General features: G+C 38.9%; 110 protein-coding genes, 10 tRNA genes, 9 rRNA genes and 2 other annotated features (1 of these 131 only partly in view). Of the genes, 124 read left to right on the plus strand and 5 right to left on the minus strand.

The annotated features are described in order from the left end of the window. Nucleotides 1-494 precede the first annotated feature (494 nt). The 10 genes from spoVT (at nucleotide 495) to MHH96_RS06065 (ending at nucleotide 8,480) form a co-directional block, all read left to right on the plus strand. On the plus strand, nucleotides 495-1,031 hold the full coding sequence (gene spoVT, locus MHH96_RS06020; RefSeq protein WP_047944373.1) for a stage V sporulation protein T: 537 nt from the start codon (nucleotides 495-497) through the stop codon (nucleotides 1,029-1,031). Between the two features lie 169 nt (nucleotides 1,032-1,200). Beyond that, complete coding sequence (locus MHH96_RS06025) at nucleotides 1,201-1,584, plus strand: GntR family transcriptional regulator (protein ID WP_321198374.1); 384 nt, start codon at nucleotides 1,201-1,203, stop codon at nucleotides 1,582-1,584. A 4-nt stretch (nucleotides 1,585-1,588) separates the two neighbouring features. After that, nucleotides 1,589-2,686 carry a DUF1648 domain-containing protein gene (locus MHH96_RS06030; RefSeq protein ID WP_047944377.1) on the plus strand — a complete coding sequence of 366 codons (1,098 nt, stop codon included), beginning with the start codon at nucleotides 1,589-1,591 and terminating at the stop codon, nucleotides 2,684-2,686. Nucleotides 2,687-3,081: 395 nt separating this feature from the next. Continuing rightward, nucleotides 3,082-4,692 (plus strand): putative polysaccharide biosynthesis protein, encoded by a 1,611-nt coding sequence (locus MHH96_RS06035; RefSeq protein WP_082138432.1) that lies wholly within the window; start codon nucleotides 3,082-3,084, stop codon nucleotides 4,690-4,692. Between the two features lies 1 nt (nucleotide 4,693). Continuing rightward, nucleotides 4,694-6,151 carry a nucleoside triphosphate pyrophosphohydrolase gene (gene mazG / locus MHH96_RS06040; RefSeq protein WP_047944380.1) on the plus strand — a complete coding sequence of 486 codons (1,458 nt, stop codon included), beginning with the start codon at nucleotides 4,694-4,696 and terminating at the stop codon, nucleotides 6,149-6,151. A 21-nt stretch (nucleotides 6,152-6,172) separates the two neighbouring features. Continuing rightward, entirely contained in the window at nucleotides 6,173-6,430 is a 258-nt protein-coding gene (locus MHH96_RS06045) for an RNA-binding S4 domain-containing protein (RefSeq protein WP_016204747.1), read from the plus strand. A 135-nt stretch (nucleotides 6,431-6,565) separates the two neighbouring features. Next, complete coding sequence (gene yabP / locus MHH96_RS06050; RefSeq protein ID WP_047944382.1) at nucleotides 6,566-6,868, plus strand: sporulation protein YabP; 303 nt, start codon at nucleotides 6,566-6,568, stop codon at nucleotides 6,866-6,868. Then, nucleotides 6,865-7,488 carry a spore cortex biosynthesis protein YabQ gene (gene yabQ, locus MHH96_RS06055; protein WP_047944383.1) on the plus strand — a complete coding sequence of 208 codons (624 nt, stop codon included), beginning with the start codon at nucleotides 6,865-6,867 and terminating at the stop codon, nucleotides 7,486-7,488. The genes yabP and yabQ overlap by 4 nt, the downstream gene beginning before the upstream one ends. A gap of 19 nt (nucleotides 7,489-7,507) precedes the next feature. Continuing rightward, nucleotides 7,508-7,903, plus strand: coding sequence for an FtsB family cell division protein (locus MHH96_RS06060; protein WP_047944384.1), 396 nt, complete (start codon nucleotides 7,508-7,510; stop codon nucleotides 7,901-7,903). 94 nt (nucleotides 7,904-7,997) lie between these two features. Continuing rightward, complete coding sequence (locus MHH96_RS06065; RefSeq protein ID WP_047944385.1) at nucleotides 7,998-8,480, plus strand: S1 domain-containing RNA-binding protein; 483 nt, start codon at nucleotides 7,998-8,000, stop codon at nucleotides 8,478-8,480. Between the two features lie 173 nt (nucleotides 8,481-8,653). On the opposite strand, the gene MHH96_RS06070 is transcribed toward MHH96_RS06065, so the two are convergent. Next, a tRNA-Met gene (locus MHH96_RS06070) sits at nucleotides 8,654-8,727 on the minus strand. A gap of 404 nt (nucleotides 8,728-9,131) precedes the next feature. On the opposite strand from MHH96_RS06070, the gene spoIIE reads away from it, so the two are divergent. The 101 genes from spoIIE to MHH96_RS06575 all read left to right on the plus strand — a co-directional run bounded on the left by spoIIE (nucleotide 9,132) and on the right by MHH96_RS06575 (nucleotide 95,921). After that, the gene (gene spoIIE, locus MHH96_RS06075; RefSeq protein ID WP_047944387.1) at nucleotides 9,132-11,609 is read left to right on the plus strand and encodes a stage II sporulation protein E; all 2,478 of its coding nucleotides are present in this window, start codon (nucleotides 9,132-9,134) and stop codon (nucleotides 11,607-11,609) included. Between the two features lie 184 nt (nucleotides 11,610-11,793). Next, on the plus strand, nucleotides 11,794-12,528 hold the full coding sequence (locus MHH96_RS06080) for a vWA domain-containing protein (RefSeq protein WP_047944388.1): 735 nt from the start codon (nucleotides 11,794-11,796) through the stop codon (nucleotides 12,526-12,528). Next, nucleotides 12,497-13,504 carry a serine/threonine-protein kinase gene (locus MHH96_RS06085; RefSeq protein WP_328283079.1) on the plus strand — a complete coding sequence of 336 codons (1,008 nt, stop codon included), beginning with the start codon at nucleotides 12,497-12,499 and terminating at the stop codon, nucleotides 13,502-13,504. Before MHH96_RS06080 ends, MHH96_RS06085 begins: the two co-directional genes overlap by 32 nt. A 150-nt stretch (nucleotides 13,505-13,654) precedes the next feature. After that, nucleotides 13,655-15,040, plus strand: coding sequence for a tRNA lysidine(34) synthetase TilS (tilS, locus tag MHH96_RS06090; protein WP_047944391.1), 1,386 nt, complete (start codon nucleotides 13,655-13,657; stop codon nucleotides 15,038-15,040). A gap of 22 nt (nucleotides 15,041-15,062) precedes the next feature. Next, complete coding sequence (hpt, locus tag MHH96_RS06095) at nucleotides 15,063-15,611, plus strand: hypoxanthine phosphoribosyltransferase (protein ID WP_047944392.1); 549 nt, start codon at nucleotides 15,063-15,065, stop codon at nucleotides 15,609-15,611. 107 nt (nucleotides 15,612-15,718) lie between these two features. Further along, a complete protein-coding gene (ftsH, locus tag MHH96_RS06100) occupies nucleotides 15,719-17,626 on the plus strand; it encodes an ATP-dependent zinc metalloprotease FtsH (RefSeq protein ID WP_047944393.1) in 1,908 nt (635 codons plus the stop codon). A gap of 219 nt (nucleotides 17,627-17,845) precedes the next feature. After that, nucleotides 17,846-18,622, plus strand: a complete 777-nt coding sequence (locus MHH96_RS06105; protein ID WP_047944396.1) for a type III pantothenate kinase — start codon at nucleotides 17,846-17,848, stop codon at nucleotides 18,620-18,622. Nucleotides 18,623-18,682: 60 nt separating this feature from the next. Continuing rightward, a complete protein-coding gene (gene hslO / locus MHH96_RS06110; RefSeq protein WP_047944397.1) occupies nucleotides 18,683-19,561 on the plus strand; it encodes an Hsp33 family molecular chaperone HslO in 879 nt (292 codons plus the stop codon). Nucleotides 19,562-19,923: 362 nt separating this feature from the next. Continuing rightward, entirely contained in the window at nucleotides 19,924-20,856 is a 933-nt protein-coding gene (cysK, locus tag MHH96_RS06115; protein ID WP_047944399.1) for a cysteine synthase A, read from the plus strand. Nucleotides 20,857-21,026: 170 nt separating this feature from the next. Further along, entirely contained in the window at nucleotides 21,027-22,439 is a 1,413-nt protein-coding gene (locus MHH96_RS06120; protein ID WP_047944400.1) for an anthranilate synthase component I family protein, read from the plus strand. Continuing rightward, entirely contained in the window at nucleotides 22,436-23,017 is a 582-nt protein-coding gene (gene pabA, locus MHH96_RS06125) for an aminodeoxychorismate/anthranilate synthase component II (protein WP_047944401.1), read from the plus strand. Before MHH96_RS06120 ends, pabA begins: the two co-directional genes overlap by 4 nt. Nucleotides 23,018-23,020: 3 nt before the next feature. After that, nucleotides 23,021-23,896, plus strand: coding sequence for an aminodeoxychorismate lyase (gene pabC / locus MHH96_RS06130; protein WP_047944402.1), 876 nt, complete (start codon nucleotides 23,021-23,023; stop codon nucleotides 23,894-23,896). After that, nucleotides 23,890-24,723, plus strand: coding sequence for a dihydropteroate synthase (folP, locus tag MHH96_RS06135; protein WP_047944403.1), 834 nt, complete (start codon nucleotides 23,890-23,892; stop codon nucleotides 24,721-24,723). Before pabC ends, folP begins: the two co-directional genes overlap by 7 nt. Further along, nucleotides 24,716-25,081 carry a dihydroneopterin aldolase gene (gene folB, locus MHH96_RS06140; protein WP_047944404.1) on the plus strand — a complete coding sequence of 122 codons (366 nt, stop codon included), beginning with the start codon at nucleotides 24,716-24,718 and terminating at the stop codon, nucleotides 25,079-25,081. Before folP ends, folB begins: the two co-directional genes overlap by 8 nt. Continuing rightward, nucleotides 25,078-25,605, plus strand: a complete 528-nt coding sequence (gene folK / locus MHH96_RS06145; protein WP_047944405.1) for a 2-amino-4-hydroxy-6-hydroxymethyldihydropteridine diphosphokinase — start codon at nucleotides 25,078-25,080, stop codon at nucleotides 25,603-25,605. The genes folB and folK overlap by 4 nt, the downstream gene beginning before the upstream one ends. Then, a complete protein-coding gene (locus MHH96_RS06150; RefSeq protein ID WP_047944406.1) occupies nucleotides 25,554-25,769 on the plus strand; it encodes a helix-turn-helix domain-containing protein in 216 nt (71 codons plus the stop codon). The genes folK and MHH96_RS06150 overlap by 52 nt, the downstream gene beginning before the upstream one ends. 26 nt (nucleotides 25,770-25,795) lie before the next feature. Further along, nucleotides 25,796-26,797, plus strand: coding sequence for a tRNA dihydrouridine synthase DusB (gene dusB, locus MHH96_RS06155; protein ID WP_047944407.1), 1,002 nt, complete (start codon nucleotides 25,796-25,798; stop codon nucleotides 26,795-26,797). Between the two features lie 191 nt (nucleotides 26,798-26,988). Then, the gene (gene lysS / locus MHH96_RS06160; protein ID WP_047944408.1) at nucleotides 26,989-28,479 is read left to right on the plus strand and encodes a lysine--tRNA ligase; all 1,491 of its coding nucleotides are present in this window, start codon (nucleotides 26,989-26,991) and stop codon (nucleotides 28,477-28,479) included. Between the two features lie 451 nt (nucleotides 28,480-28,930). Further along, nucleotides 28,931-30,478 (plus strand): 16S ribosomal RNA (locus tag MHH96_RS06165). Between the two features lie 219 nt (nucleotides 30,479-30,697). Then, a 23S ribosomal RNA gene (locus tag MHH96_RS06170) occupies nucleotides 30,698-33,631 on the plus strand. Nucleotides 33,632-33,852: 221 nt separating this feature from the next. Further along, nucleotides 33,853-33,969: ribosomal RNA gene (gene rrf, locus MHH96_RS06175) — 5S ribosomal RNA — on the plus strand. A 9-nt stretch (nucleotides 33,970-33,978) separates the two neighbouring features. Beyond that, a tRNA-Val gene (locus MHH96_RS06180) sits at nucleotides 33,979-34,054 on the plus strand. Between the two features lie 25 nt (nucleotides 34,055-34,079). Continuing rightward, nucleotides 34,080-34,155: transfer RNA gene (locus MHH96_RS06185), tRNA-Thr, on the plus strand. A 6-nt stretch (nucleotides 34,156-34,161) separates the two neighbouring features. Further along, nucleotides 34,162-34,234, plus strand: a tRNA-Lys gene (locus MHH96_RS06190). A gap of 14 nt (nucleotides 34,235-34,248) precedes the next feature. After that, nucleotides 34,249-34,333: transfer RNA gene (locus tag MHH96_RS06195), tRNA-Leu, on the plus strand. Between the two features lie 22 nt (nucleotides 34,334-34,355). After that, a tRNA-Gly gene (locus MHH96_RS06200) sits at nucleotides 34,356-34,430 on the plus strand. Nucleotides 34,431-34,439: 9 nt separating this feature from the next. Then, nucleotides 34,440-34,528, plus strand: a tRNA-Leu gene (locus MHH96_RS06205). A 16-nt stretch (nucleotides 34,529-34,544) separates the two neighbouring features. Next, nucleotides 34,545-34,621, plus strand: a tRNA-Arg gene (locus MHH96_RS06210). Between the two features lie 8 nt (nucleotides 34,622-34,629). After that, nucleotides 34,630-34,706, plus strand: a tRNA-Pro gene (locus tag MHH96_RS06215). A gap of 15 nt (nucleotides 34,707-34,721) precedes the next feature. After that, nucleotides 34,722-34,797: transfer RNA gene (locus MHH96_RS06220), tRNA-Ala, on the plus strand. A gap of 184 nt (nucleotides 34,798-34,981) precedes the next feature. After that, a 16S ribosomal RNA gene (locus tag MHH96_RS06225) occupies nucleotides 34,982-36,529 on the plus strand. Between the two features lie 219 nt (nucleotides 36,530-36,748). Next, a 23S ribosomal RNA gene (locus tag MHH96_RS06230) occupies nucleotides 36,749-39,684 on the plus strand. A gap of 221 nt (nucleotides 39,685-39,905) precedes the next feature. Continuing rightward, nucleotides 39,906-40,022 (plus strand): 5S ribosomal RNA (rrf, locus tag MHH96_RS06235). Together the 16S, 23S and 5S rRNA genes with 9 tRNA genes alongside form the textbook arrangement of a ribosomal RNA operon. A 344-nt stretch (nucleotides 40,023-40,366) precedes the next feature. Next, complete coding sequence (locus MHH96_RS06240) at nucleotides 40,367-40,828, plus strand: CtsR family transcriptional regulator (protein ID WP_047943688.1); 462 nt, start codon at nucleotides 40,367-40,369, stop codon at nucleotides 40,826-40,828. Nucleotides 40,829-40,858: 30 nt separating this feature from the next. Continuing rightward, nucleotides 40,859-41,407 carry a UvrB/UvrC motif-containing protein gene (locus MHH96_RS06245; RefSeq protein WP_047943689.1) on the plus strand — a complete coding sequence of 183 codons (549 nt, stop codon included), beginning with the start codon at nucleotides 40,859-40,861 and terminating at the stop codon, nucleotides 41,405-41,407. A 1-nt stretch (nucleotide 41,408) separates the two neighbouring features. Beyond that, entirely contained in the window at nucleotides 41,409-42,476 is a 1,068-nt protein-coding gene (locus MHH96_RS06250) for a protein arginine kinase (protein WP_047943690.1), read from the plus strand. A gap of 22 nt (nucleotides 42,477-42,498) precedes the next feature. Next, on the plus strand, nucleotides 42,499-44,952 hold the full coding sequence (clpC, locus tag MHH96_RS06255; protein WP_047943691.1) for an ATP-dependent protease ATP-binding subunit ClpC: 2,454 nt from the start codon (nucleotides 42,499-42,501) through the stop codon (nucleotides 44,950-44,952). 138 nt (nucleotides 44,953-45,090) lie between these two features. Further along, nucleotides 45,091-46,470 carry a DNA repair protein RadA gene (gene radA, locus MHH96_RS06260; protein ID WP_047943692.1) on the plus strand — a complete coding sequence of 460 codons (1,380 nt, stop codon included), beginning with the start codon at nucleotides 45,091-45,093 and terminating at the stop codon, nucleotides 46,468-46,470. A 377-nt stretch (nucleotides 46,471-46,847) separates the two neighbouring features. Beyond that, a complete protein-coding gene (locus tag MHH96_RS06265; RefSeq protein WP_047943693.1) occupies nucleotides 46,848-47,921 on the plus strand; it encodes a PIN/TRAM domain-containing protein in 1,074 nt (357 codons plus the stop codon). 17 nt (nucleotides 47,922-47,938) lie between these two features. Then, nucleotides 47,939-48,643 (plus strand): 2-C-methyl-D-erythritol 4-phosphate cytidylyltransferase, encoded by a 705-nt coding sequence (ispD, locus tag MHH96_RS06270; RefSeq protein WP_047943694.1) that lies wholly within the window; start codon nucleotides 47,939-47,941, stop codon nucleotides 48,641-48,643. Between the two features lie 45 nt (nucleotides 48,644-48,688). Further along, nucleotides 48,689-49,171, plus strand: a complete 483-nt coding sequence (ispF, locus tag MHH96_RS06275) for a 2-C-methyl-D-erythritol 2,4-cyclodiphosphate synthase (protein ID WP_047943695.1) — start codon at nucleotides 48,689-48,691, stop codon at nucleotides 49,169-49,171. Between the two features lie 96 nt (nucleotides 49,172-49,267). After that, a complete protein-coding gene (gene gltX / locus MHH96_RS06280) occupies nucleotides 49,268-50,722 on the plus strand; it encodes a glutamate--tRNA ligase (protein ID WP_341116908.1) in 1,455 nt (484 codons plus the stop codon). 42 nt (nucleotides 50,723-50,764) lie between these two features. Further along, nucleotides 50,765-51,003 (plus strand) — a binding site (T-box leader). Nucleotides 51,004-51,259: 256 nt separating this feature from the next. Continuing rightward, the gene (cysE, locus tag MHH96_RS06285; protein ID WP_047943697.1) at nucleotides 51,260-51,910 is read left to right on the plus strand and encodes a serine O-acetyltransferase; all 651 of its coding nucleotides are present in this window, start codon (nucleotides 51,260-51,262) and stop codon (nucleotides 51,908-51,910) included. Then, on the plus strand, nucleotides 51,910-53,310 hold the full coding sequence (gene cysS, locus MHH96_RS06290; RefSeq protein ID WP_047943698.1) for a cysteine--tRNA ligase: 1,401 nt from the start codon (nucleotides 51,910-51,912) through the stop codon (nucleotides 53,308-53,310). The genes cysE and cysS overlap by 1 nt, the downstream gene beginning before the upstream one ends. Before the next feature lie 3 nt (nucleotides 53,311-53,313). Further along, complete coding sequence (locus MHH96_RS06295) at nucleotides 53,314-53,721, plus strand: Mini-ribonuclease 3 (protein WP_047943699.1); 408 nt, start codon at nucleotides 53,314-53,316, stop codon at nucleotides 53,719-53,721. 11 nt (nucleotides 53,722-53,732) lie between these two features. Then, nucleotides 53,733-54,476, plus strand: coding sequence for a 23S rRNA (guanosine(2251)-2'-O)-methyltransferase RlmB (gene rlmB / locus MHH96_RS06300; protein ID WP_047943700.1), 744 nt, complete (start codon nucleotides 53,733-53,735; stop codon nucleotides 54,474-54,476). Between the two features lie 2 nt (nucleotides 54,477-54,478). Next, entirely contained in the window at nucleotides 54,479-54,988 is a 510-nt protein-coding gene (locus MHH96_RS06305; RefSeq protein ID WP_047943701.1) for an NYN domain-containing protein, read from the plus strand. Between the two features lie 70 nt (nucleotides 54,989-55,058). Then, nucleotides 55,059-55,718 carry an RNA polymerase sporulation sigma factor SigH gene (gene sigH, locus MHH96_RS06310; protein ID WP_047943702.1) on the plus strand — a complete coding sequence of 220 codons (660 nt, stop codon included), beginning with the start codon at nucleotides 55,059-55,061 and terminating at the stop codon, nucleotides 55,716-55,718. A 102-nt stretch (nucleotides 55,719-55,820) separates the two neighbouring features. Beyond that, the gene (rpmG, locus tag MHH96_RS06315; protein ID WP_047943703.1) at nucleotides 55,821-55,964 is read left to right on the plus strand and encodes a 50S ribosomal protein L33; all 144 of its coding nucleotides are present in this window, start codon (nucleotides 55,821-55,823) and stop codon (nucleotides 55,962-55,964) included. A 43-nt stretch (nucleotides 55,965-56,007) separates the two neighbouring features. Then, nucleotides 56,008-56,190, plus strand: a complete 183-nt coding sequence (secE, locus tag MHH96_RS06320; protein ID WP_047943704.1) for a preprotein translocase subunit SecE — start codon at nucleotides 56,008-56,010, stop codon at nucleotides 56,188-56,190. 171 nt (nucleotides 56,191-56,361) lie between these two features. Further along, nucleotides 56,362-56,895 carry a transcription termination/antitermination protein NusG gene (gene nusG / locus MHH96_RS06325; protein ID WP_016204544.1) on the plus strand — a complete coding sequence of 178 codons (534 nt, stop codon included), beginning with the start codon at nucleotides 56,362-56,364 and terminating at the stop codon, nucleotides 56,893-56,895. A 167-nt stretch (nucleotides 56,896-57,062) separates the two neighbouring features. Continuing rightward, nucleotides 57,063-57,488: a 50S ribosomal protein L11 gene (gene rplK / locus MHH96_RS06330; RefSeq protein WP_031537888.1), complete on the plus strand. Its 426-nt coding sequence runs from the start codon at nucleotides 57,063-57,065 to the stop codon at nucleotides 57,486-57,488. Nucleotides 57,489-57,602: 114 nt separating this feature from the next. After that, a complete protein-coding gene (rplA, locus tag MHH96_RS06335; protein WP_047943705.1) occupies nucleotides 57,603-58,292 on the plus strand; it encodes a 50S ribosomal protein L1 in 690 nt (229 codons plus the stop codon). 56 nt (nucleotides 58,293-58,348) lie between these two features. After that, nucleotides 58,349-58,500: a sequence feature (ribosomal protein L10 leader region), on the plus strand. 32 nt (nucleotides 58,501-58,532) lie between these two features. Then, nucleotides 58,533-59,033: a 50S ribosomal protein L10 gene (gene rplJ / locus MHH96_RS06340; RefSeq protein ID WP_047943706.1), complete on the plus strand. Its 501-nt coding sequence runs from the start codon at nucleotides 58,533-58,535 to the stop codon at nucleotides 59,031-59,033. Between the two features lie 54 nt (nucleotides 59,034-59,087). Beyond that, nucleotides 59,088-59,447, plus strand: a complete 360-nt coding sequence (rplL, locus tag MHH96_RS06345) for a 50S ribosomal protein L7/L12 (RefSeq protein WP_047943707.1) — start codon at nucleotides 59,088-59,090, stop codon at nucleotides 59,445-59,447. A gap of 271 nt (nucleotides 59,448-59,718) precedes the next feature. After that, nucleotides 59,719-60,324 carry a class I SAM-dependent methyltransferase gene (locus MHH96_RS06350; protein WP_047943708.1) on the plus strand — a complete coding sequence of 202 codons (606 nt, stop codon included), beginning with the start codon at nucleotides 59,719-59,721 and terminating at the stop codon, nucleotides 60,322-60,324. A 248-nt stretch (nucleotides 60,325-60,572) separates the two neighbouring features. Further along, a complete protein-coding gene (rpoB, locus tag MHH96_RS06355; RefSeq protein WP_047943709.1) occupies nucleotides 60,573-64,133 on the plus strand; it encodes a DNA-directed RNA polymerase subunit beta in 3,561 nt (1,186 codons plus the stop codon). Between the two features lie 205 nt (nucleotides 64,134-64,338). Further along, a complete protein-coding gene (gene rpoC, locus MHH96_RS06360) occupies nucleotides 64,339-67,938 on the plus strand; it encodes a DNA-directed RNA polymerase subunit beta' (RefSeq protein WP_047943710.1) in 3,600 nt (1,199 codons plus the stop codon). A gap of 216 nt (nucleotides 67,939-68,154) precedes the next feature. Further along, a complete protein-coding gene (locus MHH96_RS06365; protein ID WP_047943711.1) occupies nucleotides 68,155-68,403 on the plus strand; it encodes a 50S ribosomal protein L7ae-like protein in 249 nt (82 codons plus the stop codon). 100 nt (nucleotides 68,404-68,503) lie between these two features. After that, entirely contained in the window at nucleotides 68,504-68,926 is a 423-nt protein-coding gene (gene rpsL, locus MHH96_RS06370) for a 30S ribosomal protein S12 (protein WP_047943712.1), read from the plus strand. A 40-nt stretch (nucleotides 68,927-68,966) separates the two neighbouring features. Beyond that, entirely contained in the window at nucleotides 68,967-69,437 is a 471-nt protein-coding gene (gene rpsG / locus MHH96_RS06375) for a 30S ribosomal protein S7 (RefSeq protein ID WP_016204554.1), read from the plus strand. Nucleotides 69,438-69,484: 47 nt separating this feature from the next. Next, complete coding sequence (fusA, locus tag MHH96_RS06380; RefSeq protein ID WP_047943713.1) at nucleotides 69,485-71,560, plus strand: elongation factor G; 2,076 nt, start codon at nucleotides 69,485-69,487, stop codon at nucleotides 71,558-71,560. Between the two features lie 117 nt (nucleotides 71,561-71,677). Beyond that, on the plus strand, nucleotides 71,678-72,865 hold the full coding sequence (gene tuf / locus MHH96_RS06385; protein WP_047943714.1) for an elongation factor Tu: 1,188 nt from the start codon (nucleotides 71,678-71,680) through the stop codon (nucleotides 72,863-72,865). A gap of 543 nt (nucleotides 72,866-73,408) precedes the next feature. Beyond that, nucleotides 73,409-73,717 (plus strand): 30S ribosomal protein S10, encoded by a 309-nt coding sequence (rpsJ, locus tag MHH96_RS06390; RefSeq protein ID WP_009336571.1) that lies wholly within the window; start codon nucleotides 73,409-73,411, stop codon nucleotides 73,715-73,717. Nucleotides 73,718-73,756: 39 nt separating this feature from the next. Next, the gene (gene rplC, locus MHH96_RS06395; protein WP_047943715.1) at nucleotides 73,757-74,383 is read left to right on the plus strand and encodes a 50S ribosomal protein L3; all 627 of its coding nucleotides are present in this window, start codon (nucleotides 73,757-73,759) and stop codon (nucleotides 74,381-74,383) included. 28 nt (nucleotides 74,384-74,411) lie between these two features. Next, complete coding sequence (rplD, locus tag MHH96_RS06400) at nucleotides 74,412-75,035, plus strand: 50S ribosomal protein L4 (RefSeq protein ID WP_047943716.1); 624 nt, start codon at nucleotides 74,412-74,414, stop codon at nucleotides 75,033-75,035. Further along, entirely contained in the window at nucleotides 75,035-75,319 is a 285-nt protein-coding gene (gene rplW / locus MHH96_RS06405) for a 50S ribosomal protein L23 (RefSeq protein ID WP_016204560.1), read from the plus strand. The genes rplD and rplW overlap by 1 nt, the downstream gene beginning before the upstream one ends. Before the next feature lie 30 nt (nucleotides 75,320-75,349). Next, nucleotides 75,350-76,180 (plus strand): 50S ribosomal protein L2, encoded by an 831-nt coding sequence (gene rplB, locus MHH96_RS06410; protein ID WP_016204561.1) that lies wholly within the window; start codon nucleotides 75,350-75,352, stop codon nucleotides 76,178-76,180. 60 nt (nucleotides 76,181-76,240) lie between these two features. Next, nucleotides 76,241-76,519 (plus strand): 30S ribosomal protein S19, encoded by a 279-nt coding sequence (gene rpsS / locus MHH96_RS06415; RefSeq protein ID WP_016204562.1) that lies wholly within the window; start codon nucleotides 76,241-76,243, stop codon nucleotides 76,517-76,519. 18 nt (nucleotides 76,520-76,537) lie between these two features. Beyond that, complete coding sequence (rplV, locus tag MHH96_RS06420; RefSeq protein ID WP_047943717.1) at nucleotides 76,538-76,879, plus strand: 50S ribosomal protein L22; 342 nt, start codon at nucleotides 76,538-76,540, stop codon at nucleotides 76,877-76,879. A 3-nt stretch (nucleotides 76,880-76,882) separates the two neighbouring features. Continuing rightward, nucleotides 76,883-77,539, plus strand: coding sequence for a 30S ribosomal protein S3 (gene rpsC / locus MHH96_RS06425; protein WP_047943718.1), 657 nt, complete (start codon nucleotides 76,883-76,885; stop codon nucleotides 77,537-77,539). A 1-nt stretch (nucleotide 77,540) separates the two neighbouring features. Next, entirely contained in the window at nucleotides 77,541-77,975 is a 435-nt protein-coding gene (gene rplP, locus MHH96_RS06430; protein ID WP_016204565.1) for a 50S ribosomal protein L16, read from the plus strand. Then, complete coding sequence (gene rpmC, locus MHH96_RS06435) at nucleotides 77,965-78,168, plus strand: 50S ribosomal protein L29 (RefSeq protein ID WP_003351417.1); 204 nt, start codon at nucleotides 77,965-77,967, stop codon at nucleotides 78,166-78,168. Before rplP ends, rpmC begins: the two co-directional genes overlap by 11 nt. 20 nt (nucleotides 78,169-78,188) lie before the next feature. Then, on the plus strand, nucleotides 78,189-78,452 hold the full coding sequence (gene rpsQ / locus MHH96_RS06440; protein WP_031537905.1) for a 30S ribosomal protein S17: 264 nt from the start codon (nucleotides 78,189-78,191) through the stop codon (nucleotides 78,450-78,452). A gap of 38 nt (nucleotides 78,453-78,490) precedes the next feature. After that, nucleotides 78,491-78,859, plus strand: coding sequence for a 50S ribosomal protein L14 (gene rplN / locus MHH96_RS06445; RefSeq protein WP_016204567.1), 369 nt, complete (start codon nucleotides 78,491-78,493; stop codon nucleotides 78,857-78,859). A gap of 36 nt (nucleotides 78,860-78,895) precedes the next feature. Further along, the gene (gene rplX / locus MHH96_RS06450) at nucleotides 78,896-79,207 is read left to right on the plus strand and encodes a 50S ribosomal protein L24 (protein WP_016204568.1); all 312 of its coding nucleotides are present in this window, start codon (nucleotides 78,896-78,898) and stop codon (nucleotides 79,205-79,207) included. Between the two features lie 27 nt (nucleotides 79,208-79,234). Further along, nucleotides 79,235-79,774: a 50S ribosomal protein L5 gene (gene rplE / locus MHH96_RS06455; protein WP_047943719.1), complete on the plus strand. Its 540-nt coding sequence runs from the start codon at nucleotides 79,235-79,237 to the stop codon at nucleotides 79,772-79,774. Between the two features lie 25 nt (nucleotides 79,775-79,799). Further along, nucleotides 79,800-79,985, plus strand: a complete 186-nt coding sequence (gene rpsN / locus MHH96_RS06460) for a 30S ribosomal protein S14 (RefSeq protein WP_009499044.1) — start codon at nucleotides 79,800-79,802, stop codon at nucleotides 79,983-79,985. A 30-nt stretch (nucleotides 79,986-80,015) separates the two neighbouring features. Beyond that, complete coding sequence (gene rpsH / locus MHH96_RS06465; RefSeq protein ID WP_016204570.1) at nucleotides 80,016-80,414, plus strand: 30S ribosomal protein S8; 399 nt, start codon at nucleotides 80,016-80,018, stop codon at nucleotides 80,412-80,414. A 31-nt stretch (nucleotides 80,415-80,445) separates the two neighbouring features. Next, the gene (rplF, locus tag MHH96_RS06470) at nucleotides 80,446-80,982 is read left to right on the plus strand and encodes a 50S ribosomal protein L6 (RefSeq protein ID WP_341116915.1); all 537 of its coding nucleotides are present in this window, start codon (nucleotides 80,446-80,448) and stop codon (nucleotides 80,980-80,982) included. 32 nt (nucleotides 80,983-81,014) lie between these two features. Further along, nucleotides 81,015-81,377: a 50S ribosomal protein L18 gene (rplR, locus tag MHH96_RS06475; RefSeq protein ID WP_047943721.1), complete on the plus strand. Its 363-nt coding sequence runs from the start codon at nucleotides 81,015-81,017 to the stop codon at nucleotides 81,375-81,377. A 24-nt stretch (nucleotides 81,378-81,401) separates the two neighbouring features. Further along, a complete protein-coding gene (gene rpsE, locus MHH96_RS06480; protein ID WP_047943722.1) occupies nucleotides 81,402-81,902 on the plus strand; it encodes a 30S ribosomal protein S5 in 501 nt (166 codons plus the stop codon). Nucleotides 81,903-81,915: 13 nt separating this feature from the next. Then, nucleotides 81,916-82,098 (plus strand): 50S ribosomal protein L30, encoded by a 183-nt coding sequence (rpmD, locus tag MHH96_RS06485; RefSeq protein ID WP_016204574.1) that lies wholly within the window; start codon nucleotides 81,916-81,918, stop codon nucleotides 82,096-82,098. 32 nt (nucleotides 82,099-82,130) lie between these two features. Next, complete coding sequence (rplO, locus tag MHH96_RS06490) at nucleotides 82,131-82,571, plus strand: 50S ribosomal protein L15 (protein WP_047943723.1); 441 nt, start codon at nucleotides 82,131-82,133, stop codon at nucleotides 82,569-82,571. Then, nucleotides 82,571-83,866, plus strand: coding sequence for a preprotein translocase subunit SecY (gene secY / locus MHH96_RS06495; RefSeq protein ID WP_047943724.1), 1,296 nt, complete (start codon nucleotides 82,571-82,573; stop codon nucleotides 83,864-83,866). The genes rplO and secY overlap by 1 nt, the downstream gene beginning before the upstream one ends. Before the next feature lie 61 nt (nucleotides 83,867-83,927). Continuing rightward, complete coding sequence (locus tag MHH96_RS06500; protein ID WP_061800912.1) at nucleotides 83,928-84,578, plus strand: adenylate kinase; 651 nt, start codon at nucleotides 83,928-83,930, stop codon at nucleotides 84,576-84,578. A gap of 833 nt (nucleotides 84,579-85,411) precedes the next feature. Further along, complete coding sequence (gene infA / locus MHH96_RS06505) at nucleotides 85,412-85,630, plus strand: translation initiation factor IF-1 (protein WP_016204578.1); 219 nt, start codon at nucleotides 85,412-85,414, stop codon at nucleotides 85,628-85,630. 37 nt (nucleotides 85,631-85,667) lie between these two features. Then, the gene (gene rpmJ / locus MHH96_RS06510; RefSeq protein ID WP_000868344.1) at nucleotides 85,668-85,781 is read left to right on the plus strand and encodes a 50S ribosomal protein L36; all 114 of its coding nucleotides are present in this window, start codon (nucleotides 85,668-85,670) and stop codon (nucleotides 85,779-85,781) included. A gap of 22 nt (nucleotides 85,782-85,803) precedes the next feature. After that, entirely contained in the window at nucleotides 85,804-86,169 is a 366-nt protein-coding gene (rpsM, locus tag MHH96_RS06515) for a 30S ribosomal protein S13 (protein ID WP_016204579.1), read from the plus strand. 22 nt (nucleotides 86,170-86,191) lie between these two features. Next, nucleotides 86,192-86,581, plus strand: coding sequence for a 30S ribosomal protein S11 (gene rpsK / locus MHH96_RS06520; RefSeq protein WP_016204580.1), 390 nt, complete (start codon nucleotides 86,192-86,194; stop codon nucleotides 86,579-86,581). Between the two features lie 172 nt (nucleotides 86,582-86,753). Next, nucleotides 86,754-87,698, plus strand: coding sequence for a DNA-directed RNA polymerase subunit alpha (locus MHH96_RS06525; RefSeq protein WP_016204581.1), 945 nt, complete (start codon nucleotides 86,754-86,756; stop codon nucleotides 87,696-87,698). A 64-nt stretch (nucleotides 87,699-87,762) separates the two neighbouring features. Further along, entirely contained in the window at nucleotides 87,763-88,125 is a 363-nt protein-coding gene (gene rplQ, locus MHH96_RS06530; protein ID WP_016204582.1) for a 50S ribosomal protein L17, read from the plus strand. 494 nt (nucleotides 88,126-88,619) lie between these two features. Next, complete coding sequence (locus MHH96_RS06535) at nucleotides 88,620-89,459, plus strand: energy-coupling factor ABC transporter ATP-binding protein (protein WP_047943726.1); 840 nt, start codon at nucleotides 88,620-88,622, stop codon at nucleotides 89,457-89,459. Then, a complete protein-coding gene (locus tag MHH96_RS06540) occupies nucleotides 89,435-90,307 on the plus strand; it encodes an energy-coupling factor ABC transporter ATP-binding protein (RefSeq protein WP_341116916.1) in 873 nt (290 codons plus the stop codon). Before MHH96_RS06535 ends, MHH96_RS06540 begins: the two co-directional genes overlap by 25 nt. Further along, on the plus strand, nucleotides 90,307-91,101 hold the full coding sequence (locus MHH96_RS06545) for an energy-coupling factor transporter transmembrane component T family protein (protein ID WP_047943728.1): 795 nt from the start codon (nucleotides 90,307-90,309) through the stop codon (nucleotides 91,099-91,101). The genes MHH96_RS06540 and MHH96_RS06545 overlap by 1 nt, the downstream gene beginning before the upstream one ends. An 11-nt stretch (nucleotides 91,102-91,112) precedes the next feature. Then, nucleotides 91,113-91,850 (plus strand): tRNA pseudouridine(38-40) synthase TruA, encoded by a 738-nt coding sequence (gene truA / locus MHH96_RS06550; protein ID WP_305781558.1) that lies wholly within the window; start codon nucleotides 91,113-91,115, stop codon nucleotides 91,848-91,850. 329 nt (nucleotides 91,851-92,179) lie between these two features. Further along, complete coding sequence (gene rplM / locus MHH96_RS06555; protein WP_047943730.1) at nucleotides 92,180-92,617, plus strand: 50S ribosomal protein L13; 438 nt, start codon at nucleotides 92,180-92,182, stop codon at nucleotides 92,615-92,617. 22 nt (nucleotides 92,618-92,639) lie between these two features. Continuing rightward, on the plus strand, nucleotides 92,640-93,032 hold the full coding sequence (rpsI, locus tag MHH96_RS06560) for a 30S ribosomal protein S9 (protein WP_047943731.1): 393 nt from the start codon (nucleotides 92,640-92,642) through the stop codon (nucleotides 93,030-93,032). 987 nt (nucleotides 93,033-94,019) lie between these two features. Further along, nucleotides 94,020-94,835 (plus strand): CPBP family intramembrane glutamic endopeptidase, encoded by an 816-nt coding sequence (locus MHH96_RS06565; RefSeq protein WP_047943737.1) that lies wholly within the window; start codon nucleotides 94,020-94,022, stop codon nucleotides 94,833-94,835. 169 nt (nucleotides 94,836-95,004) lie between these two features. After that, nucleotides 95,005-95,382, plus strand: a complete 378-nt coding sequence (locus MHH96_RS06570) for an iron chaperone (RefSeq protein WP_047943738.1) — start codon at nucleotides 95,005-95,007, stop codon at nucleotides 95,380-95,382. 161 nt (nucleotides 95,383-95,543) lie between these two features. Further along, on the plus strand, nucleotides 95,544-95,921 hold the full coding sequence (locus MHH96_RS06575; RefSeq protein WP_061800910.1) for a VOC family protein: 378 nt from the start codon (nucleotides 95,544-95,546) through the stop codon (nucleotides 95,919-95,921). A gap of 158 nt (nucleotides 95,922-96,079) precedes the next feature. Here MHH96_RS06575 and MHH96_RS06580 read toward each other — a convergent pair whose 3' ends face one another. Continuing rightward, nucleotides 96,080-96,283, minus strand: a complete 204-nt coding sequence (locus tag MHH96_RS06580; RefSeq protein WP_061800909.1) for a hypothetical protein — start codon at nucleotides 96,281-96,283, stop codon at nucleotides 96,080-96,082. 553 nt (nucleotides 96,284-96,836) lie between these two features. Here MHH96_RS06580 and MHH96_RS06585 point away from each other — a divergent pair. The 4 genes from MHH96_RS06585 (at nucleotide 96,837) to MHH96_RS06600 (ending at nucleotide 102,417) form a co-directional block, all read left to right on the plus strand. Continuing rightward, entirely contained in the window at nucleotides 96,837-97,610 is a 774-nt protein-coding gene (locus MHH96_RS06585) for a MerR family transcriptional regulator (protein ID WP_061800908.1), read from the plus strand. A gap of 104 nt (nucleotides 97,611-97,714) precedes the next feature. Then, complete coding sequence (locus MHH96_RS06590; RefSeq protein ID WP_061800907.1) at nucleotides 97,715-99,103, plus strand: serine hydrolase domain-containing protein; 1,389 nt, start codon at nucleotides 97,715-97,717, stop codon at nucleotides 99,101-99,103. A gap of 204 nt (nucleotides 99,104-99,307) precedes the next feature. Further along, nucleotides 99,308-100,714 (plus strand): M24 family metallopeptidase, encoded by a 1,407-nt coding sequence (locus tag MHH96_RS06595; protein ID WP_061800906.1) that lies wholly within the window; start codon nucleotides 99,308-99,310, stop codon nucleotides 100,712-100,714. Nucleotides 100,715-101,493: 779 nt separating this feature from the next. Further along, entirely contained in the window at nucleotides 101,494-102,417 is a 924-nt protein-coding gene (locus MHH96_RS06600) for a BtrH N-terminal domain-containing protein (protein ID WP_144546879.1), read from the plus strand. Between the two features lie 631 nt (nucleotides 102,418-103,048). On the opposite strand, the gene MHH96_RS06605 is transcribed toward MHH96_RS06600, so the two are convergent. Beyond that, nucleotides 103,049-103,321, minus strand: a complete 273-nt coding sequence (locus MHH96_RS06605) for a hypothetical protein (protein WP_061800904.1) — start codon at nucleotides 103,319-103,321, stop codon at nucleotides 103,049-103,051. A gap of 225 nt (nucleotides 103,322-103,546) precedes the next feature. Here MHH96_RS06605 and MHH96_RS06610 point away from each other — a divergent pair, with 225 nt between their 5' ends. The 5 genes from MHH96_RS06610 to MHH96_RS06630 all read left to right on the plus strand — a co-directional run bounded on the left by MHH96_RS06610 (nucleotide 103,547) and on the right by MHH96_RS06630 (nucleotide 108,116). Next, entirely contained in the window at nucleotides 103,547-104,041 is a 495-nt protein-coding gene (locus MHH96_RS06610; protein WP_061800903.1) for a PH domain-containing protein, read from the plus strand. After that, nucleotides 104,041-105,543: a PH domain-containing protein gene (locus MHH96_RS06615; RefSeq protein ID WP_047943743.1), complete on the plus strand. Its 1,503-nt coding sequence runs from the start codon at nucleotides 104,041-104,043 to the stop codon at nucleotides 105,541-105,543. Before MHH96_RS06610 ends, MHH96_RS06615 begins: the two co-directional genes overlap by 1 nt. A gap of 92 nt (nucleotides 105,544-105,635) precedes the next feature. Further along, on the plus strand, nucleotides 105,636-106,076 hold the full coding sequence (locus MHH96_RS06620; protein ID WP_047943744.1) for a DUF2521 family protein: 441 nt from the start codon (nucleotides 105,636-105,638) through the stop codon (nucleotides 106,074-106,076). 121 nt (nucleotides 106,077-106,197) lie between these two features. Continuing rightward, nucleotides 106,198-106,917 (plus strand): N-acetylmuramoyl-L-alanine amidase CwlD, encoded by a 720-nt coding sequence (gene cwlD / locus MHH96_RS06625; protein ID WP_047943750.1) that lies wholly within the window; start codon nucleotides 106,198-106,200, stop codon nucleotides 106,915-106,917. Nucleotides 106,918-107,060: 143 nt separating this feature from the next. Further along, nucleotides 107,061-108,116, plus strand: coding sequence for a P-loop NTPase (locus MHH96_RS06630; protein WP_047943745.1), 1,056 nt, complete (start codon nucleotides 107,061-107,063; stop codon nucleotides 108,114-108,116). Nucleotides 108,117-108,159: 43 nt separating this feature from the next. Here the strand turns inward: MHH96_RS06630 and gerD are convergent, their stop codons facing one another. Together gerD and pdaB are read right to left on the minus strand one after the other, a co-directional pair. Further along, a complete protein-coding gene (gerD, locus tag MHH96_RS06635) occupies nucleotides 108,160-108,729 on the minus strand; it encodes a spore germination lipoprotein GerD (protein ID WP_047943746.1) in 570 nt (189 codons plus the stop codon). 175 nt (nucleotides 108,730-108,904) lie between these two features. Next, complete coding sequence (pdaB, locus tag MHH96_RS06640; protein WP_047943747.1) at nucleotides 108,905-109,654, minus strand: polysaccharide deacetylase family sporulation protein PdaB; 750 nt, start codon at nucleotides 109,652-109,654, stop codon at nucleotides 108,905-108,907. 140 nt (nucleotides 109,655-109,794) lie between these two features. Here pdaB and MHH96_RS06645 point away from each other — a divergent pair, with 140 nt between their 5' ends. The 4 genes from MHH96_RS06645 to rrf (MHH96_RS06660) form a co-directional block, all read left to right on the plus strand. Then, complete coding sequence (locus MHH96_RS06645; RefSeq protein WP_047943748.1) at nucleotides 109,795-110,034, plus strand: hypothetical protein; 240 nt, start codon at nucleotides 109,795-109,797, stop codon at nucleotides 110,032-110,034. A gap of 264 nt (nucleotides 110,035-110,298) precedes the next feature. Then, nucleotides 110,299-111,846 (plus strand): 16S ribosomal RNA (locus MHH96_RS06650). Between the two features lie 360 nt (nucleotides 111,847-112,206). After that, nucleotides 112,207-115,142 (plus strand): 23S ribosomal RNA (locus MHH96_RS06655). 160 nt (nucleotides 115,143-115,302) lie between these two features. Beyond that, nucleotides 115,303-115,343 (plus strand): 5S ribosomal RNA (rrf, locus tag MHH96_RS06660); it runs 76 nt beyond the window's last position.

The following is a 115,343-nucleotide window of genomic DNA, read 5'->3' on the forward strand; positions in this document are numbered from 1 at the left end:
TAATTTGGAAAGTGTTCTCCACAATTGGCTTATAAATACTATATGAGAAACCAGTTATTATGGAAATCGTTATATAGATTACCCATCTTTCCACATTAGCTATTCTTTGTGCACCTTCCTTTCCATTTCCCTATTTTATAAAGAAAATAGCGTGAATAGGATGTTTAATATAGGGGGACAAGGGTATAAACAATATAGATAACAATAGTAGATTTTCTTTGGAATGACATCTAAGTAAATACAATAATAAATAAATAAATAAATGGTTTATCCCAATCTGGGAGGTAAAATTGATAATATGGTAAATCATCTTTTTCCTTCTTGAAATATTCAAAAAGGAAAATAAAGCTACCTAGAGAAAATTTTGCATGATTAATGTATAGAACTTACCATATGAAAGATACTATGTTTAAATATGGTGAACATTTCATGTATAGTGAGAATGCTTTCGCCAATTTAAAAAAAATCATCTGATGAAAGTGAGGCAACACGGAATGAAAGCAACTGGAATTGTGCGTCGAATCGATGATTTGGGTCGTGTCGTTATCCCAAAAGAAATCAGAAGAACATTACGAATTCGCGAAGGGGATCCATTAGAGATTTTTGTTGATCGAGATGGAGAAGTAATTTTAAAGAAATATTCACCTATAAGTGAATTAAGCGATTTTGCTAAGGAATATGCTGAGGCTCTCTATGATAGTTTAGGAAATGCTGTGCTAATTTGTGATAGAGATTCTTACATCGCTGTTTCGGGTGGATCGAAAAAGGACTATTTAAATAAGAACATTAGTAGTGTAGTGGAAAAGGCAATGGAGGATAGAGGGTCCATACTGATGAATCAACAAGACCAAGTATCCTTAGTTGATGGTACTACTGAAACGATTTCTGCCTATACTATTGGTCCTATTATTGCAAATGGTGATCCAATTGGGGCAGTTGTCATTTTCGCAAAAGAGGATTCACTTGGTGATGTAGAGAAAAAGGCAGTTGAAACCGCAGCAGGATTTTTAGCTCGCCAAATGGAATCATAAGGTTTGCCTAACATTTTTACTAAACCATATATTTTAAAAGTCGACAAACTCGGGAAAGAGCTGTCGACTTTTTTTGTTTACGAAAAGAATAGCACTCTATGATGAAAATTGTTCTACTAAAAGTAGAACAAATCTGTTATAATGAGAATATAACAGTATGAGGTGATTAATGATGTATATACAAATAAATCCTGAATTGGAAATGCCCATCTATGAACAACTTACTATGCAAATCATGATAGGGATAATTAGGCAAGAATTACAGGATGGTGATGTGTTACCATCTGTTCGTTCACTGGCCGCTGATTTAGGTGTCAATATGCATACTGTGAATAAAAGTTATCATGCTCTCGAAAAAAAGGGGCTTATTCAAATTATTCCTAAATCTGGTGCAATCATTCGAACAAACAATGGGATTCCAACCCAAGAAGAGCAGGACAGAATTTCAAATAGCTTAAAACCAATGATTGTGGAGGCGTTAGTAATAGGAATGAAGGAAAAAGAAATAACTGGGTTAATACAATCCATTATCCATAAATTAAAGGAGGAATAAAAAAATGGAAACCATTATTTTTATTAGTATGATCATCATTACTGTTTTTTTTGAAGCAGCTATGCCTTTTCTAGTACGAAAAACAGTTGTATTTGGGGTAACCATTCCCAACAAACAAGTAAATAATCCGCAAATTTCAACCTATAAAAGACGATATTCTCTCTTCGTTATCGTTCCTTCTCTTATTGGGATTATAGCTTATTATATTTGGCAAGCTGCGAATAATATTCAAGCAGATCAAGTAGCGATTGGTGGAACCGTTTTGCTGTTTGCTATTTTGTTTTGGAGCTTAAGTCTCTACTTTTACTTTCACGGAAAAATGATGGCACTAAAAGCAGAGAATAAGTGGGAGGAGGAGCTAAAAGAAATAAATGTAACAGAAATTGGAGTTAGACAAAAGGATGAGATGCTCCCGTGGTATGTATTTCTTATTCCAATAATTATTACGGTAGGATTTTTGATCTTTACGGCAACACAGTATCATTTATTACCAGCGGAAATACCTGTACACTGGGGATTGTCTGGAAAAGCTGATCGATTTACGAAGAAGACGCCTATATCTGGTGTGTCCATGCTATTGATTTTACTGGTTATGCAGATTATGTTCTTAAGTATAAACAGCGCCACTAAAAAATCAGGGATTAAAATAAGTGCCAATAATAAACAAGCATCTAAGCTTAGACAGCTAAAGTATCGCAAATATACAAGCTGGTTCTTTCTTCTTACGTCTATTGCTATAACGGTTCCTATCATATTGTTACAATTAACAATTTTATACGATAATATCTTCAGTGATCACTTAGTCTTTCTTATTCCAATTATTATTACCTTATCTTTATTAATTGGAGCAATTTTCTTTACGATTAAATTAGAAAGATTAAATCGCGGAGCGGAGGGAGAAGAACAGGACACCAAAGAAATCTCATCTTTTGATGGAGATAGCTATTGGAAAGGTGGTTTATTTTATTTTAATAAAAGCGATCCTTCTATTTTTGTGGAGAAGCGTTTTGGTGTTGGCTGGACATTAAACTTTGCTAATCCAATTGGGTATGTCATTGTTTTTCTACCAATGCTTATTATTATCTTGATAAGCATTATGTAATAAGGGGATTTGTTTTTAGGCGTGGCTGGGAAAAAACAAAATATATAATGGATAAAGATGAACAACCTCTAATTTAGTTGTGAAACCAATTCGTTCCATTACGCTACAGACACTCTATGCGCCGAGGAGGCTTGGCGCTCGCCCCATGGGAAGCGAAGTGTATTCAGTCTGCGGGTGATTACCACAACCTCTCTTTCATAAAATAGATAAAAGCCTCGGACAATTATACGAATTTTGTTTGCGTATAATTGTTCGGGGTTAAATTTGACTTAAACACTTATGTCCCCCTCCTCTTTTTATGTTAATTTATGGAAAAAGTGTTATGTGCAAGGATACATCTTCCATCTAACTATGCTATAATACTAGCGAAAGTAATTATGGAAGGAGCTAGACATGTGAAGACTTCGCAATCAAATGTCTGGTTTAAAGGCGCTTTTATTCTCATGATAGCTGCCTTAATAACTAAAGTACTAAGTGCTGTATATCGAATACCGTTTCAAAATATTGTTGGTGATAAAGGCTTTTATATCTATCAGCAAGTTTATCCCTTTTATGGGGTAATTATTGCTTTATCTACATATGGTTTTCCAGTCGTACTATCAAAATTGTATATGGAAATGAAAGTAGAGGGGAATCAATCAGGTATAAATAGACTTGTGAGTTCCTCTTTTTTCTTATTTGTTCCCATTGGCATGATAGCTTTTCTAGCTCTATTTTTTAATGCAGGAAGACTTGCCTCTTGGATGGGAGATCCTCATCTGGCATCCTTAATGAAAGTTATTTCTTTTGCGTTTCTGTTTTCCCCTTTGATTGCTATTTTGAGAGGGATTTTCCAAGGGGAAGGAAATATGATTCCGACAGCAGTTTCACAGGTGGGCGAACAATTAATCAGAGTAGGGATTATTCTGTTCGTCGCTGTGTTTTTTTCTTATCAAGGTTACTCCTTATATGCCATTGGGGCAGGTGCTATGTTTGGCTCTGTTGTCGGAGGCTTACTCTCCTTGTTCGTCTTAATTTATTTTTATAGGAAATCCGCCCTTTCTTTTTCGCTTTTTCACTTTTCGCTTCTTTTTGAAAAGGAGAATCGTATTCTTTGTAAAAGAGTAATATATGAGGGCATAACTATTTCTATTAGTAGTATGCTTTTAGTGTTATTGCAATTAGCAGATTCATTGAATTTATATTCCTTATTAATGGAAAATGGCATGGCTGATGAAAAGGCCAAAGTGATGAAAGGAATTTATGATAGAGGGCAGCCGCTCATACAAATTGGAAGTATCATTTCTACTTCGATGGCTTTAAGTATTGTCCCGCTTATTACAAAGAATCGCCAAAAGACAAGTAAGAGGGATCTTATGAGAAATATCCATTTCTCTCTTTTAGTCAGTTTTTTTATTGGACTTGGAGCGACTGTAGGGCTAATTGGGATTATTCGAGAGACAAACAGCATGCTGTTTAAGAATGATGCCGGTTCAGAAGTGCTTACTGTTCTGTTTTTTGTAATATTCCTTAATGCTATTATTGCAACGATAATGGCCGTTCTTCAAGGCTTAGGGCAATCTTTCTATCCAGCCCTTTTGATTGTATTAGGTTTTATAGGGAAGTATGTTCTTAACATTGTGCTCATTCCTGCCTTTGGGATAGATGGAGCAGCCTATGCATCGCTTATTGTATTATCTATCATTCTAATTTTAATGGCAGTAAAATTGAAAAAAATAGTCAAAGAACCGCTTATTAGTTTAAAACAGATAATGATTATAAGTGGTGCGAGTCTAGTTATGTTACTTGTACTGAGAGGATATATACCACTTACTTCTATACTGCTTGAAGGGATCGAGCATGACCGGATTAAAAGCGCTATTCAAGCAGTATCCGGGGTAGTAATAGGTGGAATAATATATGTGGCAATCGTGTTGCGAGGAAATGTTTTTAAAGAAAAGGAATTATCATTATTACCATTAGGAAGTAAACTAAAATGGTTTTTACCGAAAAAAGGAAGGAAATAAAATGAGTCAAATAAAAATTATTGGATTAGGAGCTGGGGATATAGACCAGCTGCCGTTAGGTGTCTATCGCAGCTTAATTGATGACAATAAAACTGTATATGTCCGGACGAAGGATCATCCCGTTATCTCAACGCTTAAGCAAGAGGGAATAACCTTTTATTCCTTTGATTCTATTTATGAAAAACATAATCAATTTGAAGCCGTATATGAGGAGATTGTTGAATTCCTTTTAGAAAAAGCAAAAGAGATGGATATTGTCTATGCTGTTCCAGGTCACCCGCTTGTTGCAGAGAAAACAGTACAACTCTTAATAGAAAAAGATAAAGAAGGAATTGCCTCTATCGAAATTGCTGGGGGTCAAAGCTTTTTAGACAGTATTTTTCAGGCATTGCGAATTGATCCAATTGAGGGTTTTCAGCTGCTAGACGGAACTGCTCTTAATCGAGCAAGTATTCAGCTTAGAAATCATTTGATTATTGGCCAGGTATATGATACTTTTTCTGCATCCGAAGTGAAGTTAACCTTAATGGATATGCTGCCATATGATTATCCAATTAAGATTGTCACTGCAGCGGGAAGCAGTCTAGAAAAGATAAAAGAAATAGAGCTGCATGAGTTGGATAGAGAGGTAGATTTAAATAATTTAACAAGCATATATGTGCCTCCTGTTCAGGAAGAAAAATTCTTATATAAAGAATTTTCTCAACTGAGGCAGATAATAGCAGAGCTTCGTGGACCAAATGGCTGCCCATGGGATAAAAAGCAAACCCATGAAAGCTTACGGAAATATTTACTGGAAGAAAGCTATGAATTAATTGAAGCCATTAATGAAGGAGATATTGACCACATTATTGAAGAGCTTGGAGACGTGTTATTGCAAGTGATGCTTCATAGTCAAATCGGAGAAGATGAGGGTTATTTTTCTATTGATGATGTATTGGAAGGGATTTCCGATAAAATGATTCGTAGACATCCACATGTATTTGGAGAAGAACAAGCAGATTCTGTTGATGATGTGATGAAACATTGGCAAAATGCGAAAAAACAAGAAGCGAAAACGGACAGGGAGTCTGTTTTAGAGGGAATAAATAGTGCGTTGCCTAACTTAATGCAAGCTTATGAACTGCAAAAAAGAGCGGCAAAGATAGGATTTGATTGGCCGAATGTAGAAGGAGCTTGGGAAAAGGTAAAAGAGGAAATTCTGGAGTTTCAAGAGGAATTAAAAGAGGTTAATAATAATGAACAAATAGAAAGTGAATTTGGTGATATTTTGTTTTCGCTTGTAAATATTGCTAGGTTTTATAAAGTGGATCCAGAATTAGCCATCTTCCGGACAAATAAAAAGTTTATACAGCGCTTTTCTTATATAGAAGAAAGGGTAAAAGAGTCTGGGAAGGAATGGAGCCAAATGAATTTAGAAGAATTAGACCAATTTTGGAATGAAGCAAAGAAAAAATAACAATATGAAGGAGCTATTAGGATGAGACTGGATAAATTCTTGAAAATTTCGCGCTTAATTAAACGAAGAACATTGGCAAAGGAAGTTGCGGATCAAGGAAGAATTTTAGTGAATGGACAGCAGGCGAAAGCAAGCACAAATGTGAAGGTCGGCGATGAGCTGCAGGTTCGTTTTGGGCAAAAGCTAGTTACAGCTAAGGTGGAAATGTTGCAGGAATCCACGAAAAAAGAAGATGCTGCCAATATGTATAAAATAATTAAAGAAGAAACACTTTCTTAAGTTTAGTAATCGATATAGATGGCAATAAACAAAGTAGGGTTATTTTCTTCGCTTATAAGGCTTGTTCTAAAATAAGGATTCCTCACATATATTTGTACAAGTAGAGATTGTACTAATGGATTGTGAGGGATAATGATGAGCCAATATCATGAATCAAATATGACCAAAAGTAATACTGTAGACCATGATGTGATTATGAGAGGAAGAAAGCTGCTTGATATTACGGGTGTAAAGCAAGTAGAGAGTTTTGATAACGAAGAATTTATATTAGAAACAGTAATGGGATTTTTATCTATTCGCGGTCAAAATCTGCAAATGAAAAACCTTGATGTAGAAAAGGGAATCGTCTCTATTAAAGGTAAGGTATTTGATTTAGTTTATGTGGATGATCAAAGTGGAGATAAGGCTAAGGGATTCTTTAGCAAGATATTCCGATGACACTATCTACACAATTTATGACCATGCTGGCAATGGTTAGCATGGGTCTATTCTTTGGAATAAGTTTAGATACATATCAATACTTCTTGAAAAGGCCAAAAAGGAAAAGAAGTATTGTTTTTATCCATGATATCCTTTTTTGGGTTTTGCAAGCTCTTCTTATGTTTTATGTTCTTTTTCTAGTAAACAAAGGAGAAGTTCGCATTTACTTGGCTTTAGCATTGCTATTAGGTTTTGCTATGTACAAAAGTTTATTTCAAACTCTTTACCTTCAATTATTAAAAGGAATTATTTCTTTTTGTGTCCATGCTTATCGTTTTCTCCTTAGAATAGGTGTAAATATTGTATATAAGCCAATTAAATCTATCATTTTCTTCCTTTTGTCGATAATAATTGCTCTAGGTAAGGGACTTATGGCACTTGTCAATGGTATAATTAGGACATTAAGATTTATCATAGGAATACTCTTTAAACCAATTGAATGGCTTTTATCCCTGCTGTGGCTAATTGTGCCGAAAAAGGGTAAATTATTCGTCGAGAGAATTTTTAATAAATTGGCAGGATATTACTTTGAAATAAAGAACTATTTGAAACAATGGATGGCTAAAAGAAAAAAATAATGGAAAGGAGGAGCCTCATATGAGTGCCATAAGAAAACCAGATGTTACAACATTTCCAACAGAATATAATTTACAGCATCAAGCTAATAGTCTTAGTGGAGCTAGAAAGAAAAAGCTATTGATGCGCAGGCTGACAACGTTCTTTGTATGTGCTGCTGTTATTGGCTTTATCATGATTTCCACACTCATATCACAAAGCTCCACTTTAAAAGAGAAAAGAGCAGAGAAAGAAAAGTTAGATGGACAACTTGTTGCATTAGAAAAGAAAGAGGCAGACCTAAAAGACCAAATTGCTAAGTTAAATGATGAAGAGTATTTAGCTAAATTAGCAAGGAAAGACTTATTACTTTCAAAAAAAGGGGAAATTATTTTTAATATCCCTGAAAAAGATGTAAAAAATACAACTGGAAAATAATAAGGTCAGCAGTAATATTGACACTCTTTTTTTCCATTCTGTATAATATAAGTAAGTACGATTTTTTATATCCTTAAGGAGGCAAAACTTTTTTATGTCAATCGAAGTAGGCAGCAAGTTACAAGGAAAGGTAACAGGAATTACTAATTTTGGTGCGTTTGTTGAGCTCCCAGAAGGCGCAACAGGTCTTGTTCATATTAGTGAGGTCGCAGACAATTATGTAAAAGACATTAATGATCACTTAAAAGTAGGCGATGAAGTCGAAGTGAAAGTGATTAATGTCGAGAAAGACGGAAAAATTGGACTATCTATTAAGAAAGCAAAAGATAGACCAGAAAGACCCGAGAGACCAGAAAGACCACAATACGAACGCGGAGAAAGAAGAGAATCAAGAGGCGGCTATTCCGGAGGGAATTCTCAAAGGTCACGTAATGCAAAATCAAATGAAAATCGTGCTCCTAAGGAGAATTTCGAATCGAAAATGGCTCGTTTCTTAAAAGACAGTGAAGATCGATTAGCTTCTCTGAAACGAAATACTGAGTCGAAACGCGGGGGAAGAGGCGCTAGACGAGGGTAACTTGCTGCTGAATAACCAAATAGATAGCAGGGTTTATCGTTTATATATTCCCATAGCTTAGGCAAGCCAATTTGGCTTGCTTTTTATATTTTTATAGGAAGTTTGTCTGTTCAGCTATGCAGTAAAAAAGAATACAAAAAAACCACGTAAATTTTTTTACGTGGTTTTTTGGATAGCGGCGGAGGGGATCGAACCCCCGACCTCACGGGTATGAACCGTACGCTCTAGCCAGCTGAGCTACACCGCCATAATATTAACAAGACAATTAATATAATACAAATAAATAATCGCAATGTCAATAGATTTTAGACATTTATTTAATAGGGTAGTTTAATGTATGTTTAAGCACTTGTTAATGAGTAGAAAGACCAAAAAGCATATTGCATGAAATGACAAAAACAAGCAAGAAATATAAAAAAAGTGACAGTAGAAAAGACCATTTATATTAAGCTTGTCTGTTGATAAGGCTCACTAATTATAAAGTAACTACTTTTTCCTGGATAGAAGGAATCTATCGAATTTTGTATTTCCATAAAAAATTGGAGGAAAGAAGTCGAGCGAAAGATTGGAACTGCTTCGTTATTTTGACAAACTTTTAAATATCTACCTTCTATAATGTGGAGCAACGATACTTGTTAGGGAGTGTGGTTTATGGAGAAAGTGGAAAGGGATATAATCGATCCGATTGGTGAAGTTGATTTTGGGAAGTCACGGGATAGCTTCAGTTCATTAGTTCATAAATTTTATACAAAAGTAGAAAACTTCTTTTTAGTAAAGGGCTTTTTACTATTAATTCTCGGTTTTTTACTTGGACGAGCCTTAATATTAGGACAACTTACTCCTTTTGCTCTTCCATTTTTTGCAGCAGTATATCTATCAAGGAAAGATAAAGCACCACTCGCGCTTATTGGATTAATAGCCGGTGCTGCTACTTTAGGGGTAACAGAGGCAGCTTCTAATTTTGTCTTGTCTTTCTTCTTTTTGATTAGCTATAAAATCATTTTAAATTGGAAAAATAAAGAGCAGCAACTTGTACCATTATTTGTGTTTGGACTAGTCTTTTTAGGCAGCTTAGTGAAAGCCTATCTTTTAACAAATGGTTTTACACTGTATGGTGGAATGTTAGCGTTTGTAGAAGGAAGTCTTGGCTATATACTTACATTAATTTTTTTACAAAGTCTGCCGTTACTCACGGTCAATAAAAGAAGACAAGCCCTTAAAACAGAAGAAATTGTCTGTCTTATCATTATGCTAGCTTCTATTATGACTGGAACAATTGGCTGGGCTGTTTATGGCTTATCGATTGAACATATTATGTCTCGTTATTTAGTTCTCCTCTTTTCCTTTATTGCAGGGGCCACTATTGGCTCGACTGTTGGCGTTGTTACCGGATTAATTTTTAGTCTTGCAAGCATCTCTAGCTTCTATCATATGAGCTTATTGGCTTTTTCTGGTCTTCTAGGTGGATTGCTGAAAGAAGGAAAGAAAATCGGTGTAGCACTTGGTTTATTTATTGCTACTCTCCTTATTGGCATGTATGGAGAAGGTGGGGGCGTCCTATCTGTTTCATTGATGGAAACAACTATAGCTGTTTTCCTATTTCTTATGACACCGAGAAGTTTAACCTCACGCATAGCAAAGCATATACCAGGAACAGCAGAATATTCCCAAGAACAACAGCAATATATGAGAAAAATGAGAGATGTAACAGCTCAAAGAGTATCTCAGTTTTCCAATGTATTTCAAGCACTCTCTAAAAGTTTTTCTCCCACAAATATAAGTGAAATGATAGAGGAAGAAGACAAGGAGCTAGACTACTTTTTAAGCAATGTGACAGAAAAGACGTGTCAGACATGTTTTCGTAAAGAACATTGCTGGGCACGTAACTTTAATACAACCTATGACTATATGAAAGATATTATGACTGAAATGGCTGATACTGGTGGGAATATTTCCTCTAGCCTTCAAAGGGAGTGGGATAAGCATTGTACAAGGTCGAAGAAGGTGACAGATGCAATCCATCAAGAATTGACATTGTATCAGGCAAATCAAAAATTAAAAAAACAAGTACAGGAAAGCAGAAAATTAGTTGCAGATCAATTGCTCGGTGTTTCTGAGGTAATGGGTGATTTTGCGAAAGAAATTCAAAGAGAAAGAGAAAATCACTACAAGCAGGAGGAATTAATCCTAGAAGCTATTCAAGAGTTTGGCATTCATATTGAAAATGTTGAAATATACAGCTTGGAACAAGGAAATGTAGATATCGATATCACTATTCCATACAATACAGGCTACGGAGAATGTGAAAAACTAATTGCACCAATGCTATCCGATATTCTTGGCGAGACCATTATTGTAAATAAAGAGGAGGTTTCTGAGTATTCCAAAGACTATAGTCATGCAACATTCCGGTCAGCAAAAGCTTATACAATAGAGACTGGTGTTGCGCATGCAGCAAAGGATGGCGGGTTTATTTCGGGAGATAGCTACTCTACTATTGAACTAGGTTTAGGTAAATACGCTATGGCAATTAGTGATGGAATGGGGAATGGGAAGCGGGCACATGTAGAAAGTGAAGAGACCCTTCAATTATTGCAAAAAATTCTGCAATCAGGGATTGAAGAACAAGTAGCGATAAAATCAATTAATTCTATTCTTTCTTTGCGAACAACGGATGAAATTTTTTCCACACTGGATTTAGCAATGATTGATCTCCAAAACGCAGCAGTCAAATTTCTGAAAATTGGCTCTACACCTAGTTTCATCAAAAGAGGGTCAAAGGTTATGAAAATACAGGCAAGTAATTTGCCAATGGGAATCCTGCAAGAATTTGATGTGGATGTTGTGAGTGAACAATTAAAGGCTGGAGATCTTCTCATTATGATGAGTGATGGTGTGTTTGAAGGACCAAAACATGTTGAAAACTTTGAGATTTGGATGAAGAGAAAAATTAAGGAATTAAAAACAGAGAACCCTCAAGAGGTAGCAGATTTAATTATGGAGGAGGTTATCCGCTCCCGCTTAGGGTTAATTGAAGACGACATGACCGTATTAGTTGCGAAAATCGACCATAATATTCCAAAGTGGGCGTCCATTCCAGTAAAAGGCTTTAAGCAAATTGCAAACTAAATTTGTCAGTTTAAAATGGTCCTTCTAGTTCTATAAAAATTTAAATGGACTAACATTCAGTAGGAGAAAAATACTGTTTGTTAGTTTTTTATTATACTAATCTGTTTATCCTTCAGAACAGGTATAAATACTTCTCTTTTCGTCGAGAATGGGACTAACTCATAAAGATGGAGGGGAGATATTTATGAAAACAGGTACGTTAAAGCAGATTTTGCTTATCACAGATGGATGTTCTAATAAAGGAGAAGATCCTGTCGCAATGGCAGCATTAGCAAATGAACAAGGAATTACAGTAAATGTTATTGGGGTAATGGAACAAGATACAATTGATGAGCAGGGGATGAAAGAAATTGAAGGCATTGCACTCTCTGGAGGCGGTGTTAGTCAAGTGGTTTATGCACAGCAGTTAAGTCAGACTGTCCAAATGGTAACAAAAAAGGCGATGACCCAAACACTCCAAGGGGTAGTAAATAAAGAGCTTCAGCAAATATTAGGTTCCTCTAAGACGATGGAGGATCTTCCTCCCGAAAAAAGAGGAGAGGTAATGGAGGTTGTGGACGAACTGGGGGAAACTGTTGAGCTGGAAGTGCTAGTATTACTAGATACAAGCGCTAGTATGAAACATAAACTACCAACTGTAAAAGAAGCTTTGCTTGATCTATCTTTAAGCTTGAATGCTCGATCTGGCGAGAATCGCTACTCTGTGTTTGTATTTCCCGGGAAAAAGAAAGATGTCGAAAAATTAATGGATTGGACACCTCGTCTTGAATCTTTAACAAGTATCTTTCCAAAGTTATCGACAGGAGGCATTACACCAACAGGTCCAGCTTTAAAGGAAGCCATTCGTTACTTTAAGCATAAGCGCTCATTAAGGAGCTTGATTTCAAGTGATGATGAATACATCGAAGAGTCAATTTAAAATAAATAGTGGAACAGTAATAAAAGGAAAGTGGCATAACAAGCAATATACAATCTTAAAGGAACTTGGCTATGGAGCGAATGGGACAGTTTTTTTAGCAGATTCCAAAATAGGAAGAGTTGCTTTGAAATTAAGCAACAACAGTGTATCTATAACTTCTGAAGTAAATGTTTTGAAATCCTTCGCAAAGGTCCAAGGTTATAGCCTTGGACCTTCTTTAATAGATGTAGATGATTGGGTAACAAATAGAGGAACTATTTCTTTTTATGTAATGGAGTATATTAATGGACCTGATTTACTAACCTTTATCCATAATAAGGAAGACTTATGGATCGATGTGCTAATGATCCAATTATTAAAGGACTTACAAAATCTTCATGAAAATAATTGGGTGTTTGGAGATTTAAAACCAGAAAACCTGATTATTACAGGACCTCCAACGAGAATTAGATGTATTGATGTAGGGGGGACAACCATAAAAGGGAGAGCGATTAAAGAATTTACCGAGTTCTTTGATAGAGGATACTGGGGGGCAGGCACAAGAAAGGCAGAGCCAAGCTATGATTTGTTTGCTGTTGCGATGATTATACTGAATCTTTATTATCCAAAGCGCTTTAATAAAAAAGAGGGCGGGATCAAACAGCTGCATATGATGATTCGACAAAAGCAGGAATTAATGCGTTTCGAGGGGATTCTACTAAATGCGTTAACAGGAAAATATCTATCTGCAAAAGAAATGCGATTAGATTATTTAAAATTAACAAGTGGAGAATCAAAAAAAACAAGTAGAAGCACGATAACAGCTGGAACGAATAGAAGTAAAGCTCGCCAAGCGAACATTCAACCTGCTCCATCTGCTCAAACAAGAAGTAAATTGGTTAAAAAGAAGAAAAAGGCAGGATGGGCTGAATCTATACTCATCATTATCCTTATCTCTATTTGTTATATTTTGTATATATATGGTCAATTAACTTGAAAAGAGGATTTTCAGCAATTTTTAGAGAATAGTCTTTGGTATCACTTTTAAAAAAGTGATATCCTTGACTATAGTAACTACAACCTCTGATGAAAAAGTAATAACATCAAGGCCGGTAGAATAGTGATAGTGATAAGGAAGTAATGAAAAATGTTTGAGGATCAAATTTTAAATTACCTGCAAGGAAAAAATATGAACCTAGAAGGTAAGAAAATCTTGGTTGGAGTTTCTGGAGGACCAGATTCTTTAGCGCTTCTTCATTTTTTATGGACAAAACAAGAAGAATGGAAAATCAAGGTTTTTGCTGGACATGTGGATCATATGTTTAGAGGGGAGGAGTCGCTCGATGAAGCTGAGTTTGTAAAATCGTTCTGTGAAGAAAGAAACATTCCTTTTTCTTGGGAGCGAATAGATTTACCAGCATTTATCCAAAAAACAGGAATGAATTCACAAAAAGCAGCAAGAGAATGCAGGTATTCCTTCTATGAAAAAGTAATGAAAAGGCATAACTTAGATTACTTAGCGTTAGGTCATCATGGAGATGACCAAATAGAAACTATCTTAATGCGATTAACGAGAGGAAGTTTAGGGAAAGCAAGGGCTGGAATTCCTTTTATGCGTCCTTTTGGTACAGGGAAAATTATTCGTCCCTTTTTATGTTTAGAAAGGGAAGACATTGAGGAATATTGTAAAGTACATAATCTTAATCCAAGAAGAGATCCAAGCAATGAAAAAGATACCTATAGCCGCAATAGATACAGAAAACACGTTGTGCCCTTTTTAAAAAAAGAAAATATTCATGCGGCGAAGCATTTTCAACGGTTTAGTGAAGAATTAACAGACGATGAAACCTATTTAATGAAGCAGGCTGAAGAAAAGCTTTCTGATGTAATGGTTGAAAAAAAGGCTGCGGAAGTAGTAGTTGATATTAATCGTTTTCTTTTAATAGCTATTCCTTTACAAAGAAGATGTATTCAACTAATATTAAATTATCTCTATGACGAGATACCTATTTCATTATCCGCATTACATACTGAGCAAATGATGATATTACTTAAGAGTCCTCATTCTTCTGGAAATATTGATCTCCCGAATGGTTTGAAAGTGAAAAAGTCGTATCATTTTCTTCATTTTCAACTTAATTTTTCTCCAGCACAATCCTTTTATTATGAATTATCAAAAATGGGAGAGTTATTATTACCAAATGGGTACAATATTAAGGTAGAATATATAGACGGTGAAACGATTATTGATGACCATTGTATTCTTTTGGATGCATCTTCTATTTCCTTTCCTCTTATTATCCGTACTAGAAGAGATGGCGATAGAATTCATTTGAAAGGGATGGTTGGAAGGAAAAAAGTGAACCGTATTTTTATCGATGAAAAGATTCCAATCCATAAGAGGGAGAATTGGCCGATCGTTACGGATAGCAAAGGTGAAATTCTTTGGATTCCAGGACTAAAAAAATCGATATATTCTCATAGTAATACGAATAGTGGTAGTAATCTATTAATAACATATAAAAAGCAATGATCTTCTAGGGGGCACACAAGAAATGAAACACGATATTGAAAAAATATTGATATCTGAAGAGGAAATACAAGGTAAAATCAAAGATTTGGCATTTCAGCTTACAGAGGAATATCAAGATAAATTTCCTTTGGCAATTGGAGTATTAAAAGGTGCTATGCCCTTTATGGCAGATCTTTTAAAGCGCGTGGATACATACCTTGAAATGGATTTTATGGATGTGTCAAGCTACGGTAATTCTACTGTATCTTCTGGAGAAGTAAAAATCTTAAAAGATTTGGATACTTCTGTGGAAGGAAGAGACATACTAATTATCGAGGACATTATTGATAGTGGTTTAACTTTAAGCTATCTTGTAGAGTTGTTCCGTTATCGTAAAGCAAAATCAATCAAAATTGTGACACTTCTTGATAAACCAACTGGTAGAAAGACAGATCTTAAAGCTGATTATGTAGGATTTATCGTACCAGACGCTTTTGTTGTTGGCTATGGATTAGACTACGCGGAAAGGTATCGAAATCTACCATATATTGGTGTTTTAAAACCGGAAGTTTATACGAGTGACAGTGAATAAGTACATGAAAAGAGGAATTCTAGCCCGGAGAGGGTAATTCCTTGAATTTACTTAATTTTCTATGTTACTATACTCTATAGTTTGTTTACCGTGGGAGGAGGTAAGGGATGAACCGTATTTTTCGTAATACCATTTTTTATTTATTAATATTTTTAGTAATTATCGGTGTGGTTAGTTTTTTCAATGGAAATAATCAGCCTACCAAGCAATTAACATATACTGAATTAATAAATCACCTTGATGCTGGTGATGTTGCCGAAATAACGCAGCAGCCTGAAAGAGGTGTCCTTGAAATACGCGGGAAATTAAAAGGCTATAAAGAAAATGAAACGTTTGTTTCCTATGTAACTAATAATGAAACAAATGCTCAAGTGATCTTAAAGGCTGCTACAGAAGGTTCCAAAATCGATGTCAAGCCTGCACAAGAAACAAGTGGATGGATCACATTCTTTACTTCAATTATTCCGTTTGTGATTATTTTTATCTTATTTTTCTTCTTGTTAAATCAAGCCCAAGGTGGCGGCGGCGGCCGTGTAATGAACTTTGGTAAGAGTAAAGCAAAACTGTACAATGAAGAAAAGAAAAAGGTTCGCTTTAATGATGTAGCGGGCGCAGATGAAGAAAAGCAAGAGCTGGTAGAAGTGGTGGAATTCTTAAAAGATCCACGGAAATTTGCTGAGCTAGGTGCTAGAATACCAAAAGGTGTCCTGCTTAATGGACCTCCAGGAACAGGTAAAACATTACTTGCTAGAGCTGTAGCGGGAGAAGCTGGTGTACCTTTCTTCTCTATCAGTGGTTCTGACTTCGTGGAAATGTTTGTTGGGGTAGGGGCTTCTCGAGTTCGTGATTTATTTGAAAATGCGAAGAAAAATGCTCCTTGTATTATCTTTATTGATGAAATCGATGCTGTAGGTCGTCAGCGTGGCGCTGGTTTAGGCGGAGGACACGATGAACGTGAACAAACGTTAAACCAACTATTAGTTGAAATGGATGGATTCGGTGCAAATGAAGGGATTATTATCATTGCTGCTACAAACCGTCCTGATATTCTTGACCCTGCATTGTTACGTCCAGGTCGTTTTGACCGACAAATTACGGTAGATAGACCAGATGTTAATGGTCGTGAGGCGGTATTACGTGTACATGCTCGTAATAAGCCGTTAGATGAGTCTGTTAATTTAAAAAGCATCGCTCAACGTACTCCAGGATTCTCTGGTGCGGATTTAGAAAACCTTCTAAATGAAGCTGCACTTGTTGCAGCGAGAGCGGATAAAAAGAAAATCGACATGGAAGACATGGATGAAGCGACAGATCGTGTTATTGCTGGACCTTCCAAGAAAAGTCGTGTTATTTCCAAAAAAGAAAGAAACATTGTTTCTTACCATGAAGCTGGACATACGATTATTGGTGTTGTATTAGATGAGGCGGATATGGTTCATAAAGTAACAATCGTACCTAGAGGCCAAGCTGGTGGATATGCAGTTATGCTTCCTAAGGAAGATCGTTTCTTAATGACGAAACAAGAGCTTCTTGATAAGATTACTGGATTACTTGGCGGTCGTGTTGCTGAGGATATCGTATTTGGGGAAGTAAGTACTGGAGCTCATAATGATTTCCAACGAGCTACAGGTATTGCCCGTAAAATGGTAACAGAATATGGAATGAGTGATAAACTTGGACCATTACAATTTGGTCAAGCGCAAAGTCAAGTATTCCTAGGTCGTGACTTAAATAATGAACAAAATTATTCAGATGCAATTGCATATGACATTGATTTAGAGATTCAACGAATTATAAAAGAATGTTACGAAAGAGCAAAACAAATTCTTACAGAAAACCGTGAGAAGTTGAACTTAATCGCTGAAACACTTCTTGAAATTGAAACGTTGGATGCAGAACAAATCAATAGCTTATACAAAGATGGTGTCTTGCCTGACCGTACGAAAAAGGCCGATACTACCTTAGGCACGGAAGATCTAAAAGTAAATATTAACAAAAAAGATGATAACGAGTAATCGTTGGAAAAAGATGCGCTTTCGAGCGTGTCTTTTTTTTGTCAAAACCTTTACAACCGTATCTTTTCGAAGCAGTCATTGCTTTAGGCTTTGTCTCTTTCTGGTTGTATGTTATGATATTTCCAGTATTGGATAGACTCTAGGTATAGCTTTCCTAAGTAAATAAAGTGATACGAGATAATGACGGGAAAATGAAATTAATAAAAAGTGGTGACTATAATGATTTTTGTCTTTGATATTGGAAATACAAATATAGTATTAGGTGTTTATGATAAAGAAGAATTAAAGCATCATTGGAGAATTGAAACAAATCGTTATAAAACGGAAGATGAATATGGTATGATCATTAAATCCCTATTTGATCATGTCGGTTTAACGTTTTCAGATATTGATGGAATAATTATTTCTTCCGTTGTTCCTCCAATTATGTTTTCTTTAGAAAGAATGTGTCAAAAGTATTTTCACTTAAAACCGTTAGTTGTGGGTCCAGGAACAAAAACGGGACTAAACATAAAATATGATAATCCTAAGGAAGTCGGAGCTGATCGAATTGTTAATGCAGTTGCGGCTATTCATGAATATGGGAGCCCGTTGATTATTGTTGATTTCGGGACTGCTACAACATTTTGTTATATAAATGAGCAAAAGCAATACATGGGTGGAGCGATAGCGCCTGGTATTAATATTGCGACAGAGGCATTGTATTCAAAAGCGGCCAAATTACCGCGTATTGAAATTGCAAGACCAGAAGGAGTAATTGGTAAAAATACCGTTTCAGCTATGCAGTCAGGAATTCTTTTTGGGTATGTAGGCCAGGTGGAAGGCATTGTGAAAAGGATGAAGGCAGAAAGCAATTTACAACCAAAGGTTATTGCTACAGGTGGATTAGCGAACCTTATTGCAAAAGAGTCAAATATTATTGATGAAGTAGACCCATTTCTTACTTTAAAAGGGTTACAGCTTATTTATAAGAAGAATAAGGATACACTAAAATAAAATATGTTTAAACGGAACTTTCATTCCGTTCATTAACTGATTAAAGATAAGGAGTAAACAATGAGCGATTATTTAGTAAAAGCGTTAGCGTTTAATGGTGAAGTTCGTGCGTATGCAGTCAGAAGTACAGAAACAGTAGGAGAAGGACAAAGAAGACATCATACTTGGCCAACAGCATCAGCTGCTCTAGGAAGATCATTAACAGCTACAGCAATGCTAGGAGCTATGCTAAAGGGAGATCAAAAACTAACAGTGAAAATCGATGGCGGTGGTCCGATTGGTCTTATCCTAGTAGACGGAAATGCTAAAGGGGAAGTACGCGGCTACGTTACTAACCCGCAAGTTCATTTCGATTTAAATGAACATGGAAAATTAGATGTTAAACGAGCTGTAGGAACAGAGGGCACACTATCTGTTGTAAAGGATATTGGAATGCGTGATTACTTCACTGGACAGGTGCCGATTGTTTCTGGAGAGCTTGGAGAAGATTTTACTTATTACTTGTTTAATTCAGAACAGGTGCCTTCCTCTGTTGGAGTAGGAGTTTTAGTAAACCCAGATAACAGCATTTTAGCTGCTGGCGGTTTCATTATTCAATTAATGCCTGGAGCGAAAGATGAAACGATTACAAAGATTGAACAAAGATTAAGTGAAATTCCGCCCATTTCGAAATTAATTGAAAAAGGTTTAACGCCAGAAGAGCTTTTAGAAGAAATTTGCGGAAAAGATAATGTGAAAATAATTGAAAATATGCCAATTTCCTTTACATGCACATGTTCGAAAGAAAGATTTTCAAGTGCAATTATTAGTTTAGGTCAAGCAGAAATCGAAGATATTATCAACACAGACGGACAAGCCGAAGCAGAATGCCATTTTTGTAATGAGAAATATCTGTTTACAAAGGATGAGCTAGAAACATTATTAGAAGAAGCAAAATAGTTATTAGACACCTGCAGAATTGGGATTCATTATCCCTTGCAGGTGTTTTTTATGAAGAATGTTTTCCGTTTTTGTAATGGGGTGGAGATGATGTGGTCGGTTAAAAAAGGAAATTTTTGTCTGGAAGTCCAATAGCTTGGTTGAAAAACAAATTTGGTTTATATACTCAACGATTTGGCTCATACTTCCATGTGTTTAACCACTTTGTCCCTGATTTAAGTAAAAACTTCGACAGAAAAGAACTAATGATTAATTTTTCCGAAAATACAAACATATCGATTGACAAACAAAGGAGGTATTTGGTAAATTAATATTATAAAACCAATTAAAATACTCGGAATAAAGATAAGGGGAGATAGAAAATGTCAAGAATCGCAAATTCTGTAGTAGATCTTATCGGTGGCACACCCATTGTTAAATTAAATCGTTTAGTGGACGATTCAAGTGCAGATGTTTATTTGAAGTTAGAATATATGAATCCAGGAAGCAGTGTAAAAGACCGAATTGCGCTTGCGATGATTGAAGCTGCGGAAAAAAGCGGGGATTTAAAACCAGGCAGTACGATTATTGAACCAACAAGTGGAAATACTGGTATTGGCCTTGCGATGGTTGCTGCGGCAAAAGGTTACCGTGCGATTTTAGTTATGCCTGAAACGATGAGTGTGGAACGTCGACGACTATTGAAAGCTTACGGTGCTGAATTAGTATTAACTCCTGGACCAGAGGGCATGGGTGGAGCTATTCGTAAAGCGGAAGAATTAGCAAAAGAAAATGGTTACTTTATTCCGCAGCAGTTTAAAAATATCTCTAATCCTGAAGTACATAGATTAACAACTGGACCTGAAATTGTGGAGGCCTTTGGTGAGGAAGGCTTAGATGCGTTTATTGCTGGTATCGGTACAGGTGGAACCATTACTGGTGCTGGGGAAGTACTAAAAGAAAAATATAGCGATATTAAAATATATGCAGTAGAACCTGCTGATTCTCCTGTACTTTCAGGTGGAAAACCAGGACCGCATAAAATCCAAGGTATCGGTGCTGGATTTGTTCCGGAAATTTTAAATAGTGAAGTTTATGACGGTATTATTAAGGTTACAAATGAAGACGCTTTTGAATATGCTCGTCGTGCAGGGAAAGAAGAAGGCGTATTAGGTGGAATTTCTTCTGGTGCGGCTATTTATGCAGCATTACAAGTTGCAAAAGAGCTAGGAAAAGGTAAAAAAGTACTTGCAATTATCCCAAGTAATGGAGAACGTTACCTAAGCACACCTCTTTATCAATTTGATGAAGAATAAGGATAAAAATCAGCCTTGGAAATAGGCCTCCTTTGAAAAGGGGGCTTTTTGTTTTTTTTGATTAAAAAACTCCTGTTATGCAGCTATCTGACAAATAGGTGATTTTTTTGTATTTCTCTCGGTACATCTTGTATGATGAGAACAGATAAAAGATAAGGAGCGAAGTCTGTTTGAAAAATTACAAAGTATATAGTAAGACTATTCCTCTATCATATGACCAGTTTTTTAGGCGCTTTTTAACCCTTGCTGAAGATAAGTCCCATTATGTTCTATTAGAAAGTGGACGTGGTGGCAGGTATAGTATTGGCGGAATTTCACCTATAGTGAAAATGATAGGCAGAAATAATGGTTTAGAAGTGATAGACGGAAAAGGAACTGTACGAATCGAAGGAAATCCCCTTCATTCTATAAAAGAAGTGATGAATAAGTATGTTGTAGAGACTAATCCAGAGCTGCCAGATTTCCAAGGTGGAGCGATAGGATTCATTAGTTATGATTATATCCGTTATATTGAAAAAATCCCCAACCTGACGACAGATGATATGGAAATACCAGATGTTTTCTTTTTGTTATTCGAAGAATGGTTTACTTATGATCATAAAGAAAATAAATTATGGATTTCAGCCTTATATGAAGAAAATCAGTTAGCGATGATTCAAGATAAAGTAGAATCCTATATGCTAGGCTGGATAGATGAAGAGAAGGAAGAGATAGTTCAAGGACATGCAGAGAAATCGTCAGAATTAAAAGTATCGATGGAAGACAATGAATTTCAACAATCTGTCCGCAGAATTCAGAACTATATTTCTGAAGGAGATGTGTTTCAGGTTAACTTGTCAGTTCGGCAGGCTAAACCACTGCATGTATCTGCGCTTGATGTCTACCAGCAGCTAAGAGTTTTAAATCCTTCTCCCTATATGGGGTATTTTCATACACCTGAATTTCAGCTAGTTAGTGGATCACCAGAATTACTAGTTAAAAAGAAGGGAAAGGACGTAAGTACAAGACCTATAGCAGGAACAAGGTCCCGTGGGAGAGATGAAGCAGAGGATTCAGAGCTTGCTCGTGAATTAATCGAGAGTGAAAAGGAAAGAGCAGAGCATGTAATGTTAGTAGACCTTGAAAGAAATGATTTAGGGAGAGTATGTGCGTACGGAAGTGTTCGAGTAGACGAATTTATGGTAATAGAAAAGTATTCTCATGTTATGCATATTGTGTCTAATGTAAAAGGGCAGCTTGCGGACAATAAAGATGAGTATGATCTTATTGATAGTATGTTTCCTGGTGGAACCATTACGGGTGCGCCAAAGATAAGAACAATGGAAATTATTGAGGAACTAGAACCGGTGCGACGAGGCCCATATACCGGTTCATTAGGATGGATTGGTTTTAACCATGATATAGAATTGAATATTATGATCAGAACTATGTTGGTGAAGGAAAACCAAGCATATGTACAAGCAGGTGCGGGGATTGTAATTGATTCTATTCCTGCAAATGAATATAAAGAATCGATGAAAAAGGCCAGAGCGTTATGGAATGCAAAAGAATTAGCAGAAGAGAAATTAGGTGATGGCAATTGATTTATATGATTGATAATTATGATTCCTTCACCTATAATCTAGTCCAATACTTAGGTTCATTAGGGCAGGAACTGCAAGTGAAAAGAAATGATGAGACTTCTATCGAGGAGATTAAAGGGGAAAAGCCAATGTACTTAATGGTTTCTCCTGGACCATGTACGCCCAATGATGCAGGTATTAGTTTGGAAGCGATTCGTACTTTTGCTGGTGAAATACCGATTTTTGGTGTGTGCCTTGGTCATCAAGCAATTGGACAGGTTTTTGGAGGAGAGGTTGTGAAAGCGACCAATTTAATGCACGGAAAGACATCCCTTATTTATCATGATAATCAAACAATTTTTCATGGTTTACCTAATCCCTTCCCAGCTACGCGCTATCATTCGCTGATTGTAAAAAAGGAATCATTGCCAAAGTGTTTAGAGATCTCTGCTTGGACGGAAGAAGGAGAGATTATGGGGCTTAGACATAAAGAACTTCCTATCGAAGGAGTTCAGTTTCATCCAGAATCTATCATGACTAAGGCTGGGATGGAAATCTTACATAATTTTATCCAATTTTATCAAAAAGGAACTAAGTAGAAGATGTATATATATTTAAATGGACAAATAATTCGTCAGGAAGAAGCGGTTATCTCTGTTTTTGACCATGGATTTATGTATGGCTTAGGCTTATTTGAAACATTGCGTGTATATGATGGACATCCTTTCTTATTAGATGATCATCTTAAACGATTAAATGATGGGTTATCGGAGCTGAATATAGAAAAATTTTATGAGCGAGAAGAAGCAGTATCTATTATAAAAGCACTGCTCAGTATAAATAACATAGAAAATGCCTATATCCGCTGGAATGTTTCAGCAGGAAATGGCATGATTGGACTGCAAACAGAGCCGTATACACAACCAAATACGATTGTGTATATAAAACATCTTCCAAAGGCAGCTGGTATGGTTGAAAAAACAGGGCAAATAGTCACAGTTCCAAGGAATACACCAGAGGGATTCTTTCGCTTAAAATCACATCATTATTTAAATAATATTCTTGCCAAGAGAGAGATTGGGCCAGAGCCGACGAGGGAAGGAATTTTTTTGACGAAGGAAGGATATTTAGCAGAAGGTATTACCTCTAATATTTTCTGGGTTGTAGATGGAGAGCTTTATACTCCTAGCTTGCAGACAGGAATATTAAATGGCATCACAAGGCAGTTTATTGTAAAACTTGCACAGGTTTATGGGGTTGCTGTGAAAGAAGGCATTTTTTCACGAGATATTCTTGCAAGTGCCAAAGAGATATTTGCAACAAATTCCATTCAGGAAATTATTCCGATTAAAAGAATCGATAAGTATGAATATAAGGGAAAAGAGGGTCCTGTTGTTACAATGCTATATAATGAATATAGAAAACATACGAATCAATTATGGTCTGTAAAAGAGTTGGAGGGAATAAGGGAATGGTAAATAAAATTGATTGTGGTCCATATACGTTAAACTATGATCAAAAAACAATCATCATGGGAATTTTAAATGTAAATCCTGATTCTTTTTCTGATGGAGGAAAATATAACGAAATGGATAGAGCTGTTAAACATGCCGTCCAGATGGTGGAGGATGGAGCAGATATTATTGATATAGGAGGGGAATCCACCAGACCAGGTTATACAGAAATATCGATTGAAGAAGAATTAGAACGGGTAATTCCGATTATTGAACGATTAGCTAACGAAGTGAATGTTCCTCTATCGATTGATACATATAAAGGAGAAGTGGCGAGACAATCTTTACAGGCGGGTGCTCATATTATCAATGATATATGGGGAGCAAAAAGAGACCCTAGTATGGCTGAGGTTGCAGCTGAATATCAAGCTCCTATTATCTTAATGCATAATAGAGATAATCTTAGCTATACTTCTTTTTTGGAAGATGTAGTGTCTGATTTGCAGGAAAGTATTGATATGGTAAAGGGAGCTGGAGTTTCTGCGGAGAAAATCATTCTTGATCCAGGTATTGGATTTGCGAAAGATTTAAAGGGGAATTTGGACATGATGCGCGGCTTAGATAAGCTTGTTGAAATGGGCTATCCTGTCTTGTTGGGAACCTCGAGGAAATCATTGATTGGCCATGTATTAAATTTACCTGTTAGCGAACGATTAGAAGGAACAGGTGCAACTATATGCTATGGCATTCAAAAAGGATGTCAGTTAATTCGCGTTCATGATGTGAAAGAAATGACAAGAATGGCGCGGATGATGGATGCTTTGATGGAAAAGGGTGAGTACAGTGGATAAAATAATATTAAACCAAATGGAGTTCTATGGTTACCATGGTGTGTTTAAAGAAGAGACTAAGTTAGGCCAGCGTTTTATAGTGGATTTACAAGCAGATGTAGATTTAGCAAAAGCGGGAGCAACAGATGACTTACAGTATTCGGTTAATTATGGCCAGCTATTCTTCGATGTAAAGGAGATTGTGGAAGGGGAGCCATATAAATTGATTGAAGCGGTAGCGGAGAATATTGCAAAAAAATTATTAGAATCCTACTCTCTTATTGAAGGTTTAACAGTTCGGATCATTAAGCCAGATCCACCGATTCCAGGACACTATAAATCAGTTGCGGTAGAAATCACAAGGAAAAGAAAAGAATGAATAAAGTTTATTTATCTTTAGGGTCGAATATAGGAAATCGGTTGGAATATATACATGAAGCTGTACAAATGCTACATAATCAGGAAGAGATAAAGGTGGTAAATATTTCATCTGTTTATGAGACGGATCCAGTTGGATATGAGGAACAAGCACTATTTTTGAATATTGTCATACAGGTTGAAACTTCCTTAAATCCATGTTCCTTATTAGAACAATGTCAAAATATCGAAAGTGAACTTGGAAGAAAAAGGATAATTAGATGGGGGCCAAGAACAATAGACCTTGACATTTTATTGTATAATCAAGAAAATATAGTATCAGAGAAGCTGATTATTCCACATCCAAGAATAGAAGAGAGAGCATTTGTTTTAGTGCCATTAATAGAAATTGCTCCAGACATAAAGTTACCAAATAAACCAATACTTTTAAAAGAAAGTTTGCAGCTTTTGCGAGATAGAGAAGGAGTAAGGGTATGGAAACAACGGAAAAATGGGGAAGACGTATTCGGGCTTTTCGGAAGCTAAAAGGATATACACAGGAAGGTTTAGCAAAAGAGTTACTCGTTTCTGTTTCTATTTTAGGAGAGATTGAGCGAGGTAATCGGATGCCTTCAGAAGAAATGATTGATTCTATTGTAGATGTGCTAAAGATAACGAGAGAAGAGTTAGATCCACTTCAAAATAAATAAGCACGGTTCATCAGGGAGGTAAAAGATTGTTTAAAATAGGAAATGTTGAAATTAGTAACCGTGTTGTTCTTGCGCCAATGGCTGGTATTTCAAATTCTGCTTTTCGTCTAACAGTGAAGGAATTTGGAGCGGGTCTTGTTTGTGCGGAAATGATTAGTGATAAAGGGATTGTTTTAAAAAACAAAAAAACAATGAACATGCTCTATATTGATGAGCGTGAAAATCCAATGAGTTTACAGATTTTCGGCGGAGAAAAGGAAACATTAGTAGAAGCGGCGCAATTTGTTGATCAGAATACCAATGCAGATATTATCGATATTAACATGGGATGTCCGGTTCCAAAGATTACAAAATGTGATGCAGGGGCTAAATGGCTGTTAGATCCGGATAAAATTTATGATATGGTTTCTGCTGTTGTAGAAAATGTTCGTAAACCAGTAACGGTTAAAATGCGTATGGGCTGGGATGAAGACCATATATATGCAGTAAGAAATGCTCAAGCGGTTGAACGCGCAGGTGGAGCGGCGGTTGCCCTGCATGGCAGAACTCGTGTCCAGCTTTATGAAGGGACTGCAAACTGGGATATTATTCGTGAAGTAAAACAATCAATCAATATTCCTTTAATGGGGAATGGAGATGTAAATACACCCCAAGATGCGAAAAGAATGTTAGATGAAACTGGCTGTGATGGTGTTATGATTGGAAGAGCTGCGCTTGGAAATCCATGGATGATTTATAGTACGGTTAAGTATTTAGAAACGGGTGCGTTAGTTAGTGATCCATCCGTTCGAGAGAAGATGGATGTATGCATCTTGCACTTGGATCGGTTAATCCATTTAAAAGGGGAGTATGTAGCCGTTCGAGAAATGCGAAAACATGCTGCTTGGTATTTGAAGGGCATTAAAGGAAATGCGAAAACAAGAAGTGCTATTAATGAATGTGAGACTAGGGAACAATTAGTAACGATCTTGAATGCATTAGTCTTGGAAGTAGAAGCAAGAGGACATTCTGAAATCGAAGTAGGTTAATTTTGAACGTAACTGTTTAAATTTCCTGTAATATGTGTAAAAATAAAGCTGTTAGACAAAAAATCTAACAGTTTTTTTTCTTTTTTAGTGTCTGTATTCGTGACATTGTGTAGAATAATAAAGTATGTATAAATTGAACGATTCCTTTTTTAGGTGATCATACATAAAAAAGATGTTGGAGATGATTAAGCATGAGTCATGAAGAATTAAACTTAAATGACCAATTACTAGTTAGACGTAACAAAATGAATGAGTTGCGTGAACAAGGAATAGATCCGTTTGGTAAACGTTTTGATAGAACTCATTTATCTGAAGCTTTAAAAAAACAATATGAATCTCTAGATAAAGAAGAACTAGAGGAAAAGAATATCTCTGTTTCTATTGCGGGAAGAGTAATGACAAAAAGAGGAAAAGGGAAAGCTGGATTTGCTCATATTCAAGATCTTGAAGGACAAATTCAACTGTATGTTCGTAAAGACAATGTAGGCGAAGAGCAATACGCTATTTTTAACTCTGTGGATTTAGGAGATATTGTTGGTGTAGAAGGTGTTTTATTTAAAACGAACGTAGGGGAACTTTCTGTTAAGGTTCAAGATTTTACTTTACTTACAAAGGCTCTTCGTCCTTTACCTGATAAATTCCATGGTTTGAAAGATATTGAGCAACGTTATCGCCAACGATACTTAGACTTAATTTCAAGTGAAGAAAGTAAGAATACATTTATTCTGCGCAGCAAGATCATTCAATCCATGCGCCGTTATTTAGATAGCCATGGCTATCTAGAAGTAGAAACGCCAATGATGCATTCTATTGCAGGTGGAGCTTCTGCACGTCCGTTTATTACACATCATAACGCGTTAGATATGCCTTTATATATGCGTATCGCTATTGAGCTTCATTTAAAAAGATTGATAGTTGGCGGATTAGAAAAAGTATACGAAATTGGCCGCGTATTCCGTAATGAAGGAGTATCAACAAGACATAATCCAGAATTTACGATGATTGAGCTTTACGAAGCTTATGCTGATTATCGTGATATTATGAGTCTTACAGAAAACTTAGTTGCTCATATTGCACAAGAAATCCATGGCTCTACAACTGTAACATACGGAGACTACCAAGTTGATTTAAAACCAGAATGGACAAGACTTCATATGGTAGATGCGATTAAGGAATACACAGGTGTAGACTTCTGGCCAGAGATGAGTGTGGAAGAGGCTAGGAGATTAGCGAAAGAAAATGATATTGAAATTAATGAAAATATGACGTATGGCCATATTGTTAATGAGTTTTTTGAGCAAAGAGTAGAAGAAAAATTAATTCAGCCTACTTTCATTTATGGTCATCCTTTAGAGATTTCGCCATTAGCGAAGAAAAATGAAAAAGATCCTCGTTTTACAGATCGTTTTGAACTGTTCATAGTAGGAAGAGAGCATGCAAATGCCTTCACTGAATTAAATGATCCTATTGATCAACGTGAAAGATTTGAAGCACAATTAAAAGAACGTGAGCAAGGAAATGATGAAGCACACTTAATGGATGAGGATTTTGTAGAGGCATTAGAATATGGGATGCCTCCAACAGGTGGATTAGGTATTGGTATTGACCGCCTAGTAATGCTGTTAACAAATTCTCCTTCTATTAGAGATGTACTATTATTCCCGTTAATGAGACATCGCTAAATAGGATATGGCACCCTTAAAAGGTGCCGTATTTTTATATTAGTAATGATGTTGAACTATATAGAAGAGAGGGGGAAAGGGATAAGAAAAATAGTATAAGGTTAGCAGGAGAACTTATTTATCCCTTATTATATTATCTGAATAAAGAGAGAATACGCAGAAGAATAATAAGAATATTTTTTCTTTTAAAAAGTAGTTGCATAGAGAGTTAAACGGTGGTATATTAATATTCGTTGCTGAAATAAGCGACGATGAAACAAAAAAGAAAATGAAAAAAGTGTTGACATCGAAAATGGCTTCTGGTAATATTAAAAAGTCGCCGATGACGACGATGAAATTGCTCTTTGAAAACTGAACAAACAAACGTCAACAATAAATCGTTTTATAACGAATGTTGTAAAACAAAAAAAGCAACAAAAAGCTAGAGTTTAGCAATGAGCTAATCAACTCTTTATTGGAGAGTTTGATCCTGGCTCAGGACGAACGCTGGCGGCGTGCCTAATACATGCAAGTCGAGCGGACTTTAAAAGCTTGCTTTTAAAGTTAGCGGCGGACGGGTGAGTAACACGTGGGCAACCTGCCTGTAAGACTGGGATAACTTCGGGAAACCGGAGCTAATACCGGATAATCCTTTTCCTCTCATGAGGAAAAGCTGAAAGACGGTTTACGCTGTCACTTACAGATGGGCCCGCGGCGCATTAGCTAGTTGGTGAGGTAACGGCTCACCAAGGCGACGATGCGTAGCCGACCTGAGAGGGTGATCGGCCACACTGGGACTGAGACACGGCCCAGACTCCTACGGGAGGCAGCAGTAGGGAATCTTCCGCAATGGACGAAAGTCTGACGGAGCAACGCCGCGTGAGTGATGAAGGTTTTCGGATCGTAAAACTCTGTTGTTAGGGAAGAACAAGTACAAGAGTAACTGCTTGTACCTTGACGGTACCTAACCAGAAAGCCACGGCTAACTACGTGCCAGCAGCCGCGGTAATACGTAGGTGGCAAGCGTTGTCCGGAATTATTGGGCGTAAAGCGCGCGCAGGCGGTCCTTTAAGTCTGATGTGAAAGCCCACGGCTCAACCGTGGAGGGTCATTGGAAACTGGGGGACTTGAGTGCAGAAGAGAAGAGTGGAATTCCACGTGTAGCGGTGAAATGCGTAGAGATGTGGAGGAACACCAGTGGCGAAGGCGACTCTTTGGTCTGTAACTGACGCTGAGGCGCGAAAGCGTGGGGAGCAAACAGGATTAGATACCCTGGTAGTCCACGCCGTAAACGATGAGTGCTAAGTGTTAGAGGGTTTCCGCCCTTTAGTGCTGCAGCAAACGCATTAAGCACTCCGCCTGGGGAGTACGGCCGCAAGGCTGAAACTCAAAGGAATTGACGGGGGCCCGCACAAGCGGTGGAGCATGTGGTTTAATTCGAAGCAACGCGAAGAACCTTACCAGGTCTTGACATCCTCTGACACTCCTAGAGATAGGACGTTCCCCTTCGGGGGACAGAGTGACAGGTGGTGCATGGTTGTCGTCAGCTCGTGTCGTGAGATGTTGGGTTAAGTCCCGCAACGAGCGCAACCCTTGATCTTAGTTGCCAGCATTCAGTTGGGCACTCTAAGGTGACTGCCGGTGACAAACCGGAGGAAGGTGGGGATGACGTCAAATCATCATGCCCCTTATGACCTGGGCTACACACGTGCTACAATGGATGGTACAAAGGGCAGCAAAACCGCGAGGTCGAGCAAATCCCATAAAACCATTCTCAGTTCGGATTGTAGGCTGCAACTCGCCTACATGAAGCTGGAATCGCTAGTAATCGCGGATCAGCATGCCGCGGTGAATACGTTCCCGGGCCTTGTACACACCGCCCGTCACACCACGAGAGTTTGTAACACCCGAAGTCGGTGGGGTAACCTTTTGGAGCCAGCCGCCTAAGGTGGGATAGATGATTGGGGTGAAGTCGTAACAAGGTAGCCGTATCGGAAGGTGCGGCTGGATCACCTCCTTTCTAAGGAAAATGGAATTTACATTCCATCAAAGATTGTTGACGATTTGATTGTTCAGTTTTGAGGGAGCAATTCCTCAAAATGATAGGCTGAATAAGCCTGATTGTTCCTTGAAAACTAGATTATGAAAAGTAAGAACCAAGAAAGAAACCGAGTAATCGCCATCTTAGATTCTCTATTTTAAATAGAAGAATGAAAAAAACTAAGGCTTTAAGCCAATTAGTTAAGTTAGAAAGGGCGCACGGTGGATGCCTTGGCACTAGGAGCCGATGAAGGACGGGATTAACACCGATATGCTTTGGGGAGCTGTAAGTAAGCTTTGATCCAGAGATTTCCGAATGGGGAAACCCTCTATCCGTAATGGGATAGAATCTTTACCTGAATACATAGGGTACTGAAGGCAGACCCGGGGAACTGAAACATCTAAGTACCCGGAGGAAGAGAAAGCAAACGCGATTCCCTGAGTAGCGGCGAGCGAAACGGGATTAGCCCAAACCAAGAGGCTTGCCTCTTGGGGTTGTAGGACACTCTATATGGAGTTACAAAGGAACGGGGTAGACGAATCGATCTGGAAAGGTCAGTCGTAGAAGGTAAAAACCCTGTAGTCGAAACTTCGTTCCCTCTTGAGTGTATCCTGAGTACGGCGGGACACGAGAAATCCCGTCGGAAGCAGGGAGGACCATCTCCCAAGGCTAAATACTCCCTAGTGACCGATAGTGAACCAGTACCGTGAGGGAAAGGTGAAAAGCACCCCGGAAGGGGAGTGAAATAGATCCTGAAACCGTGTGCCTACAAGTAGTTAGAGCCCTTTTATGGGTGATAGCGTGCCTTTTGTAGAATGAACCGGCGAGTTACGATTACATGCGAGGTTAAGTTGAAGAGACGGAGCCGCAGCGAAAGCGAGTCTGAATAGGGCGAAATAGTATGTGGTTGTAGACCCGAAACCAGGTGATCTACCCATGTCCAGGGTGAAGTCCAGGTAACACTGGATGGAGGCCCGAACCCACGCACGTTGAAAAGTGCGGGGATGAGGTGTGGGTAGCGGAGAAATTCCAATCGAACTTGGAGATAGCTGGTTCTCTCCGAAATAGCTTTAGGGCTAGCCTCAAGATTTAGAGTATTGGAGGTAGAGCACTGTTTGGACTAGGGGCCCCCATCGGGTTACCGAATTCAGACAAACTCCGAATGCCAAATACTTATTCTTGGGAGTCAGACTACGAGTGATAAGATCCGTGGTCAAGAGGGAAACAGCCCAGACCACCAGCTAAGGTCCCAAAGTATACGTTAAGTGGAAAAGGATGTGGAGTTGCTTAGACAACCAGGATGTTGGCTTAGAAGCAGCCACCATTTAAAGAGTGCGTAATAGCTCACTGGTCGAGTGACTCTGCGCCGAAAATGTACCGGGGCTAAACGTATCACCGAAGCTGTGGATTGACATCTATGATGTCAGTGGTAGGAGAGCGTTCTAAGGGCGTTGAAGCTAGACCGTAAGGACTGGTGGAGCGCTTAGAAGTGAGAATGCCGGTATGAGTAGCGAAAGATGAGTGAGAATCTCATCCACCGAATGCCTAAGGTTTCCTGAGGAAGGCTCGTCCGCTCAGGGTTAGTCGGGACCTAAGCCGAGGCTGAAAAGCGTAGGCGATGGACAACAGGTTGATATTCCTGTACCACCTTTAAATCGTTTGAGCAATGGGGGGACGCAGGAGGATAGGGTAAGCGTGCTGTTGGATTAGCACGTCCAAGCAGTTAGGCTGGTAATGAGGCAAATCCCATTACCACATAAGCGGAGCTGTGACGGCGAGGGAAATATAGTACCGAAGTTCCTGATTCCACACTGCCAAGAAAAGCCTCTAGCGAGATTTAGGGTGCCCGTACCGCAAACCGACACAGGTAGGCGAGGAGAGAATCCTAAGGTGAGCGAGAGAACTCTCGTTAAGGAACTCGGCAAAATGACCCCGTAACTTCGGGAGAAGGGGTGCTCTTGCGGGTGCAAGCCTGCGAGAGCCGCAGTGAATAGGCCCAGGCGACTGTTTAGCAAAAACACAGGTCTCTGCGAAGCCGCAAGGCGAAGTATAGGGGCTGACACCTGCCCGGTGCTGGAAGGTTAAGAGGAGGGGTTAGTCGTAAGACGAAGCTCTGAATTGAAGCCCCAGTAAACGGCGGCCGTAACTATAACGGTCCTAAGGTAGCGAAATTCCTTGTCGGGTAAGTTCCGACCCGCACGAAAGGTGTAACGATCTGGGCACTGTCTCAACGAGAGACTCGGTGAAATTATAGTACCTGTGAAGATGCAGGTTACCCGCGACAGGACGGAAAGACCCCGTGGAGCTTTACTGCAGCCTGATATTGAATTTTGGTACAGCTTGTACAGGATAGGTAGGAGCCTTGGAAGCCGGAGCGCCAGCTTCGGTGGAGGCATTGGTGGGATACTACCCTGGCTGTATTGACATTCTAACCCGCACCCCTGATCGGGGTGGGAGACAGTGTCAGGTGGGCAGTTTGACTGGGGCGGTCGCCTCCTAAAAAGTAACGGAGGCGCCCAAAGGTTCCCTCAGAATGGTTGGAAATCATTCGTAGAGTGTAAAGGCACAAGGGAGCTTGACTGCGAGACCTACAAGTCGAGCAGGGACGAAAGTCGGGCTTAGTGATCCGGTGGTTCCGCATGGAAGGGCCATCGCTCAACGGATAAAAGCTACCCCGGGGATAACAGGCTTATCTCCCCCAAGAGTCCACATCGACGGGGAGGTTTGGCACCTCGATGTCGGCTCATCGCATCCTGGGGCTGTAGTCGGTCCCAAGGGTTGGGCTGTTCGCCCATTAAAGCGGTACGCGAGCTGGGTTCAGAACGTCGTGAGACAGTTCGGTCCCTATCCGTCGTGGGCGTAGGAAATTTGAGAGGAGCTGTCCTTAGTACGAGAGGACCGGGATGGACGCACCGCTGGTGTACCAGTTGTCTTGCCAAAGGCATCGCTGGGTAGCTATGTGCGGAAGGGATAAGTGCTGAAAGCATCTAAGCATGAAGCCCCCCTCAAGATGAGATTTCCCATAGCGCAAGCTAGTAAGATCCCTGAAAGATGATCAGGTTGATAGGTCAGAGGTGGAAGCGTGGCGACATGTGGAGCTGACTGATACTAATAGATCGAGGACTTAACTAAAATGAAAAGCGGAAACGCCTGTTTATCGGCGTACAAACTGGAGGAGCATCGACTGAGATAAAGGAAACACGATGAACGTAAGTGAATCGATGTGGACTTATCGTAGGGAGATGATCAGAAGTTTGATAGGCGATAGGCGTTGGAGCTGGACAATACTGATTACTCATTCTTTCTTTTACTTCATAATCTAGTTTTGAGGGAACAACCTCACAAATAAATAGTCTGGTGGCGATAGCGAGAAGGTCACACCCGTTCCCATACCGAACACGGAAGTTAAGCTTCTCAGCGCCGATGGTAGTTGGGGGTTCTCCCCCTGTGAGAGTAGGACGTCGCCAGGCGTTATAAATGGAGGATTAGCTCAGCTGGGAGAGCATCTGCCTTACAAGCAGAGGGTCGGCGGTTCGATCCCGTCATCCTCCACCATTTATTATTGGACAACTATATTTACGCCGGTTTAGCTCAATTGGTAGAGCAACTGACTTGTAATCAGTAGGTTGGGGGTTCAAGTCCTCTAGCCGGCACCACTTTATGAGCCATTAGCTCAGTTGGTAGAGCATCTGACTTTTAATCAGAGGGTCGGAGGTTCGAATCCTCCATGGCTCATCTTATTTTTGTCTGCGGGTGTGGCGGAATTGGCAGACGCACTAGACTTAGGATCTAGCGCCGCAAGGCGTGGGGGTTCGACTCCCTTCACCCGCACCAATTTACTATCAATTAAATAGATGCGGAAGTAGTTCAGTGGTAGAACACCACCTTGCCAAGGTGGGGGTCGCGGGTTCGAATCCCGTCTTCCGCTCCATAAAACAATGCCGGGGTGGCGGAACTGGCAGACGCACAGGACTTAAAATCCTGCGGTAGGTGACTACCGTACCGGTTCGATTCCGGTCCTCGGCACCATTGTTTTTATATTAATGCGCCCGTAGCTCAATTGGATAGAGCGTCTGACTACGGATCAGAAGGTTATGGGTTCGACTCCTTTCGGGCGCGCCATTATATTTCGGGAAGTAGCTCAGCTTGGTAGAGCACTTGGTTTGGGACCAAGGGGTCGCAGGTTCGAATCCTGTCTTCCCGACCATTATTTTCATTATATGGGGCCTTAGCTCAGCTGGGAGAGCGCCTGCCTTGCACGCAGGAGGTCAGCGGTTCGATCCCGCTAGGCTCCACCAAAAAAATATATTGACAGGTTTATTTATAACTGTTATTATATAAAAGTTGCCTCTGATGGCAACGATAAATTGCTCTTTGAAAACTGAACAAACAAACGTCAACAATAAATCGTTTTATAACTAACGTTATAGAATGATAACAAGTAATAAAAAGCTAGAGTTTAGCAATGAGCTAATCAACTCTTTATTGGAGAGTTTGATCCTGGCTCAGGACGAACGCTGGCGGCGTGCCTAATACATGCAAGTCGAGCGGACTTTAAAAGCTTGCTTTTAAAGTTAGCGGCGGACGGGTGAGTAACACGTGGGCAACCTGCCTGTAAGACTGGGATAACTTCGGGAAACCGGAGCTAATACCGGATAATCCTTTTCCTCTCATGAGGAAAAGCTGAAAGACGGTTTACGCTGTCACTTACAGATGGGCCCGCGGCGCATTAGCTAGTTGGTGAGGTAACGGCTCACCAAGGCGACGATGCGTAGCCGACCTGAGAGGGTGATCGGCCACACTGGGACTGAGACACGGCCCAGACTCCTACGGGAGGCAGCAGTAGGGAATCTTCCGCAATGGACGAAAGTCTGACGGAGCAACGCCGCGTGAGTGATGAAGGTTTTCGGATCGTAAAACTCTGTTGTTAGGGAAGAACAAGTACAAGAGTAACTGCTTGTACCTTGACGGTACCTAACCAGAAAGCCACGGCTAACTACGTGCCAGCAGCCGCGGTAATACGTAGGTGGCAAGCGTTGTCCGGAATTATTGGGCGTAAAGCGCGCGCAGGCGGTCCTTTAAGTCTGATGTGAAAGCCCACGGCTCAACCGTGGAGGGTCATTGGAAACTGGGGGACTTGAGTGCAGAAGAGAAGAGTGGAATTCCACGTGTAGCGGTGAAATGCGTAGAGATGTGGAGGAACACCAGTGGCGAAGGCGACTCTTTGGTCTGTAACTGACGCTGAGGCGCGAAAGCGTGGGGAGCAAACAGGATTAGATACCCTGGTAGTCCACGCCGTAAACGATGAGTGCTAAGTGTTAGAGGGTTTCCGCCCTTTAGTGCTGCAGCAAACGCATTAAGCACTCCGCCTGGGGAGTACGGCCGCAAGGCTGAAACTCAAAGGAATTGACGGGGGCCCGCACAAGCGGTGGAGCATGTGGTTTAATTCGAAGCAACGCGAAGAACCTTACCAGGTCTTGACATCCTCTGACACTCCTAGAGATAGGACGTTCCCCTTCGGGGGACAGAGTGACAGGTGGTGCATGGTTGTCGTCAGCTCGTGTCGTGAGATGTTGGGTTAAGTCCCGCAACGAGCGCAACCCTTGATCTTAGTTGCCAGCATTCAGTTGGGCACTCTAAGGTGACTGCCGGTGACAAACCGGAGGAAGGTGGGGATGACGTCAAATCATCATGCCCCTTATGACCTGGGCTACACACGTGCTACAATGGATGGTACAAAGGGCAGCAAAACCGCGAGGTCGAGCAAATCCCATAAAACCATTCTCAGTTCGGATTGTAGGCTGCAACTCGCCTACATGAAGCTGGAATCGCTAGTAATCGCGGATCAGCATGCCGCGGTGAATACGTTCCCGGGCCTTGTACACACCGCCCGTCACACCACGAGAGTTTGTAACACCCGAAGTCGGTGGGGTAACCTTTTGGAGCCAGCCGCCTAAGGTGGGATAGATGATTGGGGTGAAGTCGTAACAAGGTAGCCGTATCGGAAGGTGCGGCTGGATCACCTCCTTTCTAAGGAAAATGGAATTTACATTCCATCAAAGATTGTTGACGATTTGATTGTTCAGTTTTGAGGGAGCAATTCCTCAAAATGATAGGCTGAATAAGCCTGATTGTTCCTTGAAAACTAGATTATGAAAAGTAAGAACCAAGAAAGAAACCGAGTAATCGCCATCTTAGATTCTCTATTTTAAATAGAAGAATGAAAAAAACTAAGGCTTTAAGCCAATTAGTTAAGTTAGAAAGGGCGCACGGTGGATGCCTTGGCACTAGGAGCCGATGAAGGACGGGATTAACACCGATATGCTTTGGGGAGCTGTAAGTAAGCTTTGATCCAGAGATTTCCGAATGGGGAAACCCTCTATCCGTAATGGGATAGAATCTTTACCTGAATACATAGGGTACTGAAGGCAGACCCGGGGAACTGAAACATCTAAGTACCCGGAGGAAGAGAAAGCAAACGCGATTCCCTGAGTAGCGGCGAGCGAAACGGGATTAGCCCAAACCAAGAGGCTTGCCTCTTGGGGTTGTAGGACACTCTATATGGAGTTACAAAGGAACGGGGTAGACGAATCGATCTGGAAAGGTCAGTCGTAGAAGGTAAAAACCCTGTAGTCGAAACTTCGTTCCCTCTTGAGTGTATCCTGAGTACGGCGGGACACGAGAAATCCCGTCGGAAGCAGGGAGGACCATCTCCCAAGGCTAAATACTCCCTAGTGACCGATAGTGAACCAGTACCGTGAGGGAAAGGTGAAAAGCACCCCGGAAGGGGAGTGAAATAGATCCTGAAACCGTGTGCCTACAAGTAGTTAGAGCCCTTTTATGGGTGATAGCGTGCCTTTTGTAGAATGAACCGGCGAGTTACGATTACATGCGAGGTTAAGTTGAAGAGACGGAGCCGCAGCGAAAGCGAGTCTGAATAGGGCGAAATAGTATGTGGTTGTAGACCCGAAACCAGGTGATCTACCCATGTCCAGGGTGAAGTCCAGGTAACACTGGATGGAGGCCCGAACCCACGCACGTTGAAAAGTGCGGGGATGAGGTGTGGGTAGCGGAGAAATTCCAATCGAACTTGGAGATAGCTGGTTCTCTCCGAAATAGCTTTAGGGCTAGCCTCAAGATTTAGAGTATTGGAGGTAGAGCACTGTTTGGACTAGGGGCCCCCATCGGGTTACCGAATTCAGACAAACTCCGAATGCCAAATACTTATTCTTGGGAGTCAGACTACGAGTGATAAGATCCGTGGTCAAGAGGGAAACAGCCCAGACCACCAGCTAAGGTCCCAAAGTATACGTTAAGTGGAAAAGGATGTGGAGTTGCTTAGACAACCAGGATGTTGGCTTAGAAGCAGCCACCATTTAAAGAGTGCGTAATAGCTCACTGGTCGAGTGACTCTGCGCCGAAAATGTACCGGGGCTAAACGTATCACCGAAGCTGTGGATTGACATCTATGATGTCAGTGGTAGGAGAGCGTTCTAAGGGCGTTGAAGCTAGACCGTAAGGACTGGTGGAGCGCTTAGAAGTGAGAATGCCGGTATGAGTAGCGAAAGATGAGTGAGAATCTCATCCACCGAATGCCTAAGGTTTCCTGAGGAAGGCTCGTCCGCTCAGGGTTAGTCGGGACCTAAGCCGAGGCTGAAAAGCGTAGGCGATGGACAACAGGTTGATATTCCTGTACCACCTTTAAATCGTTTGAGCAATGGGGGGACGCAGGAGGATAGGGTAAGCGTGCTGTTGGATTAGCACGTCCAAGCAGTTAGGCTGGTAATGAGGCAAATCCCATTACCACATAAGCGGAGCTGTGACGGCGAGGGAAATATAGTACCGAAGTTCCTGATTCCACACTGCCAAGAAAAGCCTCTAGCGAGATTTAGGGTGCCCGTACCGCAAACCGACACAGGTAGGCGAGGAGAGAATCCTAAGGTGAGCGAGAGAACTCTCGTTAAGGAACTCGGCAAAATGACCCCGTAACTTCGGGAGAAGGGGTGCTCTTGCGGGTGCAAGCCTGCGAGAGCCGCAGTGAATAGGCCCAGGCGACTGTTTAGCAAAAACACAGGTCTCTGCGAAGCCGCAAGGCGAAGTATAGGGGCTGACACCTGCCCGGTGCTGGAAGGTTAAGAGGAGGGGTTAGCACGTTAGTGCGAAGCTCTGAATTGAAGCCCCAGTAAACGGCGGCCGTAACTATAACGGTCCTAAGGTAGCGAAATTCCTTGTCGGGTAAGTTCCGACCCGCACGAAAGGTGTAACGATCTGGGCACTGTCTCAACGAGAGACTCGGTGAAATTATAGTACCTGTGAAGATGCAGGTTACCCGCGACAGGACGGAAAGACCCCGTGGAGCTTTACTGCAGCCTGATATTGAATTTTGGTACAGCTTGTACAGGATAGGTAGGAGCCTTGGAAGCCGGAGCGCCAGCTTCGGTGGAGGCATTGGTGGGATACTACCCTGGCTGTATTGACATTCTAACCCGCACCCCTGATCGGGGTGGGAGACAGTGTCAGGTGGGCAGTTTGACTGGGGCGGTCGCCTCCTAAAAAGTAACGGAGGCGCCCAAAGGTTCCCTCAGAATGGTTGGAAATCATTCGTAGAGTGTAAAGGCACAAGGGAGCTTGACTGCGAGACCTACAAGTCGAGCAGGGACGAAAGTCGGGCTTAGTGATCCGGTGGTTCCGCATGGAAGGGCCATCGCTCAACGGATAAAAGCTACCCCGGGGATAACAGGCTTATCTCCCCCAAGAGTCCACATCGACGGGGAGGTTTGGCACCTCGATGTCGGCTCATCGCATCCTGGGGCTGTAGTCGGTCCCAAGGGTTGGGCTGTTCGCCCATTAAAGCGGTACGCGAGCTGGGTTCAGAACGTCGTGAGACAGTTCGGTCCCTATCCGTCGTGGGCGTAGGAAATTTGAGAGGAGCTGTCCTTAGTACGAGAGGACCGGGATGGACGCACCGCTGGTGTACCAGTTGTCTTGCCAAAGGCATCGCTGGGTAGCTATGTGCGGAAGGGATAAGTGCTGAAAGCATCTAAGCATGAAGCCCCCCTCAAGATGAGATTTCCCATAGCGCAAGCTAGTAAGATCCCTGAAAGATGATCAGGTTGATAGGTCAGAGGTGGAAGCGTGGCGACATGTGGAGCTGACTGATACTAATAGATCGAGGACTTAACTAAAATGAAAAGCGGAAACGCCTGTTTATCGGCGTACAAACTGGAGGAGCATCGACTGAGATAAAGGAAACACGATGAACGTAAGTGAATCGATGTGGACTTATCGTAGGGAGATGATCAGAAGTTTGATAGGCGATAGGCGTTGGAGCTGGACAATACTGATTACTCATTCTTTCTTTTACTTCATAATCTAGTTTTGAGGGAACAACCTCACAAATAAATAGTCTGGTGGCGATAGCGAGAAGGTCACACCCGTTCCCATACCGAACACGGAAGTTAAGCTTCTCAGCGCCGATGGTAGTTGGGGGTTCTCCCCCTGTGAGAGTAGGACGTCGCCAGGCTGCCAAAAAGTTCTAAAAGCGTTAAGCTTTTAGAACTTTTTTTATTGCTTTTATCGATAAATGACTTTCTTATAATTCCCCCCATACTATGTAAAAAAGCCTCTTTTTTTATCACATTAAAAGATATACATTACACAAATTATTAAACTTGAAAATTGCAATAAATCAGACTATAGTTAATATAATCTTTAAACATATGCCTTTTCTTCCATGAAAGAATGGGGATAGCAGGTTTGGAATAACTAAAAAATGGGAAAATTAATAAAACGTCTTCCTTGCTAAATAATATTTTTATCGTGTATAATTATAGTCAAATATAGTCAAAGTCAGAAGGGGGAGGCTTGGTGAGAAATATTTCGGATATAATTGAGAATTACTTAAAAGAAGTATTAGAAATGAGCGAAAAATCATTAGTAGAAATAAAACGAAGTGAAATCGCTGATAAATTTGAGTGCGTACCATCACAGATTAATTATGTAATCAATACTCGTTTTACGATAGAAAAAGGGTATGTGGTGGAAAGTAAACGTGGTGGCGGTGGTTTTATTCGAATTATGAAAGTCCAAACATATGATCATGCCCATTTAATTGACCAATTACTATCCCTTATTCAAAGTCGGATACCTCAAAATAGTGCAGAAGATTTAATTCTTCGATTAGTAGAAGAAGATGTTATCAATAAGCGAGAAGCGAAGATAATGTTAAGCGTAATTGATCGTTCTGTATTATATTTAGAATTACCATATAGAGATGAATTAAGAGCAAGATTATTAAAGGCGATGTTAACTTCATTAAAATATAAATAATATCCCTGTGCATAAATTGAGGTGAGGATTATGATGTGTTCCGAATGTAATCAAAGACCAGCTACTTTACATTTTTCTAAAAATATCAATGGCAAAATAACAGAGTTTCATTTGTGTGAGCATTGTGCAAAGGAAAATGGTGATATATTTATGACGAATGGCTCATCTGGTTTATCTTTGAATAGTTTATTAGCTGGGTTATTAAATATAGAGCCAAGTTTTCAACATATCACAGAAGATACCTATAAGAGACAGCAGCCGTTACAGTGCAAAGAGTGTAATATGACATTTTCTCAATTCAGGAAATTAGGTAAACTAGGTTGTCCTCATTGCTACGATACATTTAAAGACCAGCTGCTGCCATTTATAAAGCGGCTCCATGGTGGGAATATTGAGCACAAAGGAAAAATTCCAGAGCGTATTGGAGGCCATTTTCTCATTAAAAAGGAAATTGAGCAGTTGCGAATAGAGTTAAAAGAACTAATAAACAACGAAGAATTTGAAAAGGCAGCAGTCATTCGAGATGAAATAAAAGATAAAGAAAAGCAGTTAACTTCTTTTACTGAGGGAGGGGAGTAACGTGTCTTTAGAAAAATTTATAAGTAAAGCACGAACTTCATGGATGTGTTCCGATGGTCCTGATTCTGAAATCGTTCTTACCTCTCGAATCCGATTAGCAAGGAATATAGAGGGCGTGAAATTTCCTCTTTTATTTTCAAAAGAAGAAGCTGAGAATGTGATTCAACAGGTTGAGGGTGCAATCATAAATGAGTCCAATCAACCTTTTGGTCAATTGGAACTTCTTTCGATGAATAATTTAAATACATTGGAAAAAAGAGTCCTTGTGGAGAAACATTTAATTAGTCCTCAGCTGGCAGAGCAGTCTCCTAATGGAGCAGTCATCTTATCAGAGGATGAAGAAGTAAGTATTATGATTAATGAGGAAGATCATATTCGTATTCAGTGTATAAAGCCTGGTCTTCAAATAGAAGAAGCGATTAAAGAAGCTAATATAATTGATGATTTATTAGAAAAAAAGGTCAATTATGCTTACCATGTAGAAATGGGATATCTGACAAGCTGTCCAACTAATATCGGAACAGGATTAAGAGCTTCTGTTATGATGCATCTACCGGGAATGGTATTAACCCAGCAAATGAACCGAATTATTCCAGCGATTCAACAGCTTGGATTAGTAGTTAGAGGAATCTATGGAGAAGGCAGCGAAGCCCTCGGAAATATTTTTCAAATTTCTAATCAGATAACACTAGGTAGATCAGAAAAAGACATCATCGAGGAACTAAAAAGCGTTGTTACTCAATTAATTGAGCAAGAAAAAGAAGCAAGGAATGCATTAGCACAAACCTCAAACATACAATTAGAAGATAGGGTTTTTCGTTCATACGGTATACTGTGTAATAGTCGTATTATGGAAACAAAGGAAGCAGCTAAATGTCTATCCGATGTTCGGTTAGGAATTGATATGGGATATATAAAAAATATATCGAAAAGCATCCTGAATGAATTAATGATTCTTACCCAGCCTGGATTTTTACAACTATATGCTGGAGAAGAGATGAATCCAAATGAACGCGATATTCGTCGTGCAGTCTTAATAAGAGAAAGATTAAAATTGGAAACAGAATAGAGATTCTAAGGAGGATGAAAGTATGATGTTTGGCCGATTTACAGAAAGAGCGCAGAAAGTATTAGCACTTTCCCAGGAAGAAGCAATTCGATTAGGTCACAATAATATTGGTACAGAGCATATCTTATTAGGATTAGTTCGTGAAGGAGAGGGAATTGCTGCAAAGGCATTGCAAGCACTTGGATTAGGTGCTGAAAAAATCCAAGAGGAAGTAGAAAACTTGATTGGTCGTGGTCAAGATACAACTCAAACCGTACCACATTATACACCAAGAGCTAAAAAAGTGATTGAACTATCCATGGATGAAGCAAGAAAATTAGGTCACTCCTATGTGGGCACAGAACATATTCTTTTAGGCTTAATTAGAGAAGGTGAAGGGGTAGCTGCCAGAGTATTAAATAATTTAGGTGTAAGCCTAAATAAAGCGCGTCAACAAGTCCTCCAGTTGCTTGGCAGTAGTGAATCAGGAAATCATCCAGGCGGCTCTGCTGCTAGTGCTAATACACCAACGCTTGATAGTTTAGCTCGAGATTTAACTGCTATTGCAAGAGAAGGAAGTCTTGATCCTGTTATAGGGAGAAGCAAAGAAATCCAACGTGTTATTGAAGTATTAAGCAGACGGACAAAAAATAATCCTGTATTAATAGGGGAACCTGGTGTTGGTAAAACTGCTATTGCAGAAGGTCTTGCACAACAAATTGTTCAAAATGAAGTTCCAGAAATTTTGAGAGATAAACGTGTAATGACATTAGATATGGGAACAGTTGTTGCTGGTACGAAATACCGTGGTGAATTTGAGGATCGCTTGAAAAAGGTGATGGATGAAATTCGCCAGGCTGGTAATATCATTCTTTTCATTGATGAGCTGCATACATTAATCGGTGCAGGTGGTGCAGAAGGTGCTATTGATGCTTCAAATATTCTAAAGCCATCCTTAGCTAGAGGAGAGCTTCAATGTATTGGTGCCACAACATTAGATGAATATCGTAAATATATTGAAAAAGATGCAGCGTTAGAAAGAAGATTCCAGCCGATCACGGTTGATGAGCCTACTAGTGATGAATCTATTCAAATTTTAAAAGGCTTAAGAGACCGTTATGAGGCGCACCATCGGGTATCAATTACAGACGATGCAATTGAAGCAGCTGTAAAATTATCTGATCGCTATATTTCAGATCGTTTCTTACCAGATAAAGCAATTGACTTAATTGACGAAGCTGGTTCTAAGGTTCGATTAAGATCTTATACAACTCCACCAAACTTGAAAGAATTAGAAGTGAAGTTAGAAGAAGTACGTAAAGAGAAGGATGCTTCTGTGCAAAGTCAAGAGTTCGAAAAGGCTGCTTCTTTACGGGATACAGAACAAAGATTGAGAGAACAGTTAGAAGAAACGAAGAAAAATTGGAAAGAGAAGCAAGGACAAGAAAATACAGAGGTGACAGTAGAAGATATTGCAAGTGTAGTATCTAGCTGGACTGGAATCCCTGTATCTAAGCTTGCGCAAACAGAAACCGATAAATTACTGAACATGGAAAATATCCTTCATAATCGCGTAATTGGTCAAGAAGAAGCAGTTATTGCTATTTCTAAAGCAGTAAGACGTGCAAGAGCTGGTTTGAAAGATCCGAAGAGACCAATAGGTTCCTTTATTTTCCTTGGTCCTACTGGGGTAGGGAAGACTGAACTTGCTCGAGCGCTGGCAGAGTCCATGTTTGGTGATGAAGATGCCATGATCCGTATTGATATGTCTGAATATATGGAGAAACATTCTACTTCTAGATTGGTTGGATCTCCTCCTGGTTATGTAGGATATGAAGAAGGCGGACAATTGACAGAGAAGGTTAGAAGAAAACCATATTCTGTTGTTCTTTTAGATGAAATTGAAAAAGCGCATCCCGATGTATTTAATATTTTACTTCAAGTGCTGGAGGATGGCCGTCTAACAGATTCGAAAGGAAGAACGGTTGATTTCCGAAACACTGTATTAATTATGACTTCCAACGTTGGAGCTTCTGCATTAAAACAAAATAAATATGTTGGATTTAATGTGCAAGATGGAGATCAAGATTATAAAGATATGAAGGGCAAAGTAATGGAAGAGCTGAAAAGAGCATTCCGTCCAGAGTTCTTAAACCGTATCGATGAAACAATCGTTTTCCATGCATTAGAGAAGAAGCATTTAAAAGAAATTGTTACTTTAATGGCAGATCAGTTAGTTAAACGTCTAACAGAACAGGATATTCAATTGACTATCACAGAAGCGGCCAAAGAAAAAATTGCGGAAGAAGGCTATGATCCGGAGTATGGAGCGAGACCACTTCGTCGTGCAATACAAAAGCATATAGAAGATCGATTATCTGAAGAACTTCTAAAGGGCACAGTATTAACTGGTCAGCAAATTGAATTGGATGTCGAAAATGGTGAGTTTACTGTGAAGGTGAACGGTGCAGAGCCAGCGGTAAATCTACAAAAATAATACCAAGAACAATTATAAAGTGACACACGTATTACAGCTTTACGTGTGTCCTTTCTTTATTTAAGATAAAATAGAAAAAATTAAATATCTATTGTTTGGGTTGGAGATGTTAGTAATAAAAGGGGAAGGAGGCTGAATATGGCCAAAAGAAAAACAAAGTTTCTTTGCCAGGAATGTGGATATGAATCAGCAAAATGGATGGGGAAATGTCCTGGTTGTGGAAACTGGAATACAATGGTGGAAGAAGTAGAGAAGAGTGCTGTTCAAAGAAAAGGTGCGTTTGCTCACACTGCAGCTAGTACTGTTGCAGCAAAGCCTATTCCTATAACAAGCATTGAAACGGTTAATGAGCCAAGAATATATACCGACTTAATGGAGTTAAACCGTGTTCTTGGCGGAGGAGTCGTGCGTGGTTCTCTTGTATTAATAGGTGGAGATCCCGGGATTGGAAAATCAACGCTTCTTTTACAAGTATCCTCGCAGTTAGCACATAAGAAACATTCTGTCTTATATGTTTCTGGAGAAGAATCGCAAAAGCAGACAAAGTTAAGAGCAGACCGATTGGGTGTAGTTTCCGATCATTTGCTTGTGTATTCAGAAACCAATCTAGAGGAAATAAGTAGAACCATTGAAAATACGAATGTGGAATTTGTGGTTATTGATTCGATTCAGACAATCTATCATCCGGAGGTCACCTCTGCCCCAGGAAGTGTTTCTCAAGTTAGAGAATGTACAGCAGAATTAATGCGGATAGGAAAAACAAAAGGAATAGCAATCTTTATTGTAGGACATGTCACAAAGGAAGGATCGATTGCAGGACCAAGATTATTGGAGCATATGGTTGATACTGTACTGTATTTTGAAGGAGAAAGACATCATACATATCGTATTTTACGCGCTGTAAAGAACCGTTTTGGCTCTACTAATGAGATGGGTATTTTTGAGATGAAGGAATTTGGACTGGAAGAGGTAGAGAATCCCTCTGAAATTTTCTTAGAAGAGCGATCACAGGGTGCCGCTGGTTCCACTGTTGTAGCATCAATGGAAGGAACAAGACCAGTTCTGGTTGAAATCCAAGCATTGATTTCACCGACTAGTTTTGGGAATCCACGAAGGATGGCAACGGGCATAGATCATAATAGAGTGCCGTTGTTAATGGCGGTATTAGAAAAAAGAGTTGGTATGTTATTGCAAAATCAAGATGCTTATTTAAAAGTAGCTGGTGGTGTAAAACTAGATGAGCCTGCCATTGATTTGGCGATTGCTGTAAGCATTGCCTCGAGTTTTAGAGATAAACCGACAAGAGCAACTGATTGTATTATTGGGGAAGTTGGCTTAACTGGAGAAGTTAGAAGAGTATCCCGTATTGAGCAAAGGGTGCAGGAGGCTGCTAAATTAGGTTTTGAGCGTGTTATTATTCCAGCTAATAATTTAAGTGGTTTGAAGGCTCCAAAGGGCTTAGAGGTCGTTGGCGTTCATACGGTTGCGGATGCTTTAAAAGCGGCTTTAGGTGATTAGCTTTTTGGAAAAAATACATTGATGTGAATTTTTAGTTGTGTTAAAATGTAATATTTAATTATTTGACTTGCGTTTATTTTTAATGCTAATCTAGTTTTATAAATAAAATAGGTATTTATCTCTTTGTCTGTGTTATATTTCCATTTTTGTAAGGGTTTAAGGATTTTTCCTGAGTTATTATTATTAAATGTTTCTATTGAATATAGATAATCGGGCATTATTTCCCGAGCAATGGAAAGAGGGCATTTTTAACACTAGTATATGACATAGTCATCATATCTATAAAAATAACTTTTTCATTACAAATAAAAAATTCCTGTAATATTAGGTTTCAAAACTGGGAATTTGTTTATAATGTGAAAGAGGAGGTGGAAGTATTGTTAAAACGCATTGTTCAAGTTTGTTTTTTAATTATTGGAGGAACAATCGGGTTTTTATTTATTCCTGATTTATTCTCGGTAATGTCTATCGATCATGATCTTATTAATAACGCATATGTGTCTGCAATACTTGGTGCCATTATTTTTTATCTTATTACTTTTTGGGCGATTGATTATATTGTTAACTTTATTAAGTTTTTAGAAGAATCAATTGTAAAGGCTCCGATAACGGATATAATTTTCGGTAGTCTTGGAATAGGATTTGGGTTAACTCTAGCCTTTTTAGTAGGCTATGCATTAACATCTGTTCCTGTGCTTAATACTGTCGCTCCAATCCTTTTATCATTACTTTTTGGATATTTAGGCTTTCAAGTTGGGTTTAAAAAGAGAGATGAGCTATTAACACTCTTCACAACTAGAAAGAAGAAGGTAGTGGAAGAGGAACCCACAAAAGTTGAGAAAAGTAATTTAAAAATATTGGATACTAGTGTTATTATTGATGGAAGAATAGCTGATATTTGTCAAACAGGTTTCCTGGAGGGCACAATTGTTATTCCGCAATTTGTACTGGGAGAACTTCAGCATATAGCAGATTCATCTGATGCGCTAAAACGTAATCGTGGACGAAGAGGGCTAGATATTCTAAATCGAATTCAAAAGGAATTAGCGATTAAAGTAGAAATTTACGAAGGTGATTTTGAAGATATCACGGAAGTAGATAGTAAACTAGTCAAATTAGCTAAATTAACAAATGGTGTTGTTGTTACAAATGATTTTAATTTAAATAAAGTTTGTGAACTGCAGAAGGTTGCTGTTCTTAATATTAATGATTTGGCAAATGCTGTAAAGCCAGTGGTTCTTCCAGGGGAAGAAATGAAAATACAAATTATTAAAGATGGAAAAGAACATAATCAAGGTGTTGCCTATTTAGATGATGGCACGATGATTGTAGTAGAAGAAGGTCGCAATTATATTGGAAAACATATAGATGTTCTCGTAACGAGTGTATTGCAAACGTCTGCAGGTCGAATGATCTTTGCAAAACCAAAATTATTAGAAAAAGCATTGTAAGAATAGGGGTTAGTTATATGACTTATGAAGTCATTATTCCGGCAGCAGGACAAGGGAAACGAATGGGACTAGGAAAAAACAAATTATTTCTTGAGTTAGACCGTTTACCAGTATTTATTCATACCTTAATTGTTTTCGAAAATGATCCAAACTGTAATGGAATTTGGTTGGTAGTTAGTTCAGATGATAAAAAAGAAATGAATGAACTAGTAAAAAAATATGCAATTACAAAGGTTATTGCTCTTATTGAGGGTGGTACAGAAAGACAGCATAGTGTTTACCATGCAGTAAAGGAATTATCGGACGATACAATTGTTCTTGTTCATGATGCGGCGAGACCTTTTATTCAAACAGAGCAAATAGCTAGATTAACAAAGGTTGCAGTAGAAAGCGGCGCAGCTGTTTTAGCAGTACCAATTAAAGATACGATCAAAAAAGTTGATGGTGATTTGGTAGTGGAAACAGTTGAGCGTTCAAGCTTGTGGGCGATTCAGACCCCACAAGCTTTTCGCGTTTCTATTTTAAAAGAAGCACATGAAAAGGCGATTGTCGATACATATATAGGTACAGATGATGCTAGTTTGGTGGAACGATTAGGACAAGCTGTTCAAATCGTAGAAGGAAACTATGACAATATTAAATTAACGACACCAGAAGATTTATACTTTGCCGAAGCAATTGTGGCAAAGCGAAAAGAAAATATAGCAGATAGTAATAAATAAGTTTTGAAAAGTTTTAACATAAGCAAATGAATGGAGGAATTAAAGATGTTTCGCATAGGACAAGGGTTTGATGTTCATCAATTAGTAAGTGGAAGGCCACTGATTATCGGAGGGATAGAGATACCATATGAAAAGGGTCTTCTAGGACACTCTGATGCAGATGTTTTACTACATACGATTGCTGACGCTTGTTTGGGTGCTATTGGTGAAGGGGATATCGGAAAACATTTTCCTGATACAGATGAAGCCTTTAAAGATGCTGATTCTGCAAAATTATTGCAGCATGTATGGCAAATAGTAAAGAAAAAGGGTTATGAATTAGTGAATGCTGATTGTACGATAATGGCTCAACAGCCGAAAATGGCGCCACATATTCAAGCAATGCAAGCGAGAATTGCAGAATTGCTGGAGACAGAACAAGATAATATTAATGTAAAAGCAACAACAACAGAGAAATTAGGATTTACCGGAAGAGGAGAAGGGATTGCTTCCCAAGCAGTTGTATTGCTCCAAAAAAGAAATGTATAAATGATAACCAATTATAGAGGCGAACACCTTTTAAAGGAAAAAGCAAAGTGATAGAATAGATTAGAAAAAAGCGTAAGTAATCAAGGAGGCACAAGCATGTCTAACGAAATTCGTGTTCGTTATGCTCCAAGTCCAACAGGGCATTTGCATATAGGGAATGCGCGTACAGCGTTATTTAATTATTTATTTGCACGTAGTCAAAGCGGAAAATTTATTATCCGCATTGAAGATACGGACAAAAAAAGAAATATTGAAGGTGGAGAAGAAAGCCAATTAAAATATTTAAAATGGCTTGGAATGGATTGGGATGAAAGTACGGATGTGGGTGGAGAATACGGTCCGTATCGTCAATCTGAAAGAAATGACATTTATAAGAAGTATTACACAGAATTACTAGAAAAGGGACTTGCTTATAAGTGTTACTGTACAGAAGAGGAAATTGAAGCAGAAAGAGAAGAACAAGTAAGTAGAGGGGAAACACCTAAGTACTCTGGCAAATGTCGTCATTTAACAAAGGAACAGCAAGCGGCATTAGAAGCGGAAGGAAGACAGCCGAGTATTCGAATTCGTGTTCCTGAAAATGTTGTTTATGAATTTAATGATATGGTTAAAGGAGAAGTTTCATTCGAATCAGCAACAATTGGCGATTATGTTATTGTGAAAAAGGATGGTACTCCTACCTATAATTTTGCAGTAGCAATTGATGATCATTTAATGGATATCACACATGTATTGCGTGGAGATGATCATATTACCAATACACCAAAACAATTAATGATCTATGATGCACTAGGTTGGGACAGACCTATTTTTGGACATATGACTTTAATCGTCAATGAAAGCAGAAAGAAATTGAGTAAGCGGGATGAATCCATTATTCAATTTATTGAGCAATATGAAGAATTAGGCTATTTGCCTGAAGCATTGTTCAATTTCATTGCTTTATTAGGATGGTCTCCAGAGGGAGAAGAGGAATTATTCTCTATAGAAGAATTTATCCGCATCTTTGATCCAGCAAGGTTGTCTAAGTCTCCTGCGTTATTTGATCAAAATAAATTAGCATGGATGAATAATCAATATATCAAAAAGGCTGATTTAGAAACAGTTGTTCGTCTAGCTGTTCCTCATTTAGAGAAAGCAGGCTTAGTAAGTGAAAATCGCTCAGCTGATGAAGAGGCATGGGTAAATAATTTGGTTGGTTTATATCAAGAGCAAATGAGCTGCGGTGCTGATATTGTAAACTTATCTACGTTATTCTTCAGTGATGAATTGCAATATGATGAAGAGGCAAAAGAGGTTTTAGCTGGTGAACATGTTCCGGCTGTAGTCCAAGCATTTAAAGAAGCATTAGCTGAAATGTCAGAGTGGAGTGCAGAGCAAATTAAAGCCGCTATTAAAGTGGTTCAAAAAGCTACTGGTCAAAAGGGAAAAAACTTATTTATGCCGATACGCGTGGCTACAACGGGTCAGACACATGGTCCTGATTTACCAAAAGCGATCGAGCTATTAGGTAAAGAAAAAATTGATGCGCGATTAGCATTAATTAGTTAACATTTTGGAGAAAATATAATATAGTAGTAGGAAAGCTATATAGAAAAAACGAAGATGAGGAAAAGTAAAAAAGGAGAAGCTTATTAGAGAGAATCATCACCCGGCTGAAAGTGATTCAAGTAACCTCTTTTTTGAAGTGCGCCTCAGAGTCCTGTGTCGAAAAAGAATTTATTTTAGTAGATAGAGGCGGAACCTATCCGTTAACAGGGATGAGTGGAGATTATTGCTTAAAGGCAGTAATCTAAACAGAGTGGAACCGCGCCTAAATAAGCGTCTCTGTCTTTTAGACAGAGACGCTTTTTATATGGATAAAAAGCTTCGGTGATATCAAGGGGAAGAGACGTAGTAGTTTTACTTTTTTGGCTGGAGTTTTGGGATAAAAATGAAGTAGTAAAAAATAGGGATTAAAATGTTTTTCTTGTATATAAGATATATAGACGTTTAAAGGGAAACAGTGGTAAAGGAAATGACATCTTTTACGAGAGTGATGATTGCTAGAAAGCAGCATTGTAGTTGCAAAACAGGGGGGAGATTTGTATGTTTCGGCGCATGAAAGAGGATATTGCTGTAGTGTTTGAACAAGATCCTGCTGCAAGGAGCTCGATAGAAGTTATTTTAACTTATTCTGGGTTGCATGCTATATGGTTTCACAGAATTGCTCATTTCTTTTTTAGACACAATCGTTTTTTCTTAGCAAGAGTTATCTCGCAATTTAGCCGCTTTATGACAGGGGTGGAAATACATCCAGGAGCAAAGATCGGCAATCGTCTATTCATTGATCATGGTATGGGTGTGGTGATAGGGGAAACCTGTGAGATAGGGGATAATGTCACTATTTTTCAGGGAGTAACGCTTGGGGGAACGGGAAAAGAAAAAGGAAAAAGGCATCCAACCGTTAAAGATAATGCTCTTATTGCCTCTGGTGCAAAAGTATTAGGATCTATTGTAATTGGGGAAAATGCCAAAATTGGTGCAGGATCAGTTGTATTAAAAGATGTTCCTGCAAATTCGACTGTAGTAGGTATTCCAGGAAGAGTTAAAGTACAAGATGGTATTAAAATAAAGAAAGACTTAAATCATTGTGATTTACCAGATCCGATTGCAGATCGACTGAAAGAAATGGAATTGGAAATTAGCTATTTAAGAGAACAACTAAAAGAATTACAGGAAGAAAGGAGTTATAAGTAATGCCTATTCAAATATATAACACATTAACACGAGCAAAGGAGGATTTTGTTCCGCTAGAAGAGGGAAAGGTAAAAATGTATGTATGTGGACCAACTGTCTATAACTATATCCATATTGGAAATGCTCGCCCAGCAATTGTCTTTGATACTGTGCGCCGTTATCTAGAGTTTCGTGGATACGATGTACAATTCGTATCTAATTTTACCGATGTAGATGATAAGTTAATAAAAGCGGCCAATGAGCTAGGAGAAACGGTGCCGGTTATCGCTGACCGCTTTATTGACGCATATTTTGAAGATGTTTCCGCGTTAGGCTGCAAAAAGGCTGATTCTCATCCGCGTGTAACAGAAAATATGGATATTATTATCGATTTTATTGCAGCATTAATAGATAAAGGGTTTGCTTATGAGTCAGATGGTGACGTGTATTATCACACTAGAGCTTTTGATGGATATGGAAAGCTTTCTCATCAATCTATTGATGAACTTCGCTCAGGTGCAAGAATTGCAGTTGGGGAGAAAAAACAAGATTCATTAGATTTTGCCCTATGGAAGAAGGCAAAAGATGGCGAGATTTTCTGGGAGAGTCCTTGGGGGAAAGGGCGTCCAGGCTGGCATATTGAATGCTCTGCGATGGTGCGCAAATATTTAGGTGATACAATTGATATCCATGCAGGTGGACAGGACTTAGCATTTCCACATCATGAGAATGAAATTGCTCAGTCTGAAGCATTAACAGGTAAGACCTTTGCTAATTATTGGATGCATAATGGTTATATTAATATTGATAATGAAAAGATGTCTAAATCATTAGGGAATTTTATTACTGTAAACGATATTATTAAGATTCATGATCCACAAGTGTTAAGATTTTTTATGCTTTCTGTGCATTACCGTAATCCAATTAATTATAGCGAAGAAGTATTGGAAAATACGAGAGCAGGGTTAGAGAGAATCAGAACATCTTATGAAAATTTAAAACATCGCAGTATCGCGAGTACGGATCTTACAGATACAAATGAGGAATGGATTGCAAAAATTACCGATCTTCGAAAACAATTTGTTGATAGTATGGATGATGATTTTAACACAGCGAATGGTATTTCTGTTCTTTTTGAACTATCGAAGCAAGCAAATTATTACCTGCTTGAAAAAACCACCTCTCCTGTTGTTATTCATGCTTTTATGAATGAGTTTGAAGAATTATTTGCAGTGCTTGGTTTATCTTTATCTGCGAATGAGGAATTATTAGATGATGAAATCGAGGCGCTAATAGAAAAAAGAACGCAAGCAAGAAAGGATAGGGATTTTGTGCTTGCCGATCAAATTAGGGATCAATTAAAAGCAATGAACATCATTTTAGAAGACACCGCACAAGGTATACGATGGAAAAGAGGGTAAAAGATGCTCCTCTATGATAAAAAAGTAGATGAAAAACAATTGAACAGCCTTGCCCTTGCTTATATGGGCGATGCTGTTCTTGAAATATATGTAAGAAGACATTTATTGTATAGCGGAAAGGTGAAGCCTAATCAACTTCATCGAGAAGCGACAAAATATGTTTCAGCGAAGGGTCAGGCAAAGGTAGTGCATGGTCTTTTGGAAAAAGGATTTTTCTCTGAAGAAGAGATTGCGGTATTAAAGCGAGGGCGAAATGCGAAATCAGGCACAATTCCTAAAAATACCGATGTGCAAACCTACCGATATAGTACTGGTTTTGAAGCGGTTTTGGGTTATTTATATTTAGCGAAGCGAGAAGAGCGTCTTGAGGAAATAATCAAAGCCGCTTTTTCTATCATTGAAAGCAAATAGGAGGAGCAAAAGTGTCAAGTGACTTTATTGTTGGAAAAAATGCTGTTATTGAAGCGTTAAAATCAGAAAGAGATGTAAATAAAATACTTATTGCGGAAGGTTCCCAAAAAGGCCAAATGCAAACAGTAATTGGTTTAGCTAAACAAGCAAATGTGCTTGTTCAGTTTGTTCCTAAAAAGAAATTGGATAGCTTAGTAGACGCGAATCACCAAGGTGTAGTAGCACAAGTTGCTGCTTATCAATATGCTGAAATAGATGATTTATTTGCACTAGCAGAAAAGAAGCAGGAAACGCCTTTTTTCTTGTTGCTTGATGAAATTGAGGATCCTCATAACTTAGGATCCATCATGCGAACGGCTGATGCGGTGGGTGCTCATGGGATTATTATTCCACGGAGAAGAGCGGTTGGGTTAACAGCTACGGTTGCAAAGGCATCTACTGGTGCTATCGAGCATATTCCCGTTGCACGAGTAACAAATATGGCAAGGACGATAGAGGAACTTAAGACGAGAGGAATATGGATTGCAGGAACGGATGCAAAAGGAAGTGAAGATTATCGCAAATTTGATGGAACGATACCATTAGGATTAGTGATTGGCAGTGAAGGAAAAGGCATGGGAAGATTGATTAAGGAAAAATGCGATTTTCTTATTCATTTACCAATGGCTGGAGCTGTTACGTCTTTAAATGCTTCTGTTGCAGCGGCACTTTTAATGTATGAGGTATATCGGAAACGCCATCCGCTTGAGGGATAATAATGGACATTCTTATTGTTGACGGCTATAACATTATTGGTGCTTGGCCAGAATTAAATGCACTAAAGAATAGAGATCTTGCAGCAGCAAGAGATGCTTTAGTAGCGAAAATGGCAGAATATCAGGGCTATTCCGGATACAGAGTAATGGTTGTTTTTGATGCATACTATGTAAAAGGCACAGAGAAAAAATATAAAGATTACAAGGTGGAAGTCATTTTTACCCGTGAAAATGAAACGGCTGACGAGCGTATCGAAAAACTAGCTATTGAACTAAATAACAGAAAAACACAAATTCATGTTGCAACTTCAGATTTTACAGAGCAATGGGCTATTTTTGGACAAGGTGCCCTGCGGAAATCAGCGCGCGAATTATTGTTAGAAATGGCTGGGATGGAACAGGAAATCGGAAAAAAAGTAAAAAAAATTAAAGAAAAAAAACCAGTTGCAAAGATTCCGCTTTCAAGAGAAGTGGAAGAAATTTTCGAAAAATGGCGACGTGGAGAGAAATGAGTTGTTGACGCTCAAAAAAAGGCTAGAGTATAATGGATTTATCCATGATTGCACGGTCGGGGGGATCTGTATGAGTACTGACAGCTGGACTAAGAGTAACAAGTATATTGGAAATTATATGGAACTTGAAGATGAAGTGTTGGTGGAATTGGTGCATCAAGGGGAAAGTGATGCTTTGGATTATTTAATTCAAAAGTATCGTAACTTTGTGCGAGCTAAAGCCAGATCCTATTTCTTAATCGGAGCGGACAAAGAAGATATTGTGCAAGAGGGAATGATCGGTCTTTATAAGGCAATACGCGATTTTAAAGAGGACAAGCTTTCTTCCTTTAAGGCATTTGCTGAATTGTGTATAACAAGACAAATCATTACTGCGATCAAAACGGCCACTAGGCAGAAGCATATTCCTTTAAATTCTTATGTCTCTTTGGACAAGCCCATTTACGATGAAGAATCTGATCGAACGTTAATGGATATTATCTCTGGAGCAAAGGTTCTTGATCCAGAAGAATTGATCATTAATCAGGAAGAATATGATCACATTGAGATCAAAATGTCTGAATTATTGAGTGATTTAGAAAGAAAAGTATTGTCTCTATATCTTGATGGTCAATCTTATCAAGAAATTTCTGAGGAATTGAATAGGCATGTGAAGTCTATTGATAATGCCCTTCAGCGGGTGAAAAGAAAATTGGAGCGGTATTTAGAAATAAGAGAATTCTCGCTATAAGCGTAAAAGGTTGAAATAGCAAATATTTACTGATATTGACATCTTACGCCTGTCCATGATACAGTTTGAGAAGATATAAAGGACGTAGTAGGTGTAGGTCGAATGAGAAAAAAGATTGTATTAGCATGTGAAAAATGTGGGTCAAGAAATTATTCTACTGTGAGTAACAATGGTACAGAACGTTTAGAAGTAAAGAAATTTTGTCAAAATTGTAATGCTCATACTGTTCATAAAGAAACAAAATAATGATTTTGGATAATGCCCGCTCTTAAAGATGGAGGTAACAAAAATGCAAAGTGCTGTTAAGTATTTTCGTGAAGTTGGTAGAGAATTAAAGAAAGTTAGCTGGCCGAAAAAAAAGGAGTTAACTAATTATACACTCACAGTCCTTGTGACAGTTGTCTTTTTTGCTATCTTCTTTGCTGTTGTTGATTTAGGAATTTCCGAACTTATTCGTTTAATACTTGAATAACAGTTGTCTACTCATGGTATAATGGTAAAACGATAGGAAACATTTACAAAAGCCCGGTAACGGGTTTTTTCATTTGCTGAAAAATAAATGACTTGTTCCTTACAGATACTATAAAAAACAGCACGAAAAAAATAATGTTGCAGGGAGGGACGGACGAAGTAGTCCTCTTTTATGGAAAAAAACTGGTATGTAGTGCATACGTACTCTGGATATGAGAATAAGGTGAAAGCTAATTTAGAAAAACGGGTAGAAACAATGGCGATGCAAGATAAAATTTTTCGCGTGGTTGTACCTGAAGAAGAAGAAACAGATATCAGAAACGGTAAAACAAAAGTAGTAAAAAGAAAAGTATTCCCAGGTTATGTGTTGGTAGAAATTGTTATGACCGATGATTCTTGGTATGTCGTACGTAATACCCCTGGTGTAACTGGATTCGTTGGTTCCGCTGGGTCTGGATCAAAACCAACGCCGCTTTTACCAGAAGAAGTCCAAGTAATTCTGAAAAGAATGGGCGTAGAAGAACAAAGAATTGAAATTGAGTTTGAATTAGGAGAAACAGTAAAAGTAAATGAAGGTCCATTTGCTAATTTCACTGGTACAGTTGAGGAAATTGATAAGGATAAAGCAAAGGTTAAAGTACTAGTAAATATGTTTGGTAGAGATACTCCTGTAGAGCTCGATTTTACACAAATTGAAAAATTTTAACTAGAAAACTTGAAATGGTATTGAAAAAGTGTTACTATTTCATAGGTCAGTATATCTCATAAAGAGATAAGATATTGTCAAATTTCTTTATTTCATATAAAGACGATAAGTTGAGTGGGAGGGGAAACCCCTATTACCACATCACGGACTTTAAGGAGGTGTGTCTCGTGGCTAAAAAAGTAATTAAAGTTGTTAAATTGCAAATCCCAGCAGCTAAAGCGAATCCGGCACCACCAGTTGGTCCTGCATTGGGTCAAGCTGGCGTAAATATTATGGGATTCTGTAAGGAGTTTAACGCTCGTACAGCTGAACAAGCTGGTTTAATCATTCCTGTTGAGATTACGGTTTTCGAAGACCGTTCATTTACATTTATTACAAAAACTCCACCTGCTGCAGTTTTACTTAAAAAAGCAGCTGGTATCGAGTCTGGTTCTGGTGAACCAAATCGTAATAAAGTAGCAACTGTTAAGCGTGATAAAGTACGCGAGATTGCTGAAACAAAAATGCCTGATTTAAATGCAGCTAGTGTTGAATCTGCTATGCGCATGGTTGAAGGTACTGCCCGCAGCATGGGTATTGTTATTGAAGACTAAACCTATATATGGTTAGTGTTGATTAAGGTTGTGACGACGGTGAATCTTTAGTCGCAACCTTAATTCGTGGGAGGTAATTCCGCTAAAACCACAATTCAAGGAGGAAATATAGTTATGGCTAAAAAAGGTAAGAAGTATTTAGAAGCTATCAAACTTGTTGATCGTACTAAAGCTTACCCAATTCAAGAAGCAATTGAGTTAGTGAAAAAAACTAGCACTACAAAATTTGATGCATCAGTTGAAGTTGCTTTCCGTCTAGGAGTAGATCCTAAGAAGGCAGACCAACAAATCCGTGGAGCAGTAGTTCTTCCAAACGGTACTGGTAAAACTCAACGCGTTTTAGTTTTCGCTAAAGGTGAAAAATTAAAAGAAGCAGAAGCAGCAGGTGCGGACTATGTAGGCGATGCTGAATATATAAATAAAATCCAACAAGGTTGGTTTGATTTTGACGTAATCGTTGCAACTCCAGATATGATGGGTGAAGTTGGTAAACTTGGTCGTGTATTAGGACCTAAAGGTTTAATGCCAAACCCTAAAACTGGTACAGTTACATTTGATGTAACAAAAGCAGTTAACGAAATCAAAGCTGGTAAAGTAGAATACCGTGTAGACAAAGCTGGTAACGTACATGTTCCAATCGGTAAAGTTTCTTTCGATGAAACTAAACTAGTTGAGAACTTCAAAACTATCTTTGATACAATGTCAAAAGCAAAACCAGCTGCTGCAAAAGGTACTTACATGAAGAACGTATCTGTTACTTCAACAATGGGACCTGGCGTAAAAGTAGATCCATCTACTGTTTGATAAAAATTGGTATTTGACAAAATAAGATGGATAGCATATACTTCATCTTGTTGAAAAAATAAATAACATTTGTACCGTAGACAGTAGGTGCTAATTTTTTAGCTTAATTTCCTGCCGAGGTAATACGATAGATTATTTGATCAGTTGTGAGAACGACTATTGTATACACCTCCATGTCTGAAAGATATGGAGGATTTTATTTGTCGGTATGAATGTAGAAATTCTACAGGAGGTGTAAAGATGAGCAGCGTAATCGAACAAAAGAAACAAATAGTATCTGATATTGCGGAGAAATTCAAAGCAAGTAAATCAACTATCGTTGTTGACTACCGTGGTTTGACTGTTTCAGAAGTAACTGAACTTCGTAAACAACTTCGTGATGCAGGAATCGAGTTTAAAGTTTTCAAAAACTCTTTAACTCGCCGTGCTGCAGAATCTGTTGAATTAGCAGGTTTAAACGAATCCTTAACTGGTCCAAACGCTATTGCGTTCAGTAATGAGGATGTTGTTGCACCAGCAAAAATTCTAAATGACTTCGCTAAAAACCATGAAGCATTAGAAATTAAAGCGGGAGTAATCGAAGGGAACTTAGCAACAGTTGAAGAAGTAAAAGCTCTAGCTGAACTTCCATCACGCGAAGGTTTACTTTCTATGTTACTCAGCGTTCTTCAAGCACCAATCCGCAACCTTGCTCTTGCTACAAAAGCAGTTGCAGATCAAAAAGAAGAACAAGGCGCATAATCTTTTATACGGAAACGTATCATAAAACCCCAAAAAACAAGGAGGAAACATATAATGTCTAAAGAACAAATCTTAGAAGCAGTTAAAAATATGACTGTTTTAGAATTAAACGATTTAGTAAAAGCAATTGAAGAAGAATTTGGAGTAACTGCTGCTGCTCCTGTAGCTGTAGCTGCAGGTGGCGGAGAAGCTGCTGCTGAAAAATCTGAGTTTGATGTAGTTCTTGCATCTGCTGGAGATCAAAAAATCAAAGTTATCAAAGTTGTACGTGAAATCACAGGTCTTGGTCTTAAAGAAGCAAAAGAACTTGTTGACAACACTCCAAAAGCAGTTAAAGAAGGAGCTTCTAAAGAAGAAGCTGAAGAAATCAAAGCTAAACTTGAAGAAGTTGGAGCTAACGTTGAAGTTAAGTAATGTTAGTTAAAAAGAAGCTCGCTATTTTAGCGGGCTTTTTTTTCCTGAAAGTGAGAAGGACTTAAGAAAAGTTAGCCGCAATTTACCAAGTTAGAAGTGAAATATGAACTGCTGGGAGAATTATCTTCTAAGGAGTCTCTAAATAAGCTACTGTTGGTATATGATAGCTTTAGGATAAGTCGTCTGCGCTTTTTTATTGATTACAATCTAAGTTTTGTAGTCAATCCTCAAGTAGTCTTCCTTAAATAAATTCTCCTAAGGAGGTGTTCGTATGACGGAACATTATTATTCCCGAACCCAAAATGTAAATAGCGATCCAAATTACTGGAATTTTACGCTTAAAGGTAATACAATACGTTTTAAAACAGATAATGGAGTCTTTTCTAAAAAGGAAGTGGACTTTGGATCCAGATTATTGATAGAGACGTATACCTTGCCTGATTTAGATGGAGATATATTAGATGTAGGTTGTGGATATGGCCCGATAGGTTTATCTATTGCGAAGACTTCCCCAAATAGAATGGTCCATATGGTTGATGTTAATTTACGTGCTATTGAATTAGCAGAAGAAAATGCCAGACAAAACGGCGTTGAAAATGTTCGTATTTATGAAAGTGATCGACTTCTTCGTGTAAAGGGAAAAAAATTTGCCTCTATTTTAACCAATCCGCCAATAAGAGCGGGGAAGAAAGTAGTTCATGATATTTTTGAGCAAAGCTATGACTGCTTAGTACCTAATGGGGAATTATGGGTTGTGATTCAAAAGAAACAAGGAGCACCCTCTGCTATTGCAAAATTAGAAGAATTCTTTAAAGAGGTAAACGTAGTAGAAAAGAAAAAAGGCTATTTTATAATTCAAGCAAAAAAGATTGACTAGTCCTTTTTGTTGTGATAGCATTGTATAATGCCAATATAATATTTTTCTGAAACTCGCAATTTTATCTAAGTTACTGTATAAAATTGGTGTAAGAAGGAAAAACTAACAGAATAATATTAGAAATATGAAAATGTGGTTTTTTGATTGGAAAACCCTTTTTCTTTTTGTCTTATAAAAATGGGTCTAATATCCTTTTTTATAAGATGTTAATAGATGTACTATAACGTTTGATTTGAGGGGTGAATCAGTTGACAGGTCAACTTGTTCAGTATGGACGACACCGCCAGCGGAGAAGCTACGCACGAATTAGTGAGGTTTTAGAATTACCAAATCTTATTGAAATCCAAACCTCTTCCTATCAATGGTTTTTAGATGAGGGATTGCGAGAAATGTTCCAGGACATTTCACCTATTGAAGATTTTACTGGCAATTTATCACTTGATTTCATTGATTATAGCTTAGGAGATCCTAAGTATTCAGTGGAAGAATCGAAAGAGCGAGATGTTACATATTCTGCACCTTTGCGTGTGAAGGTTCGTCTTGTGAATAAAGAAACAGGAGAAGTAAAAGACCAAGATGTATTCATGGGTGATTTCCCGCTTATGACTGAAACTGGTACTTTTGTTATTAATGGTGCGGAACGGGTTATCGTTTCTCAATTAGTACGTTCTCCAAGTGTTTATTATAATGGAAAACTTGATAAGAACGGTAAAAAAGGATTTACTGCTACAGTAATTCCTAACCGTGGAGCATGGCTAGAGTATGAAACAGATGCAAAGGATGTAGTATATGTACGTATTGATCGTACACGTAAACTTCCTGTTACTGTTCTGTTACGCGCTTTAGGATTTGGTTCCGATCAAGAGATTATTGAATTGATTGGTGACAATGAGTATTTGCGTAACACTTTAGAAAAAGATAACACAGAAGGAACAGACAAAGCGCTATTAGAAATTTATGAGCGTCTTCGTCCGGGAGAACCACCTACTGTGGAAAATGCAAAAAGTTTATTGGTATCAAGATTTTTCGATCCAAAAAGATACGATCTTGCGAATGTAGGTCGTTATAAAATTAATAAAAAGCTTCATATTAAAAATAGATTATTTAATCAGCGTTTAGCAGAAACATTAGTGGATCCTGAAACTGGCGAGATTATCGCTGAAAAAGGAACTCTTTTAGATCGCCGTGCGCTTGACCGTATTATTCCTAATCTAGAAAACAATATCGGCTTTAAAAAGCTGAGCCCATATGGCGGAGTATTAGAAGATGATGTTGTTGTACAATCGGTGAAAATATATTCACCACTAGATGAAGGGGATAAAGAAATTAATGTTATTAGTAATGCATATGTAGAAGAAGCTGTGAAAAACATCTCTCCTTCAGATATCATTGCTTCTATCAGTTATTTCTTTAATTTATTGCATGGAGTAGGTCTAACAGATGATATTGACCATTTAGGTAACAGACGTCTTCGTTCTGTAGGCGAATTGTTGCAAAACCAATTCCGTATTGGTTTATCTAGAATGGAGCGTGTTGTTCGCGAAAGAATGTCTATTCAAGACACGAATACTATTACACCGCAGCAGCTAATTAATATCAGACCTGTTATTGCATCTATCAAAGAATTCTTTGGAAGCTCTCAGCTTTCTCAATTCATGGACCAAACAAATCCATTAGCAGAATTAACACACAAACGTCGTTTGTCTGCATTAGGACCTGGTGGTTTAACAAGAGAGCGTGCAGGAATGGAAGTTCGTGACGTTCACTATTCTCACTATGGCCGTATGTGTCCGATTGAAACACCTGAGGGGCCAAACATTGGTTTGATTAACTCCTTATCTTCTTATGCAAAAGTAAATCGTTTCGGATTTATCGAAACACCGTACAGACGTGTTGATCCTGAGACAGGTAAAGTATCGTCGCGAATAGATTATTTAACAGCTGATGAACAAGATAACTATGTTGTTGCCCAAGCGAACGCTCGTTTAGGTGAAGATGGTTCCTTCTTAGATGAAGATGTTGTAGCACGTTTCCGTGATGAGAACGTTGTTGTTAAGCGTGATCGTGTAGACTATATGGACGTATCTCCAAAGCAGGTTGTATCTGCTGCGACAGCGTGTATCCCATTCTTAGAAAATGATGACTCTAACCGTGCCTTAATGGGTGCGAACATGCAGCGTCAAGCAGTACCTTTAATGCAGCCGGAAGCTCCAAGAGTAGGAACTGGAATGGAATATGTTTCAGGAAAAGACTCAGGTGCAGCTGTTATCTGTAAGCATCCTGGTATTGTTGAACATGTAGAAGCACGTGAAGTGTGGGTTAGACGTATTTCTGAAGTAGATGGTCAAGAAGTAAAAGGAAATCTTGATAAATATAAAATGCTTAAGTTTGTTCGTTCAAACCAAGGTACTTGTTATAATCAACGCCCGATTGTTGCTGTAGGTGATAAAGTAACAAAAGGCGAGGTTTTAGCAGATGGTCCTTCTATGGAACTTGGTGAATTAGCCCTTGGACGTAACGTATTAGTTGCCTTTATGACATGGGACGGATACAACTACGAGGATGCTATTATCATGAGCGAACGCTTGGTAAAAGATGATGTTTATACTTCTATTCATATTGAAGAATATGAATCAGAATCTCGTGATACAAAATTAGGACCGGAAGAAATTACGCGTGATATTCCGAATGTCGGAGAAGATGCTTTACGCAACTTAGATGATCGCGGAATTATTCGCATCGGTGCTGAAGTAAAAGATGGTGACTTGCTTGTTGGTAAAGTTACACCTAAAGGGGTAACTGAATTAACAGCAGAAGAACGATTATTACATGCTATCTTTGGTGAAAAAGCACGTGAAGTACGTGATACAAGTTTACGTGTTCCACATGGCGGCGGCGGTATCGTCCACGATGTTAAAGTCTTCAATAGAGAAGATGGAGACGAATTACCACCAGGTGTTAACCAATTAGTACGTGTATATATTGTTCAAAAACGTAAAATCCATGAAGGCGATAAGATGGCAGGTCGTCACGGTAATAAAGGGGTTATCTCCCGAATTCTACCTGAAGAAGATATGCCATACTTACCAGACGGAACACCAGTTGATATCATGTTAAATCCACTAGGTGTACCATCACGTATGAATATCGGTCAGGTGTTAGAATTGCATCTTGGAATGGCTGCAAGAAGCTTAAATATCCATGTTGCATCTCCAGTATTCGATGGTGCTCGTGAGGAAGATGTATGGGAAACAATTAGAGAAGCCGGAATGGCGCAAGATGCGAAAACAGTACTATATGACGGACGTTCAGGTGAACCTTTTGATAACCGTGTATCCGTTGGAGTTATGTATATGATCAAACTTGCTCATATGGTTGATGATAAGCTACATGCTCGTTCAACAGGACCATATTCTTTAGTAACGCAACAACCACTAGGAGGAAAAGCTCAATTCGGTGGTCAGCGTTTTGGAGAGATGGAGGTTTGGGCGCTTGAGGCTTATGGAGCTGCTTATACTTTACAAGAAATTCTTACTGTTAAATCAGATGACGTTGTTGGTCGTGTGAAAACATATGAAGCTATTGTTAAAGGAGAAAACGTTCCAGAACCTGGAGTTCCTGAATCATTCCGCGTATTAATGAAAGAGTTGCAAAGTTTAGGGTTAGATGTAAAAATCTTATCTAGCACGGAAGAAGAAATTGAAATGAGAGACACAGACGATGATGATGATATTCATCAAGCTGAATCTCTGACAATTGTTTCCGAAACACAAGAGCCTGAGTCAGAAAAGGTAGGCATGCAAGAATAATAAAGTAATGAACATGGCCTGTCTAAAAACGAAAGGGTCAGACTCCACTGCGAAGACATCTAAATAGAAGATCCTTTTATATCTTTTAAAATAGATTATTCAAGTGAAGTCAGACCCTTTTGTGACGGCCTGTCTTTGATTATATAAGTTTTTAGAAGTTTTTAAGTAAGGCAAAAGCCTGAAGATCGAAAGGGAGGTAGGACCCTTGTTGGATGTTAATAATTTTGAATATATGAAAATAGGCCTAGCTTCGCCAGATAAAATCCGTTCATGGTCATTTGGTGAAGTTAAAAAGCCAGAAACAATTAACTATCGTACTTTAAAACCGGAAAAAGATGGCTTGTTCTGTGAGCGTATTTTTGGTCCTACAAAAGACTGGGAATGTCACTGTGGTAAATACAAGCGTGTTAGATACAAAGGAGTAGTCTGTGACCGTTGTGGAGTAGAAGTTACCCGTGCAAAGGTTCGTCGTGAACGTATGGGACACATTGAATTAGCGGCTCCAGTATCACATATTTGGTATTTCAAAGGAATCCCAAGCCGTATGGGTCTAGTGTTAGATATGTCTCCACGTGCACTGGAAGAAGTTATTTACTTTGCTTCTTATGTTGTAACAGATCCAGGTGACACTGCTCTTGAGAAGAAACAACTTCTTTCAGAGAAAGAGTATAGAGCATACCGTGATAAATACGGTGTGAAGTTCCAAGCTTCAATGGGTGCTGAATCTATTAAGAAGTTATTATCAGATATTGATTTAAATAAAGAAGTAGATGCTTTAAAGGAAGAATTAAAAACGGCACAAGGGCAAAGAAGAACTCGTGCGATTAAAAGACTAGAAGTATTAGAAGCGTTCCGTGGTTCTGGGAATGAGCCTTCTTGGATGATTCTTGACGTACTTCCAGTGATTCCTCCAGAATTGCGCCCGATGGTTCAATTAGATGGTGGCCGCTTTGCGACTTCTGACCTAAATGATTTATACCGCCGTGTTATTAACCGTAATAATCGTCTGAAAAGATTATTAGACTTAGGTGCACCAAGCATTATCGTGCAAAACGAAAAACGTATGCTCCAAGAAGCTGTAGATGCGTTGATTGATAATGGCCGTCGTGGACGACCGGTAACTGGTCCTGGTAATAGACCACTTAAATCATTGTCACATATGCTTAAAGGTAAACAAGGGCGTTTCCGTCAAAACTTATTAGGAAAACGTGTTGATTACTCTGGGCGTTCTGTTATTGTTGTAGGTCCGAACTTAAAGATGTATCAATGTGGTCTGCCTAGAGAAATGGCGATTGAATTATTTAAGCCTTTCGTAATGAAAGAGTTAGTAGAAAAGGGTATTGCTCACAATATCAAATCTGCGAAAAGAAAAATCGAAAGACTTCAACCGGAAGTTTGGGATGTGCTGGAAGAAGTTATTAAGGAGCACCCTGTTTTACTTAACCGTGCACCGACTTTACACAGATTAGGTATTCAAGCATTTGAACCAACACTAGTAGAAGGCCGTGCAATTCGTCTTCATCCGTTAGTATGTACAGCTTACAACGCGGACTTTGACGGAGACCAAATGGCGGTTCACGTTCCATTATCATCTGAAGCACAAGCAGAAGCTCGTTTACTTATGCTTGCGGCTCAAAACATCTTGAACCCTAAAGATGGTAAGCCAGTTGTTACTCCTTCACAAGATATGGTATTAGGAAACTACTACCTAACATTAGAGCGTGAGGGTGCAGTTGGAGAAGGTATGATCTTCAATGATACAAATGAGGCTTTATTAGCTTATCAAAATGGTTACGTGCATCTACACACTCGTGTGGCAGTACGTGCTAGTTCTTTAAATAACGAAACATTTACAGAAGAACAGAATAAACAATTGTTATTAACAACAGTAGGTAAGTTAGTGTTCAATGAAATTTTACCAAAATCTTTCCCGTACATTAACGAACCAACGAAAACAAACTTAGAAGAAAAAACTCCTGAAAGATACTTTGTTGAGCCAGGTGTAGATGTACCTGCCGCAATTAGGGAGCTGCCAATTATCGAACCGTTCAAAAAGAAAATTTTAGGTAATATAATTGCTGAAGTATTTAAACGTTTCAAGATAACGGAAACTTCTAAGATGTTGGACAGAATGAAAGACTTAGGATTTAAGCATTCTACTAAAGCTGGTATTACTGTTGGTGTAGCTGACATTGTAGTATTAGGCGAAAAACAAGAAATTATCGAAGAAGCACAAAGTAAAGTAGATAATGTAATGAAACAGTTTAGACGTGGATTAATCACAGAAGAAGAGCGCTATGATCGCGTTATTTCTATCTGGAGTGCTGCAAAAGATACTATCCAGGCAAAACTGATGAAATCTTTAGATAAACGTAATCCAATCTTTATGATGAGTGACTCTGGAGCCCGTGGTAATGCATCTAACTTCACACAGCTTGCTGGTATGCGTGGTTTGATGGCCAACCCGGCTGGTAGAATCATCGAATTACCGATTATCTCAAGTTTCCGTGAAGGTTTAACTGTATTAGAGTACTTTATCTCTACACATGGTGCGCGTAAAGGTCTTGCCGATACAGCACTGAAAACAGCAGACTCTGGTTACTTAACTCGTCGTCTTGTTGACGTAGCACAGGATGTCATTGTTCGTGAGGATGATTGTGGTACGGACAGAGGATTATTAGTTTCTGCGCTTAAAGAAGGTACAGAAATTATCGAATCACTAGATGAGCGTTTAATCGGAAGATATGCAAGAAGATCAATTAAACACCCAGAAACGAATGAAGTTATTGTTCCAGAAAATGGACTTATTACAGAAGATTTAGCAGTAGAAATTGTTGAAGCTAATATCGAAGAAGTATGGATCCGTTCTGCGTTTACATGTAATACTCGTCATGGTGTATGTAAAAAATGTTATGGTCGCAACCTAGCAACTGGTCAAGAAGTGGAAGTAGGAGAAGCTGTTGGTATTATTGCAGCACAATCTATCGGGGAACCGGGTACACAGTTAACAATGCGTACATTCCATACTGGTGGGGTTGCTGGAGACGATATCACACAAGGTTTACCTCGTATCCAAGAAATATTCGAAGCTCGTAATCCAAAAGGGCAAGCGGTTATTACGGAAATGGCAGGGGTTGTTGTTGGTATCAACGAAGGCAGAGACCGTCAACATGAGATTGTTGTTCAAGGTGAATTAGAAACTAGAACATATACTGCTCCTTATACAGCAAGGCTTAAAGTAAAAGTTGATGATGTAGTAGAGCAAGGGCAGGAATTAACAGAAGGTTCTATTGATCCGAAAGAATTAATTAAAGTGAAAAACGTTACAGCAGTACAAGAATATCTACTTCGTGAAGTACAAAAGGTTTATCGTATGCAAGGGGTAGAAATTGGTGATAAACACGTAGAAGTAATGGTTCGCCAAATGCTTCGCAAAATCAGAGTAGTAGACGCTGGTGAGACAGATGTATTACCAGGTACTCTATTAGATATTCACCAATTCACTGATGCAAACGCAAAAGCTTTAAGAGAAGGAAAACTTCCTGCAACAGGAAGACCGGTATTACTTGGTATCACAAAAGCATCTTTGGAAACAGATTCATTCTTATCAGCTGCATCTTTCCAAGAAACTACAAGAGTTCTGACAGATGCTGCGATTAAAGGTAAACGCGATGAATTACTAGGATTGAAAGAGAATGTAATTATTGGTAAATTAGTTCCTGCTGGTACTGGTATGCCAAGATATCGTCATGCTGAACCTATTACTGCAGAAGAACTGACAGAAGAGTCTGTTACTGTAGAGTAATAGCGATAAATTAGAATCTTTCCTAAAAAGTCATATGGTTATTATGTTGACCTATCTATCATTTATGAATTAATAGATAGGTCAACATCCATAGCTTTGATAAACAGATCTAGGTATTAAAGGAAAGTTTTTTAGGAAAATAATTGACATCTAATTTTATAGATGATACTATATCAAAGGTGCTCCTATTCACCTGTTGCTTTGGAGGATATAAAAATGTCTTATGAAAAAGTACGACAGGCAAGTAAAATAGTAGTAGGAACAAAGCAAACAGTAAAAGCGTTAAAAAAAGGGATTGCAACTGAGGTTATCGTTGCAGAGGATGCCGATCCGATGATCATTAGAAAGGTATCTGAGGTAGCTGAAGAAGTGAATATTCCTATTATACTTGTTGAATCCATGAAGAAGCTTGGCGAATCATGCGGAATAGAAGTAGGCGCAGCAACTGTTGCCATAATTATTTAAAACTGTTTTTATGGAATTAACCATGAGAACTTTGTTTTTGCCCTAATATGAACCACCTGGATGTGTGGGCTTCAAACATAAAGGAAGGGAGGAAAAAGAAATGCCAACAATTAACCAATTAGTGCGCAAGCCTCGTCAATCTACTGAAGAGAAGTCGAAGTCTCCTGCGTTAAACAAAGGTTATAACAGTTTCAAAAAAGCACAAACAAACGTATCTTCACCTCAAAAACGTGGGGTATGTACTCGTGTTGGTACAATGACACCGAAAAAACCAAACTCTGCATTACGTAAATATGCACGTGTTCGTTTAACAAACGGTATCGAAGTAACAGCATACATTCCTGGTATTGGTCACAACCTACAAGAACATAGTGTTGTACTAATCCGTGGAGGACGTGTAAAAGACTTACCGGGGGTACGTTATCATATCGTACGCGGTGCGCTTGATACTGCTGGAGTTAACAACCGTATGCAAGGTCGTTCTAAATACGGTACTAAAAAACCAAAAGCAGCAAAAAAATAATAAAATAGAATTTATAGCATAATTGAAAGGAGGAAATCAAATGCCACGTAAAGGTCCTGTAGCAAAAAGAGACGTATTACCAGATCCGATTTACAATTCAAAGCTTGTATCTCGTTTAATCAACAAAATGATGATTGATGGTAAAAGAGGGAAATCGCAAGCTATCCTATATTCAGCATTCGAAATCGTTGCTGAGCGTTCTGGAAAAGAAGCGATTGAAGTATTTGATCAAGCATTAAAGAATATCATGCCAGTTCTTGAAGTAAGAGCACGCCGTGTTGGTGGTTCTAACTATCAAGTTCCAGTGGAGGTTCGTCCTGAAAGACGTACTACTTTAGGTCTTCGCTGGTTAGTTAACTATGCTCGTCTTCGCGGAGAGAAAACAATGGAAGAGAGATTAGCTAACGAAATCTTAGATGCAGCTAACAACACTGGTGCATCAGTTAAGAAACGTGAAGATACACACAAAATGGCAGAAGCGAACAAAGCGTTTGCTCACTACCGTTGGTAATATTATAATTTACAAAAATACTTTCATTATGAAAGGAGAAAGACCAAATGGCAAGAGAGTTCTCCTTAGAAAACACTCGTAATATTGGTATCATGGCACATATTGATGCTGGTAAAACGACTACAACTGAGCGTGTACTTTACTACACTGGTCGTATCCACAAAATTGGTGAAACTCACGAAGGTGCATCTCAAATGGACTGGATGGAGCAAGAACAAGAGCGTGGAATTACCATCACATCAGCAGCAACAACTGCACAATGGAAAGGTAACCGTGTAAACATCATCGATACTCCAGGACACGTAGACTTCACTGTTGAAGTTGAACGTTCCCTACGCGTACTTGATGGTGCTGTTGCAGTACTTGATGCACAATCTGGTGTTGAACCACAAACAGAAACAGTTTGGCGTCAAGCTACAACATATGGTGTACCTCGTGTAGTATTCGTAAACAAAATGGATAAAATCGGTGCAGACTTCCTTTATTCATTAAAAACTTTACATGAACGTTTACAAGCAAACGCTCATGCAATTCAACTACCAATTGGTGCTGAAGATCAATTCGAAGGTATCATTGACTTAGTTGAAATGAAAGCAACTTTCTACGGAAATGACCTAGGAACAGATATTCAAGAACGTGAAATTCCAGAAGACTACAGAGAGTTAGCAGAAGAATACCATGAGAAATTGGTTGAGGCTGTAGCTGAACTTGATGAAGAGTTAATGGAAAAATATCTTGGTGGTGAGGAAATCACTACTGATGAATTAAAAGCTGCTATCCGTAAAGGTACAGTTAACGTTGAATTCTACCCAGTAATCTGTGGTTCAGCTTTCAAAAACAAAGGTGTACAAAAAATGCTTGATGCTGTTATTGAGTACTTACCATCTCCATTAGACGTACCTGCAATTAAAGGTACTGCTCCTGATTCAGATGAAGTAATCGAAAAGCACTCAAGTGATGATGAGCCATTCGCTGCTCTTGCGTTCAAAGTAATGACAGATCCATTCGTTGGTAAACTGACATTCTTCCGTGTATACTCTGGTACATTGAGCTCTGGTTCATATGTACAAAACTCTACAAAAGGTAAGCGTGAGCGCGTAGGACGTATTCTGCAAATGCACGCAAACAGCCGTCAAGAGATTACAGAAGTATATGCTGGTGATATCGCAGCGGCTGTAGGTTTAAAAGATACTACTACTGGAGATACTCTATGTGATGAAAAGGATTTAGTAATCTTAGAATCAATGGAATTCCCAGAGCCGGTTATCGAATTGTCTATTGAACCTAAATCAAAAGCTGACCAAGATAAAATGACAACTGCACTACAAAAATTACAAGAAGAAGATCCAACGTTCCGTGCGCATACTAACCAGGAGACTGGTCAAGTTATCATCGCTGGTATGGGTGAACTTCACTTAGATATTCTTGTAGATCGTATGCGTCGTGAATTCAAAGTTGAAGCTAATGTTGGTGCTCCTCAGGTTGCTTACCGTGAAACATTCCGTTCTTCTGCAGCAGTTGAAGGGAAATTCACACGTCAATCTGGTGGACGTGGACAATATGGACACGTTTGGATTGAGTTCTCACCAAATGAAGAAGGTAAAGGATTCGAATTTGAAAATGCTATCGTCGGTGGTGTTGTTCCACGTGAATACATCGCTCCAGTTCAAGCTGGTTTAGAAGATGCGTTACAAAGAGGAGTGCTTGCTGGTTATCCAATGGTAGACATCAAAGCTAAATTATTTGATGGATCATACCATGATGTTGACTCATCTGAAATGGCGTTCAAAATCGCTGCTTCAATGGCATTGAAAAATGCAGCATCTAAATGTAATCCTGTAATTCTTGAGCCTGTTATGAAGGTAGAAGTTATCATTCCAGAAGAATACATGGGTGATATCATGGGTAATATCACTTCACGTCGTGGACGTGTTGAAGGTATGGAAGCTCGTGGTAACGCACAAGTTGTTCGTGCGATGGTTCCTCTTTCTGAAATGTTTGGTTATGCTACGACATTACGTTCAAGCACGCAAGGTCGTGGAGTATTCTCAATGGTGTTTGATCACTATGAAGAAGTACCAAAATCAATCTCTGAAGAGATCATCAAAAAAAATAAAGGGTAATTGTTGATTTTACCTTTTTAATGAAGTATAACTACTATGTAGGCAATAAAGCTGTGATCATTAATCACAGCTCTATAAAAATACTTATTTTTTACAAATCAAAGGAGGATTTTCCTAATGGCAAAAGCTAAATACGATCGTTCTAAGCCACACGTAAATATTGGAACAATTGGTCACGTTGACCATGGTAAAACTACATTAACAGCTGCTATCACAACTGTACTTTCTAAAGTTGGTGGCGGTGAAGCTCGCGGTTATGATCAAATCGACGCTGCTCCAGAAGAGCGTGAGCGTGGAATCACAATCTCTACTGCACACGTTGAGTACGAAACTGCTACTCGTCACTATGCACACGTTGACTGCCCAGGACATGCTGACTATGTTAAAAACATGATCACTGGTGCTGCTCAAATGGATGGCGGTATCTTAGTAGTATCTGCTACTGATGGTCCAATGCCACAAACTCGTGAGCACATCCTTCTTTCTCGTCAAGTTGGTGTACCTCACTTAGTAGTATTCTTAAACAAATGTGATATGGTTGATGACGAAGAACTATTAGAATTAGTAGAAATGGAAGTACGCGACCTATTATCAGAATATGAATTCCCTGGTGATGATATTCCTGTAATTAAAGGTTCTGCTCTTAAAGCTCTTGAAGGAGATGCTGCTTGGGAAGAAAAAATCACTGAGCTTATGGCTGCAGTTGATGAATATATCCCAACTCCAACTCGTGACACTGACAAACCATTCATGATGCCAGTTGAGGATGTATTCTCAATTACTGGTCGTGGTACAGTTGCAACTGGTCGTGTTGAGCGTGGACAAGTTAAAGTTGGTGACGTTGTAGACATCATCGGTTTAGCTGAAGAGAAAAAATCAACTACTGTAACTGGTGTTGAAATGTTCCGTAAATTACTTGATTATGCTGAAGCTGGAGATAACATTGGTGCACTTCTTCGTGGGGTTGCTCGTGAAGAAATCCAACGTGGTCAAGTATTAGCAAAACCAGGTACAATTACTCCACACGTAAAATTCAAAGCTGAAGTTTACGTATTATCAAAAGAAGAAGGTGGACGTCACACTCCATTCTTCACTAACTACCGTCCTCAGTTCTACTTCCGTACAACTGATGTAACTGGTATTTGTAACTTACCTGAAGGCGTAGAAATGGTTATGCCTGGTGACAACATTGAAATGGATGTTGAATTAATTTCTTCTATCGCTATCGAAGAAGGAACTAAATTCTCTATTCGTGAAGGTGGACGTACAGTAGGCGCTGGTGTAGTTGCTACTATCGTTGAATAATAACCTTTGATAAAAACAAGCTGATTCGTCAGCTTGTTTTTTTGTAATTAAATCTATTGTTATTAAAATTGATACAGGTATGTAAATGGTAATTTTAATATTTGAAGATAGAGATAAATGTTAGTCGAAGTAAATATGTTTAATTATTAAGGTTAGCTATAATAGATAGAGTTATTAATATAGAAGAAAGTGGTTTTCCAAAATCTTTCTATATAATCTTTTACTACTTTTTGTTAGAATATAAAAGTCTTACTAATAGTTTTCTTAAATCTAAATGGTTCATTACCAATTGACTGACAATTATACATTGGGTTGAAATATGATCATGGAATATGTATAATAATCTGAGTGTACTAAAACGAAAGAAAAATAATAAATGTTGTTGCTTTTCTAGGCGTTTTTATGTATAATAGACAATGTTGGTCTTTGACTTGCGATGATGTGGGAGGTTGCTGACACACCCGGCCGCTTTGCCATGGCGAGTGTGTGGGAAATTCCTGCGGAGAATGTCTATTCTAAAATAGGCGAAAAGGAGGGAAAATAATGGCAAAACAAAAAATTCGTATTCGTTTAAAAGCGTATGATCATAGAATTTTAGATCAATCAGCTGAGAAAATCGTTGAAACTGCAAAACGTTCTGGTGCTGCTGTATCTGGACCGATTCCGTTACCAACAGAGAAGTCTATATACACAATCCTACGTGCGGTTCATAAATATAAAGATTCTCGTGAACAGTTTGAAATGCGTACGCATAAACGTCTAATCGACATCGTGAACCCAACTCCACAAACAGTTGATTCACTAATGCGTCTGGATTTACCGTCAGGTGTAGATATCGAAATTAAATTATAATTGAAATAAACATTTAAACAATCAGGAGGTGTGACTTAAATGACCAAAGGAATCTTAGGAAGAAAAATAGGTATGACTCAAGTATTCGCTGATAACGGCAATCTTATCCCTGTAACAGTAGTGGAAGCTGCTGAAAACGTTGTTCTTCAAAAGAAAACTGTTGAAGCTGATGGCTATGCAGCAGTACAAATCGGTTTTGAAAACAAACGTGAAAAGTTAGCTAACAAACCTGAACAAGGACATGTTGCTAAAGCAAGTACTGCTCCTAAGCGCTTCGTTCGTGAATTTAGAGATGTTAGCGTGGAAGAGTATGAGGTTGGTCAAGAAGTCAATGTAAGTATTTTCGCTGAAGGCGATATAGTGGATGTAACAGGTATCTCTAAAGGGAAAGGTTTCCAAGGTTCAATCAAGCGCCATGGACAATCTCGCGGACCAATGGCTCACGGTTCTCGTTACCATCGTCGTCCAGGTTCAATGGGACCTGTAGCGCCAAACCGTGTATTCAAAGGTAAAGCATTACCAGGACGTATGGGTGGAGAACAGATTACTGTTCAAAACTTAGAAATTGTTAAAGTGGATGCAGAGCGCAATCTACTATTAATCAAAGGTAATGTACCTGGAGCTAGAAAAGCTTTATTAAAAATTAAAACTGCTGTTAAAGCATAATTATTAATCTGGAAAGGAGGAAATAAGAATGCCTAAAGTTGCATTATTCAACCAAGACGGTAAGCAAGCTGGAGATATCGAATTAAATGAATCAGTATTTGGTATCGAGCCTAACAAAAGTGTTTTATTTGAAGCAGTTGTTATGCAAAGAGCTTCTTTACGTCAAGGAACTCATAAAACTAAAATTCGTTCTGAGGTTGCTGGTGGTGGACGTAAGCCATGGCGCCAAAAAGGTACAGGACGTGCACGTCAAGGATCTATCAGATCTCCACAATGGCGTGGTGGTGGTACGGTATTTGGACCGGTACCGCGTAGCTACAGCTATAAATTACCTAAAAAAGTTCGTAGATTAGCAATTAAGTCTGCATTATCTACTAAAGTATTAGAAGAAAATATTTTAGTATTACAAAGCCTTGCTTTTGAGGCACCTAAAACTAAAGATTTCAAAGCCGTATTAGGTAATCTTTCTGTAGAAAAGAAAGCATTAATCGTTACAGCTGACCTTGATGAAAACGTAGCATTATCTGCTCGTAACATCCCGGGGGTAACAGTTGTTACTGCTTCTGGAATTACAGTATTAGATGTTTTAAACCATGATAAATTAATCATGACAAAAGCAGCGGTTGAAAAAGTAGAGGAGGTGCTTGCATAATGGATGCACGCGATACGATTAAGCGCCCCGTTATCACTGAACGTTCTACTGATTTAATGGTTGATAAAAAATACACGTTTGAAGTTGATGTAAGAGCTAATAAAACTCAAGTTAAAGATGCTGTTGAAGAAATCTTTGGCGTTAAAGTTGAAAAAGTTAACATCATGAACTACAAAGGTAAATTCAAGCGTATGGGACGTTTTGGTGGATACACAAACAAACGTCGTAAGGCAATTGTTAAATTAACAGCTGACAGCAAAGAAATCGAATTCTTTGAAGCTTAATAATAATATTTAGAAGAGGAGGGAACACAAATGGCGATTAAAAAATATAAACCTACCTCCAATGGTCGACGTAATATGACATCTTCAGACTTTAGTGAAATCACTACAAGTACTCCTGAAAAGTCATTACTTGCTCCTTTACACAGAAAAGGCGGCCGTAATAACCAAGGTAAGTTAACTGTTCGTCATCAAGGTGGAGGTCATAAGCGTCAATATCGTGTAATCGATTTTAAACGTGACAAAGATGGCATTCCAGGACGCGTTGCTACAATTGAGTACGATCCAAACAGATCTGCTAATATCGCGTTAATCAATTATGTAGACGGTGAAAAACGCTACATTCTTGCACCGAAAAATTTAGAAGTTGGATTAGAAGTTATGTCAGGACCTGAGGCTGATATCAAGCCAGGTAATGCATTACCACTTGCTAACATTCCAGTTGGTACAGTAATCCACAACATCGAGTTAAAACCAGGTAAAGGTGGACAATTAGTTCGCTCTGCTGGAACAAGCGCTCAAGTGCTTGGTAAAGAAGGAAAATACGTACTTGTACGTTTAAATTCTGGTGAAGTTCGTTTAATTCTTGCTACTTGCCGTGCATCAATCGGTCAAGTTGGTAATGAACAACACGAATTAATCAACATTGGTAAAGCAGGTCGTAATCGTTGGTTAGGTAAACGCCCAACTGTACGTGGATCTGTAATGAACCCTAATGACCATCCACACGGTGGTGGTGAAGGACGCGCTCCAATCGGACGTAAATCACCAATGTCTCCATGGGGTAAACCAACACTTGGTTACAAAACGCGTAGCAAGAAAAATAAATCTGATAAATTTATTGTACGTAGCCGTAAAAAATAACGGGGTTGAACTACGGTTCAATGATAGAACCGTAGAACAATCACGAAGGGAGGTTCCATTATGGGTCGCAGCTTAAAAAAAGGACCTTTTGTTGATGATCATTTACTAACAAAGATCGAAAAATTAAGTGATAGTGATAAGAAGCAAGTTGTGAAAACTTGGTCTCGTCGTTCTACGATCTTCCCACAATTCATCGGTCAAACAATCGCTGTTTATGATGGTCGTAAACATGTTCCAGTTTATGTTACTGAAGACATGGTAGGTCACAAACTTGGAGAATTTGCTCCAACTCGTACTTACAAAGGTCATGCAAGTGACGATAAGAAAACAAGACGTTAATGAGAGGAGGGCATTCTAATGCAAGCAAAAGCTGTTGCAAATACAGTTCGTATTGCTCCTCGTAAAGCTCGTTTAGTCGTAGATTTAATTCGAGGAAAGCAAGTTGGTGAAGCGGTAGCTATTTTGAAGTTAACTCCAAAAGCAGCTTCTCCAATCGTAGAGAAAGTTTTAAAATCTGCTATTGCTAACGCAGAGCATAACTACGAAATGGATATTAATAACCTAGTGGTTGAGCAAGCATACGTTAATGAAGGACCAACTCTAAAGAGATTCCGTCCACGTGCACAAGGTCGTGCAAGTCAAATCAACAAACGTACTAGCCACATCACTATCGTTGTATCAGAAAAGAAGGAGGGGTAATTAGTGGGTCAAAAAGTAAATCCAGTCGGTTTACGTGTTGGGATCATTCGTGACTGGGAATCTAAATGGTTCGCAGGTAAAGATTATGCTGATCTTTTACACGAAGACCTAAAGGTACGTGAGTATATTACAAAACGCCTAAGTGATGCTTCTGTTTCTAAAGTAGAAATCGAGCGTGCTGCTAACCGCTTAAATGTTACTATCCACACTGCTAAACCAGGTATGGTTATTGGTAAAGGTGGTACAGAAGTTGAAGCTTTACGTAAAGCTCTTAACTCACTTACTGGCAAACGTGTACACATCAATATTTTAGAAATTAAAAGAGCAGATATGGATGCAAAACTAGTTGCTGAGAACATTGCTCGTCAATTAGAAAACCGTGTATCTTTCCGCCGTGCTCAAAAACAAGCAATCCAACGTTCAATGCGTGCTGGTGCTAAAGGTATCAAAACAATGGTATCAGGTCGTCTAGGCGGCGCAGATATTGCACGTTCAGAGTCTTATAGCGAAGGAACTGTTCCATTGCACACTCTACGCGCAGATATCGACTATGCAACTGCTGAAGCTGATACAACTTATGGTAAATTAGGTGTAAAAGTTTGGATCTATCGTGGAGAGATCCTTCCAACGAAGAAGAAAACTGAGGAAGGAGGCAAATAATATGTTACTACCTAAACGTGTAAAATATCGTCGTGTTCATCGTGGTAAAATGCGTGGTCAAGCAAAAGGTGGTACAGAAGTTGCATTCGGTGAATACGGTTTACAATCTTTAGAAGCTTCTTGGATTACAAACCGTCAAATCGAGTCTGCTCGTATTGCAATGACACGTTACATGAAACGTGGCGGTAAAGTTTGGATTAAAATTTTCCCTCATAAGCCTTACACTGCTAAGCCTCTTGAAGTCCGAATGGGTTCCGGTAAGGGTGCTCCTGAAGGTTGGGTAGCAGTAGTTAAGCCTGGAAAAATTATGTTCGAAGTAGCTGGTGTATCTGAAGAGATCGCTCGTGAAGCTCTTCGTCTTGCAGCGCACAAACTTCCTGTTAAATGTAAGTTTGTAAAACGTGAAGAAATTGGTGGTGAAACTAATGAAAGCTAATGAAATTCGTGACCTTACCACTGCTGAAATTGAACAAAAAGTTAAATCCTTAAAAGAAGAGCTTTTCAACCTTCGCTTTCAATTAGCGACTGGACAACTTGAAAATACAGCTCGCATTCGTGAAGTACGCAAAGCGATCGCTCGAATGAAAACTGTCATTCGTGAGAGAGAAATCGGCGTCAATAATCGATAAGTTGAGAGGAGGTTCGTAGAATGAGCGAACGCAATCAACGCAAAGTCTATACTGGTCGTGTTGTATCTGATAAAATGGATAAAACCATTACAGTTGTTGTTGAAACATACAAAAAACACCCTTTATATGGCAAACGCGTGAAATACTCTAAGAAGTATAAAGCTCATGATGAGCAAAACACAGCAAAAACTGGCGATATCGTACGCATTATGGAAACTCGCCCGTTATCAGCTACAAAACGTTTCCGTCTTGTAGAAGTAGTAGAAAAAGCAGTTATTATATAATTGTTCGGAATTAAGCATCCCGAAGGGAGGTTACACACATGATTCAACAAGAATCACGTTTGAAAGTTGCTGACAACTCTGGTGCTCGTGAAGTACTTACTATTAAAGTTCTTGGTGGTTCAGGACGTAAAACTGCAAACATCGGTGATATCATCGTCGTTACTGTGAAACAAGCAACACCAGGTGGCGTTGTTAAAAAAGGTGACGTAGTTAAAGCAGTAGTCGTTAGAACTAAAAGTGGTGTTCGTCGTGCAGACGGTACTTACATTCGTTTCGATGAAAACGCATGTGTAATTATCCGTGATGATAAGAGTCCACGTGGAACACGTATCTTTGGACCAGTTGCACGCGAACTTCGCGATAACAACTTTATGAAGATTGTATCATTAGCTCCAGAAGTACTATAATATAAATTTTAATTGCCTTTAAGGAGGTGCGAAAAGATGCATGTTAAAAAAGGTGACAAAGTAATGGTCATCTCTGGTAAGGATAAAGGCAAAACTGGTGTTGTTCTTGCTGCATTCCCTAAAAAAGATCGCGTGATCGTTGAAGGAATCAACATTGTTAAGAAGCACTCTAAGCCATCCCAATTGAATCCACAAGGTGGAATCAATGACCAGGAAGCTGCTATTCATGTATCCAACGTTATGCCTATCGACCCTAAAACTGGTGAACCTACTCGTGTAGGATCAAAAACGGTTGATGGTAAAAAAGTACGCGTAGCGAAAAAATCCGGTGAAATTCTAGATAAATAGTTCAAATGAAGAAGGGAGGTACAATGAATGAACCGCCTAAAAGAAAAATTTGTTAAAGAAACTACTCCTGCTCTTATGAGCAAGTTCAATTATAAATCAGTTATGGAAGTTCCAAAACTGGAAAAAATCGTTGTTAACATGGGTGTCGGTGATGCTGTAGCAAATGCTAAAGCATTAGATGTTGCTGTTGAAGAATTAGCACAAATTACAGGTCAAAAGCCAGTAATCACTCGTGCTAAGAAGTCAATTGCAGGTTTCCGTCTGCGTGAAGGAATGCCTATCGGAGCAAAAGTTACTCTTCGTGGAGAACGCATGTATCAATTCCTTGATAAACTTGTATCTGTTTCTCTTCCACGTGTACGTGACTTCCGTGGTGTATCTAAAAAATCATTTGACGGACGCGGTAACTACACTTTAGGTGTTAAAGAACAATTGATTTTCCCTGAAATTGATTACGATAAAGTAAACAAAGTTAGAGGAATGGACATTGTTATCGTTACAACTGCAAAAACAGATGAAGAAGCTCGTGAACTGTTAACTCAATTTGGAATGCCGTTCCAAAAGTAATCTCTAATTAGAGGGAGGCGAAGATGTGGCTAAGAAGTCAATGATTGCGAAACAAAAACGCACGCCTAAATATAAAGTACAAGAATACACACGTTGCGAACGTTGTGGTCGTCCACATTCTGTGTACCGTAAATTTAAGCTTTGCCGTATTTGTTTCCGCGAATTAGCGTATAAGGGACAAATTCCTGGTGTGAAAAAAGCTAGCTGGTAAAACCCGATATTGGGAAGGAGGTAAATACAAATGGTTATGACAGATCCAATTGCAGATTTGCTTACAAGAATCCGTAATGCGAATATGGTTCGTCACGAAAAATTAGAAGTTCCTGCTTCTAACATCAAAAAAGAGATCGCTGAAATCCTAAAGCGTGAAGGTTTTGTACGTGATGTAGAATATATCGAAGACAACAAACAAGGTATTATCCGCATTTTCTTAAAATACGGTTCAAGCAACGAGCGTGTAATTACTGGACTTAAAAGAATTAGTAAACCTGGTCTTCGTGTTTATGCGAAAGCAACAGAAGTACCTCGTGTATTAAACGGTCTTGGAATTGCATTAGTTTCTACTTCTCAAGGAGTACTTACTGATAAAGAAGCTCGTGCGAAACAAGTTGGCGGAGAAGTATTAGCATACGTTTGGTAATAATAGGTTTAATGAATGGAGGTGCAACTAAATGTCTCGTGTAGGTAAAAAACCAATCGAAGTACCAGCAGGCGTTACAGTTACTATTGATAAAAGTACTGTAACGGTGAAAGGTCCTAAAGGTGAATTAACTCGTACTTTTAATTCTGATATTGCGATCAGCTTAGAAGAAAACGTGATTTATGTAACTCGTCCTTCTGATGTGAAGGAACATCGTGCATTACATGGAACAACTCGTGCATTGTTATCTAACATGGTGGAGGGTGTTTCAAAAGGCTTTGAAAGAGGTCTTGAATTAATCGGTGTCGGTTACCGTGCTCAAAAACAAGGAAACAAACTTGTATTGAACGTAGGTTACTCTCATCCAGTAGAAATCGAACCAGAAGCTGGTATTGAAATCGAAGTACCATCTGCTACGAAAGTAGTTGTAAAAGGAACTAGTAAAGAGCGTGTTGGAGCACTTGCTGCTAACATTCGTGACGTTCGTCCACCAGAACCTTATAAAGGGAAAGGTATCCGTTATGAAGGCGAATATGTACGTAGAAAAGAAGGTAAAACTGGTAAGTAATGCCGCATAGGTAAACGAAAGGAGTGACCTAAATGATTACGAAGGCTGATAAAAATCAAGTTCGTAAGAAAAGACACGCACGTGTGCGTTCTAAACTTAGCGGAACTGAAGCTCGTCCTCGTTTAAATGTGTTCCGTTCAAACAAACACATTTACGCTCAATTAATTGATGATGTTAACGGTGTAACAATCGCAAGTGCATCTTCATTAGATAAAGAGCTTAACCTTGAATCTACTGGTAATTTAGAAGCTGCAGTTAAGATCGGTGAATTAGTAGCTAAACGTGCTGTAGAAAAAGGAATTAAATCAGTAGTATTTGACCGCGGAGGATATTTATATCATGGTCGCGTAAAAGCTTTAGCTGATGCTGCTCGTGAGAACGGCCTAGAATTTTAATAGACAAAGGAGGGACATAAAAAGATGCGTCGTATTGATCCAAACAAACTTGAACTTGAAGAACGCGTAGTTACAGTTAACCGTGTAGCGAAAGTTGTTAAAGGTGGACGTCGTTTTCGTTTCTCTGCTCTAGTAGTAGTTGGGGACAAAAATGGTAACGTTGGTTTTGGTACTGGTAAAGCTCAAGAAGTACCTGATGCAATTCGCAAAGCGGTTGAAGATGCGAAGAAAAATCTTATTGAAGTACCAATGGTTGGTACAACAATTCCACACGAAATTATCGGACATTTCGGAGCTGGTGAAATCCTATTGAAGCCTGCTTCTGCAGGTACAGGGGTTATCGCTGGTGGTCCAGTACGTGCTGTGCTTGAATTAGCTGGTGTAGCTGATATCTTATCTAAGTCATTAGGTACTAACACACCAATTAACATGGTTCGTGCCACTTTAGACGGTTTAAAACAATTAAAACGTGCTGAAGACGTAGCGAAGTTACGTGGAAAATCAGTAGAAGAACTGTTAGGATAAGGAGGGAAATTAAATGGCAAACAATCTGGAAATTACCCTCACTAGAAGCGTAATTGGTCGTCCGCAAGACCAACGCGAAACAGTTAAAGCTTTAGGATTACGTAAGGTAAATCAAACAGTTGTTCAACAAGATAATGCTGCAATTCGCGGTATGATCAATAAAGTATCACATCTTGTAACTGTAAAAGAAAATTAAAAATCATTCTTCTTCAATAAGGAGGTGCCAAAATGAAACTTCATGAATTAAAACCTGCAGAAGGTTCTCGTCAAGAACGTAAACGCAAAGGGCGCGGTATCGGTTCAGGTAATGGTAAAACTGCTGGTAAAGGTCATAAAGGTCAAAACGCACGTTCAGGTGGGGGTGTAAGACCTGGATTCGAAGGTGGTCAAACGCCTTTATTCCGTCGTTTACCTAAACGTGGTTTTACTAATATCAACCGTAAAGAATACGCTATTGTTAATTTAGATACTCTAAATCGTTTTGAAGAGGGAACTGAAGTAACTCCAGAACTTCTTATCGAAACAGGAGTTGTTAGCAACGAAAAAGCAGGAATTAAGATTCTTGCAAAAGGCAACGTAGAGAAAAAGCTTACTGTTAAAGCTCATAAATTCTCCTCTGCTGCAAAGGAAGCTATTGAAGCTGCCGGCGGTCAAACAGAGGTGATCTGATGTTTCAGACAATCTCCAATTTTATGCGCGTGGGTGAAATAAGACGAAAAATCATATTCACCCTATTAATGTTGATTATATTTCGTCTTGGTACATTTATTCCTGTACCGTATGTGAATGCAGACTTTTTAAAAGCACAAGATGCTTTTAGCGCCTTCGGAATTTTAAATACTTTCGGTGGTGGAGCACTAAAGAATTTTTCTATTCTTGCAATGGGAATCATGCCGTATATTACAGCGTCTATTATTGTAAGCTTATTACAAATGGATGTTGTACCAAAATTTACGGAATGGTCAAAACAGGGTGAGGCTGGACGAAGAAAATTAACGCAGTTTACGCGTTACTTTACAATCGTTCTAGCACTTATCCAAGGTTTTGGTATGTCATACGGTTTTAATAATCTTGCTGGTGGTGCATTGATTACAAAACCTGGATTTTCATCCTATTTGGTAATTTCTCTTGTGTTAACAGCTGGTACAGCCTTTTTAATGTGGTTAGGAGAACTAATTACTTCTAAAGGGGTTGGGAATGGTATTTCTATTATCATTTTTGCTGGTATCGCAGCCGGAATTCCTTCTATTGCTAATCAAATCTATGCTCAGCAGTTTGACAACCCGGGTGATCAATTATTCCTTAATATTGTTACGTTAGCTTTAATCGTTCTAGCTGTCATTGCAATAGTAGTAGGAGTAATTTTCATTCAGCAAGCTCTTAGAAAGATACCAATTCAATATGCTAAAAGAATGGTAAACGGAAATAGCAGCACAGGTGGACAATCAACACATTTACCGTTGAAAGTAAACTCTGCTGGTGTTATTCCAGTTATCTTTGCAGTTTCCTTCTTGGTTACACCGAGAACTATTGCATCATTCTTACCGCAAAACGACGTTACTTCCTGGATACAAAGAGTATTTGACTATACTCATCCAATAGGAATGATTATATATACGGTATTAATCCTTGCTTTTACTTATTTCTATGCTTTCATTCAGGTGAATCCAGAACAAGTTTCTGAAAACCTGAAAAAACAAGGTGGATATATTCCAGGTATTCGACCTGGTAAAAGTACGCAAGATTATTTATCACGTGTTCTATCTCGTTTAACACTAGTTGGAGCTCTATTCTTAGCCATTATTGCAATACTTCCTGTATTTTTCATTAATATTGCAGGGCTTCCACAATCGGCTCAGATTGGCGGAACAAGTATTATAATCGTGGTTGGGGTGGCATTGGAAACAATGAAGCAATTAGAATCTCAATTAGTAAAACGACACTATAAAGGTTTTATTAAATAGTATAATTTAGGGGACGCTTGTCCCTTGAATTTTATGTAAGAGAACTTGAGGGGGAATACGCATGAATTTAGTCTTAATGGGGCTCCCTGGCGCAGGTAAAGGTACACAAGCTGAGAAGATTGTCGCGAAGTACGACATCCCTCATATTTCAACTGGCGACATGTTCCGTGCGGCTATGAAAGACGAAACAGAACTTGGACTAAAGGCAAAATCTTTTATGGATAAAGGTGAATTAGTACCAGATGAAGTGACAATTGGTATTGTTCGCGAAAGACTTAGCAAGGATGACTGTGAAAAAGGTTTTCTTTTAGATGGTTTTCCTCGTACAGTTCCTCAAGCAGAAGCTTTAGAAAATATTTTGTCTGATTTGAATAAGAAACTAGACTTTTGTATCAATGTTCAAGTGGATCAAGAGATATTAATGGAGCGTTTAACAGGCAGACGTATTTGTAAAAGCTGTGGTGCGACCTATCATCTAGTGTTTAATCCGCCAACCAAGCCAGATACATGTGATCGTTGTGGAGGCGAATTATACCAACGCGCTGATGATAATGAAGCAACAGTGAAAAATCGTTTAGAAGTTAATATCAAGCAGTCTCAACCATTACTTGATTTCTATGAGTCAAAAGGTTATCTTCGTAATATCAATGGACAACAAGATATTAATAAAGTATTCGTAGATCTTGACGAATTATTAAGTACTTTAAAATAAGAGTAACTTTTGCTTTGACTAATCTGTTCTCTAGCATGGAATAAATCAGAGATAATAAATAGAAGAATTGGGATGAAATGGCTGAGGAGTTTATTCCTAAACATGATGCATTTCCTTTTTTCAAAAGGTATAATAATTTTCATGGTTATATCTGTAACAAAAAAAGCATAACCGTGTTATTTTGACATGTTTATCTTCGTTAAAAGATTAATCAATTTAGATAATTGGTGCAGAGTATTTTGGATTTCATGGTAACTCCGCTTGAATTGCTTTTTTATCTAGTAGTGAAGAAGGTAATGTAACTATTATTCTTTCTATTATGACGATTGGTATTAGAACAGGTGTGCAGTTGTCGAACAGTCTACGAAATCCTTGAAATACGAAATCTATGTGGCTTTTCAAGTGAAACCAAGTATGAGTGGGAAGTTTTAAGGCTAGACTCATGAAGAATGATAATTTTTCTTGAAAAAGGTCATATAAATGCTTGTATACTTCGATACGATAAGACACAAGGCTGTTGATAGAATGTTCGTAATGAGAGGAAAGATCATTTCTTTCTTAAAATGAATGATCTAGCAATGCTAAGTTTAGTTGGTAGCATTAAACCTTTTTCTATTTCTTTGCCTATTATTATATTTTTTTATAATTAATAGCGGACGAAGTACCTTCTCTTATGGTATAATCAATTAGTTGCAGTTAAATGCAGTTTTATTATATTATAGGAGCAGTTCAGAGTAGTTTAATGTACACCGATCGTGTGACAAGAAGAGCTACACTTTGCTATATTAGTTAAGATGGATCTCGTATTTTTTTATGGAAAGGAGAGATTTTCGATGGCTAAAGACGATGTAATCGAAATTGAAGGCACAATCACTGAAACTTTGCCGAACGCCATGTTTAAGGTAGAATTAGAAAATGGTCATACTGTATTGGCTCACGTTTCTGGTAAAATTCGCATGCATTTCATCCGTATTTTACCTGGTGATAAAGTAACGGTTGAGTTATCTCCATATGACTTAACTCGCGGAAGAATTACTTACCGCTTTAAATAATCTGATTGCACTCCGTACTATCAAGGAGGTTAGGATAATGAAAGTTAGACCATCTGTTAAACCAATCTGCGAAAAATGTAAAGTTATCCGCAGACGTGGTAAAGTTATGGTTATCTGTGAAAACCCTAAACACAAACAAAAACAAGGTTAATAACAAGGAGGTGCGCATATAGATGGCACGTATTGCTGGTGTGGATATTCCACGTGAAAAACGTGTAGTAATATCTTTAACTTACATTTACGGTATTGGAAAAAATACTGCACAAAAAGTATTAGCAGAAGCTGGTGTTTCTGAAGATACACGCGTTCGTGATTTAACGGAAGATGAATTAAACAAGATCCGTGATATCATTGACGGTTTAAAAGTAGAAGGGGATCTTCGTCGTGAGATTTCTTTAAATATTAAGCGTCTAATGGAAATTGGTTGCTACCGTGGCCTTCGTCACCGTCGTGGTTTACCAGTTCGTGGACAAAACACGAAAAACAACGCTCGTACTCGCAAAGGTCCTCGTAAGACTGTAGCTAATAAGAAAAAATAATCGGTAAAGGAGGTACATTATAATGGCACGTAAAACTAATACACGTAAACGTCGTGTTAAAAAGAATATTGAGTCTGGTGTTGCTCATATTCGTTCTACTTTCAACAATACTATCGTAACTATTACAGACGTTCATGGAAATGCTCTTTCATGGTCAAGCGCTGGTGCACTTGGATTCAGAGGTTCTCGTAAATCTACTCCATTCGCTGCACAAATGGCTGCTGAAACTGCTGCAAAAGCATCTATGGAACACGGTATGAAAACTTTAGAAGTAACAGTTAAAGGACCTGGTGCAGGTCGTGAAGCTGCTATTCGTGCTCTTCAAGCTGCAGGACTAGAAGTTACAGCGATCAGAGACGTAACTCCAGTTCCTCATAATGGTTGCCGACCACCTAAACGTCGCCGAGTTTAATTTTTCTGTATAAATTTTCTATCCTTGTCTATAATGGGATATGACTAAAACTTTTAGAACCCGTACAGATTTATTAACTAACCCAGTTGTTGTGCACAAGCGGGAACGTAAACATGGGGAATTTCGGTAAAAATTGCCGAGGTTTCGACGTTTTGAAGGAGGGTATATCTTGATGATCGAAATAGAAAAACCAAAAATCGAAACGGTTGAGATCAACGATGATGCCAAATATGGTAAGTTCGTCGTAGAGCCACTTGAGCGTGGATATGGTACTACTTTGGGTAACTCCTTACGTCGTATTCTACTATCCTCACTGCCAGGTGCCGCTGTCACATCCATTCAAATTGATGGGGTACTTCATGAGTTCTCAACTATTGAAGGCGTCGTAGAAGATGTTACAGCTATCATATTAAATATCAAAAAGCTAGCATTGAAAATATACTCTGATGATGAAAAAACTTTAGAGATTGATATGCAAGGTGCAGGGGTAGTAACAGCAGCAGACATTACACATGATAGTGATGTAGAGATCTTAAATCCAGATCTTCATATCGCAACATTAGGTAGTAACGGAAATTTCCGCATGCGTTTAACTGCAAAGCGTGGCCGTGGATACACACCAGCAGAGCAAAATAAACGTGAAGATCAACCTATTGGTGTAATTCCTATTGACTCTATCTTTACGCCAGTATCTCGTGTTTCTTATCAAGTAGAGAATACTCGTGTTGGTCAATTGACTAATTATGATAAGTTAACTTTTGACGTGTGGACTGACGGTAGTACAGGTCCTCAAGATGCTATCGCACTTGGTGCAAAGATTTTAACTGAGCATTTGAATATCTTTGTTGGATTAACTGACGAAGCACAGAATGCTGAGATTATGGTAGAAAAAGAAGAAGATCAAAAAGAAAAAGTTCTTGAGATGACAATCGAAGAATTAGATCTTTCTGTTCGTTCTTATAACTGCTTAAAACGTGCTGGTATTAATACCGTACAAGAATTAGCGAATAAGACGGAAGAAGATATGATGAAAGTTCGAAACTTAGGTAGAAAATCTCTTGAAGAAGTAAAACATAAATTAGAAGAGCTTGGATTAGGATTAAGAAAAGACGACTGAGAAGTCTCTTGATTATGAACGATATCTATAAAGCTTGTATTTTAACAAAAGGAGGGAATCTCACATGGGTTACAGAAAGTTAGGACGCACAAGCGCACAACGTAAAGCTATGTTACGTGACTTAACTACAGACTTAATCATCAATGAGCGCATTGAAACAACTGAAGCTCGTGCAAAAGAACTTCGTTCTGTTGTAGAAAAAATGATTACACTTGGTAAACGTGGAGATCTACATGCACGTCGTCAAGCAGCTGCTTATGTACGTCATGAAGTTGCTAATGCTGAAACAAACCAAGATGCTGTACAAAAGTTGTTCAGTGATGTTGCTGCTCGTTATACTGATCGTCAAGGTGGTTACACTCGTATCATGAAAATGGGACCTCGTCGTGGAGACGGAGCACCAATGGTAATTATCGAGTTAGTGTAATAGGATTTTCAAAGAAACTTAGGGTGCGGGACAGTTTATATTGTTATGAAACTTGTTCAAGTGCCCTTTTTCTTTAATAATCCTCACTTTTAGATCAAGCCAATATAGAGTGTTATGATGAGCATTTATCTTTTTTAATGACTCGTCTAGCTCGTGCACCTCTTCTTTGGATTTAAATCGTTAGAAAGAGGTGCGGGCTTTTTTCATGTTTTATTAGGACTGCAGGGTGCTAAGAAGTGGAATACCATAAGATATATTTAACAAGCATAGAAAAAGGATATCAAAGATTATACAAATAATCTTATGTTAAACCAATTCAAAGCTCGCCCAATTGGCGAGTTTATTTTTTTATCTTGCTTTAACAATGAGTTAGAATAAAAACTGAAATATTTTCAGTGGGTTATTACATGCAGGTTGATAGTCATTAATAGGAATGTAGTAATTTTACTTTATTTATAATCAACAATATCTGGCAGGTAAATGGTGGGAATGTAATGGACCAAAAGATTTTAGTAAAGGTAGAAGATGTATCTTTTAAATATGAGGAGCAGACAGAATTTGCCCTTAATCATGTTTCTTTTCATGTAAACGCTGGTGAGTGGGTTGCGATAGTTGGACATAATGGTTCAGGTAAATCTACGTTAGCGAAGTTATTAAATGGATTACAATACTCTCATGAAGGTTCTATAGTCATCGATGGTATTCCGATAACGGAGGAGTCTGTCTGGGACATAAGGAAAAAGGTAGGAATGGTATTCCAGAATCCTGATAACCAGTTTGTTGGTACAACGGTGAAGGATGATGTGGCTTTTGGTTTAGAAAATAACGCTGTTCCAAGAAGTGAGATGGTAACAAGAGTAGAGCGTTCTTTGGAAAAAGTAAAGATGTTATCTTTTCTTGATCAAGAGCCGCACCATCTGTCTGGAGGACAAAAACAGAGAGTTGCTATTGCAGGAATAATTGCATTGAAACCTGAAATTATCATATTAGATGAGGCTACCTCTATGCTTGATCCTCAGGGAAGAGAAGAAGTCTTTGATATTATGAGAGAGCTGCAAAAAGAAAATATGACCATTATCTCGATTACTCATGACCTAGATGAAGCTGCTAAGGCAGACCGGATTATCGTAATGAATAAGGGTAGGGTATATAAGGAAGGTAGTCCTAAGGAAATATTTAAACTGCAGAAGGAACTTGTTGAAATAGGTTTAGATATACCTTTTACTATTAAGGTTAGAGAAAGCTTAATAAACAAAGGTATTTCATTAGAGGAAATATATTTAACAGAAGAAGAGTTGGTGACAGGCATATGGACATCTCACTTCAAAAAGTAGAGTATCGTTACCAGGAAAATTCTCCGTTTGAGCGCTTGGCGATAGAGGATGTAAGTTTTAATATTCCTTCTGGAAGCTATGTTGCCGTTATAGGTCATACTGGTTCAGGTAAATCTACCATTTTACAGCATCTTAATGCTCTTTTAACCCCGTCTAAAGGGAAAGTGGTAATAGGTGACCGTATACTTGAGGGTGGACAGAAACATAAGAACTTACGGAGTATCCGGCAAAGAGTGGGCATTGTTTTTCAGTTTCCAGAACAACAGTTGTTTGAAGAAACAGTAGAAAAGGATATCTGTTTTGGTCCTCTCAATTTTGGTATTCCTGAATCAGAAGCAAAGATCAGAGCTGTGAAGGCATTAAGTGAGGTAGGATTGTCGGAAGATTTTCTTATGAAATCTCCGTTTGATTTATCAGGCGGTCAGATGAGAAGAATAGCTATTGCTGGTGTGCTGGCTATGGAACCAGATGTACTTGTATTAGACGAGCCGACAGCTGGCTTAGATCCAAGAGGCAGACGAGAAATTATGGATATGTTTTATAAGCTTCATAAAGAGCGAAATTTAACGACTTTTCTAGTTACACATAGTATGGAGGATGCTGCTCATTATGCAGATCAAATAGTCATTATGAATAAAGGGAAAGTTCATCGTCAAGGGACTCCAATAGAAATTTTTAAAGAAGCAGAGGATTTAGCTGCGATTGGATTGAATGTTCCTGAAGTTGTACGATTCCAAAAGAAAGTAGAAGCAAAATTCGGAATGAAGATGGAACGGGTTCACTTAAACATGGAAGATTTTACGGATGAGTTAGCAGTGTATCTTCAGAAGAAAGTAGGGAGCAGTTAATGGGAAAAATGATTATAGGGCGTTTTATTCCCGTTGATTCTACATTACACAGAATGGATCCTCGTTCCAAGTTACTACTTGTTTTCCTATTTATTTGTATTGTATTTTTGGCTAATAATATTTGGAGCTATTTGCTATTGATTGTATATGTAGGTACTTTAGTCGCCATCTCCAATGTACCGATTAAGTACATTTATTTAGGACTGAGGCCAATTTTTTGGTTAATTATTTTTACGTTTATTTTGCATATTTTTTTCACGAAGAATGGAGAGCTATTGTTTGAATGGGGATGGATTACGATTTATAAAGAAGGTATTAGAATGGGGATTCTCATTTCTATTCGCTTCTTCTTGCTCATTATCATGACATCCTTGCTTACGCTGACAACTACGCCAATTGAGTTAACGGATGCAATTGAAACATTATTAGGTCCACTAAAAAAGGTGAAATTTCCTGTTTATGAGCTGGCGCTTATGATGTCTATCTCCTTGCGATTTATTCCGACTTTAATGGATGAGACAGAAAAGATTATGAAGGCTCAGATGGCAAGAGGGGTAGAATTCTCTAGTGGCTCCATTAAAAGCCGTGTACAAGCAATTATTCCTTTATTGATCCCTTTATTTGTTAATTCCTTTAAAAGAGCAGAGGAGCTTGCTATTGCGATGGAGGCACGTGGCTATCAAGGTGGAGAAGGAAGAACGAAATACCGCCAATTAATCTGGAATCCTATTGATACCATAATGATTATTATTCTGTTACTAATAACAGCTATGCTGTTTGTGTTAAGAACATAATGGAGAATGCGATGCAAAGATATAAATGTACAATTAGCTATGATGGATCGAATTATAGTGGGTTTCAAATCCAGCCAAAGGATCGAACCATACAAGGGGAAATCGAAAAGGCTTTAAAAAAGCTCCATAAAGGAGTAGAAGTAAAGATTCAAGCTTCGGGTAGAACGGATGCTGGCGTACATGCAAAGGGACAAGTTATTCATTTTGATAGCTCTCTTGATATACCTGCAGATAAGTGGCCGATTGCCCTAAATACTCTTTTACCTCACGATATTGTGGTTGCAGATGCAGAGACAGTACCCGACTCCTTTCATGCCAGATATAATGTAACGGCGAAAGAGTATCGCTATTTTATTCAATTAGGAGAGCGGAGAGATCCCTTTAAACGTAATTATGCCTATTATTATCCATATGCTCTAAATATGGAGGCGATGAGGGAAGCACTAAGTTATTTTATTGGAGAGTATGATTTTACTAGTTTTTGCTCTGCTAAAACAGACAAAGAAAGAAAAGTAAGAACGATTACTGGAGTAAAGCTTACAGAGGAAGACAATATGTTAATTTTTTCTTTCCAAGGGAATGGATTCCTTTATAATATGGTGCGGATTATGGTCGGTACCTTATTAGATGTAGGAAGAGGGAAAAAGTTACCACAAGATATTCCCGTAATTTTAGAGAAAAAGGATAGAAAGGCAGCAGGAAAAACAGCCTCTGCAAATGGATTGTATCTTTGGAAGGTATGGTATTAAACCATGATTCTTGCGACGCTGGGGAGAGGAGACTAATGCTTTCCTCCTTTTCCAAAAAGAGTACAGAAAGTGACCAAGGAATCCTTTTCTTATAAGTAAAAAGTGTTGTTCTTTGAGTAAAAGTCACGAAAAAAAGATTTTTTTCTCATAACAACTAAACCTGGTGTAACATTCCCTTGACATATGCTACTCTAGGATATATCATAATATGGTATGTATTTTAAACCCACATTAAGCCCCGGAACTTAATTGTGTGAACATATAGACGTAAGAACAGACATTTATATTTTAAAACAAACTATAACTTTAACATTTCAGGAGGGAAACTCATGCGTACAACGTTTATGGCTAATTCAAACAATGTTGATCGTAAATGGTACGTGATTGATGCTGAAGGCCAAACTTTAGGTCGTCTTGCTAGTGAAATTGCATCAATTCTACGTGGTAAACATAAACCAACTTTCACACCTCATGTGGATACTGGTGATCATGTAATTATTTTAAATGCTTCAAAAATTGAATTGACTGGTAAAAAATTAACTGACAAAATTTACTACCGTCACTCTATGCACCCAGGTGGATTAAAGCAAAGAACTGCTTTAGAAATGCGTACTAAATATCCAGAGCAAATGTTAGAACTTGCAATCAAAGGTATGCTTCCAAAGAATTCTCTTGGTCGTCAAATGTTTAGAAAATTACACGTATATGCTGGTAGCGAACATCCGCACCAAGCTCAACAACCAGAAGTTTACGAACTTCGTGGATAATTAATAAAGGGAGGTAAAACAAATGGCACAGGTTCAATATATCGGTACTGGTCGTCGTAAAAGCTCTGTTGCTCGTGTACGTTTAGTTCCAGGTGACGGACAAATCATCATCAATGGTCGTGAAATCGAAAATTATATCCCGTTTGCAGCTTTACGCGAAGTTGTTAAACAACCATTAGTGGCTACTGAAACAACTGGAAGCTACAATATTTTAGTAAATGTTAACGGTGGAGGTTATACTGGTCAAGCTGGCGCTATCCGTCATGGTATCGCTCGTGCTTTACTTCAAGTAGATCCTGAATACCGTCCAACATTAAAACGCGCAGGATTATTAACTCGTGACGCTCGTATGAAAGAACGTAAAAAATACGGTCTTAAAGGCGCTCGTCGTGCACCTCAGTTCTCAAAACGTTAATCAATGGGGTTCAAAGACTCTTTTCACTTCGGTGGAAGGAGTTTTTTTATGTCTAAAAGTTGTTTGTTATTATATTTGATGACACCTCATAACAGAATCCTTCAAGAACCTCAGACTATTTACTATTATTTTTCTCCAGCGAAACGATGGAGTGTAATTTTCCGCCTTACTCCTCATTAAACTAGATTATTGCCCAATTTTTATTGAAAAATGAAGAATTATTTAGAACGAGAGTTGCGCTGTTTCTGTATAAATTGGACAAATGGATAAAATTAGTCTCAAATTGTTCCATTTTTGAACCACAGACTTTTTTTATTATTATAATGAAATTGAGAAAAGTGTTATATTAGAGCTTAATGGGAGGCGCATTTGAGCGAGATGAATAATAGTGATGAGTTTTTATGGGGACAACCACTGCAGTTTATCAATGTTAAAGAGCATGGAATGAGGAAGGGATATTGTTAACCATGAGAGTCCATTGTATATTTTGAATGTAAATGGTGTGCTGCAGGTGATCTTATCAAAGATATAAGGAACAAAGTAGATTTTCTGCTTATTGCACACTTACCTCATTTATAGAGCGGAGTACCCTAGAACATGTTTAATACTATGTTTTGTAATAAGGGATTTAAAGAAATATTTTTTATTACATCCAATCATTCACATCTTCACATACTTGGAACATAATTTCAAAGATTGGGTTTGTTACTTTAAAGACACTGAGAGGGAAACTTTAATTGGCGAGAGCAAATTTTTTGGAGGATGAAGCATTGAAAAAATGTTATGGTCAGAATTAAGATTGACTGTTCTTCAGTAAAGGAAAGGCTGAATCGAAATTTAGATTTCTTAAATTTACGACAACAGAGGCAGCTTTTGGGATTCAAGGCTAAATTCAAAATTTATAAATACAAAAAAGCTAATTCACATTGATGCTAGATTAAGTGTAATCCTTAAAAAATATACTCTATAATGTGAGGTGAAGATACCATGATAGATAAAAAAACCACAGTACAATTTACGCTACTGACTTTTAGCATAGCCTATTTTGTGTCTGGTGCTTTGATTGTTCTTGAACCATTCGGATATTCGGTTTACAATTGGGTTCACACATTCAAGCAATTCTTAATGAATATTCCTTTTGCAATCTATATTTTGTCGCCTGCAATTGCTTCGTATGTCGTTTTAAAGAAAAATAAAAAAATAGCTAATTTTAAGGAATGGTTGAAAACTGTTTTCTACGTCAGAAACAACATATTTGTCTATTTGTTTGTTGTTGCAGGGCTTGCACTGTATTTCTTGATCCATATTGTAGTTTCAGACCGCCTAGAAATGATGCTGCCATTTTATACGTTTTTTCTTTCACTTCCTGGTAATCTTATTATTGGTGGCTTGGAGGAAGCTGGCTGGATGTACATATTGCAGTCTAAACTCGACAAAAAATACGGCTTTGTTTTATCTTCTGTTTTTACCGGAATTATATGGACTGTATGGCACATCCCTCTTTTCTTCATTCCGGGGACAAATCATGGTGAAGGGCTCATTAACTTTTGGATGTTTGTAGTTCAACTCATGGCCTTTCGATTTTTCCACGGGGCAATCTACAAAATTTCAGGAAAAGGCTTTGTCTTTATGTCCGTATTATTCCACACCATGTTCAATGCAGCATCCCCTATCTTTGGCACCATGACGATGACCTGGATGGGAACTATTGCTGCAAATGCTGCGATCGTTCTTGTGTCCATTTTAACCGTTGTGATATATGAAAAAAAGAGCATGACAATAATGCAAGTTAGAAAGCTATAGCATGATTGTAATTCCGCGGTTTAACCACTTTAACGAAGAATAGTTAAAGGAATTTTTAAATGCCTGACTTTAAATTTTTAATGGATATAGAATGACCTAGAGATGAAAAAAACTAAACTGAACACGTTAGTAGTAAAATAGAACATAAATACAGGAGTGAAACTTTAACATGCAATATGATGCAAAGAATGCTGAAGAATATTTGGAAATGCTTGAAGATGATTGGAGAAAAGAGAAACTGCTCGCGATTCGACAAATGATTTTTTCATACGCACCAGAACTAGGAGAGGTCATCCGCTATAAGATGTTGAATTATGGTAAAGAAGATAACTATATTTTTGCATTAAATGCCCAAAAACATTATGTCAGTCTCTATGTGGGTACAATAGAAAAAATCGAAAATGCAGAGGCCTTACTAGCGGGCTATAATTACGGGAAAGGCTGCATTCGCATTAAAAAATCGATAAAGATGGAAGATACGGGGTTGGCACAATTTATCCACAAAACCGTCGATAGGTGGCGTGCCGGTGAAGATACGGCATGTTAGCCATATAGGATGGAAGCTTTTTTGTGAGCTGAAATATTTATGGACAGCTGCAACAGTATAGAACAAGACCGCTAGTTAAAAGATAACTGATGAAGAAATTATGCAAAAGCTTGAAAATAGCGGTTCAGGGATTCAGAATTTAGGTAAGTGAGGAGATTTATATGATTAATAAAATTGGTAAAATCACCATCTATGTAGAAGACCAAGAACAAGCAAAATCGTTCTGGATAGAAAAGCTTGGCTTTATATTAAAGCTAGAACAACCGATGGGGCCTAATGCGACGTGGATCGAAGTCGGTCCTAATGAAGATGAATTTACTACGTTAATCCTTTATTCTAAATCATTAATGGAGAAGCAACAGCCCTCTAAAGTTGCTCATCCATCTGTTCTCTTCAGTACCGCTGATATTGAAGCGGCTTATGAGGATATGAAGCAAAAGGGGATAAAAGTGGATGAGTTATTAAAAATGCCATATGGAAATATGTTCGTATTTTATGACCAAGATGGAAACGAGTATATGTTAAGGGAAGATAAATAATAAGGGTCAGTCTCCCGCTCTGCATAGTTAGAGAATCGGGGGACTGACCCATTAATATTGTTTTTAATGTCCACTTGTTGAAAGGCGATCACTATACAAGTGAATGAATGCAAAGAGAGACTTGTTAAGGAGTTTCCATACTAAAAGTTAAAAAATAGTTATCTAGTTACATTGTTCTTAAGGAGCTCTCCATCAATGTTCCTGTATCGCTCCTTATTTGGCAGGATCATTTTTTTACTGACAGCAATGATCTCATCCAAGCCTTTCTCTCTTTCAACAGTTGATGATTTAGTAGATGGTAAACAAGATGACTGCAGAAATTCATGTATTTTTCTTCGATTGGGATCAATAAAAAAATCCAATATGCAACTTATCTCCTGTCTGGGTAGAAAGCAACTGATGTTGGTTCCGGCAGTTTGTTTTATATTGGTGCTATTAATCGGATTGAACTCTTGCAGACCTCATTTGTTCCGGTCGAATTGGGAGCTTATTCGGACTAGGTTCTTAAAAGTTTCACTAGTTCCGGTCGAATAGACCTCTTATTTGGACAGGAGCCTTTCACGTTTCATTTGTTCAGTCCGAATACATCTCTCATTGAGGCCACTGAAAAAATATAAGCACGAGTCTGTTTCGCTTTCCAAAAAGTGACAAGGTGGATATCAGTTGGATTAATGAGTTGTGTACTTTATCCCATGGATACCATATTACGTGAAATAACATATGGACAACGATAAACGCAATAATCCCATACTGCTAGAAAAGATAACCGAATCTTACCGAGTCTCTAGACTCCCAGTTTTTCTAACAAGCCTTGCTAAATCCAGCTAATCGGCTAAGGATGAACATTTTGATGATTAAGGCTTGCACCTACAGTTACTGTAGGTATTACAATGGGAACAAAGGGAGGCGATTCTTATGAAGGAAACTTATTCAGTTGGTAAATTTTCTGAATTGACGGGAATACCGGTAAGAACGCTACATTATTATGAGGAGATGGGTCTTATAAAACCTCATAGACAGGCAAGTGGGCATCGGATATATAAACTCGAGGACATGGTGGAACTACAGAAAATATTAAGTTTGAAGTCACTTGGCTTTAGTTTAAATCAAATAGGTGAACTGCTCAAAGTCCCCCAATATGATCAATCACTTGTTGAGATGTTGAGTTTGCAACAACAGGCATTGGAATTAAAGCTTGTTAAGATGGAAGAATCTCTTGAGTTAATAGGACGTTTGATTGCAATCATTCAAGCTGAAAAGCAGCTGGATCATCCACTAATGTTCAGTTTAATTCATAATATGAATCAAGAAAGCTTGCAACGGGAGTGGGTGGAGAACCATCTATCCGATTATACAGTACAAACCCTGTTTGAGCGGTCAGCGGAGGCGCAGACGAAAATGGATGCGAAAACTGTTCAATTCTCCCGAGCAGTAAGACGGTTATCAGAAGGTCCGATCGATTCGGAGGAGGCCGAGGCGGTGATCTGTGCATATGTGAATTGGGCGCTGGCAAATTTTGATCAGAAGGCAATGGATAATTTAAGAAATTTGGATGAGGAGCATTATGCCAAACTTGAGCATTTAGTGGAGATGCCTTTCAATGAAAAGGAGAGCGCTTGGCTGGACAAGGCAATGGAACATTATTTTTCGAAATATATGATGTCTGAACAAGGAGAGCTAAAATTGTAAAGACGGCTGATACTTAAAACGGAATAATGGACGATTTCGTGGAGTGTGACCCGGGAAGAAGGCGACAAATTGTTTAAATCATTATAAATTGAGGTGGAAAAATAATGAAAAAAGAAGAGTTGGTGCAGCAATTCACATCATTATTTACAGAGGTTAAAAAGCAAGAAATTTTCAATGGTGTGGTTCTTGTAGCTGTTCAAGGGGAAAAAGTGTTATGTGAAGCGATAGGGATAGCGGAATACAATGATAGTAGCGCCCGCCGCTTGACGATAGGCTCTATGTTCGAGCTGGCCTCTGTTTCCAAACCAATTACTGCTCTAGGTATTGTCTTTTTGCAGCAACAGGGGAAATTGGATTGGGATGATCCGATAGCTAACTGGATTCCTGAACTGCCGTATCCAGGAATTACAGTACGTCATTTACTCTGTCATACATCGGGCTTACCTGATTATATGGAGTTATTTGCAAAGAAATGGGATCCTATGCGTTATGCTTGCAATGAGGATGTGTTGCGTATGCTGATTGAGCATCAGCCAGAGCCGTTGTTTGCTCCTAATGAGCACTGGCTGTACAGCAACACTGGTTATATTTTGCTAGCTATCCTCATAGAGCGGATAAGTGGTCAGAGTTACGGCGACTTTTTGGACGAACAAATCTTTCAACCTCTCCGGATGAAGCGAACGCTGGTCTATAATCGTCGAGTCGATCTAAGGGATGTTCCAAATGATTACGCTTTTGGGTATGTTTATAGAATTGAACATGATGGATATGTATTGCCTGATGATATTCCGGAACTGAATTATGTAAAATATTTAGATGGGTTACAAGGAGATGGGATGGTCAACAGTACTGCTGATGACTTATTGCGACTGGATATGGCCCTATATGATGATAATTTTATTAGTCCGATCGTGCGCCAGTTGATTTTTTCTCCAGTTATGATGAATAATGGTGAGTCATTTGATTATGGAATGGGTTGGCTGCTCGAGGATGATGAGCGATTTGGGAAAAGCGTCCACCACAGTGGAGGTTGGCCAGGATACTCGACATTGTTTAAACGTTATATTGAGCGTGATATCACATTGATTATGCTGCAAAATGGCGAGCGGGATCATGCTTATACACAGCAGCTGGTAAATAGCATTGAACAGATTATGAGCGGGGAGGCTTACACGGTACCAAAGCCTTTAGAGAGTAAGATAATCATTCCACTTGATCTGAAAAATGCTGAGATATTGCTTGGAAAATACAGATTTGCAAATGAACAGGGAGATCCTTCTGATTTAGATGTATTTGTAGAGCAGGGCAAGTTATATATGAGGATGGAAAATGGGATGTTGCTAAAGTTACTGCCATTATCATCAACATGCTACTATGAGGAACAAACGGCTACAGAACTTGAGTTTCAGAGCGATGAAGATGGCAAGGGCATGCGTCTAATTTGGCATTCAAATGCTAAGCCGGAAGTAGCGGAAAGGGTAGGTATTGATTGAAGTCAAAAAGGTCTCTTTTTATAGGCAGGAAAGATTACTATAGTTAAAGAGACAATCTTGGCAGTTACAGTAAATAGTCACTTTTAATAATAAAAAATAAATGGTAGATAAATGGACATGCAGCGGGGCATGATTGAATATGCAAAATGTATTATAGTAGAAACTTACTGTTACTAATAAAGTAAATGGAGAAAGGATATACATATGAAGTATAAATCAAGAAATGTACAGTTGAGAGAAATCGAAGCACCAATGCCTGATTGCAGTAGAGAACCGTTATTAATCGATGATGAAACGATAAAGACTAGATATGAAAATGTATTGCAAGAGATGAGAATGGATGGGCTTGATGCGTTATTGGTATATGCAGATCTTGAACATGGTGGGAACTTTGAATATTTAGTGGGATTTGTTCCAAGATTTGAAGAAGCTATATTGGTTCTTCACTCTAAAGGCAATGCCTTTCTAATCTTAGGAAATGAAAACTTTAATAAGGCACAATACTCTAGAATTCCAGCCCAAGGAATACATTGCCCGCACTTTTCCTTACCGAATCAGCCTATGGAACCAGATACTCCATTTTCAAGCGTCTTTCTTAAAGCAGGAATCCGAGAATCGATGAAAATTGGTTTAGTGGGGTGGAAGCACTTCACAAGTAAAGTTGAGAATAATCGAAATTTCTTTGATACACCTTCTTTTATTGTGGATACGATCAGAGATATTGTTGGGAAGGAGGGTTCCCTAACTAATAGAACAGATATTTTCATTGCTGGAAACCGTGGAGTACGGAGAGTGAATAATGCAAATGAAATAGCACACTATGAGTTTGGAGCATCTCTTGCGTCGGATTGCATCTTGCGTACTATAAATAAATTAGATGTTGGTGTCTCTGAAATGGAACTAGGTAAAGAACTGAATGATTTAGGCCAAAGAAATAGTGTAGTGACGATAGCATCCACGGGTAAAAGATTTGAAAAGGGAAATTTATACCCTATGTCTAAAAAGGTGACGAAAGGAGATGCCATTTCTTTAACTGTGGGATACAAAGGAGGATTATCCAGTAGGGCAGGATATGCTGTTATGGAACGCTCTGAGTTACCAGAAAGTAAAAAAAATTATGTAGAAGACTTAGCTGCTCCTTATTACACTGCTATTGTAGCATGGCTTGAGAATATTCGAATTGGGATGTCTGGTGGGGACATGTATAGCTTTATTAATTCTGTTCTTCCTAAAGAAGTGTTTCATTGGGAGCTATGCCCAGGACACTTGACGGCTGATGAAGAGTGGCTGGCCTCTCCGATTTATGAGAACTCGGATGAAATTATTAAAAGCGGAATGATTTTTCAAACTGATATAATACCACGTGTCGCTGGATATGATGGAGTATCAGCTGAAAGTACAATTGCACTAGCTGACGATGCATTAAAAGAGGATATAAGAAAAAGTTATCCTGAACTTTGGATGAGGATTCAAAAAAGAAAAGAATATATTAATGATTTCCTTGGAATTAAATTGAGTAATGATGTTTTACCATTATGCAGTACGGTTGCTTATCTAAGACCGTATCTATTAAATAAAAAACTTGCATTTTGTTACAATCATAATGGCTGAATTTAAGATTCTTCGTAAAGTAGTTTAAAAAGTCATGTAATGTAATTGAATATAGGATACTTATCACCTCCTTGTAGCCAAATTTTCTTGTCAGAAAACTTATTACAAGGAGGTTTTATTATTAATAAATCAATTAAGCATATAAAAATAAATATTGCATAGAAATTAAATCTAAAATATAGGTAATACCATATTTTCCATAAATACTAAGATAGTCATTTGAAATGCTATTTTTGCTTATATAAAATATATTTTCATAAGCAATTTTTATACTCTTGTCCTGATTACCAGTTATTAAGAATTTATATCCTCGCAAACTTTTAACAAAATCAAGTGATAATTCTGCGAATTTACCGGATGCCGACACAGTTATAATTATATAGCAGCTTGCTGGTGCTTTTTTGCATTAATTCCAAATAATAATTTTGGTGTGGTTTGAATATTTTTGTGTCCTAAACGTTTCGATACATAGGTAATATCTATATCATGGGCAAATAGAAACATCACATTTTGCATTTTGTGTTTTTAACGAAGTGATATCAAAAGTAGAACTAATTAAATGTCTAACTATGGTTGTATTGCTAGCAGTTCTCCATGTTGCATCCCATTTCTCATACTGAAGTTTCCTTATTTTTATCGATACAAGATTGTATAAGTATACAGCTCGAAGAAGTTTGACGAGAAGGCAAAACAAAAGATATACAAGAAGAAATATTATAACGTTTGATGTTGTTTTTCAATTTTCAAAATTGTAAGATCAACTTATCTACTCGGAGGTGATGTTAATGTATATAGGAAATGGCCATTACTGTTATTCAAATTCAACTGCAATGTTTCTTTCATCAATAGGAGAAAATGTATCTCCTCAACTTGTAGAAGTATTAACTGGTGTTGGATTAGGTGCCATGATAGAAAATGAAAAAAACCTTTTTTTTAGTATGAGAGATCCCGATGATGGTATCAATTATGCTCTAAACATCCTTGGATTTACTGCAGAAGAGCATCAGCAAGCTAGTGACTTAGATGACTCATTTACGTTGTTAAAAAAGCAAATCAAACAAAACCCTGTCATTCTAGGCCCTTTAGATATGGGGGAGCTAACATACCATCCGAATCATAAAAATTTACATGGTTCAGACCATTATGTGCTAGCTTATCAAATGGATAATAAAAATATTTATGTACAAGATCCAGCTGGCTTTCCATTTGTTCCATTATCACTGGACCAATTTAAGAAGGCTTGGATGGCGGAAGGGATTCCATATAGGAAGGGAATCAATAAATATTGGTCTACAGCAAAAAAGGTTGTCACATTAGACAATAACGAAATATATGAGAGAGCAATTGATTACTTTAAGAGAACTTATCGGGAATTCGAAAAAGCGGATATAGGGTTAATTGGAAGGGAAGCAATTTGTTTTTATGCGGATCAGTTATTAAATGCCCCTATTACAGCTGATACTATAGGGCATACAACATTCTTCCTTTTCCAATTAAGTGCAAGAAGAGCCAACGATTATGCAGTGTATTTTAAAGATAGGCATTCACGTCTATCAGAGTTGAAGATTGAACAGGCTAGGGTTCTTGGGATGTGTCATTCTATGTCTGTAAATAAAGATTGGAAAGGTATATCGGAGAAGTTAATGAGGCTAGCCGATTTAGAGGAGGAATTTAGATTGGGACTTTTAAAAGTCGGCAACTAATTATAATTATAGAGATTTCCACTTTAACAAACGAGTGCGTTGATATAAGAAGGGTTAACCTCCCTTTAAAGGGCAGCATTACTGCAAATTTATTAAATTAAAGTTAGTTTTAATACATTCGGAATGCTAAATGCTAGCACGCAACTTGCCGTTCTTATCTACTTTAATTACCGGGAAACAAGTAGACAGAACAGGGTTGCGTGTATGTGAATAGAGTATTCTATTATCAGTGGATTCTTTTAGAATTCAGTTTTAATTATTTTATCAATTTTTCGACTTCTTCGTCATTACCAGGTTGAATATAGATTTCCTTTGGATACTCAATAATGTTTTTCGTATATTCCTGCATAGGTTCTTTTATTTGTTCTGCAGTCGGCTAATGGGAAGGAATATCATATTTATTGATGGTGCCATCCCCATTCCCGCTTATGTGATGGCACCATCAGCCATTGTTTTCCCTGATAACGATATAATGTCTTTCAGATATTGGACACTATTCTCACCCTAAGGATTTACTGGTTCTCCAGCTGCAATATGCTGAACGCGTAATTCTTCAATATCCCCCTTTTTAATAAGTTGTAACCAAACGCGAGCATACTCAATCTCTTTAGAAGAATAGGCAGATAATATACTACCCTTTTTTTTCTTCTGGCTGATTATTAGAACTATTATTATTTGAAGGTTTATCGTTAAACTCATTACTGTCGGTTTTATTCCCTTCTGACTCAGCTGTTGTATCATCTGGTTCACTTGCTTGGTTGTCATCCTCATCTGAGTTATTCTGTTTTTCTTCTATAGAGCTATTTTCCGAGTTGCTCTTGATTTTACTTTTATCATTACTGCAGGCTATGAGAATAAATGACATTGTCGCAAGTATAGCTATAAGTTTTAAGTACTTTATCATTTTCTTCTCTCCCTTTGAAAAAAAATACGAGGATGTTACGATAAGAAATTATGTGGCAGTAAGAGGATGAGACTCCTTCTCTTACAGAGCTAAAAGCTTGGATGCGTGGTCATAGGTCAATATGATAAAGAAATCTCCTTGAAAAAGGAGATTTTTTTGTCATTGGAGGAAACTTTTTTCATTAAAGCAACGTAGATAAGTAGAATATTTAAGGAGCGTGTTTACATGTATTTTTCTATCCCTGAACCAACAAAAAAAGTATCTAAAGAGGCTGTGAAAGTATGGCGGATATCGGAGGTGATATCTAATAGTACGATTCTTGTGGTATTGGGTGTCTGCTACTTCCTCTATTTCTATTTTTCATGGAAGGCGTGGATAGGTCCAATCATTATAGGTCTTGGCGTATTAACAATCTTGGCGGCATTATGGGGAATTTTTATTGCACCGCCATTAAAACAGCGTTATTGGCGTTATGACGTCAGTGAAGAGTTTATTCAACTGAAATGGGGAGTAATGGTCGAGAATCATCAATTAATCCCGATGACAAAAGTACAGTCGGTTGAATTAACACAAGGACCACTGCAAAGGAAATATCAATTATATTCCATAACGGTGGGGACGATGGGCACTTCGCATGAAATTCCTGCCATTCCAAAGGAAGAGGCTTATCGTTTACGTGATCAAATTGCTCATTTTGCAAAGATTAAGGAAGTGGAGTAATGGAAGGTATCAGGAAGCGGCAGCATCCGATTAAAATAGTTTTTGATATAGTTGGATTTGTAAAAAGTAATTTTTTCTTATTTATTATTTTATTTGTGTCACATTTTGGATCTGAAAAAATGTATATGAAGATATTCCAAGTTCTCTTTCTCCTCTATGCAATTGTGCAGCTTTTTAGCATCATACTGGATTGGTTTACACATACTTATTCAGTAGAAGAGGAAGCGCTACATATAAGGTCTGGGGTTTTTACAAAGTCGCATCGAGTAATCCCCTTTTATAAAATTCAAAATATACATCGACACACCTCTGTTTTTCATAAAGGGCTCCACCTAACTTCCTTAACATTGGAAACAGGAGAGACCGGAGATTCTAGTTCGATACCTTTAACAGTTATTCGCAAGAAAGAGGCAGATTGGTTAGAGTCTTATATCCATCAACCGGAAAATGTCTCAGCAGGAGACGGAGAAGAAGCTAAAACAGTTGCTGGAAGCGAAAGAACGGTTCACTTTCAGGTAACAAGAAGAGACTTAGTGAAGGCTTCTTTTTCTTCTTTGAGCTTTTTAGCGCTAATTCCATTATTAATTTCTTTTTTCTCCAATATAGAATCAATCTTTCAAATGGAAGTGGAGACAAGTAAGGTTCTTACTTATCTATTGGATCATATCTGGATGATAATTGGCGTAAGCATTGCTCTTTTGATTATAGGGGTTCTATTTGGTCTTGGTGTGACCTTCTGGAAATATGGCCGTTTTCAAATATCCTCTGATAAGGATAAGATTTATATAAAAAAAGGGCTAGTTTCCGAAACGTCCTTTTCCATTCAAAAGGAGAAAGTGCAGGCGGTGAAAGTGATCCAACTTCCAATGCAAAGACTTTTGAAAATAGCTGAGGTGAAATTGGTGAGTGCCGGGGATATCGGGGATGAAGATTTAGAGGTAAATTCCTTGTTCCCATATATGCCAGTGGACCAAGCATATGAAATCATAGAAAAGATTCTGCCGGCGTATCGATTGAAAAAGCAAATGAAGAAGCTGCCTAAGAAAGCTCTATATGCCAGACTGCTTAGACCTAGTTATTTTGGGATAATCGCAGCAATTGGTCTTGTCTATTGGAAGCCAGAGATATGGTATATGGCGATATTATTGTTTATTTGGATTTATTTGTTGAGAGTATTGGATTACTTTAATAGCAGGTACATCCAAAATGAAGAATTTATTCAAGTGAAGAAGGGGACCCTGCAATCAACATTAATTTTGACAAAAAGAGCAAAGGTTATGGAAGTTAATGTGAAGAGATCCCGGTTACAGAGGAATTTTGGTCTTGCCACTATTGAATTCATCAATCGATCGCAGCCGATTGAGCAAACGGATTTAATCGATGTTCCAGCTTCAGATGCTAGTGAATTTTATCATTGGTATAATAAGCGACTGCGTGACATACATGTAAAAGGTTATATAGAGAACAACGAAGATGAAAATGGTAAGAAAGCACTGAAATAGCAACTATTCTTTTAATTGGATGCTAAAAGGTTTGTTAGACTAGTATCGTCTCATCTTGTTGGTTGAAAAATAACAGCAAGAGGTGAAATCAATTGGCAGTCATTACAAGCTTTGATATAAAAAAACGCGAGAAACAAATAAAATATGAAAGAGCAGTTCTTAAGGAAATATCCGTTAAAGAATTAAAAGAAAAGGTAGCTCACTATTTTGGCTCCTCTAACCTTACTTCTAGTATCTTAATGAACAGTGGTATAGAAGAGGCATGTTATGATGTGGCAATAGAGGCCTTTCTTTTAGGAGCGAATTACAGTAAATTTAGTGAATATGGCGAAGAAATTCAAGCTATAAAAAATAGATGCAAGGAAGAAGATGTTCATTTAAAAGAAACACTTTATCATTTTCTTCTTTATTGGGGCAGTGAGGAAAGCAATAAAAATGAATCCCTTTACTATTTATGCGAACAATTTGTTGATGAATGGTGGCTGGAAGGTTATATGAAAGCGAATAAGAGAAGAAAGCTTCGCTTACATTGAAAGATGGCATGAGGATGCCATCTTTTTGTTATGACCTGAAAGAAGGACTTGCTGTTCTAAAACCTCGTATTCCTCCATATAGTATGAATAAGGACGGGCATAGGGGGGAATGAGGTTAACTGTGAGTAAAAAGTGGAAAATAAGTATATATATCCTAGGACTAGCACTCCTTTTCTTTATTTTGCAACTTGATTTCTCAAATGATGATTCATGGGATGCCTGGAATTTGCCATTAACCGGAAAAGTAATCATTATTGATCCTGGACACGGCGGGCCTGATGGTGGTGCAGGGGATAATGAGGTATTGGAAAAGGATATTGCCTTAAGCGTTTCCTTAAAGCTTCGAGATTATCTGCAAGAGCAAGGAGCGTTAGTCATCATGACAAGAGAAGTGGATAAGGATTTGGCTAGTGAAAGTACGAAAGGCTATCGCAATCGAAAAGTTGAGGATTTAAAAGAAAGAATAAGCATTATCAATAAATCGGATGCGGATTTATTCTTGAGTATTCATTTAAATGCTATCCCTTCATCGAAATGGAGTGGAGCACAAACCTTCTATTCCTCTAAGCAAGAAGGAAACGATAGAGCTGCCAAGTTTATTCAAGACGAATTAATTGATAACTTAGAGAATACTACCCGAAAGGCAAAAACGCTGGAGAGTGTATACATACTTAAATATGCCGAGAGACCAGGAGTGCTAGTGGAGGTAGGTTTCTTATCAAATCCACAAGAAAAGGCAAATCTTATGAAAGAAGACTATCAGGAGAAAATAGCAGCGTCTATTTATAAAGGGGTTAATCGCTTTTTTACAAATGAAGAGGAACTTGAAATTCAAGAATAGAGACGAATCATGTCTCTATTCTTATTTTTGTCGATTCTATTCCCGGGAAATAAATGCTGGTAATAACGTTTGAATCTTCAGAATGTAAACGATAACTATTTTTATGCTATACTGTTAGTAAAAATAGGAAAGGGGATTGCGTCATGATAACAAAAGAAGAAATTGAGAAGATAGTGGAGAATATGATCGATCCTTTTTTACATAAATCATTGCTTGAACTGAGCGCAGTGAAAGATGTCAAATGGAATGAAGAAAAAGGGCATGCCAGTTTAAAGGTTGCTGTAGCAAAGCTTGGTTCCGCCTATCAAATCGAGTTGCAAAATCAAATTGTCAGCGCGCTTAAAGAAAGAGGAGTAGAAAGTGTTGGGTTACGTTTTACGGAATTATCTAGTGCGCTTGTAGAGGAAATAATAAAGGAAACAGAATCTGAAGAGAAGAAGCCAATTTATATTGCCATTGCTAGTGGGAAAGGTGGAGTAGGAAAATCAACGGTTTCCGTAAATTTAGCTGTCTCTTTAGCAAGGATGGGGAAAAAAGTTGGGTTACTGGATGCTGACATTTATGGTTTTAGTGTTCCAGATATGATGGGGATCACGAATAGACCAGAAGTAATAAAGGAGCGTATTATTCCGGTTGAGCGTTTTGGGGTTAAAGTTATTTCGATGGGATTCTTTGTTGAAGATAATACGCCTATTATCTGGAGAGGGCCAATGCTTGGTAAAATGCTGACAAGCTTTATGGATGAAGTAGAATGGGGAGAGCTTGATTATCTCCTATTAGATTTACCACCAGGAACAGGTGATGTGGCCCTAGATGTCCACTCTATGCTGCCGACAAGTAAAGAAATTATCGTAACAACACCTCATCCAACTGCTGCGTTTGTTGCAGCACGTGCTGGAGCGATGGCATTAAGAACAGAACATGAGATATTAGGTGTCATAGAAAATATGTCTTATTTTGAAAGCCGTTTAACAGGGGAAAAGGAATATGTGTTTGGCAAGGGGGGAGGAAAGAAATTAGCAAAGGATTTGGAGGTACCCTTACTTGGAGAACTGCCATTGGGGCAGCCAGATTGGAATGAAGAGGATTTTGCTCCATCCGTCTATAAAGAAACGCATCCTATTGGTGAAAGATATAAGGGGATTGCTGAACAAATAGTAGAAGTGTTAGAGATGGCAGTAGATAGAGTAGAAAACTAACTGCTCATAGCAAAGAGGTACCTTCCTTTGAAGGTACCTCTTTTTATATTTTATTTTCTTCAGATAATAAAGAGGAAGAGGCTTCTTTCGCAGCTTTATCTAGTAATTCTTTAAATTTGGACTTGAATTCAGGTGTTTCCATTGTTTCTTGGAGGATTTGTTCTACATGCTCTCTATATTCTGTGCTTTTTAAAATGTTCTTCATTTCTGATTCTAGTGAAGGATCTTGCAGCAACTCGACCATCATTTTCCGATATCCTGGATCCTTCATTAGGTCTTTGATCAATTTTTCATTTTCGGATTTCATGCTTTTTGCCATTGTTTCAGCAAACTCAGGATCTTTGAATTTCTTTTGCCAAAATTCAGCCGCCTTGTCAGAAACAAGTGTTTTTTCTATTGTGTTTGTTACTGCTTTTTCATTCATAACCAAGTTTTGTTTTATTTCTTCATCGTTCATTACTTCACGAATAGCTTTTTTCCCTTCATCTGTTTTTAATATATCCACAATCATTTTTTTCGTTTGATCATAGTCCATTTGTTGAGAATTTTCACTTTCTGAGCATCCGCTTAATAAAGAAATGACTAACAGGAGGGTAATCCCTTTTTTTAGCATGATAATTACCTCTTTCATTAAAGATATCTATTAAGTAGAATGGATTCTTTTTGAATTTTTATTCCTGATGGTAAGGAAAAGATAATGAAATAAGAAAGAAAAAAACTGACCCTAAAAGAGTTTCTCGATCTTTATTCAATCGATTCCCTCTAACTTAAGGCACAGCTTTTTTGATTTAATGTACTTCTTTCGATTTGGAATCAGCGTTGGAAATCATTTCTGAAACAGTAACAAACTTTAAGTTCTTTTTTTGTAATTTACCAATAATCTCTGGTAGGGCTTTTGCAGTTTGTTTGGCAGAATCAGAAGCATGTAATAAAACAATGTCCCCTTTTTTAGCTGAAGCAGCTTTTTTAATGATTTGTTGTGCTCCGGGATTGGTCCAATCCTTAGAGTCGATGCTCCAGTGGACTAATGTATAATCATATTGGTCTGCAATAGTTAAGGTAGATTGGCTGAAATGACCAGTTGGGGCTCTAGCTAATAAAATATTTTCGACTTTTAATTTTTGAAATGCCGTTTTTGCTTTAGATATGTCTTGGCGAATTTTTTCTTCTTTTACTTCAGAATAGTCCACATAGTCATAACCTAGTATTCCAATTTCATGTCCTTCCTTTACCATTCTGCTGACTAATTCAGGATGCCTTTCTGCCCATGAACCAGCAAGAAAAAATGTTGCGTTCACTTTCTTTTCTTTCAAGATATCAAGAATTGGTTCTGCTTTTTTGTCACCCCATCCAATATTAAAGGTGAGTGCAACTCCCTTTTCCCCTTTATAAACAGCCTTTGGTCCATCCTTTGAAGAAAATACAGGGATTTGGACAATATTTTCCACATACAAAAACCAGGCTGTGAAGAAGGATACTACAACTATCAATGCCATTTGTTTTAAGGATTTACTGTTAAGAACATAGAAAATATTCATCTGTTTGTCACCTCGTCCACTTTACTGCTCGTCTCATATTTATGTTGAAAAGAAAAAAATAATGACAAAACTTTTATAAAAAAAGAAAAACTAGTACATAATACAGAGACCAAAATATGGATGCAGCAGGAGGATTAGTAATGATTGGATTATTATTAAATAAAAAGGAAATAAAAGAGATTGAATATCTAATAAAAAGGGAATTGGATGAAATTTTATTAGATTTAGGAGATAAAAGAATTGATCTTGCTGTGAAAAAGGCGATGGTTGAAAGGTATAAGAATTTATTTATTTTACTTAAAAGAGTGGCTTCCCCTAAAGAATGTCTGGCATATATCCTGCCAGAAAGTAAACTGTTGGATGAAAAATATAAAATGTGAAAAAAACTGTTGACGAATAATAGTTATCTTGGTATATTAATAAACGTCACTTCGACATGAGAGAAATCAATGAATAAGAAAATAAAAAAGTAGTTGACTCTTAGGTTTGGGTGTGTTAAATTAATAAAGTCGCTTGTTGAGCGGCCAATCAATTGCTCTTTGAAAACTGAACAAACAAACGTCAACAATAATCGTTTTATAACGAATGTTGTAAAACAAAAAAGTATCAAAAAGCTAGAGTTTAGCAATGAGCTAATCAACTCTTTATTGGAGAGTTTGATCCTGGCTCAGGACGAACGCTGGCGGCGTGCCTAATACATGCAAGTCGAGCGGACTTTAAAAGCTTGCTTTTAAAGTTAGCGGCGGACGGGTGAGTAACACGTGGGCAACCTGCCTGTAAGACTGGGATAACTTCGGGAAACCGGAGCTAATACCGGATAATCCTTTTCCTCTCATGAGGAAAAGCTGAAAGACGGTTTACGCTGTCACTTACAGATGGGCCCGCGGCGCATTAGCTAGTTGGTGAGGTAACGGCTCACCAAGGCGACGATGCGTAGCCGACCTGAGAGGGTGATCGGCCACACTGGGACTGAGACACGGCCCAGACTCCTACGGGAGGCAGCAGTAGGGAATCTTCCGCAATGGACGAAAGTCTGACGGAGCAACGCCGCGTGAGTGATGAAGGTTTTCGGATCGTAAAACTCTGTTGTTAGGGAAGAACAAGTACAAGAGTAACTGCTTGTACCTTGACGGTACCTAACCAGAAAGCCACGGCTAACTACGTGCCAGCAGCCGCGGTAATACGTAGGTGGCAAGCGTTGTCCGGAATTATTGGGCGTAAAGCGCGCGCAGGCGGTCCTTTAAGTCTGATGTGAAAGCCCACGGCTCAACCGTGGAGGGTCATTGGAAACTGGGGGACTTGAGTGCAGAAGAGAAGAGTGGAATTCCACGTGTAGCGGTGAAATGCGTAGAGATGTGGAGGAACACCAGTGGCGAAGGCGACTCTTTGGTCTGTAACTGACGCTGAGGCGCGAAAGCGTGGGGAGCAAACAGGATTAGATACCCTGGTAGTCCACGCCGTAAACGATGAGTGCTAAGTGTTAGAGGGTTTCCGCCCTTTAGTGCTGCAGCAAACGCATTAAGCACTCCGCCTGGGGAGTACGGCCGCAAGGCTGAAACTCAAAGGAATTGACGGGGGCCCGCACAAGCGGTGGAGCATGTGGTTTAATTCGAAGCAACGCGAAGAACCTTACCAGGTCTTGACATCCTCTGACACTCCTAGAGATAGGACGTTCCCCTTCGGGGGACAGAGTGACAGGTGGTGCATGGTTGTCGTCAGCTCGTGTCGTGAGATGTTGGGTTAAGTCCCGCAACGAGCGCAACCCTTGATCTTAGTTGCCAGCATTCAGTTGGGCACTCTAAGGTGACTGCCGGTGACAAACCGGAGGAAGGTGGGGATGACGTCAAATCATCATGCCCCTTATGACCTGGGCTACACACGTGCTACAATGGATGGTACAAAGGGCAGCAAAACCGCGAGGTCGAGCAAATCCCATAAAACCATTCTCAGTTCGGATTGTAGGCTGCAACTCGCCTACATGAAGCTGGAATCGCTAGTAATCGCGGATCAGCATGCCGCGGTGAATACGTTCCCGGGCCTTGTACACACCGCCCGTCACACCACGAGAGTTTGTAACACCCGAAGTCGGTGGGGTAACCTTTTGGAGCCAGCCGCCTAAGGTGGGATAGATGATTGGGGTGAAGTCGTAACAAGGTAGCCGTATCGGAAGGTGCGGCTGGATCACCTCCTTTCTAAGGAAAATGGAATTTACATTCCATCAAAGATTGTTGACGATTTGATTGTTCAGTTTTGAGGGAGTAATTCCTCAAAATGATAGGCTGAATAAGCCTGATTGTTCCTTGAAAACTAGATTATGAAAAGTAAGAACCAAGAAAGAAACCGAGTAATCGCCATCTTAGATTCTCTATTTTAGAGAATTACTTCTTTGAAAAGTAGTCGTATTAAACGAATACTCCTTCAAAGATTGAGAGCAAAGAGAAGCAAGTAGGTCAAGGAAGCGATCGAACGAGCACCGGAGCGTACGACAGTACGTGAGGAGCAGAGTGAAGAAGCTGACGAAGAGATACGCCGCTTATCTTTGGTCGAAACTAAGTTAAGTTAGAAAGGGCGCACGGTGGATGCCTTGGCACTAGGAGCCGATGAAGGACGGGATTAACACCGATATGCTTTGGGGAGCTGTAAGTAAGCTTTGATCCAGAGATTTCCGAATGGGGAAACCCTCTATCCGTAATGGGATAGAATCTTTACCTGAATACATAGGGTACTGAAGGCAGACCCGGGGAACTGAAACATCTAAGTACCCGGAGGAAGAGAAAGCAAACGCGATTCCCTGAGTAGCGGCGAGCGAAACGGGATTAGCCCAAACCAAGAGGCTTGCCTCTTGGGGTTGTAGGACACTCTATATGGAGTTACAAAGGAACGGGGTAGACGAATCGATCTGGAAAGGTCAGTCGTAGAAGGTAAAAACCCTGTAGTCGAAACTTCGTTCCCTCTTGAGTGTATCCTGAGTACGGCGGGACACGAGAAATCCCGTCGGAAGCAGGGAGGACCATCTCCCAAGGCTAAATACTCCCTAGTGACCGATAGTGAACCAGTACCGTGAGGGAAAGGTGAAAAGCACCCCGGAAGGGGAGTGAAATAGATCCTGAAACCGTGTGCCTACAAGTAGTTAGAGCCCATTTATGGGTGATAGCGTGCCTTTTGTAGAATGAACCGGCGAGTTACGATTACATGCGAGGTTAAGTTGAAGAGACGGAGCCGCAGCGAAAGCGAGTCTGAATAGGGCGAAATAGTATGTGGTTGTAGACCCGAAACCAGGTGATCTACCCATGTCCAGGGTGAAGTCCAGGTAACACTGGATGGAGGCCCGAACCCACGCACGTTGAAAAGTGCGGGGATGAGGTGTGGGTAGCGGAGAAATTCCAATCGAACTTGGAGATAGCTGGTTCTCTCCGAAATAGCTTTAGGGCTAGCCTCAAGATTTAGAGTATTGGAGGTAGAGCACTGTTTGGACTAGGGGCCCCCATCGGGTTACCGAATTCAGACAAACTCCGAATGCCAAATACTTATTCTTGGGAGTCAGACTACGAGTGATAAGATCCGTGGTCAAGAGGGAAACAGCCCAGACCACCAGCTAAGGTCCCAAAGTATACGTTAAGTGGAAAAGGATGTGGAGTTGCTTAGACAACCAGGATGTTGGCTTAGAAGCAGCCACCATTTAAAGAGTGCGTAATAGCTCACTGGTCGAGTGACTCTGCGCCGAAAATGTACCGGGGCTAAACGTATCACCGAAGCTGTGGATTGACATCTATGATGTCAGTGGTAGGAGAGCGTTCTAAGGGCGTTGAAGCTAGACCGTAAGGACTGGTGGAGCGCTTAGAAGTGAGAATGCCGGTATGAGTAGCGAAAGATGAGTGAGAATCTCATCCACCGAATGCCTAAGGTTTCCTGAGGAAGGCTCGTCCGCTCAGGGTTAGTCGGGACCTAAGCCGAGGCTGAAAAGCGTAGGCGATGGACAACAGGTTGATATTCCTGTACCACCTTTAAATCGTTTGAGCAATGGGGGGACGCAGGAGGATAGGGTAAGCGTGCTGTTGGATTAGCACGTCCAAGCAGTTAGGCTGGTAATGAGGCAAATCCCATTACCACATAAGCGGAGCTGTGACGGCGAGGGAAATATAGTACCGAAGTTCCTGATTCCACACTGCCAAGAAAAGCCTCTAGCGAGATTTAGGGTGCCCGTACCGCAAACCGACACAGGTAGGCGAGGAGAGAATCCTAAGGTGAGCGAGAGAACTCTCGTTAAGGAACTCGGCAAAATGACCCCGTAACTTCGGGAGAAGGGGTGCTCTTGCGGGTGCAAGCCTGCGAGAGCCGCAGTGAATAGGCCCAGGCGACTGTTTAGCAAAAACACAGGTCTCTGCGAAGCCGCAAGGCGAAGTATAGGGGCTGACACCTGCCCGGTGCTGGAAGGTTAAGAGGAGGGGTTAGCACGTTAGTGCGAAGCTCTGAATTGAAGCCCCAGTAAACGGCGGCCGTAACTATAACGGTCCTAAGGTAGCGAAATTCCTTGTCGGGTAAGTTCCGACCCGCACGAAAGGTGTAACGATCTGGGCACTGTCTCAACGAGAGACTCGGTGAAATTATAGTACCTGTGAAGATGCAGGTTACCCGCGACAGGACGGAAAGACCCCGTGGAGCTTTACTGCAGCCTGATATTGAATTTTGGTACAGCTTGTACAGGATAGGTAGGAGCCTTGGAAGCCGGAGCGCCAGCTTCGGTGGAGGCATTGGTGGGATACTACCCTGGCTGTATTGACATTCTAACCCGCACCCCTGATCGGGGTGGGAGACAGTGTCAGGTGGGCAGTTTGACTGGGGCGGTCGCCTCCTAAAAAGTAACGGAGGCGCCCAAAGGTTCCCTCAGAATGGTTGGAAATCATTCGTAGAGTGTAAAGGCACAAGGGAGCTTGACTGCGAGACCTACAAGTCGAGCAGGGACGAAAGTCGGGCTTAGTGATCCGGTGGTTCCGCATGGAAGGGCCATCGCTCAACGGATAAAAGCTACCCCGGGGATAACAGGCTTATCTCCCCCAAGAGTCCACATCGACGGGGAGGTTTGGCACCTCGATGTCGGCTCATCGCATCCTGGGGCTGTAGTCGGTCCCAAGGGTTGGGCTGTTCGCCCATTAAAGCGGTACGCGAGCTGGGTTCAGAACGTCGTGAGACAGTTCGGTCCCTATCCGTCGTGGGCGTAGGAAATTTGAGAGGAGCTGTCCTTAGTACGAGAGGACCGGGATGGACGCACCGCTGGTGTACCAGTTGTCTTGCCAAAGGCATCGCTGGGTAGCTATGTGCGGAAGGGATAAGTGCTGAAAGCATCTAAGCATGAAGCCCCCCTCAAGATGAGATTTCCCATAGCGCAAGCTAGTAAGATCCCTGAAAGATGATCAGGTTGATAGGTCAGAGGTGGAAGCGTGGCGACATGTGGAGCTGACTGATACTAATAGATCGAGGACTTAACTAAAATGAAAAGCGGAAACGCCTGTTAATCGGCGATAAGCTGGACAAAATGATTACTTGTTTCTTTCTTCTTACCATAATCTAGTTTTCAGGGAATAATTTTTCGAAATTACACTTGAAAAAATATCTAAAACATGTATAATAATACATGTCTGATAAATAAGTCTGGTGGCGATAGCGAGAAGGTCACACCCGTTCCCATACC

Origin of the sequence: Niallia sp. FSL K6-0212, assembly GCF_038007605.1 — a bacterium.
Lineage (GTDB): Bacteria > Bacillota > Bacilli > Bacillales > Cytobacillaceae > Niallia > Niallia circulans.

Excerpts from the sequence above, each read along its gene's own strand:
- rpsE (WP_047943722.1), top strand. The coding sequence starts at position 81,402 with ATGCGTCGTATTGATCCAAACAAACTTGAACTTGAAGAACGCGTAGTT.
- spoVT (WP_047944373.1), top strand. The coding sequence starts at position 495 with ATGAAAGCAACTGGAATTGTGCGTCGAATCGATGATTTGGGTCGTGTC.
- rplP (WP_016204565.1), top strand. The coding sequence starts at position 77,541 with ATGTTACTACCTAAACGTGTAAAATATCGTCGTGTTCATCGTGGTAAA.
- ispF (WP_047943695.1), top strand. The coding sequence starts at position 48,689 with ATGTTTCGCATAGGACAAGGGTTTGATGTTCATCAATTAGTAAGTGGA.
- nusG (WP_016204544.1), top strand. The coding sequence starts at position 56,362 with ATGGAAAAAAACTGGTATGTAGTGCATACGTACTCTGGATATGAGAAT.
- rplB (WP_016204561.1), top strand. The coding sequence starts at position 75,350 with ATGGCGATTAAAAAATATAAACCTACCTCCAATGGTCGACGTAATATG.
- ispD (WP_047943694.1), top strand. The coding sequence starts at position 47,939 with ATGACTTATGAAGTCATTATTCCGGCAGCAGGACAAGGGAAACGAATG.
- yabQ (WP_047944383.1), top strand. The coding sequence starts at position 6,865 with ATGACACTATCTACACAATTTATGACCATGCTGGCAATGGTTAGCATG.
- MHH96_RS06585 (WP_061800908.1), top strand. The coding sequence starts at position 96,837 with ATGAAGGAAACTTATTCAGTTGGTAAATTTTCTGAATTGACGGGAATA.
- spoIIE (WP_047944387.1), top strand. The coding sequence starts at position 9,132 with ATGGAGAAAGTGGAAAGGGATATAATCGATCCGATTGGTGAAGTTGAT.
- rplV (WP_047943717.1), top strand. The coding sequence starts at position 76,538 with ATGCAAGCAAAAGCTGTTGCAAATACAGTTCGTATTGCTCCTCGTAAA.
- MHH96_RS06365 (WP_047943711.1), top strand. The coding sequence starts at position 68,155 with ATGTCTTATGAAAAAGTACGACAGGCAAGTAAAATAGTAGTAGGAACA.
- rpsS (WP_016204562.1), top strand. The coding sequence starts at position 76,241 with ATGGGTCGCAGCTTAAAAAAAGGACCTTTTGTTGATGATCATTTACTA.
- MHH96_RS06025 (WP_321198374.1), top strand. The coding sequence starts at position 1,201 with ATGATGTATATACAAATAAATCCTGAATTGGAAATGCCCATCTATGAA.
- rplD (WP_047943716.1), top strand. The coding sequence starts at position 74,412 with ATGCCTAAAGTTGCATTATTCAACCAAGACGGTAAGCAAGCTGGAGAT.
- rpsK (WP_016204580.1), top strand. The coding sequence starts at position 86,192 with ATGGCACGTAAAACTAATACACGTAAACGTCGTGTTAAAAAGAATATT.
- rpsH (WP_016204570.1), top strand. The coding sequence starts at position 80,016 with ATGGTTATGACAGATCCAATTGCAGATTTGCTTACAAGAATCCGTAAT.
- rpsI (WP_047943731.1), top strand. The coding sequence starts at position 92,640 with ATGGCACAGGTTCAATATATCGGTACTGGTCGTCGTAAAAGCTCTGTT.
- rpmJ (WP_000868344.1), top strand. The coding sequence starts at position 85,668 with ATGAAAGTTAGACCATCTGTTAAACCAATCTGCGAAAAATGTAAAGTT.
- MHH96_RS06065 (WP_047944385.1), top strand. The coding sequence starts at position 7,998 with ATGTCAATCGAAGTAGGCAGCAAGTTACAAGGAAAGGTAACAGGAATT.
- MHH96_RS06535 (WP_047943726.1), top strand. The coding sequence starts at position 88,620 with ATGGACCAAAAGATTTTAGTAAAGGTAGAAGATGTATCTTTTAAATAT.
- rpmG (WP_047943703.1), top strand. The coding sequence starts at position 55,821 with ATGAGAAAAAAGATTGTATTAGCATGTGAAAAATGTGGGTCAAGAAAT.
- rpsL (WP_047943712.1), top strand. The coding sequence starts at position 68,504 with ATGCCAACAATTAACCAATTAGTGCGCAAGCCTCGTCAATCTACTGAA.
- rplM (WP_047943730.1), top strand. The coding sequence starts at position 92,180 with ATGCGTACAACGTTTATGGCTAATTCAAACAATGTTGATCGTAAATGG.
- MHH96_RS06045 (WP_016204747.1), top strand. The coding sequence starts at position 6,173 with ATGAGACTGGATAAATTCTTGAAAATTTCGCGCTTAATTAAACGAAGA.
- rplO (WP_047943723.1), top strand. The coding sequence starts at position 82,131 with ATGAAACTTCATGAATTAAAACCTGCAGAAGGTTCTCGTCAAGAACGT.
- rplX (WP_016204568.1), top strand. The coding sequence starts at position 78,896 with ATGCATGTTAAAAAAGGTGACAAAGTAATGGTCATCTCTGGTAAGGAT.
- MHH96_RS06645 (WP_047943748.1), top strand. The coding sequence starts at position 109,795 with ATGATTGGATTATTATTAAATAAAAAGGAAATAAAAGAGATTGAATAT.
- rpmD (WP_016204574.1), top strand. The coding sequence starts at position 81,916 with ATGGCAAACAATCTGGAAATTACCCTCACTAGAAGCGTAATTGGTCGT.
- rplF (WP_341116915.1), top strand. The coding sequence starts at position 80,446 with ATGTCTCGTGTAGGTAAAAAACCAATCGAAGTACCAGCAGGCGTTACA.
- rpsQ (WP_031537905.1), top strand. The coding sequence starts at position 78,189 with ATGAGCGAACGCAATCAACGCAAAGTCTATACTGGTCGTGTTGTATCT.
- rpsG (WP_016204554.1), top strand. The coding sequence starts at position 68,967 with ATGCCACGTAAAGGTCCTGTAGCAAAAAGAGACGTATTACCAGATCCG.
- MHH96_RS06295 (WP_047943699.1), top strand. The coding sequence starts at position 53,314 with ATGCTCCTCTATGATAAAAAAGTAGATGAAAAACAATTGAACAGCCTT.
- MHH96_RS06570 (WP_047943738.1), top strand. The coding sequence starts at position 95,005 with ATGCAATATGATGCAAAGAATGCTGAAGAATATTTGGAAATGCTTGAA.
- MHH96_RS06610 (WP_061800903.1), top strand. The coding sequence starts at position 103,547 with ATGTATTTTTCTATCCCTGAACCAACAAAAAAAGTATCTAAAGAGGCT.
- hpt (WP_047944392.1), top strand. The coding sequence starts at position 15,063 with ATGAAACACGATATTGAAAAAATATTGATATCTGAAGAGGAAATACAA.
- hslO (WP_047944397.1), top strand. The coding sequence starts at position 18,683 with ATGAGCGATTATTTAGTAAAAGCGTTAGCGTTTAATGGTGAAGTTCGT.
- cysK (WP_047944399.1), top strand. The coding sequence starts at position 19,924 with ATGTCAAGAATCGCAAATTCTGTAGTAGATCTTATCGGTGGCACACCC.
- MHH96_RS06600 (WP_144546879.1), top strand. The coding sequence starts at position 101,494 with ATGTTAATGTATATAGGAAATGGCCATTACTGTTATTCAAATTCAACT.
- rplE (WP_047943719.1), top strand. The coding sequence starts at position 79,235 with ATGAACCGCCTAAAAGAAAAATTTGTTAAAGAAACTACTCCTGCTCTT.
- rplA (WP_047943705.1), top strand. The coding sequence starts at position 57,603 with ATGGCTAAAAAAGGTAAGAAGTATTTAGAAGCTATCAAACTTGTTGAT.
- lysS (WP_047944408.1), top strand. The coding sequence starts at position 26,989 with ATGAGTCATGAAGAATTAAACTTAAATGACCAATTACTAGTTAGACGT.
- MHH96_RS06590 (WP_061800907.1), top strand. The coding sequence starts at position 97,715 with ATGAAAAAAGAAGAGTTGGTGCAGCAATTCACATCATTATTTACAGAG.
- secY (WP_047943724.1), top strand. The coding sequence starts at position 82,571 with ATGTTTCAGACAATCTCCAATTTTATGCGCGTGGGTGAAATAAGACGA.
- clpC (WP_047943691.1), top strand. The coding sequence starts at position 42,499 with ATGATGTTTGGCCGATTTACAGAAAGAGCGCAGAAAGTATTAGCACTT.
- rplN (WP_016204567.1), top strand. The coding sequence starts at position 78,491 with ATGATTCAACAAGAATCACGTTTGAAAGTTGCTGACAACTCTGGTGCT.
- MHH96_RS06060 (WP_047944384.1), top strand. The coding sequence starts at position 7,508 with ATGAGTGCCATAAGAAAACCAGATGTTACAACATTTCCAACAGAATAT.
- gltX (WP_341116908.1), top strand. The coding sequence starts at position 49,268 with ATGTCTAACGAAATTCGTGTTCGTTATGCTCCAAGTCCAACAGGGCAT.
- pdaB (WP_047943747.1), bottom strand. The coding sequence starts at position 109,654 with ATGAATATTTTCTATGTTCTTAACAGTAAATCCTTAAAACAAATGGCA.
- MHH96_RS06150 (WP_047944406.1), top strand. The coding sequence starts at position 25,554 with ATGGAAACAACGGAAAAATGGGGAAGACGTATTCGGGCTTTTCGGAAG.
- infA (WP_016204578.1), top strand. The coding sequence starts at position 85,412 with ATGGCTAAAGACGATGTAATCGAAATTGAAGGCACAATCACTGAAACT.
- sigH (WP_047943702.1), top strand. The coding sequence starts at position 55,059 with ATGAGTACTGACAGCTGGACTAAGAGTAACAAGTATATTGGAAATTAT.
- MHH96_RS06540 (WP_341116916.1), top strand. The coding sequence starts at position 89,435 with ATGGACATCTCACTTCAAAAAGTAGAGTATCGTTACCAGGAAAATTCT.
- MHH96_RS06630 (WP_047943745.1), top strand. The coding sequence starts at position 107,061 with ATGATAACAAAAGAAGAAATTGAGAAGATAGTGGAGAATATGATCGAT.
- MHH96_RS06615 (WP_047943743.1), top strand. The coding sequence starts at position 104,041 with ATGGAAGGTATCAGGAAGCGGCAGCATCCGATTAAAATAGTTTTTGAT.
- MHH96_RS06605 (WP_061800904.1), bottom strand. The coding sequence starts at position 103,321 with ATGATAAAGTACTTAAAACTTATAGCTATACTTGCGACAATGTCATTT.
- ftsH (WP_047944393.1), top strand. The coding sequence starts at position 15,719 with ATGAACCGTATTTTTCGTAATACCATTTTTTATTTATTAATATTTTTA.
- tilS (WP_047944391.1), top strand. The coding sequence starts at position 13,655 with ATGTTTGAGGATCAAATTTTAAATTACCTGCAAGGAAAAAATATGAAC.
- MHH96_RS06595 (WP_061800906.1), top strand. The coding sequence starts at position 99,308 with ATGAAGTATAAATCAAGAAATGTACAGTTGAGAGAAATCGAAGCACCA.
- rplJ (WP_047943706.1), top strand. The coding sequence starts at position 58,533 with ATGAGCAGCGTAATCGAACAAAAGAAACAAATAGTATCTGATATTGCG.
- MHH96_RS06565 (WP_047943737.1), top strand. The coding sequence starts at position 94,020 with ATGATAGATAAAAAAACCACAGTACAATTTACGCTACTGACTTTTAGC.
- MHH96_RS06305 (WP_047943701.1), top strand. The coding sequence starts at position 54,479 with ATGGACATTCTTATTGTTGACGGCTATAACATTATTGGTGCTTGGCCA.
- MHH96_RS06030 (WP_047944377.1), top strand. The coding sequence starts at position 1,589 with ATGGAAACCATTATTTTTATTAGTATGATCATCATTACTGTTTTTTTT.
- rplL (WP_047943707.1), top strand. The coding sequence starts at position 59,088 with ATGTCTAAAGAACAAATCTTAGAAGCAGTTAAAAATATGACTGTTTTA.
- rpmC (WP_003351417.1), top strand. The coding sequence starts at position 77,965 with ATGAAAGCTAATGAAATTCGTGACCTTACCACTGCTGAAATTGAACAA.
- pabC (WP_047944402.1), top strand. The coding sequence starts at position 23,021 with ATGTATATATATTTAAATGGACAAATAATTCGTCAGGAAGAAGCGGTT.
- MHH96_RS06545 (WP_047943728.1), top strand. The coding sequence starts at position 90,307 with ATGGGAAAAATGATTATAGGGCGTTTTATTCCCGTTGATTCTACATTA.
- MHH96_RS06080 (WP_047944388.1), top strand. The coding sequence starts at position 11,794 with ATGAAAACAGGTACGTTAAAGCAGATTTTGCTTATCACAGATGGATGT.
- gerD (WP_047943746.1), bottom strand. The coding sequence starts at position 108,729 with ATGCTAAAAAAAGGGATTACCCTCCTGTTAGTCATTTCTTTATTAAGC.
- tuf (WP_047943714.1), top strand. The coding sequence starts at position 71,678 with ATGGCAAAAGCTAAATACGATCGTTCTAAGCCACACGTAAATATTGGA.
- MHH96_RS06350 (WP_047943708.1), top strand. The coding sequence starts at position 59,719 with ATGACGGAACATTATTATTCCCGAACCCAAAATGTAAATAGCGATCCA.
- truA (WP_305781558.1), top strand. The coding sequence starts at position 91,113 with ATGCAAAGATATAAATGTACAATTAGCTATGATGGATCGAATTATAGT.
- MHH96_RS06245 (WP_047943689.1), top strand. The coding sequence starts at position 40,859 with ATGATGTGTTCCGAATGTAATCAAAGACCAGCTACTTTACATTTTTCT.
- MHH96_RS06575 (WP_061800910.1), top strand. The coding sequence starts at position 95,544 with ATGATTAATAAAATTGGTAAAATCACCATCTATGTAGAAGACCAAGAA.
- rpsM (WP_016204579.1), top strand. The coding sequence starts at position 85,804 with ATGGCACGTATTGCTGGTGTGGATATTCCACGTGAAAAACGTGTAGTA.
- rplR (WP_047943721.1), top strand. The coding sequence starts at position 81,015 with ATGATTACGAAGGCTGATAAAAATCAAGTTCGTAAGAAAAGACACGCA.
- secE (WP_047943704.1), top strand. The coding sequence starts at position 56,008 with ATGCAAAGTGCTGTTAAGTATTTTCGTGAAGTTGGTAGAGAATTAAAG.
- rplC (WP_047943715.1), top strand. The coding sequence starts at position 73,757 with ATGACCAAAGGAATCTTAGGAAGAAAAATAGGTATGACTCAAGTATTC.
- radA (WP_047943692.1), top strand. The coding sequence starts at position 45,091 with ATGGCCAAAAGAAAAACAAAGTTTCTTTGCCAGGAATGTGGATATGAA.
- cysE (WP_047943697.1), top strand. The coding sequence starts at position 51,260 with ATGTTTCGGCGCATGAAAGAGGATATTGCTGTAGTGTTTGAACAAGAT.
- rplW (WP_016204560.1), top strand. The coding sequence starts at position 75,035 with ATGGATGCACGCGATACGATTAAGCGCCCCGTTATCACTGAACGTTCT.
- MHH96_RS06525 (WP_016204581.1), top strand. The coding sequence starts at position 86,754 with ATGATCGAAATAGAAAAACCAAAAATCGAAACGGTTGAGATCAACGAT.
- MHH96_RS06105 (WP_047944396.1), top strand. The coding sequence starts at position 17,846 with ATGATTTTTGTCTTTGATATTGGAAATACAAATATAGTATTAGGTGTT.
- fusA (WP_047943713.1), top strand. The coding sequence starts at position 69,485 with ATGGCAAGAGAGTTCTCCTTAGAAAACACTCGTAATATTGGTATCATG.
- rplQ (WP_016204582.1), top strand. The coding sequence starts at position 87,763 with ATGGGTTACAGAAAGTTAGGACGCACAAGCGCACAACGTAAAGCTATG.
- cysS (WP_047943698.1), top strand. The coding sequence starts at position 51,910 with ATGCCTATTCAAATATATAACACATTAACACGAGCAAAGGAGGATTTT.
- mazG (WP_047944380.1), top strand. The coding sequence starts at position 4,694 with ATGAGTCAAATAAAAATTATTGGATTAGGAGCTGGGGATATAGACCAG.
- folP (WP_047944403.1), top strand. The coding sequence starts at position 23,890 with ATGGTAAATAAAATTGATTGTGGTCCATATACGTTAAACTATGATCAA.
- folK (WP_047944405.1), top strand. The coding sequence starts at position 25,078 with ATGAATAAAGTTTATTTATCTTTAGGGTCGAATATAGGAAATCGGTTG.
- MHH96_RS06500 (WP_061800912.1), top strand. The coding sequence starts at position 83,928 with ATGAATTTAGTCTTAATGGGGCTCCCTGGCGCAGGTAAAGGTACACAA.
- rpsJ (WP_009336571.1), top strand. The coding sequence starts at position 73,409 with ATGGCAAAACAAAAAATTCGTATTCGTTTAAAAGCGTATGATCATAGA.
- yabP (WP_047944382.1), top strand. The coding sequence starts at position 6,566 with ATGAGCCAATATCATGAATCAAATATGACCAAAAGTAATACTGTAGAC.